This window comes from Bartonella sp. P0282 (assembly GCF_048452985.1).
Lineage (GTDB): Bacteria > Pseudomonadota > Alphaproteobacteria > Rhizobiales > Rhizobiaceae > Bartonella > Bartonella choladocola.
The window spans coordinates 505,706-621,048 of sequence record NZ_WTFO01000002.1 but is presented as its reverse complement, the minus strand read 5'-3'; the positions used below and the strand labels follow the sequence as shown (position 1 = coordinate 621,048).

Below are 115,343 nucleotides of genomic sequence, written 5' to 3'. Positions count from 1 at the left end.
TGCATTGGCGTTAACAAAAAAATTCAAATCATAAATGGAGAAAAATCTTGGTTCGTAAACTTTTGGGCATTATGGCCGTTTTGTTTGCACTTTTTTCGCTTGCCCCCGTGGCATTTGCTGCAGGCGGAGAAAATCTTGTTTTAACATTGAAAGATGGTGATGTAACAATCCGGTTGCGTCCGGATATTGCTCCCAAACATGTCGCACAAATCGAAAAGCTCACCAAAGAAGGCGCATATGATAATGTTGTCTTCCATCGGGTTATTCCGGGCTTTATGGCGCAGACCGGCGATGTAAAATTCGGCAAAAAAGGCAGCCCCGAATTCAATATTCGGCGTGCCGGTATGGGTGGTTCACAATATCCCGACCTTGCTGCGGAATTTTCCCAAGTACCATTCAAACGTGGAACGGTCGGCATGGCACGTTCGCAAGACCCGAATTCAGCTAATTCCCAGTTCTTCATCTGTTTTGATGATGCCTCTTTCCTCAACGGCCAGTACACGGTTGTTGGTGAAGTGGTAAAAGGCATGGATGTCGTTGATAAAATCAAAAAAGGACGGGCAGATAATAACGGTTCGGTTGCTGATCCCGACGTCATTATAAAAGCGCGTATCGAAGCTACAAAATAAAGGAAAAGAAATGGCTGAAATTAAAGATCCTGAAAATACGTTGATTTTGGAAACGACAAAGGGTGATGTGGTTATAGAATTATTGCCTGACGTTGCACCCGAACACGTCAAGAGAATTAAAGAATTAGCCCGCGAAGGCGCTTATGACAATGTGGTTTTTCACCGCGTGATAGACGGCTTTATGGCACAGACCGGCGATGTCGAATTTGGCAAAAAAGGCGGCAAGAAGTTTAACGCATCACGCGCAGGCATGGGTGGATCCGATAAACCCGATCTTAAAGCCGAATTTTCCAATGTGCCACATAAGCGCGGTACTGCCTCTATGGCACGCAGTCAAAACCCGAATTCGGCAAATTCCCAGTTTTTTATCTGTTTCGAGGATGCTCCGTGGCTCAATCGTCAATATACGGTTTGGGGACAGGTCATTGAAGGCATGGAAAATGTCGACAAACTGAAAAAAGGCGAGCCTGTCAGTGATCCTGATAGCATTGTCAAAGCAACAATTGCTGCCGATAAAAAATAATTTTCAAAGCTCGACACAGTTGTTCGGCAGCTTTGATTTATAAAACTCGAAAAAGGTGTTTTGAATAAAATTCGGAGCACCTTTTGTTTTTAAAAACTCGAAATTCCGGCGGATGGCAGTTTTTGCTTTTTATAAAAATAAGGGCAAAATAATCTTCATAAACTGATTCAGTGTTTATCTTTAAAACGCTGATTTTTAACGTAAAATATTTTATTGCTATTTTTTTATATCGTTCGTCTCTCTCTTGAATAGAATATTCAGCATCGGGAATGAACGGATAACGGACACCAATAAGCTTAAATGTAAAAGTAAATTTTCACCTTGCTAAAAATCTGATTTCCATCATTTTACTTTTTTAAAATATCCGGATATTTATTCGATTTCTCGCAAGAAAACTCCAGAATGCCCCGACCGGAATATATTCGGCTTCAATACGTTTCCAGATGTTTTCCGAAAGTCCCTGCCATTCTTCATTTTAATCGGAAGTTGACGCTAATCTACCGACAGATCGTCAAACTGCCCATTCTGTGTTTTGAACGAAACACTTGATAAAAACACGATTTTTAGCCCGAAAAATCGCGTTCTATCCCCATTCCTTTTTAAAGATAATCTTTGCTGAAATGACGCATTTACTCGCCGCCGAAAACCGCTTCACATTTTTCGGAAAACGGGTTTTTAGTGGCGCATTTTTAATCCCGAAAACCGCTTCACAGTTTCCGGAAAATGGGTTTTTAGTGGCGCATTTTTGAATCCGAAAACCGCTTCACACTTTTCGGAAAATAGGTTTTTAGTGGCGCATTTTTGATTCCGAAAACCGCTCCACACTTTTCAGAAAATAGGTTTTTAGTGGCGCATTTTAATCCCGAAAACCGCTTCACACTTTTCGGAAAATGCTTTAGTAAAAAACCATTACCAAGTATCCTTGGCAAGGCCTCCTTAAAGGTTGGTCTTTTAATCTGATATAACAGTGCGACAAGCGTTATCCGCTTGTCCGATTTATGAATGTGCGTGCGCTCTTATGCAAGTTGATCTTTTTGATTTCGAGTTACCTGAAAAACAAATCGCTTTGCGACCTGCTGTGCCGCGGGAAAGTGCTCGTCTTTTACATGTCGGAAAAGGCGGGTGTCTCGAAGATTTACATGTGCGCGATTTACCCTCGCTTCTCAAAAAAGGTGATGCGCTGGTTTTTAATGATACCAAGGTTATAAAAGCCCAACTTCAGGGGGAACGGCGGCGCGGTGCAGCTATAGCCCATATTGGTGCAACACTTCATAAACGCGTAAGCCCTAATGCGTGGCTTGCTTTTGTTCGTCCGGCAAAACGTTTGAAAATTGGCGAAACAATTGTTTTCAACAAGCAGGATAGAAGTCTTGGGGATAATGACAAGCTTGTTGCTACGGTTCGTGAAAAAGGCGAAAACGGCGAAATGCTGTTGGAATTTGATAAATCGGGTGCCGAGCTTGATCGTGAAATCGCGCTTATCGGCCACATGCCCTTGCCACCCTATATTGCTTTAAAACGCGGCGAGGACAAGCGTGACGAAACCGATTACCAGACCGTTTATGCACGTGAAGAGGGAGCCGTCGCGGCGCCGACCGCCGGTCTTCATTTTACCAAGGATTTGATGCAACAGATCAAAGATCGGGGTGTTGAAGAATATTTTGTAACGCTTCATGTCGGCGCGGGCACATTTTTACCTGTCAAGGTTGACGATACAAAAGACCATAAAATGCATTCCGAAATTGGCCACATAGACCAACAAACGGCAGATGCATTAATGGCTGTAAAAAAACGCGGTAACAGGGTTATTGCTGTCGGTACAACGGCGATGCGACTTCTTGAAAGTGCTGCGGATGAAAACGGTCAACTTGATGCATGGGCAGGTTCAACCGATATTTTTATAACACCGGGTTATCATTTCCGGTTTGTCGATTGCCTGATGACCAATTTCCACTTGCCGCGCTCGACATTATTTATGCTTGTATCGGCTTTTAGCGGCCTTGATACAATGAAACACGCCTATCAACATGCTATTGAAACAGGCTATCGTTTTTATTCTTATGGCGATACAAGTTTTCTGGAACGAAAAGATTAGGAACAATGAGCGAAACCTTCACCTTCAAAAAAATTACTGAAGATGGTCACGCGCGGCGTGGCGAAATTACAATGCCGCGTGGCAAAGTCCGCACACCAGCTTTTATGCCGGTAGGCACTGCCGGTTCGGTGAAGGCAATGTATATGGAGCAGGTTGAAGAGCTTGGTGCCGATATTATACTCGGCAATACCTATCATTTGATGTTGCGCCCTGGTGCAGAACGTATTGCAAGATTGGGCGGCCTTCATGTTTTTGCACGTTGGCCGAAGCCCATTTTGACTGACTCCGGCGGTTTTCAGGTTATGTCGCTTGCAGGCCTTAGAAAATTGACAGAGAAGGGCGTGACCTTCCAATCGCATATTGATGGCGCGCGTTATGAACTGACACCGGAACGGTCGATCGAAATACAGTGTCTGCTTGATTCCGACATCCAGATGCAACTCGACCAATGCGTTGCCTTGCCTGCCTCATTCAAAGAAATGGAAAAGGCAATGGAATTGTCTTTACGCTGGGCAGAACGTTGCAAAACGGCTTTCGGAAACCAGCCGGGCAAGGCCATGTTCGGTATCGTTCAGGGTGGTGATAATGCAAGTTTGCGGGAACGCTCGGCAAATGCTTTGAAAGATCTTGATTTGAAAGGCTATTCCATTGGAGGCTTGGCGGTGGGTGAGCCGCAAAATGTGATGATGGATATGCTTGATGTGACCTGTTCGATTTTGCCGGAAGATAAACCGCGTTATTTGATGGGCGTTGGCACACCTGATGATATTTTGAAAAGTGTGGCACATGGCGTTGATATGTTCGATTGTGTCATGCCGACAAGGGCAGGCCGACATGGTTTGGCTTTCACAAGATTTGGTAAAATCAATTTGAGAAATGCAAAACATGCCGAAGACCCGCGCCCGTTAGACCCTGAATCGCCCTGTCCGGCAGCACGGGATTATAGCCGCGCTTATCTTCACCATCTCGTAAAAGCGGGTGAACCATTGGCCGGAATGGTGATTACGTGGAACAATCTCGCTTTTTATCAGCAATTGATGCAAGGCATAAGAGACGCGATCGAAGCACATCGTTATGCCGATTTCGTAGCCGAAGTCACAGAAGAGTGGAATAGGGGCGATAGAGCGGATTGATTAAAAAAGCCCCGCTTGATTGAATTTCTCTCGTTGTATTCATTTTGAGAATTCCTATATTAAAAAAATGAAAATATCTGTCCTTGATCTATGTCCCGTGCCTGAGGGAAGTTCGGTTGCTCAGGCGTTAAAAAATTCTATAGCTCTTGCCAAACATGTGGATGAGCTTGGGTTTCCTCGTATCTGGTATGCCGAACATCACAATATGACCGGCATTGCAAGTGCTGCAACGGCGGTTGTAATGGGGCAGATTCTTGCCTCGACCAATAAAATCGTTGTCGGTGCGGGCGGCGTTATGCTTCCTAACCATTCACCGCTCGTTATTGCCGAACAATTCGGCACTCTTGAAGCTCTCTATCCGAACAGGGTTGAACTCGGATTAGGTCGTGCTCCCGGTACTGACCAGATGACAGCGAGAGCCTTGAGACGTTCGCTTGATAGCAACCCGAATGATTACCCCCGCGATGTCGTCGAATTGCTTGACTATTTTAAAGATGCCGAACCTCAACAACAATTGCGGGCAGTTCCGGGGGCAGGTTTGCACGTGCCGGTCTGGATTTTGGGGTCAAGTCTTTATGGGGCGCAGCTTGCGGCAGTTCTGGGCTTGCCTTATTCGTTTGCCTCGCATTTTGCACCGGCCGAGCTTTATCGCGCACTCAAAGTTTACCGCGATAATTTCCAGCCGTCGGAATATCTTGATAAACCGGTTGCAATGGTTGCAGCCAATGTCGTTGTTGCTGAAACGGATGACGAAGCAAAGTTTCTGTTTTCTTCCCAACAACAATCCTTTGTCAATTTAAGGACGGGGCGCGCCGGTCCATTACCGAAACCGGTCATGAATTATGTTGACAATCTTCCCTTCAATCACCGTCTGGTGCTTGAACAATCTTTGTCCTGTTCTGTGGTCGGTTCATCTGAAACAGTCGAGCTGGGCCTAAAAAAACTGATAGCCGATACGAAAGCAGACGAGTTGATTGTTACCAGTCCGATATGGGATAATAAAAAACGCATGGATTCATTCACACTTCTTGCCCGCATCATCAAGAACCTTTGAAATTCGTGCAAGTCCTTTATCTAACGCATAGCAAGCGGTGATAAACATCCCACTTCAGATAAATTTGTCGGATTAATGTCACTTTTGAAGGACATCACTTGCTGTCAAGCGTTTGGCAGCTATCACGCAGTTGAAATGTCTTCGGCAACGTGGCTCGCAACAAGTCACATTTTTAAAAATGTGTGGAGGAATTTTAAAAAGTGTGGAAGCTCGATCAAGCCTTATTTCAATAGTCGCAGATAAGGGCTAAAAAACGTAAAACTGCGCAAGCGGTGGCCCGTTTACGCAGTTTTATCTTACGCATTTTCCGGACGATACTCATACACATGTCCGGAATTACACCTCTGGTACGCACTACCTGATCCAGAGAGAAACAAGTTGTTTTTGTTTCTGGAGCCTTTGTAGATGAACAATGTTAATCACGGGTTAGCGAACACTTAATGAAGTATGAAAATCGCTATTTTTTTTAAAAAAAATTGCGGTTTTTTTTATTGGTAAAGGGTGATTGATTTGACGCGTGCATTGATGTTTCAGGGCACAGGTTCGGATGTCGGCAAAACAGTTCTCGTTGCCGGCTTTTGCCGTTTGGCCTCCCGAAAAGGTATCAAGGTAATGCCGTTCAAACCGCAGAACATGTCGAACAATGCGGCGGTTGCCGATGATGGTGGCGAGATCGGGCGTGGTCAATGGCTACAAGCTTTTGCAGCAAATGAAAAACCGTCCGTTCATATGAATCCGGTTTTATTGAAACCGCAAAGTTCTACCGGTTCACAAATCATAGTGCAGGGTAAGCTTTCGGGTTTTAAAAAAGGCGCCGATTATCAAAAAATGAAGGGTGCACTTCTTGATCGGGTAATGGAATCTTTTGCCCGATTGAAGGAGAAAGCCGATTTGGTGCTGGTTGAGGGGGCCGGTTCGCCGGCAGAAATCAATTTACGCGCTTGCGATATTGCCAATATGGGATTTGCACGAAGCGCCGATGTACCGGTTGTATTGATTGGCGATATTGACCGCGGTGGTGTGATCGCTTCACTTGTCGGCACAGCAACAATTCTTGATCGCGACGACCGTGCAATGGTCTGCGGTTATCTCATTAACAAATTCCGCGGGGATTTGAGCCTTTTTGATGATGGAATCAAAGCAATCCGGAATTTTACCGGCTGGCCATGCCTCGGCGTTATTCCTTGGCTTGAAGGGGCAAGCCTTTTGCCTCCTGAAGATTCGATGGCACTTGAACATAGATCGCCGAAAAAACACGGCAAAGTAAAAATAGCTGTACCGGTTTTACCTCATATTGCCAATTTTGATGATCTCGACCCGTTAGTCCACGAAAGTGATGTTGAAATTGTCTTTGTCAGGAAGGGTGAGTGTTTTCCAACCGACAGCGATGTTATTATCCTTCCCGGTTCCAAATCGACTATAGCGGATATGATTTCTCTTCGTGAAAATAAGTGGGACGGGGAGATTATCGCACACGCCAAAAAAGGCGGCATGGTTATCGGCATTTGCGGCGGCTTTCAAATTCTTGGCCGAAAAATTTTGGATCCCGATTCTCTGGAAGGAAATGTTAGCGAAACAGAAGGGCTTGGCCTTCTTGATATGGTAACCGAAATCGGAGAACGAAAACTTACACGCAATAACAATGCTATTCATCTTTTAAGCGGACTGCCGCTCACAGGCTATGAAATCCATATGGGCAAAAGTTTCGGTCCGGATTGTCGCCATGCACCTTTAAAAATAAACAATGTCGAAGACGGTGCGGCCTCGCCCGATGGAAAAATTTGGGGAACCTATCTCCATGGCTTGTTTTCGGCAGATGCTTTCCGTCATTATTTTATTGGAAGTTTTGGCGCAAGGCCTGATAAGTCCGGACATTTTGAAAAACTTGACAATGCACTCGATAAAATTGCCGATGAACTGGAAAAGGCCGTCGACGTAAACGCGCTTTTTCGGCTTGCACGATAAAGTTTAAGCAGCTATCTCTATAAATAACCGGTTTTTTGCAAAAGAATTTGCAAAAAATAAACTGGAATTTCAGGAAGTGGAACCAATTCGGGCATTTCATTCAAGCCGGTCAGTCAAATTATTGTATTTATGAATGGGCTAGAAATCCGGTTCCGGTTTGTGTTCTCATCATTCAAGAACTCTGATTCTGTATCAAAGGCATAAATCCGGTTTTTCAGCTTTCTTTGTAAAGTGATGAATGTCTATTCCGCAAATGGAGGAGATTTTTGGCAAAAATAACATTGATTCTTGGCGGCACGCGTTCGGGAAAGTCGGTTTTTGCCGAAAATTATGTGTTGTCTGCCAATAAAGTACCGGTCTATCTCGCAACCGCAGAAATTTTCAATGAAGAGATGGGTAAACGGGTCGACGTGCATCGCTCACGCCGCGAGATGGGCTGGATCAATGTTGAAGAACCGATTGATATTATGGGCGAGATCGCAAAACATAATAGTGAACAAAAGATCGTCCTTATTGATTGTCTCAGCGTTTGGCTTGGCAATCTATTGGAGCATCACCGGAACGTTGAAACAGAAATGGTAAAGCTTGTCGATGGTCTTGCAGGACTTGAGGTAGAAACGGTTTTTGTTTCGAGCGAGGTAGGGCTTGGCATCGTGCCGGACAACAAGCTTGCGCGTGAATTTAGTGATTATGCCGGTCTCATGAACCAGAAAATTGCAACTATTGCAGAAACGGTGTTTTTTGTTGCGGCTGGTCTGCCGCTTAAATTGAAAGGCTAACTTTTATGTCGGAACAAAAATTTTTACAAAGCAAAATCCCAACCACCGTCATAACCGGATTTTTGGGTTCCGGAAAAACCACGATGATCAGGCATTTATTGGAAAACGCACAAGGCAAACGCATTGCTCTCATCATTAATGAATTTGGCGAGCTTGGCGTGGATGGCGGTTTGCTCAAAGGCTGCGGTCTTGATAATTGCCACGATGATGATCTCATTGAACTCAATAATGGATGCATCTGTTGCACGGTGGCCGAAGAATTTATTCCGACTATGACGAAACTTCTCGAACGTGAGGATAGACCCGATCATATTGTGATCGAAACATCCGGTTTGGCACTTCCCCAGCCGCTTGTTGCAGCATTCAATTGGCCTGAAATCAAAACACAGGTGACCGTTGACGGAGTGATTACCGTGATTGACGCTCCGGCTGTGGCCGAAGGCCGGTTTGCCGATGATATTGACAAAATCAATGCGGAACGTGCCGAAGATAGTTCGATTACCCATGAAAGCCCGCTTGAAGAATTGTTTGAAGACCAAATTCATGCGGCTGATCTCATCGTCCTCAACAAGGTCGATCTTATCGACGAAGACACGCTTGACGAAGTGCGCAATATCATTTCAAGCCATAGCGACAGAGTTCCCCAAATGGTCACATCGAGTTTCGGCAGTATCGGAACCGATCTTATATTGGGGCTTGGCGTCGGCACAGAGAGCGATATTGAAAACCGCAAATCCCACCACGAAATGCATCATGCAAATGGCGTTCCACATAATCACGACGAATTCAAAAGCTTTGTCGTTAACGCACCATCAATCCATGATCCCAAGGCTTTGATCGAGCGGTTGAAAACGATCATTGCAGAAAATGATATTTTGCGGCTCAAAGGCTTTGTCAATGTAGTGGGAAAACCGATGCGTCTTGTTGTTCAGGCCGTCGGTCAGCGGATTGATTCCTATTTTGATCGTCCCTGGCAAAAAAACGAAGAGCATAAAAGCCATCTTGTTGTTATCGGTCTTCACGAAATCGACGAGGAGAAGGTGCGCAAAACTATTGAAGCGCTTGATGTCTGATGCATTTGCTTCTTGCCCAGAAGGGAACCATAGCCGAACAGGACAAGGCGATTGATCTTGGACAGTCACCTGCCGACGTTATTTTTCTTTCGGCAGCAGATACCGAATTGGCAAGCCTTTCGGTTGCAAAAGCCGCGTTGAAGAAAACAACGTCTTCGCTAAGGCTTGTCAATTTGCTTTCGCTTTCACACCCCATGTCGGTCGACACCTATGTCGAAAAAACCGCGTCATATGCGAAATTGATTGTGTTGCGCGTGATAGGTGGCGAAAGTTATTGGCCTTATGGCTTGCAAGTTCTCCACTCGCTGGCACTGGAAAAGAATATCAAACTGGTAGTCTTGCCAGGTGACGATAAAATAGACGAAAATTTGCAAAAATTTTCTACTGTTGCCGAAGAGGATTGCCGCAATCTTTGGCACTATCTTATTGAAGCGAGCGCGCAAAATATGCGCTCCTTTCTTGAATATTGCGATTATTTGTTAGGCCGCCACGAAAAGCCGGTCGAGGCGATCCCCTTGATGAAGGCAGGTCTCTGGTCACCGGATGACCCGCCGTTCACTGTTGATGATCTTGTAAAACGTCACAATGCCACCCATAAACCGGTTGTAGCGATCTGTTTTTATCGTGCATTGGTGCAGAGCGGGCAAACAGCAAGCGTGGAAGCGCTCATTAACTCTCTTCAAAAACGCGGCTTAATCGCGCTGCCGATTTTTGTTTCAAGTCTCAAAGACGAATTGAGCGTTGCCATTGTCGATTCAATTTTTGACCGGCTTTCGCCCGATATTGTGTTGAATGCAACGGGCTTTGCGGTTTCAAACGGGCATACGGGACGCAAACCCACTGTCCTAGAAAAGCGCGGTGCAATGGTTTTGCAGGTGGTTTTTGCCGGAAGCAGCAAAGAGCAATGGGAAAAAGATGGGCGTGGATTGACCGCCCGTGATCTCGCCATGAATGTTGCGCTTCCGGAAGTTGATGGGCGCGTATTCACCCGCGCTGTGTCTTTCAAATCGGCAGTGGAATATGATGACGAGACAGAATGTAATGTTGTCGTCCATAAACCTTTGAACGACAGGGTCGACTTTGTTGCAGAGCTTACAAAAAACTGGGTAAGACTGCGCAACAAGAAGCCGGAAGAGCGCCATGTTGCCATTGTTATGGCCAATTATCCCGGTGGCGATGGCCGCTTGGGGCACGGTGTCGGGCTTGATACACCGGCAGCCATGATTGTGACGCTTAACGCCATGAAAAACCAAGGCTATAAAATTGAAAATATTCCGGAAAATGGCAATGAGCTCATGCGGTTGATGATTGAAGGTCCAACCAATGAAGGGGTGAAGGGAAGGGTAGTGCGGACAGCACTTTCTTTGAGTCTTTACAAGAAGTTCTTTCAATCACTTGATAAAAAGATTCAAGATGAAGTGACTGCACGTTGGGGTGCGCCGGAAGACGATGCCTATGTGGTTCAAAATGGATTGGCCTTGCCGGTTTTAATGTTGGGGGAAACGGTTGTCGGATTACAGCCGGAACGCGCATTCGGAATGGATGCAAAGCAAGTCTACCACGCACCCGATATTGTTCCCACCCATCATTACCTTGCATTCTATTTCTGGCTCCGGTTTGTTTATAAAGCCGATGCTATTATTCATATGGGTAAACATGGAAATCTTGAATGGCTTCCGGGAAAAGCTTTGGCACTCTCGAACCATTGCTATCCTGAAATTGCTCTTGGACCGATGCCGCATATCTACCCGTTTATTGTCAACGACCCCGGTGAAGGAACACAGGCAAAACGACGCTCTTCCGCCGTTATCATTGACCATCTGACCCCGCCTTTGACGCGCGCGGAAAGTTATGGCCCGTTAAAAGATCTGGAGGGGCTTGTTGATGAATATTACGAGGCGTCGGGCGTTGATCCGCGTCGTCTCGTAAAGCTCAAAGGCGAAATACTTGATCTGGTGCGGCTTACCGGTCTCAATCATGATGCCGGAATTGAAGACCATGATAGCGATGATCTGGCACTTGAGAAGCTTGATGCCTTTTTGTGTGATCTCAAAGAATTGCAAATCAGAGACGGGCTACATATTTTTGGCAAAGCGCCTTCCGGCGAACAATTGGAAAATCTCCTTGTTGCAACGGCGCGTGTCCCTCGTGGCGAGGGAGAAAACGGCAGTTTACACCGCGCTATAGCCGATGATCTCGGCCTTGCTTTCGATCCGCTTGATTGTGTTTTTTCAGAAAAATGGCAAGGTGAAAAGCCTGAAATATTGAAGGGCATGACCGACAGCCTATGGCGCACAAAAGGCGACACGGTGGAACGCATCGAGCTTCTGGCGCTGGCGCTGGTTTCCGGAAAGATCACTCTTCCTCAAAACTTCACGAAAACAGCGCCAATTCTTAAAAATATTGAAGAAACATTGCGGCCATTGATTTTAAGTTGCGGCAAGGCGGAAATTGACGGGCTTTTAACCGCTCTTGACGGGCATTTTGTCGAGCCGGGGCCATCCGGCGCCCCGACACGCGGGCGGCCGGATGTATTTCCGACAGGGCGTAACTTTTTTTCGGTCGATACAAGAGCTGTGCCCACACAATCGGCTTGGCAATTGGGTAAAAAATCGGCCGAGCTTCTCATTATCCGCTATGTTCAGGATCACGGTGATTGGCCGAAGGCCTTTGGCCTCACCGCTTGGGGAACGGCCAATATGCGCACCGGTGGTGACGATATTGCGCAGGCTCTCGCACTTATCGGCGTCAAACCTTTGTGGGATGCGGCATCCCGCCGTGTGACCGGTGTTGAAGTTATTCCGGTAGCAGTTCTTGGAAGGCCACGTGTCGACGTGACATTAAGGATTTCCGGTTTCTTCCGCGATGCATTTCCCGAACAGATAGCCTTGTTCGATCAGGCGGTGCGTCTTGTTGCCTCGCTTGACGAGGAGGAAGAAGATAACCCGCTCCATGCGCATTATTTGAAAGACGTAAAAACGCTCACAGAAACCGGAAAGAGTACAAAAGAGGCGGAAAGAGAAGCCGGTTTTCGCGTTTTCGGCGCTCGTCCGGGTGTCTATGGAACCGGCGTTCAGGAGCTTCTCGACAAGGGCGAATGGAACGACCGTAACGACCTTGGTAAAGCATGGATTGCCCATTCTTCTTTTGCTTACGGTAAGGAAGACGGGTTGGCTGCACAAAATATGCTTGAAAACCGGCTTCATCATATCAATGCCGTTGTCCAAAATCAGGATAATCGCGAACATGATCTTCTTGATTCCGGTGAATATTATGCCTTTGAAGGGGGCATGGCTTCGGCAGTTGCTGATAAGCAGGGTGCTTTTCCGAAAGTCTATCACAATGATATGTCGCGCCCCGAACGGCCGATGATAAAAACATTGCAGGAAGAAATCGGGCGGACACTCCGCGGGCGTGCTGTTAATCCGAAATGGATAGAGGGGGTTATGCGACACGGCTTTAAAGGTGCTGTCGAAATGGCTGCAACTGTCGACTATCTCTTTGCTTTTTCGGCTACAACAAATGCCGTATCCAATGAACAATTCGAGGCGATTTATAATGCCTATATCGACGATGAAACGGTGCGGAATTTTTTGATCGGGAACAATCCTGCAGCTTTAAGAGAAATGGCACATAAACTTGAACAGGCAATCCGGAGAGAATTATGGAAACCGCGCTCCAATTCTGCTTTGTTTGAACTGGAAGAACTACAGAAAGGCTCGATAACATGGACGCCAAGGAAAAGCTGACGGAAGCGGAATTGAATGCCCGTCATGCCGAAAAAATGAAAAAGAAAGAGGCCGCGCGCAAAAAAATAGAAGCCGGTAAAACCAAAGAAAAAGGCCTTCTCATTGTTCATACGGGCAAGGGCAAAGGCAAGACAACGGCCGCTTTCGGTATGGTTTTTCGTGCTCTCGGCCAGAATATGAAGGTTGGGGTGGTGCAGTTTGTCAAGGGATTAAGGCAAACCGGCGAGCGTACCGCACTTGAAAAATTTGGCGATCAGGTACGCGTTTATGCCCATGGTGAAGGCTTCACATGGGAAACGCAGGATCGTGAAAAAGACATTGCCGAAGCGCGAAAAGCATGGGACATTGCCAAAGAGATGATCCTCGATGACACCACGGATATGGTGCTTTGTGACGAGTTGAATATTGTATTACGCTATGATTATCTACCCTTGGAAGAAGTGCTTGATGTATTATCGAAGCGACCTTTCATGAAACATGTCATCATTACCGGTCGCAATGCACGAAATGAATTGATTGAGGCTGCCGATCTGGTAACAGAAATGGAATTGGTCAAACACCCGTTCCGTTCCGGCATAAAAGGACAGAAGGGGATTGAATTCTGATGACCGCTACCTGGCAGTTCTGGGCATTTCTTTCAGCAATTTTTGCGGCGTTAACCGCTATTTTCGCAAAAGTCGGTATAAGCGGTATCAATTCCGATTTTGCCACTTTGATAAGAACAATCGTTATCATTGCCGCATTATGTCTGTTTTTGAGCATCACCGGACAATGGCAACGTCCGGGAGCCATTCCGGCAAAATCATGGGTTTTCCTTGTTCTATCAGGTCTTGCCACGGGTGCTTCATGGCTTGCTTATTTCCGCGCTCTGCAATTGGGAGATGCTTCCCATGTTGCCCCGATCGACAAATTGTCGGTTATCTTTGTTGCCATTTTCGGCGTTACTTTTCTTGGTGAAAAATTGACAGCCATTAATTGGACCGGCGTCGTACTGATCGGCGCGGGCGTTATTTTGCTGGCATTAAAAATCTAGAAGAGCATAATTGTTCTGTCTTTAAAACCGGTTCGGCAGCTTTATCTAAACCGGTTTTTTAAAAGCCCTATGATGATATTCTGATGGAGAGGCTTTAAGTCTCAGAGATTCAGCCATTGCCGCAACGGATTGTCATGTGCTTGTAAGAGTTTATAGGCAAGAATAACGCATACAATGACCAATAACGGTTTTATGAGCTTGGCGCCGGTTTTCATGGCAACGCGCGCACCCATTTGCGCACCGATAAATTGGGCAATTCCCATAGCAATGCCGATTTTTACATTGATCGAGCCCATGACAGCAAAGGTCAGGAATCCACCGAGATTGGATGAAAAGTTCAACAGTTTGGTATGGGCTGTTGCTTTGAGGATTCCGAACCCTGACAGGGAAACAAAGGCAAGCATATAGAAAGAACCGGCACCCGGACCGAATATGCCGTCGTAAAAGCCGACAAGCGGCGCCATAGTCAGCGAAAAGATGATTGGCCGCATCCGCTCCTGTTTGTCAATGTCGTTGAGGTTCGGCTTGAATGCAAAATAACAGGCAACAACAATGAGCAGAACGGGCAGCAGTGCCTGAAATAATTTGACAGGTATAAGGGTCGCAACCAATGCGCCGATAATACTTCCGATAAAGGCCATGGCAGCCTGAGTGATTTGTTTCCTGATATTGACATGTCCACCACGGGCATAGGCGACCATTGCAGAAAATGAGCCGAAAAGTCCCTGCAACTTGTTTGTGCCCAATGTTTCGACGGGCGGAAGACCCGAAAGCATAAGGGCAGGGATGGTGATGAGGCCACCGCCACCGGCAATGGAATCTATAAAACCGGCAAGCAAACCGGCAAAAATCAAAATCAGAACAGTCGGGTCAGAAAGAAATTCCAGCATTGGCGAATATTACCTGAACAGAATAGAATAAGGAATAATAGAATAATTTCGATAAAGAAACGTCAAACGTTGCATTCATGCACTTGTGTTTTTTGTGCAATATTGGCAAGGTCAGCTTTTAGTTCAGCTCTTCTAACGTGGCAAGAAGCGGAGTTTCGCATGTTTGACAGCATCGCAAATTATTTTTCCCGTCATAATTCGGTTCGTAAAGTGGCCGAAAATCCGGCAACAGCGGCCGAACTTCTCTTGCTCATTCATTTGGGTTTTGCCGATGGCAAACATACACCAAGCGAAACCGCCGCTTTTTCAAAAATTGCCGAACAACAATTTGGCGTATCTCCCGATGCTTTGCCGGATGTCATCCAATATCTTTATGATTATGGCTATGAAACAACAACCGGTCAGGCTGCGGCTCTCTTTGGCGAATTGGCGCCGGATAGGCGTATTGCACTTATCGAGAATTTGATGACAATTGCCGCTGCCGATAACCATGTCGACGCTGATGAAGTTGCGCTCATCCATCGGATAGCAGCCATTCTCGGTGTTCCCTCACAAGAGGTAGAGCGGATTTATAACACCGTCAAAGAACGCGCTTGAAAGGCAAAACCGGACATGGTCGATAGAAGCTCTATGCCGGTTTTTGTGGGCATAGGCATTTCATCATCTGCCACAACGGGTGACATGGAAAAGGCTCTCGAAACTCTCGAAAAATGGAATATTGCGGCTTTTTCAACGCTTGAAGGTAAAGAATCCAACGGTCTTATTTTAAGCGCTTTGAAACGTCTTTCTGTTCCTCTCCTTACATTTTCGTCTGAAGAGTTGGAAACAATGACTTGTTTTCTAAAGAACCCTTCCGATATTGTTTTTCAACATACGGGCTGCCATGGCGTTGCGGAAGCTGCGGCTTTGGCGGCTTCCGGTAAAGGTGGTATTTTGCTCATTGAAAAGACAAAAATTGGTGGGCTTACCCTTGCTGTGGCAGGACGGAAGGAACAATGACAGTATATTTTATTGGCGCAGGTCCGGGGGCATATGATCTCATTACAGTGCGCGGGCTTAATCTCATAAAACGTTGTCCGGTCTGCCTTTATGCGGGCTCGCTTCTTTCGGAAGAATTGATTGCCGAAATTCCTCATGAAGCACGCCGTGTCAATACCGGCCATCTTGACCTTGATGCCATCGTCGAAGAGTTTGTCAAAGCGGAAAAAGAAGGAAAGGATGTTGCAAGGCTTCATTCCGGCGACCCTTCTATCTATAGTGCAATAGCCGAACAGATGGCAGCGCTCGACAAGCTTGCGATCAATTACGAGGTGATACCGGGGGTGGCTTCCTATGCGGCAGCAGCGGCAGCCATAAAGCAAGAATTGACACTTCCAAAGCTAAACCAATCGGTCATTTTGACACGGACATCGGTCAATTCTTCACCAATGCCGGAACTTGAGACATTATCAAATTTAGGACAAGCAAAAGCGACAATCGCAATTCATCTTTCGGCAAAAAATATTGCCGCCATCCAGAAAGAATTATTGCCAATTTACGGCGCCGATTGCCCCGTTATTGTTGCCTATCATGTAAGCTGGCCGGATGAAAAAATCATTTCAGGCACACTTGCCGATATTCATGAAAAGATAGCGCAAGAAAAAATAGAAAAAACCGCAATCATCTTTGTCGGGAAAGCACTTCGGCCGGAAAAGCTTAGCCGTTCGTCTCTTTATGCTTTTCCGCACGGTCCGCTTGGTAAAACTTCTGCACCAAGTCGATAACATCTTTTTCCGCACTCAAAGTGACGACATCGGGCAGGGGCTTTCTGGTTATCATAATTACCGGAAGGCCGAGTTTGCGTGCAGCCTTCAACTTTGGAAAAGAGGCAGTCCCACCGGAATTTCTGCACACGAGACAATCAAAATGATGTTTGACGAGAAAGTCATATTCTTCTTTTTCATTTTCCGGTTTACCAAGCACAATTTCTATATTGGCTTCGGGAACAAAATTTTCCGGTTTCTCGACCATACGTGCGACAAATGAAACATCTTTGCGCACCAGAAATTCTTTGACGTGCTGGCGCCCTATCGCAAGAAAGCAGCGGCTGTTCAAAGGAATGGCGGCAACGGCTTCCGCAATATTATTCACGGTCAGCCACTTGTCTTCTTTCGCAGCTTGCCAAAGCGGACGCTCGAACCGGATATAGCCGATTTTTTCCGCTCGCGCTGCCCGCCAGGCATGATCGGTCATAGTTTCAGCAAAAGGATGGGTTGCGTCAACAATAAGCCCTATGTTTTCTTTTTCGATTGTATTGATAAGCCCGTCAATGCCGCCAAACCCGCCAATGCGATACCGCCCCGCCGGAATTTTCGGATGCGATGTGCGGCCAGCGAGAGACGAAAGAACAGGATAGTTCTCTTCGGCAAATTTTTCTGCGAGAGCATAGGCTTCGCTGGTGCCACCCAATAATAAAACTGTCCTACTTTCTCGCAAGAATATTTCCCTTTCTGTCGGTCACAATGATTTCGACAGCAACCGGCGCATCCCTTAATGTTTCTTCAGCAATATGTTTTGCCTGAAGCGCAATAGGAGTGGCAATATCAATTCCTTCTTTTGTAGCAATATCAAGCACTTCTTTCGCAGTGTTCGCATTTTCGATGAAGTTCTTGAAAGATTGGTTCAAGCCGGCATTCTTTGCAACATTCCACAAAAATGCCTTGTCGACTTGGGAGCGTGAAGAATGAAGGTCCATTTCCCCTTGCGCGAGTTTTGTCAATTTTGCAAAACCGCCTGCAATTGTCAGTTTATCGATCGGGTGGTGACGCAAATATTTTAACACGGCACCGACAAAGTCTCCCATATCCAATATGGCATAATCGGGAAGATGGTAGATTGCCTGAGCCGCATCTTCCGAAGTTGCTCCGGTTGCACCAAGAACATGGCTTGCCCCTTCTGCACGGGCGACATCAATACCGCTATGAATAGAATGAATCCATGCCGAACATGAGAACGGATGAACAATACCGGTTGTGCCGAGAATGGAAATGCCGCCCAGAATGCCAAGGCGCGGATTCCATGTTTTGAGCGCGATATTTTCGCCATCCGGCACTGAAATTGTAATCACCAGATCTTGCGGAAAAGAATATTTGTCACAAATTTCCTTGCAAACCTCGCTCATCATGCGGCGCGGAACGGGGTTGATGGCCGCTTCCCCGACATCAAGCGGTAAACCCGGTCTTGTAACAGTTCCAACACCTTTTCCGGCTTTGAATATAATTCCGCTGTTTGGAGAGGCAGGAGTGACAGTTGCAATAATGGTCGCCTTGTCTGTCACATCGGGATCATCACCTGCGTCTTTGATAATTCCTGCTGTTGCCTGATTTTCTCCAAGACTTTTGAGAGATAGCGCAAATTGCGGCATTTGCCCTCTTGGTAATCTTATCTCGACGGGATCGGGAAAAGCACCGGTTATGAGAGCGGTGAGCGCTGCCTTGGTTGCAGCGGTTGCGCAGGCCCCTGTTGTCCAGCCCAAGCGAAGGGGACCTTCCGGTTTGCGTTTCAATGTGCTTTGCAGGTCTGCCATTTTGACAATATTTCTTGAAAATTAAACGTTTACAGTGGTTGGAAACTGCACAATAGATAACACATATAATGCATTGATTCTTGTTTTCTATAGATTTTACCATCAAAAGGACCCGAAATGACGGCAGATTTGCCATTCAAATTGCCACAGTTCATTGCCGGGCATGTATGGTTGGTGGGCGCAGGTCCGGGTGACCCCGGACTTCTCACACTCCATTGTGTCAATGCACTTAAACAGGCAGACCACATCCTTTATGACGCGCTGGTCGATCATTCGTGCCTCAAGCTTGCAAAACAAGGCGCAATTTTAGAATTTGCCGGTAAACGCGGTGGCAAACCCTCGCTTAAACAGCAAGAAATCACGGAACGCATGATTTGCCTTGCCAGAGAAGGCAAAAGGGTTTTGCGTTTGAAAGGCGGCGATCCTTTTGTTTTTGGCCGCGGGGGTGAAGAGGCGCTCGCTTTGATAGAAGCGCATATTCCTTTTCGTGTTTTTCCCGGAATAACAGCAGGTATAGCAGGGCCTGCCTATGCAGGTATTCCGGTTACACACCGCTCCATCAATCACAGTGTGTTGTTTTTAACCGGTCATGATGCTGATGGAACAGTGCCGAAGTCTTTTGACTGGAAAGCGATTTCCCGCGCCGCTCCGGTTCTTGTGTTTTATATGGCAATGAAACACATTGATGAAATTGCCGATGACCTTATCAAAGGGGGGCGCAAGAGTGATGAGCCGGTCATGTTTATCACTCATGCGACGACTTCCAATCAGCGGATTTATAAAACCGAACTTGGCCGTATAAAACAAACGATCAAAGAGCATGACATTGAACCGCCGACAATTGTTGTCGTTGGTAAAGTTGTTTCGCTTGCCGATAAACTCTCGCCGGACAATGTTACAGACGAATTGGAAGACGAATTGGATAACAGATCATTATGAATGGCTTTATGGTGAGCGCTGCCAATTCGGGAGCCGGTAAGACTGTTATCACTCTGGCATTGATGCGAGCCCTGAAAGAAATGGGATTAGACGTGGCCCCGCGAAAAGCAGGGCCTGACTTTATAGATCCGGCATTTCATAAAGCAGCAACAGGTGAGGATAGTTATAATCTCGATTGTTGGGCAATGCGTGACGCGCTCATAAGAAATATCAATTTTACCGACAATTCGGAAAAGAAGTTTTTTGTCGTCGAAGGCATGATGGGGCTTTTCGACGGTGCCATTAACGGCAAGGGTTCATCTGCCGAACTTGCCGGTTTATTGGATTTGCCGGTATTTTTTGTCGTTGATGTGACAAGCCAATCACATTCGGTCGCGGCACTTGTCAAAGGTTTTGCCGAATTTATGCCGGGATTGCGCTTTGCCGGAATTATCCTGAATAAAATTGGAAGTCCGCGGCATGAAGCCATGCTTCGCGCGGCCTTGCAACCGCTTGATATACCGGTGGTTGGGGCTGTTTACAGGAATAACGCGCTGACACTCCCCTCACGCCATTTAGGGCTGGTTCAGGCTTCCGAACGAACCGATCTTCATGCTTTTATCGGAAAAGCGGCAGAAATCATAAAGGAGAGCGTTGATCTTGAGGCGATGATCGCATTATCGACCTCAAATCGGGTGAAAGTTGCTCGTGCGACGATTGATTATATCCCGCCACTTGGACAGCGTATTGCGGTGAGCCGTGATGATGCTTTCCGCTTTTCTTATCCACACTTGCTTGATGGCTGGAGAAAAGCCGGTGCCGAAATCATATTCTTTTCGCCTTTGGCGAATGAAGTGCCGGATAAAGAGTGTGATAGCGTTTATTTATGTGGTGGTTATCCGGAACTTTTTGCCGGAAAACTGGCGGCAGCAGAGAAGTTCAAAAAAGCCATGATTGATATAGCAAAAGCCCGAAAAACCATTTATGGCGAATGCGGTGGTTATATGACTTTGGGGGAAACATTAGAAGATAGTAAAGGGGTTAAACACCCGATGCTTGGTCTCTTGCCACTGAATACCAGCTTCAAACAGAAGAAATTGCATTTAGGCTATCGCCGTTTGGTTTCTGAAGGGGAGTTTTTCGGAAAAACAGGCTTTCGAGGGCACGAATTCCATTATGCTTCTATTGTAGATGAAAAAGGCGGCATACCGCTTTTTAAAGCCTATGATGCGCTTGACCATTCTTTAGGGACAAGGGGAATGAGAATAAACAATGTTGCCGGTTCGTTTATCCATCTGATAGATATAGAGGGATGAAAAAATATCCTACACGCTAAAAGAAAATGCGGCGTAACTGTTTGATGTGTTTTCGAGTAAATTTACCAAAAAGCCGGTCGTTTCGGCTTTCTATCAAGAGAGCAGGCGAGGCGACGGTGGTGGAAACAAACTGCCTCGAACAGATTGAATTTGGAAGATATTTTCTTGCGCCGACAGGGTGTTGACTGGCAAACCGGATATTTGAACCAAACGCATTCAGGGATTCGTTCTTAAGCTATGAAATATAAAATTGATCGACTCAATGTTGCTTCGGGAATTGACGCCAAAACGCGCCGTTTGTGTATTTTCGCGCTCGCCGTCGGTGCGTTTGCAATAGGCACGTCCGAATTTGTGTCCATGGGGCTGCAACCGGAAATGGCCAAAAGTTCCGGTGTCGATATACCGACTGCCGGCCAATATATTTCAGCCTATGCACTCGGCGTTGTCGTAGGTGCGCCGGTTCTGGCTGTCGCGACCGCGAAATATCCGCGGAAATATGTTCTGGTTGCTTTGATGCTGTTTTATGCATTCTCGAACATTGCCAGTGCCTGTGTGACGAGCTTTCATGCCCTTGTCGGCTTGCGATTTATGAGCGGTTTGCCCCATGGGATTTATTTTGGTGTTGCCTCTATTGCCGCTTCTTCCATGGTAGAAATGAAAAATCGCCCCAAGGCAATTGGTGCGGTTATGCTTGGGCTTACAATTGCAACAGTTGTCGGTGCGCCTTTTGCAACCTGGCTTGGTCAGCAACTTGGATGGCAAATGGCTTTCGTTATGGTGGGCAGCATCGGAGCCCTTTGTGCAATTTTGGTGTTTTTCTTTCTGCCCAGTTTGCCGACAGCATTGGGAACAAGTCCCTTGACCGAGCTTAGCGCGTTGAAAGAAAAACAGGTCTGGTTCATGCTGGCAACAGTCGCCATTGGAACAGCCGGTCTCTTTGCTGTCTTCAGCTATATCAAATCGACTTTGACTGTCGTTTCCGGCCTTTCAATAGGTTGGGTTCCCTTTATCATGCCGCTTATCGGCCTTGGCATGGTTACGGGAAATATTCTGGGCCCTAAAATTGCTGTGAAAATCGGTCCGATGAGAATGCTGTTTTGTGCACTTTTATGGAGCACAATTACATTCTTCCTGTTTTATTTCCTTTGCCATTCCGGCATCACGGCTGCCATCGGTTGTTTCCTGATTGGTACGTCTTTTGCCAGTATGCCTTCAATCCAGACGCGCGTTATGGATGTTGCAGCCAACGCCCAGACCCTTGCCGGAGCCCTCATGCAATCGGCTTTCAACGTTGCCAATGCTTTGGGCGCTGAATCGGGCGCGGAAATCTTGCGGCTTGGTTTCGGCTATCAGGATACGGCGATTTTGGGAGGCTGTCTCACATTTTGCGGCCTGTCGATTTTTACTCTCTCCTGGTATGTTGAAAAACGCGATCAGGCTAAAGCATTAAAACAGGCGTGAAAGCTGTGGAGCGTCTCTGTTTTGTCCTTTTATTGGCGCTCCTGATTGATCGGTCAATTGGCGACCCCGACTGGTTATGGCGTAAGCTCCCTCATCCGGTAGCGGCATTCGGGGCAGGGATAAAGTGGTTTGAAACGCGATTTAACAGGAAGTCGATGTCTTCCCGCCGCAGGAAATGCTTCGGCATTATCGCCATTCTTGTTCTATTGCTGGCAACCTTTATTATTGCCCTTATTATTCATGCGCTTTTGCTTCAACTGGGGTTTGCAGGAATAATCATTGAAGCGCTGGTTGCCTCCATCTTCCTTGCGCAAAAAAGCCTTGTCGATCACGTCGCTAGAGTTGAAAAAGCGTTCAAACAAGGTTCGCTTGACGAAGCGAGAGGCGCTGTTTCGCTCATAGTCGGGCGGGAAACAAAAAATCTTGATGAAAGCGCAGTTTGTCGCGCAGCTATTGAAAGCCTTGCCGAAAATAGCTCTGATGGCGTTGTAGCACCGGTGTTCTGGTATCTTATCCTCGGTCTTCCCGGCCTTTTTTGTTATAAATTGGTGAACACGGCCGACTCGATGATCGGCTATAAAAACGAGCGCTTCAAGGATTTCGGCTGGGCTTCGGCACGGCTTGACGATGTTGTCAATTTTATACCGGCAAGATTGACAGCGTTAATTGTTATCCTGACAAGTGGACTTTTTATCAATCGGAAAGCTGCTGCAAAGTCACTTGAAGTGGTGAAAAAAGATGCGCGTCACCATCATTCACCCAATGCCGGTTTTTCCGAATGTGCCTTTGCAGGCGCCCTTGATGTCAAGCTTTTGGGGCCAAGAATCTATTCAGGCGAAGCTGTTGACGAACCATTCCAGAATGAAAGCGGGAAAATGGCTCGTCCCGACGATATTTACCGTGCCATCAGGCTCTTCAAGCGTTCAATGGATGTGCTATTTTTAATTATTCTGGTTGTGTTTCTGATTGCTTTGGTTGTCTGAATGTTTTCCATCCGGCCGGTTGAGCATATCGCGAGAAATAATAAAGGCGAGCGGCACTGCAAGCAGCAATATGACAATCAGAAAGATAAACAGTACTTTGGAAGCTGCAATCATACCGCTCACTCCACCCGGATCAAATAATCCGGCAAGATTGGTAATGCTTCCGGCAAGTGCGGCACTTAAAGCTGTTGAAAACAACTGGATTGTTGTAAGGGATGCGCTGGCACGTGTCGCGTCTTTTTCGGAAGCACATTGTAATACGCGGGTGAGCAAATGCGGCCATGACGTTCCAGCCCCGACACCGATCAGGAACAGCGCGAGACAAATCGAAATCAGAAATCCCGATGACTTCATTTCAGATGGAATGAAATAGAACAACGTCGCCATTCCGAGCATATCAATCACGGGGGCGAGAATGATGATTTTGCGCACAATTTTCGGCGAAGCTCCGGCACTTGGCAATGAACCGCAGGTCCAGCCGATGCTCATGAGAGCGGCAATATAGCCTGCAACAAGTGGACCTCTCCCGTGAAGTTCCTGAAGAAACAGGGGAAGATAAAGCTCCGCACCGTTTACGGCGACCGAAATAATAACCATCAACCCGTAAAGCGGCAGAAATATCGACTGGATTGAAAATGAACCGTCGGGAAGCATTTTATTTTCCGATCGTTTGTCGATAATCCCAAGAACAAACAGTAGAATAGCACCGATAATAATACCGGCAATTTTGATATTATTGTCGCTCACTGCACTGCTTGCCGAAATGACAAGAACCATAACGGTCAAAACAGCAAGCTGGATAACAGGAAGCCGTTCCGAAACGTTTTGATGTTCTGTCGTGCCGGGCAAAACTTTAAGCGCAACGCCGGAAAATAAAAGTGCCAGAATGCCAACTGTCCAGAATGAAGCACGCCAAGTGCTGTATTCGGCAAAAATGCCGCCAATGGCGGGGCCGAGTAATGTCGAAATTCCCCACATGCCGGAAATGAGCCCCATCGCCCGTGGCCATAACGCAGGGTCGAATACAATTCTCACCATGGAATAGGAAAGTGACAGCAAAAAGCCGCCACCGAAACCTTGAATAAGCCGACCGAACAGGAATGCTGCCATCGTCGGGGCGACACTACAGATAAGGGTACCAACTGCAAAGAGGAGTGCCGAAAGGACATAAGCGGTTTTGGGCCCAAAACGGGCCAACAATTTTGCTGCAAGCGATGCACCGATGAGCGATGCTGTCACAAAAATTGTTGCTGCCCATGAATAATATTGCTCACCGTGAATATCGGCAACAAGGGAGGGCAGGATAGTGACGACGATGTAGACATTGACCGCATGCAGAGCAACCCCGCCTGCAAGTGTTACAGAGCGGACACCATTTCTACCTGAAAGAAGTGTTGACCAGCCTTGTTCATTCATTGTCATCCCTATATTTTTTTAGAATCAGTTTCGGTCTTTTAAATAGCCTCATAAGGCTTTAGTGCCAAGAAACGAAACTTTGATCGGCTTTTTTTGTTCCTGCCAAAAACAAAAAGCCCCGTGTGAAACGGGGCTTTTTGCTTTTCAAATTGGAAATGTTCAAGCAAGTGCTTTGGCAAGATTTTCCGCAATTTTGTCGAGAAAACCTGTTGTTGAAAGCCATTTCTGGTTCGGTCCGATGAGCAAGGCAAGATCCTTGGTCATGAAACCGGATTCAACAGTATCGACACATACTTTTTCAAGTGTATCGGCAAAGTGCTTCAACTGGTCATTGTTGTCGAGCTTTGCACGGTGTGCCAAACCGCGTGTCCAGGCGAAGATCGAAGCAATCGAGTTGGTCGATGTTTCTTCGCCGCGCTGGTATTGGCGATAGTGGCGGGTTACTGTTCCATGTGCAGCTTCGGCTTCAACAGTTTTGCCGTCCGGTGTCATGAGAACGGAGGTCATGAGTCCCAAAGAGCCGAAACCCTGAGCCACTGTATCGGATTGGACATCACCATCATAATTCTTACAAGCCCAGACATATCCGCCGGACCATTTAAGTGACGAGGCAACCATATCGTCGATCAGACGGTGCTCATAGGTGAGATTATATTTATCGAATTCGGATTTGAATTCCTTATCGAAAACTTCCTGAAAAATATCTTTGAAACGGCCATCATAGGCCTTCAAAATGGTATTCTTTGTGGAAAGATAAACCGGAACTTTGCGCTGCAAGCCGTAATTGAATGATGCACGGGCAAAATCGCGGATAGATGCATCAAGGTTGTACATAGCCAATGCAACACCGGCACCCGGTGCATCATAAACATCATGTTCGATAACGGTTCCGTCTTCACCGACAAATTTGATTGTCAGCTTGCCTTTGCCGGGGAATTTGAAATCTGTCGCTTTATATTGGTCACCAAAAGCATGACGGCCGATAATGATCGGTTTTGTCCAGTGCGGAACGAGACGGGGAACGTTTTTGCAAATAATCGGTTCACGGAAAATAACGCCGCCAAGAATGTTGCGGATTGTGCCGTTCGGCGACTTCCACATTTTTTTCAGGTTGAACTCTTTAACGCGGGCTTCATCCGGTGTGATTGTCGCACATTTAACGCCAACACCATATTTCTTGATAGCGTTTGCAGCGTCGGTTGTTACCTGATCGTTGGTCGCATCGCGATTTTCAATCGAAAGATCATAATATTTCAGATCTATGTCGAGATAGGGATGGATCAATTTTTCCTTGATATATTGCCAGATAATGCGTGTCATCTCGTCGCCGTCGAGTTCGACGACGGGATTTGCGACCTTGATCTTTGCCATATGATAATCCTCTTCCATAATTTTGGTTTTTTGCCGTTATAACATTCATGAACAGGAACTGGAAAGCCCTAAACCGATATTATAACGGACCTTTGAAGATGAAGTAGGCTCCGCTTACAATAAGTGCAAAGCCGACAAAATGGTTTATCGTCAGTTTTTCGCCCAGATAGAGAATCGAAAAACCGGAAAATATCAAAAGGGTTATAACCTCCTGAATCGTTTTGAGTTGGGCAGCGCTATAAACGGTGTGTCCCAAACGGTTTGCGGGAACCGCAAGGCAATATTCAAAGAATGCAATTCCCCAGCTTGCTATAATGACGATCATTAATGGCTTGTTGGTGAATTTTAAATGCCCGTACCAGGCGAAGGTCATAAACACATTCGACAACAACAACATGCCAATCGGCGCGATGTAAGGTAAAATCTGCATTTGTGGCAAACCGACAGAGCTTATAATGCGCGATCGTAATAAAGCTGAACGCCGGTCAGAGCAGAAATATGTTTGACATAATCCTCAAGTTGCTGTGGCATTTTGATGTCTTTTACAATCGTCAAATTGCGTAATGTCGGAAATATCATGACATCATCCCAACCGAGACCGTTACTTGTATTATCGGGATTAAAAGACAAAGTAGCCAGTCTCTCTTCAACATTCTTTTTATGCTCGGCTGTTTCACTCATAGCCTGATCGAATGATTTGCCGAGTGACTTTTCTTTTTTTGCCTGAAAATATTCAATGGCCGATTTCGTAGCAAATTCCGGAAGTGATGCTTTTACATTGCGTGGATAAAGCAGCGCATTAATATCCGAAGAGACCTCGGAAAGCTCGTCGGTGACCCGCTTTTGAATATCGGTTGCCGGAACAATAACGCGACTTTTCTCGCCAATTTCATCAAATTTATGCGCAATATCCAGGCTTTCGACCATAGCCGAACCATCGTCGAATTCCAGAATAGGAACCTGTTTTTTATGAACAAGCCGCATACACGTTTCGGAATCATCATTCAGCAAAACAATATATTCAACTGGAACTTGTTTATATCCCGCTGTCATCTTGGCACGGACACAGAACGGGCAATGGTCGTAATAATAAAGTTTCATCGGAATTTCCTTGGGCGTGTTTCTGGCTGTTGAATGGTAAAGCGGTCAAACGGTGTCGTTTGGGGCGTGTCGTTTGGCTCTGAACGTATGCCAGCTTAGCGCAAAACAATTGAATGTGAAAGAAAAGTAAAATTGATAATAACAGCCTTATCTATCTCCTCATATTTCATTCAAGTTTACCGCGTTTCTGGAGCCGGAAATTCTATTTTCACCCGCGAATGAAAAAGGCGGAACAAACAATTTTCAGTTTTATTTGCGTATTAAAACCAAAGTGCCTAAACTGGTATAATTATCTTTAATTCAATTCAAAATATAACGACAGAAAATTGTAATAATTGTTATTATTAAATGATATATTTATAAATCAATTTTCTTGATTTGATTTTATATCATTGATTCAATAAAAGAAAGTACCAGTTATTATCAACATAATTGAGATATTCAGATCAATGTTTATCAAAAGGCCCTTGTAATAGTGGGAGCTTGAACAGTTCAGGAGCTGTGCCCGTTCTGTTTGACAGCCGGCTTTTTTTAGAGTTTTGCGGGATTATTTGCATAATTTGACTATTTGAACTATATTATAAACAAAGAATAGTGCACGCTCATATCGGCATTATATCGGAGGTTAAAATGGTATCTGTTACATCAACCGACTTGAACTTGGTCAATCATGGTTTTGATGTTCCGGGGTTACGGGCTGCCCAGAATATTCAGGAAATTGTTCAGGAAAAGAATGCGACACAGACCGTCCGTGTCGATGATCGTAATGTGATGTCGCCACGTATTTCCGATGCTTTATCGCGTATTCAGGAACTTGTTGAAAACGGTATTAATGCATCCGGCATTATCAATCAGCAAGTCAATTTGAACATGACAAATCCGCAATATTTTACCGGCACTTTGAAGGATGCCGATGCGGCTAAATATGCCGGGTTCGAAGGTGTTCCGACGGGCAATTTTCAGGTATTTACACCTCCTCAAATCAGTGACGACAAGCTGAAAGACCTTGTCAAATCGACCGCCCAGCTTGGGGGCCTTACAAAAGGTGATGATGCTTTGTTCAAAGCACTACAAAATAATACGGCGAAGATCTACAACCAGAAAGATTCCGAAAGTCTTCTTGGCAAACCTGTTGATTGGAAGCAGGGGAGCATTGGCGGTACAATGTGGGATCGCACTGCAGTTGACCAAAAGGCAGTGCAACAAGTTGCACAAGATGGCAAGAAAATTTTTGCCGGTGCAATCGGGTCTATCCATTTCGCGGTTGTTTACTAAAGCTTGATTGCCAGTTTCAGATTTCAATGGCTCAATTCATGATAAATGTTGAGCCATTTTTATTTTAACAATTGTAATGTGAATTTTTTGCACCCGATGAAAAAAGCGCATCTCCTCATTGAAGTGATAGCTTGGCTGAAGGCCGCGTTATAGCGGAGAGTTCCATTATCGCTCGCATGAGACAAAATATTTTGCTTTATAGAACCTCATCTGGCCCGAATTTATTCTTTGAAATAATGTAAGAAACGTCTAAACTCTGGTAACTTCCGAAAGATAGTATGGTGTGAACGATGCGCTTTTTCATTTCATTTCTGTTGTGTATTTTGTCATTGCCTGCCTTGGCTGAAAGTCGCGCAGCGATAACGGGAGCTATCAATGTAATTGACGGCGAAACACTGGAAATCCGCAATCAACATATAAAACTGTGGGGGGTTGACGCTCCGGAGCTTGGGCAGATATGCCGGAGCGCGGATGGTATTGGCTATGACTGTGGCAAGCAGGCAGCATCTGCACTTTCGGATTGGTTGACCAATTTACAACCGGTTCAATGTGAGCCTCGTGGCAATGACAATGCTGGAAATGTCATTGCTATTTGTTATTCGTCCACAGGGGATGATATAGCAGGCTGGCTGGTGCGCAATGGCTACGCCATTGATTGGCCAAAATATTCCAACGGCTTTTATGGTGTCTCACAAAAAGAAGCTCGACAAAACAAGAGCGGTATTTGGCAACATAATGAAGCCGCACCGTGGAAAATCACCGAGAAGTAGAACGATTTTTCAACTTGAGATCGAACTTGTAAGTGGATGTGGAACACGCAAACGCGGCTATGACATGAAATAATGTCGAAAATGCCGCTTTTGCATGATTTTAATGGAAGTTCTGTTTGCAACGATAACCGGAAAAAATCTGCCTATCCGTCCGATTGCAGAATTTATTTGATTTCTGACCGGTATGGATACCAGAATTCAAAATAAAAACATTAATAAATACAAATCTGTTATAATAAAAATCAATAAAATAACTATATTTAATGATTAATATAATTATAACATTATTTAATGTATAAACATTTTAAAAATGTTTTTTGTTTGGAAGCTTAAAAATTCTATTCAATTTTTTTTAAAATGGTTTGTTTTGAACAATATTCCGGAAAAATAAATGAAAACCTGAGAAGACAGAACCGAAACAACCGGATTGAAGTCGGTCCGAATTTGCATTGCGATGAAACCTTTGATCGGCAGGATTTCAGCCAACATATTTTAAAATTTATGTATGTTGTTCAGGAATAAAATTGATCTTCATAGGCTCATGGCGCAAAGCAATAATAATCGGAAAATCTCTATTCGGTTTTTCGTGAAAAAATGTTTATAACATTCCGGATATGGTTCGCCATTGCGGAACGCGCCCTATCAGGTTGTTTTTGTTCGATTGCTACCAATATCTGGTGATGTTCAATCTGTGAACGGAGCGGCATATCCTCTGGCGTATAAAGCTTCTGTAATCCGCTGAAAAGTTCGGTATATTGCTGTCCTAAAAGATATTCGAGGAAATAAACGTAGGCAGCATTTTGTGACGCTTCAGCAATTCTGATGTGGAACAATCGGTCGCCGATATGGTCTTTTGAATGTTCGAGATTGTCCGAGACATTCATGATGTAAGCCTGTTTAATTCCTTCCATCTGCTCGTCTGTGCGTTCCAATGCTGCAATTTCGGCAAGATGTGGTTCAAGGTACAAACGCGCTTCCAGTAGCTCGAATGGAGCTACGTCGCCATTAGACTTGAGATAAGGTTGAAGCAAAGAGTGGATTTCCCGCTTCAAATTCGGCGAGCGGGCACTTTTGGTCGATAACACATAAACGCCGCTACCGACTTTGACTTCGACGATACCCGATACCTCAAGTGCAATAATTGCCTCGCGAACGGAAGTGCGGCTAACTTTCAGTATTTCAGCAAGATCGCGTTCAGGCGGAAGTTTATCGCCAATATGATAGCAACCGTTTTCTATGTCCTGCACAATTCTATTTGCGATAGATTGGTATAAACGGGAATTATTCATCAGGTTGTTTCCCAAAAAAGTGCTTGCCAAGTTTAAAATTCCATTGTTAATTGGTCTAGCCAAAATAATTGGTCTAACCAATAAACATGACAATACTGTCATATAAGGAGGAACGATGCGCCTCAATAGGAAAAGATGTGTCATTACCGCAGCAGCGCAAGGTATAGGACGTGCTTCGGCACTGAAATTTGCACAAGAAGGCGCGCAAGTGATTGCTACAGACATTAATAGTGAATTACTTGCAACCATTCGGGAGGAAAATCCGGATATAGAAATTGCTGTTCTTGATGTAACCGATAGCCAAGCGATTAACGCTTTTGTACATAAGGTAGGCACAATTGACGTACTTTTTAACTGTGCAGGATGGGTTCCTGCCGGCTCGATCGAAGAATGTGACGACGCGCAATGGCAAAAGGCATTCTCGATAAATGTTGACTCGATGTTTCATATGATAAAAGGGTTCTTGCCATTGATGCTGAAAAATGGTGGCGGATCCATTATTAATATGTCATCCGCAGCCTCCAGCATAAAAGGTGTAACAAACCGTTTTGCATATAGTGCTACGAAGGCTGCAGTGTTGGGAATTACCCGCTCGGTTGCCGCCGATTATGTAAAAAAGGGTATCCGCTGCAATGCAATTTGTCCCGGAACAGTAGATTCACCTTCGTTACGCCAACGCATTTCAGTGCAAGCCAAGCTTGAAAATCGCAGCGAAGCAGAAGTTTATGAACAATTTGTCGCGCGCCAACCTATGGGACGGATAGGTAATGTGAACGAGATTGCCGCTCTTGCGGTTTATCTGGCAAGTGACGAAACGTCGTTCACTACCGGAACATTCAACATGATTGATGGTGGTTGGACCAATTAATTAGCAGGAGGATAAAAGTGAAATTATTGCGTTTCGGAAAAAAAGGATATGAAAAGCCCGGAATTCTGGATAGGGATAACAATATTCGTGATCTTTCAGGCATTGTTCGCGATATTGACGGGGAAGTGCTCGAGAACGAATTAACCAGAATTCGTGATATAGATATATCTAGTTTACCGATTGTGGATGGATCGGTACGACTTGGCCCCTGCGTTGCCAAAACAGGAAAATTCATATGTATCGGCCTCAATTATTCCGACCATGCAGCCGAAACAAATGCTCCGATCCCAAGCGAACCGGTTATATTCAATAAGTGGACCAGTGCGATCATTGGCCCCTTTGATGATGTTGAAATCCCCCGTGGTTCCAAGAAAACCGATTGGGAGGTCGAATTGGGTGTGATTATCGGCAGAAGCGGTCGCTATATCGAAAAAGATCAGGCGATGGACCATGTCGCAGGATATTGTGTGATCAATGATATTTCCGAACGTGAATACCAGATCGAACGTGGCGGGACATGGGATAAAGGAAAAGGTTGCGATACATTCGGGCCTATCGGTCCTTGGCTCGTTACAAAAGACGAGATTGAAGACCCGCAAAATCTTGATCTCTGGCTTGATATAGACGGGAAACGTTACCAGAACGGCAATACGCAAAAGATGATTTTCGACGTTGTTACAATCGTCAGTTATGTCAGTCAGTTCATGAGTTTGCAGGCGGGTGATATTATCTCGACCGGTACGCCTCCGGGAGTGGGTCTGGGGTTGAAGCCGCCGGTTTATCTGAAGCCGGGGCAAACGATGCATCTTGGTATCACCGGTTTGGGCGAGCAAAAACAGAAAGTTGTTTCCGCCAGTTAACGGACCGAATTCAATAGTATAGCTTCCGGCGCGGGAGGTGCCTGAAGCTTTGCAAGCCACAGACATGGTATTTTGGGAGGATAACCATGAAAATAATTGCGGCATATCAAGATCCGTTATTAAACAAAACAGTTACAAAAGTATGGGTAAGGCTTATGCCATTATTATTCATACTCTATTTTGTGGCTTTTATAGATCGGGTAAATATCGGCTTTGCAAAAGATGCAATGCAAAGCGATCTCCATCTTTCCGATAATGCCTATGCTCTGGGGGCCGGAATATTTTTTTCCGCTTATGCGCTTTTCGGTGTGCCGGCCAATTTGATATTAAATCGTATCGGCGCACGAAAATGGATAAGCATGACCACTATTGTGTGGGGTGCGTTGTCCATGACAACCGGCTTTATCACGAACGAATATGAATTTGTTCTTCTCCGGTTTTTCCTTGGAGTGGCGGAAGCCGGGTTCTATCCGGGTATTCTTTTGTTAGCTTCAATGTTTTTTCCAGATAAAGTACGCGGAACAGTTATAAGTGCTTTTGTTTTAGCTGTTCCCTTTGCCCTCGCATTGGGTTCGCCGATCTCCGGTGCACTTCTGGAACTCGAAGGCTTGTTCGGATATGCCGGTTGGACGTGGATGTTCATAATAGAAGGACTTCCAGCAGTATTCACCGGTATTTTTTGTTATTTCTACCTTGATGACGCTCCTGACGATGCAAAATTTTTGTCTTCTGACGAGAGGGCGGTACTGTGCGGGCAATTGGCAAAAGAGAGCAAGAAACAGCAAGTGCGTCATTTTGGTGGAGCCGTAAAAAGTATGGCACTTTGGCATCTTGCATTGATATACGGATTTCTCCAAATCGGTGTTTACGGGATGTTATTCTTTTTGCCTTCCCAGGTTGCCGCTCTTATGGGTACGACAATAGGCTTCAAAGCGTCGATAGTCGCATCCATTCCCTATATAGCCGCTATATTCGGAGTTTATTACATACCGCGTTATACCGATAGACATCCCCATCTGCGTTTGTTGGTAGCCGCATTGATCGTTATCCTTGCAGCGATCGGATTGGTTGTTTCCGCCTATGCTTCTGCACCTTTCGCAATTGTTGCCCTTTCGTTTTCGGCAATCGGTTTCCTCGCTGTACAACCCATTTTCTGGACATTTCCGCCGCAGGTATTATCAGGCAGTGCGCTTGCTGCGGGAATAGGCATATGCACCATGGTTGGAGCGATAGGAAGTTTTTTTGCTCCGATAATTCGTGTTGAATCGGAAAGTCTGTTGGCAAGCAAGTCGGGCGGCCTTGTCGTTCTCTCCCTATGCACGCTCGTCTGCGCAGCTCTCATCGCTACATTTTCCGTGTACCGCCAATACGGCTACGAAAAGCAGGCGGCAGCGTGACAAGCAGAAAATATGTCATCGGATGCAAACAGACCAATTAACTTGAACGCTTATCAAAGGTACAAATAATGACGAAAATCATCGATATGGACGTTTTGGACATACGGTTCCCGACTTCACAAGATCTGGATGGTTCCGACGCCATGAATCCTGATCCGGATTATTCTGCTGCATATGTAATTTTAAAGTCCGATGACGACAGCCTCAGCGGACACGGGCTGACCTTCACAATCGGTCGGGGGAATGAAATTTGCTGCGCCGCAATTAAAGCAATGCGCCATTTGGTAGTGGGAATGGATCTTGAGGAGATTAAACGAAGCCCCCGCAAAATGTGGCGTATTCTCACCTCTGACAGCCAACTTCGCTGGATTGGTCCCGACAAAGGAGCAATCCATCTCGCAACAGGGGCAGTAGTGAATGCCATATGGGACTTGTGGGCTAAAAGCGAGGGAAAACCCGTTTGGAAGCTTGTTGCGGATATGACACCGGAAGAATTGGTGAATTGTATTGATTTCCGTTATTTGACCGATTGTGTCGACGAAGATGAAGCAACGGATTTATTACGCAAATGGGCGGCGAACAAGTCGAATAGAGAGGCAATCCTTCGCGAAAAGGGGTATCCCTGTTATACAACTTCGGCAGGTTGGCTAGGTTATAGCGACGAAAAATTGGCGAGGTTATGCAAAGAGGCAATCGACGCCGGTTTCAATTATGTCAAATTAAAAGTCGGGCGCGATGTCGAAGAAGATAAACGGCGCATAAAAATTGCGCGTGAAATCATTGGCAATGATCGCCAATTGATGATCGACGCAAATCAAACCTGGGAAAGAAATGAGGCAATAGATTGGGTAAAACAGCTTTCTTTTGCCAATCCCTGGTTTATCGAAGAGCCGACCAGTCCGGACGATGTCGAAGCGCATCGTGCCATACGTCAGGCAGTCAGCCCGGTCAAGGTTGCGACGGGAGAAATGTGTCAAAACCGTATTATCTTCAAACAATTCATCATGCGCGAAGCAATAGACATCGTGCAGATCGACGCTTGCAGGCTTGGGGGTGTCAACGAGGTACTCGCAGTATTGCTTATGGCGGCAAAATATAAGCTGCCGGTGTGTCCGCATGCCGGAGGTGTTGGTCTTTGCGAATATGTGCAACATCTCGCCATGATCGATTATCTTTGCTTTTCCGGCAGTATGGAGGGAAGGGTCACAGAATATGTCGACCATCTCCACGAACATTTCGTTTCTCCCTGCATCATCCGTAATGCGGCCTATGTTGCACCTGTAGATCCCGGATTTTCTATTGAAATGAAACCGGAGTCGTTAAAAAAATACTCGTTTGCCGGATAGCGTGTGACGGAGAACAAGATGATCGATTGTCACGTACATTTCTGGTCTTATAACAAAGCAGAATTTCCATGGATTTCAGGAGATCTGAGTTCCATTCAATGCGATCGACTTGTCGATGATCTGTTGTCTGTTATCGGCGATAAAGTCAGCAAGGTTATTGCCGTGCAGGCCCGCCCCAAACAGGGCGAGAATAATTTTTTGTGCACTCTCGCCCGGAAGTATCAAGCAATAGCCGGCGTTATTGGCTGGTTCGATTTCGATGGTGATGCAGAGCTTCAACTGGCAGACGCAAAACAACAATCCGTTATAAAAGGTTTCAGGCATCTCATTCAGGACGAAATTGACCCGTCAAGCTATCTTCGTGAACATTCGGGACTTCACTATGCAATGCCCCTCATTCAGGCAGAAGAGTTTGTCTATGAAATATTGATCCGTCAAAAAGATATTGATGCGGCTTTGGAGTTTTGTTCCCGACATGATCGACATTATCTGGTCGTCGACCATCTGGCAAAACCGATATTCGGAGATGAAGAAGCATTCACTGACTGGAGAAACCGGGTTCTGCAACTCACCGGAATGGATCATGTATGTTTAAAGATTTCCGGATTGATGCTTGAAGCAGGAGGGGATGTTCCGCCTGATACTTTTCGTCGTTACACCGATTTTGTTTATGAAACCTTCGGGCCGGAACGTCTCTTATGGGGCTCGGATTGGCCTGTGTCGTCAGTGGTCAAAAGTTATGCAAGTGTTTTGGATTACTGGAAAATCTGGACAGAACATTGGGACGGGAATGAAAGGCTGATTGTGGAGGAACAAACTCCCAAGCAAATTTACAGACTTTAGAAACATAATTACGGGAGTGGAATAATGGATCTTCATCTGAAGGACAAAGTAATTATCGTAACCGGTGGCGGAGCAGGAATTGGAGGAGCAATATCGCTCAACCTCGCAGCCGAAGGGGCAATTGTTGCGATTATCGGTCGATCGGCCTTGCATGATGATTTTGTCGAAAAGCTAAAGAAAAATGGTGCCCGTTACTGGTTCGGTCAATCCGATTTAATGGATGAGCAGGCCTGCGCAAATAATGTTCAGGAGATAGCAACGCGTTTCGGCAGGATCGACGGACTGGTCAATAATGCAGGTGTCAACGACAATATAGGAATAGAAAACTCCGTTCAGGAATTTCGACAATCTCTTGAGAAAAGCCTCGTACATTATTTTACAATGGCTCATTATGCCGTGCCCCATTTGGTCAAAACGCGTGGCTCGATTGTTAATATCGGGTCGAAAACCGCAATTACGGGACAGGGACATACCAGCGGATATGCGGCGGCCAACGGCGGCCGGTTGGCCTTGACACGTGAATGGGCTGCCGCGCTGGTGAATGACGGTATTCGCGTCAATGCGGTTATCCCCGCCGAAGTCATGACACCGCTCTATGAAAGATGGATTAAAACGTTCAAAAATCCACAAGAGCAACTTGAAAAAATCACTGCCAACATTCCTCTTGGAAAACGAATGACGACAGTGGACGAAATAGCAAACACTGTTGTTTTTCTTTTGTCGGACAGAGCATCTCACACAACCGGCCAGCATCTTTACGTCGATGGAGGATATACGCACCTCGATCGGGCGCTCACAGTTTGATCGAGGAGCCTTGAATGAAACGGTTTTGTCAAGCTTTGGATCTTGTCGATGATCCCGAAAAAATGAAGTTATATCAACAATATCACGAGCATATTTGGCCGGAAGTTGCGGCCAATATAAAGCGGCGCGGCATTAAAGACATGCAAATCTGGCAAGTCGAAAATCGGTTATTCATGATTATGGAAGTCGCCGATGATTTTAATCCCGAAGAAGCTCAAGAAATAGCGGAAAATGATCCGGTTAACGAAAAATGGGAAGCGTTAATGTCACAATTTCAAAAGCCGCTTGGCGTCGCAAAACCGGATCAAAAATGGGTCGGGATGACGAAAATTTTTGATTTGTCGGATTGCCGTTAGTCACTCTGGGAGGAAATCTATGAAGGCAAAGATAACAGAGCCAAAATATCTGACGGGATTTATTCTTGTCACAACACTATTTTTCATGTGGGGGCTTTCTTACGGGCTTGTTGACGTATTGAACAAGCATTTCCAGGAAGCGCTACAGATTTCAAAAGCGCAATCCGGTCTCATTCAAGCTGCCTATTTCGGAGCCTATTTTGTGGTCGCATTACCTGCAGGGATATTTATCTCGAAACGTGGCTATAAATCGGGCATCATAATGGGACTTTCATTATATGCTCTGGGAGCCTTATTGTTTGTACCAGCATCTATTGTAATGAATTTTTACTTCTTTCTTTTTGCGCTGTTTGTTCTGGCTCTTGGCTTGGGATTTCTGGAGACATCTGCCAATCCATATTCGTCGGCACTTGGAAATCCGGAAACAGCCGAGCAACGGCTCAATCTTTCTCAGTCTTTTAACGGACTTGGGCAGTTTATCGGGCCGTTGATAGGAGGGATGTTCTTTTTCAAAACTGTCGCGCCGGATGCTCAGGGGAATTTCGACGCTGTAACATTGACTTACGTTGTGATTGCTTGTGCTGTTGTCGGCCTTATTTTCCTGTTTCTGAAAACACCTTTACCTGATTTACGCTTGTTAGAAAGCGAGCGCGATGGAGCCAACGCCAAAACCCATCACGCGTCAATGTGGTCACATAAAGAATTTGTGACAGGGGTTATAACGCTTCTGTTTTATGTGGCGGCGCAGGTGGGAGTTGGCGCATTCTTCATTAACCTGACAGTGGAAACATGGCCTAACGCCACGAGTCAGAACGCCGCCTATTATTTGTCGATCGCAATGTTGGCCTTTATGGCAGGCAGATTCATAACGACAGCTTTGATGATTAAAATAAACGCAGTAAAATTGCTGTGCATCTACGCGATTATCAATACGGTCTTATGCGCAATCATTTTGATCGGTTGCAATTACATCTCGGTTATTGCTGCAATCGGAATTTTCTTTTTTATGTCAATTATGTTTCCGACAATCTTTGCGATGGGAGTTAAAAATCTCGGTTCTCACACCAAGATGGGTAGCTCTTATATGATTATGGCAATCGTCGGTGGTGCTATTCTGCCATATTTTATGGGACGGCTTTCAGATGCATTCGGAACCCATTATTCCTATGGTTTGCCTCTCGTTTGTTTTCTCATAGTGGTGGCATATTCAATTTCGTATCGAAAATTGGCAGCTTGATCCCCGAAAATTCGCCTTTCTGCCAACAAGCACATCAAGGCGCAACAGGCTTTGCGCCCCAATAAACAAGCGATGAAGTTTCAAAAGGAAACTTGTTCGCAACACCAACATATCCACAATAGCAGTTATTACGCACAAAAGCGGAGGAGTTGGAATGCGTATATTACATTATGTTGAAAAAATACCCGGCGGGCTTATGATCGTCCCTCTTTTTTTGGGGGCATTGGTAAAAAGTTTTGCCCCCGGCACAGCTTCCTATTTCGGTTCATTCACCCAAGGGATAATTACGGGCGCTATACCTTTATTAGCAGCTTGGCTTTTTTGTATGGGCACGTCAATCGACTTGCGAGCAACCGGAACAGTTCTAAGAAAGTCGGGAACGCTGATTGGTACTAAAATTCTTGTTGCCTGGATAGTTGCGTTTATCTGTATGCGGTTTTTGCCGTCGGCTGGCATAACGGAAGGTTTTTTCGCAGGTCTCTCAACTCTGGCAGTTGTCTCGGCGTTAGATATGACCAATGCCGGTCTTTATGCGTCTCTCACCCATATGTATGGCTCAAAAGAAGAAGCTGCCGCTTCGGTTCTCGTATCAATGGAATCGGGCCCATTGGTAACAATGATAATTTTGGGTACTATCGGAGCCGCAGCATTTTCACCCGCCCATCTTGTCGGCGTATTAATTCCGTTTCTGGTCGGATTTGTGCTCGGTAATCTTGATAACGATTTAAGAGCGCTTTTTAGCCCCGGAAGTAAATTGCTGATCCCGTTTTTTGCATTCGCACTTGGGAATACCATTGACTTGAGTATTGTAGTGCAGACCGGTTTGCTTGGTATTACAATGGCTATTGGTGTTGTTGTCATTAGCGGTATTCCACTTATTTTGAGTGATATTTTCATAGGCGGAGGACGCGGAACAGCCGGAATCGCAGCTTCCAGTTCGGCTGGCGCGGCTGTAGCCACACCTGTAGCGATTGCGCAGATCAACCCCGAATTTTCGGCTGTTGCACATTCTGCCACAGCATTGGTTGCCACATGCGTCGTTATCACTTCTGTTATTGTACCGATTGTGACAGGCCTATGGGCGAAAAACATCGCTCCCAAGGTGAGGGCGTAGTCATTTTGAATGCAACTATAATAACTTATGATGGAGCTATTGTGCTCCATCATAAGTGAAATTTCGGTTTAACACTTAAAATTTTACATTTAAAAATTGTATTTTTGGTTGCGTTCATTAACAATTTTATTATTAATAAATAAAAAATATATATTATATTTTAAATAAATTTAATTAATAACGTAAATTATTATGTTTTTTAAAAATTAAAAAAATATTTTATGTATTTTTGAAATATTTAATTATATTATTTATTTAATTACAAGTGATCTTTTATGTGTCAGTATTTTTAAATTTTTACGGATGTTATTGTTTGGCTTGCTATAAGGTTATCCGGACTATTCTTGTAAATCTATTGATTGTTGGCATATCATTACATGGTTACATGCATTTCTCCGGTCTTCCGGATTGAAAATATGCGCCATGTATCTCTTTTTTAATCGACGATAACAAGCTGTCTTCTCCGCAAAATAATCTCCGAAATTCCAATCACATTTTCGGTGGCTTGGTGCATAAGCATATCATTGTGATAGCTTCAATATTGGCTGCGAAGATAGAGTTTATCTTCAGTATGGTGGAAGCCATTCTGACAAGTTGTTGGTAATAGCGTTGATAAAGTTCAAATAACCGGAACGGGACATATAGCGATAGAATGGGTCGTTCATATAGAACTTTAAAAGCCCCGATTTAAAATAATCTTTGTTTGGTAATGACAGTGGAATAAAATTATTTATTATTTGAAATAAACGTTAAACCGGCGCTTTTCCGCGTGGGCAAATGCGATCATGTCAATGATACCGGAAGAGGGGGGGAGAATAATGATTACAGTCAACGATTTGGTTGCTAACAAGGGCTTGCAGTTAAGCTATAAAGCAGGCACGCAAGGCGGCGAAAAATTAGTCAATTGGGCTCATGCAGTCGATCTTCCGGACCCTTGGAACTGGGTTTCTGCGGGTAATCTGGTGATGACTACCGGTGCAGGCATACCCGTAAATGCCAAAGAACAAGTTGAATGGATTACCAGGCTCATAGCCTCGAATGCCAGTGCACTTGTTATTACTCCCCGTAGTGATGCAGCCAACCTCACCAGAGATTTGCTTGATATTGCCGATGAACATAACTTTCCAATTCTGGTTGCTCATTTCAAGGTGAAACTCGCTTGCATCGCGCGCATCGTTATAGAAAGCAGTATGAATACCCGAAGGGACCAATTGGAAGCGGGGCACAAGCTCTTTCAAGCTTATGCACTGTCTTTGCATGAAAGTTTGGAACTGAATGAACGCCTTGAAAATCTGGGGCGCCGCCAATCATGGCATATGATTGTGAGCGACATTCGCAGCCACCAAATAATTGCAGCCTCATCAAAAGAATTGAAAGTTCCAGATAACGTTCAGCCGCTTGAAGTACCAGGTCGTAGTCATGTATTGCTCTATCTTTGGCATCATGACGAGAAAACCATTATTGACCCATTGCTGGCCCATTATCTCAATGGATTGATCGGCATTGAAATGGAACGCCAGATGATCGAGTGCGACCGGCAGCGACAAGAGGGCGAAAAACTATTCAAGGATATTCTTTCAGGTGATGTCGATTACCGTGCAACGAAAGCAATTTTGATGCGCCGCAATCTGGAAAATCCACTTGTCAATCTTGCAATAGAAGTAGGTGGCCCCGCCAAATGGACATTTGAAGACATCCATTATCATCCGGTTTTTCGCAATTCGTTTCCGCTTATTCTTGCCGGTCAACCCGATTATATTACCTTACCCGATAATGAAGACATGATTGGCGCTGTGGTTGAAGCTTTCGGCCCTGCTACGAAAATTGGCATTAGCCAGCCGGTTACATTGGCAACAGGATTTGTCGAAAGTACACGTCAGGCGAAAATTGCGCTTTCTCAAGCCAAGGAAAACAGTTGCAATATCATGCGATACGGAACAGAGGGACAAATCGTCAGTCTGTTTCCGAAAACAGTTTCGGAAACGCGGGATATTGTCGAGCATTTTTTAGGGAAACTGATCGATTACGATAAGCAAAACCATACTTCTTTGCTCCAGACTTTGGATATATTCATCGCACAGGATTGCAACTGGAAAGCTGCGGCATATGTGCTCGGAATCCATCGTCAGACGTTGATTTACCGCATTCACCTGATTGAACAATTGACCGGTCTTAAGCCGAACTCCTCACAAGGTACTGCAACGTTCTGGCTGGCACTAAAGGCGGGAAAAACTGCCGGTATTCTACCGTGATAAAGAATTGTTCCCAATCATACATATGTATTAACGAAAAGCGCATTGGCGTATAATCGCCAATAGAGGAGTTTATCTTGTTACGTTAGCTTATCTTGTAAAATAAAAATAATGGGAGCAAATACAATGATAGAGCAAACGGAAAAAAATCCGAAGCTGCAACAAAAACTGAAAACACGTCACGTGACGATGATTTCATTAGGAAGTATTATCGGTGCAGGACTGTTTGTCGGTTCCAGTGCTGTAATTTCGTTAGCAGGCCCTTCGGCCTTTGTGGCATATGCCTTTACCGGCGTTCTTGTTATGTTGATTATGCGCATGGTTGGGGAAATGGCTGCCGCCCATCCGGTTTCAGGGTCGTTTGTCGAATATGCGAGAATGGCGTTCGGCAATTGGGCCGGTTTTTCCACGGGCTGGCTTTATTGGTATTTTTGGGTCATTGTTGTGGGATTTGAAGCGGTTGTCGGAGGCCAGATCATCAATGGCTGGTTCCCCGATTTTCCTGTGTGGTCGATTGCACTGGTACTGCTTATTGTGATGACTGCAATCAATTTACTCTCTGTCGGCTCTTTCGGTGAGGCCGAATACTGGTTTTCAGGACTTAAAATCATCGCCATCGTGGTGTTTATTGCAGTAGCTGCGGCTTATGCGTTCGGGCCTTGGCCGGGGTCTTCCGCTTCGATCTCGAACCTCTTCAATCACGGTGGTTTTTTTCCGCATGGAATAGTGGCCTTTTTATCATCTATTGTGGTTATCATTTTCTCGATGACCGGTGTCGAAGTGATTGCAATTGCCGCTGCTGAATCTGCGGATCCTGAACGGAGTATGCAACAAGCAGTCAAAAGCGTTATTATCCGCGTTCTGGCTTTCTTTGTAATTTCAACTTTTCTGATTGTTGTCATCCAGCCCTGGACCGAAGTTGTTCCGGGTAAATCACCTTTCGTTACCACATTTGACACTATTGGTATTCCAGGAGCCAGCACGATGCTGACAATTGTCATTCTTGTGGCAATTCTGTCGGTGATAAATGCAGGTCTTTATACAGCATCCCGCTTGCTGTTTGTGCTTAGTTTGCGCGGAGAAGCGCCAAAAACCCTTACACATGTCAGTGCTCGCGGAGTACCAATAAAAGGCGTGCTTTTTTCAACTCTGATCGGTTATGCATGTGTGATTATTGCAGCTCTTTGGCCGGATACAGTCTTTCTTTTCCTGATTAATTCATCCGGTGCGGTATTTCTATTTATTTACTTGATGATTTGTTTGTCACAAATGAAACTGCGCAAACGGTGGGTCGCCGAAGGAACGCTGAAATTCAGAATGTGGGGTCATCCCTGGCTCCCCCTTGCTGTAACTGCTTGCATTATTGCTGTTATCGTCAGTATGCTGTTTGAAGATTCAACGCGGATCAGTCTTATGCAATGTTTGATTTCGGTGGCGTTTATTTTGATTGTCTTTGTCATTATGAACAAATTCAAACAAAACAGGTTTAACATCAGTACGAGCCAAAACGCAGTATCCGAAACCGAATGATTTTCGAGCGATAGCTTGCGAAGAAAGTTCAATTATAAACAAGTCAATCTGTTCGTTTTCTTTAAGCGGGCATTATAATGACCACTTCAAGCAGGGAAATATATGAAGGTATATTTCCCTGCATATAAGCGATGACATTAAAGGCATTCTTTTAACGAAATCAATTCATGGTTTATTTTAAAAATCGACAATCTGTCGGTTTTGGACGTTATGTCTATTGTCTTGACGATAAGAAAGCGGGTTTGTGGATGTCACACATGACCTTTAAAAAAACAGAAATTGCTTTGTAGAAAGGTGCGAGGGCGTAACTAAACAGATTGCCAGCCTCGGAATTTTTGAAGAAAAATCCGATAGTTTCGCACTTTTTCTTTTTAATGAACATCTATAGCTCATCAATGTTGAACCCATGAACATTGGATCTTCAAATATTAATCTGAACTCGAACGCAGCCGGTTATAAAATCGGGTGGTTATTCTCCAATTTTTTTGGAGAGTTGTCATATTGAAAAAGGTGTCAGGACAACTGGCGAAAGGGGAAGGATTGAACAGGATGCAATATTAAAACGCATAGCCTCGATGGTTTGAAGCAAAGGGCAGGGTAGCCGACCCCCCCAAATTTCTAATTAAACCGGGCGGATGAACGTTGTTACCCGATCGTCTGTCAAAAAGAGATGAATTTTATCCATGAATTGTAATAAAAATCCCGAAAATGATGGAAATAACTTATGGGGCATCAACCCGTTTGCAAGTCTCGCACGAAACGATAAAAGATTGCCACTTCCTTCCTGAAATCGGGTTAGACGCTCTCGATGACATGCCTCATCCGACCCCACCAAGAAGAGAAATATCCGTTCATGTTTAGAACATCACCGTTTTACAGCGAGCGATAAATATCATGTTGTATGACGGGAATACCGAAAAAGGCCGTTCATGCAGCAAATGAGTATTCAGACCATCAGGAAATCATTGGATACACAAGGCCGTCAAAGCGTTAGACTACGACACAATTTTCTCTAAACATTATAAATTGGCCAAGGTGGTAGAACTCGAAACATGGAACCGTGATATTTATAACTTCTTTGTAAACGGCTTTCATTAAATTGTGATTGTCGGCATATTGTCGGGTTCCACCAACTAGGCTTTGATTTTCAATTCCGTCGGTATATCGCGGTCTTTATGAATGGTACGTTTTAATCGACATAAACAAAGTGTCGATGAAATACCCTTGTTTTATCCTTCAGGGCTTTCATGAAAACCTCGAAAACGTTGAAAATACCCCTCGATCAGTCTGAACGAAGTTATCTGTCCGTCAATTGTCCATCGTCAAATATTCGGCACTTGAGCTTGTTGGTGATGTGTTTTGTGTCATAAGAAATGCGATCGTTTCTATCAATATCTCACCGGCAACACATTGTTCTGCTTGGGGCAAAATAAAAATTTCTGCTGAAGATCAATAGCGTTCAGACCGTTCAGACTGTTCAGAATGTCGGTGGAGTACAGGCGCTGACAACTTCACAAATGGCATCACCAACACAGCGAAAACCGTGAGGCCTTCTGCTTTCAAAATAATAAGCATCGCCTGGTCCGAGAATTCTTCTTTCATTGTCTACTATGACTTCAAGTCTGCCCGATATAACGATACCGCCTTCCTCGCCTTCATGAACCAGAAGCACTTTTCCTGTGCCCGATCCCGGTTGATAACGTTCTTTCAGAATTTGCAATGCACGGTTGGGAAAACGCTCGCCAATTTGCCGATAGGAAACCTTGCCCTTGCCGATTTCGGTCAATTCGTCAGCTTTATAGAAAAACTTGGCAGGCATTTCCGGTTTTAACGAGAAGAATTCTCCGAGATCAATCGGAATCCCGTCAAGTATACGTTTTAACGCACCAACCGAGGGATTACTCCGACCGGCTTCAATTAACGAAATCGTCGAAGGTGTAACACCTGCGCGTTCTGCAAGTTTGCGTTGCGATATATTTTTCGCCAATCGGACGTAACGCAATCTCACGCCTATATCTGTGTTTTCCATTCTATTCCCCGTTCATAGTGTTGAAAATATCGAAATATTTGTAATACAAATTAATAAAATCAGATAGTTAAAAATATGAAGAAAACGACTTGTTTAATCTGGAAAAAACCACCTTAGTATAAATAATAATAATTTAACGGAGGGATTCATGACAAAGATTAACAATACGATTTCACTTGAAAGTTACTGGATGCCCTTCACGGCCAATCGCCAGTTTAAAGCAAATCCTCGCATTCTTTCGGCAGCAAAAGGTATGTATTATACCGACATCGACGGCAATAAAGTTGTTGATGGTACGGCCGGCCTTTGGTGCGTCAATGCAGGGCATGGTCGTGACGAGATTACCAATGCAGTGCAACACCAATTGGCAACATTGGATTATGCCCCCGGTTTTCAAATGTCCCATCCGATCGTTCACGAGTTTTCCAACAGGCTCGTTGAAATGGCACCGGGAGGTAAAGATAGTGGTCTCAATCACGTATTTTTTGCCAACTCCGGTTCGGAAGCCGATGATACTGCTCTTAAAATTGCTATTGCTTATCAAAGAGCGATCGGGCAAGGAACACGCACCCATCTGGTCGGGCGCGAAAAAGGCTATCACGGCGTCGGCTTCGGAGGTATTTCGGTGGGAGGTCTGGTGAATAACCGACGTGTATTTCCGCAGATTCCGGCAAGCCATATGCGCCATACGTTGAATATCGAGAAAAATGCTTTTACTCGCGGTTTGCCCCAGCACGGTGCCGAACTTGCCGACGATCTTGAACGCATTGTCGCTTTGAACGGTGCTGAAACGATTGCCGCCGTTATCGTTGAGCCAATGTCCGGATCAGCCGGTGTTATATTACCTCCCGTCGGATATTTGCAACGCTTGCGGGAAATTACGCGAAAATATGGAATTCTTCTGATTTTTGACGAGGTTATTACCGGTTTTGGTCGCCTTGGAACACCATTTGCGGTCGATTATTTCGGAGTCGTTCCCGATATGGTGACATGCGCTAAAGGACTTACCAATGGTTCCGTTCCGATGGCAGCAGTCTTTGTTCAGGAAGATATTTATAAAGCATTAATGCAAGGACCGGAAAACCAGATAGAGCTATTCCACGGTTATACTTATTCCGGACACCCTGTTGCCTGTGCTGCGGGCCTTGCAACGATGGATATTTATAAACGAGAGGGGTTGTTGACACGTGGAAAAGAGCTCGAAAAATACTGGGAAGACGCGCTATTTTCGCTTAAAGGGCTACCCAATGTCATTGATATTCGCACAATCGGTCTTGTCGGGGGGGTAGAATTGGCACCTCGCGATGGAGCGGCCGGACAACGTGGATATGAAATTTTTGTCGATTGCTTCAAAAATGGTGCATTGGTTCGTCAAACCGGCGACATTATAGCACTTTCTCCTCCGTTGATTGTTGAAAAAGATCAGATTGATGTGATTGTCAGCAAACTGGCGGACGCCATAAAACGTACGAAATGATCTCGGCGTTTGAATTGAAACAAACGGTTTGATTACAAGTTTGTTTGATGGATAACATTGAAAAATTTGATATGCCGGCCAATAGGAGAGGGAGCCTTTGTCCGGCATATTTTTTTAATCCCGTTGATGGTATTAGTTTTTGATCGGATAATTTTTTAAACCCGTAGTAGAAAAGTAAGTCGACTTAATTTCTTCTTGAACGCAATAACGCAATTGTTTGAACTAACCTGTTTCTGACTATGACGGTTAAGGGATTTGTTTTAATACGATTTTTAAAAAAAATGGACGGTATGCGTCTTTTCTGACGCTACTGGTAACGCTCGTTGCCTGGATTTTCAAACCCATGCATTTTTTGAACTATAAAAGAGTGTTGCATAACAAATAAACTTGAATAGGCGCCCCGATTGACAGCGTATGACAACAATATGGCATGGCTCCATAAAAACACCCCACCATTTTGTTTTAGGCGACTAACTCCGGCAATGACGTAAGTAATAAATAGGCACACCAGTGGGGATAAGTTCATTCATAGCAACAACAGTATGTTCACGCTGAAGGTCTGCTTTTATCTTATTGGTCTTTGTGTCGTCGCATAATTCGACTTTCTCATGCTTTTTGCTAATAACGCGTGTCATCTAACACGTTACGCCTTCGCTTGTTACACCGCAGAAGCGCGATTTAATTCTGGTTGTTTCTTGGCAAGTCAGCCATACAGGAAATCGCTCAAGCATATTTCTGCATCTAGGCAACTTAATGCAGACGAGTTTGACTTGACTGGTGAAAGCATGGAGTGGAAAGATATTCTTTCTTAACCGGTTCTTACTTGAGCTTGAGCAGCTTATTTATGAAGTAACAATGCGAGCGGAAGCAATCGTGTAAGGTTGTGTTCGTAGGATGATGGACATTATTCCAATTGGTCAATCAAGAAATACAAAAATCGGTTGAAGTTATTTTGAAACTTAACGCCTCGCTCGATCGGTTGATTAATATTTTTAAAACACGAAATTGCATTAAAAATACTTTGCTTGTCCGCAGTATACCAAGGTTAAAATAGAAAACGATCAGGGCAAGAAGGCGCAAGCACAATTGGGCAAAAACGCATGAAGCGCTGAATTGGATTGATGTTTTATAGACGGTAAATATTGGATTGGGAAACCCATTTTGATGATATTGCGATTATAAAGACTAATGGTCGGCAAGGGGCAGATCGTGTTTACTCTGTAGCGCACTTTCTGAAATTCCAGACGTCCTATAGCTCTTATATTCACGTCTGGTAGTAAAAAAATCGTTGTTTTGCTGACGATACAATCTGGATTGATGCAGAAACGAATGCGATTAATACCGGTAAACGTGAAGTCATTGTGCTTGATGCCTCTTATGGCGAGTTAAAAAGTTTCAATCCGATCATAATAGGGGCGGATGATTTCATAAGAGCCTATCAATTACAGCTCACGGCCGAATGAATCGTCATACCGATGGAAGCGGTCAACCATGTTACTCTGTGACGTAAAGCTCAAAAAAATATGTGACGGAACATGGTATAAATAAGAGCGTATTAATTCTTGATGACGGCGAGAATTCGGCTTTTTGGAAAAACTTGTTTTCAATTTAATATGGTGCAAAAACCTATCATACTTATGAAACGGGACTATAGCCTAAGCAAATAACGCGTTTCAGCTTCTAAAGAAAAATAGCGAATAAACCGAATAGGCCAAGAGGACGTTACTCTGAAATTTCTATTCAGTTATTTTAAAAATAAAAAATATACTACGGTGTATCATGTCACTTCATAATAATGCTTCTTATATGTAAATTGTGAGCCATAAAGACAATTTTTAGTCAATGAAATTCCGGAAAAATTGGTAGTTGTCGTTTCTGTTTTTCGTCGCATCGGAAATTTATCAGGTCGTTAATAGCGACACCACATTGCAGATAGTTACGAAAAAGAGGCAGATAAATATTTCATGCCTATACGATCAATATATCGGTTTTCCCGCTTCAAACTTGTCTATTCCTCTTCTATCCGAAAAATCAATTTCAGGTAGGCCGAAAATGGATTTTGCTTCTCCCGTTTCGGATTCAATCGTCTGGCAACTGCTTCATTAGCCCCAAGTGCCATTAACCCTTCGGCAACAATCGAGCAATCAAAGGGGGGGTCTATATTTCTCATAACAAACAGGTGTTGCACGAGCTTCGTATAGAACGATTTTTGTTCGTCCATAAGATTATTATAAATTTCTACAAATGTCGGGTGGCGCAAAGCATGAATTTGCATCTCAAGGAACAAAATTGTGTGGGAAATATTTCGATCATTACGTTCAAACCATACGATCATGTCATTCAAGGCTTTTTCAAAATTACCCCCTGCATCATCAACGAGCTGTTTTCGGGAATTTGCCTCAAATGATTTATACTGTTCGAGAAGCTCTACAAGAACTTCGGACTTATTATTGAAATTGGAATAAAAAGCTCCTTGTGAATAGCCTGCTTTGTCACAGATTCCTCTGATGGAGGTGGCCTCGTACCCTAATTCTGTAAATAGAACGCGTGCAGCCTCCAACAGGTTCTGACGTGTCTGTTGCTGGCTTTCCAATCTTGTTTTACGCGGTTTCGTCTGTTTTACCATAAATATCAAATATCATCTGACATTTCATTTGACAAGCCAGCAAAAGAAACATAAATATCAGTTGATATATGAATATCAATTGATATGTGGAATCTTGGATGATGAAAACTGTTTTCGTAACCGGTGCCACCGGACTATTAGGCAATAATCTGGTGCGTCAATTGATCGACGAAGGTTATCATGTCAAAGCACTGGTCCGGTCGCGACAAAAGGCAAATAAGCAATTCGCCCCTCATGATAAGCTTGATATTATCCAGGGCGACATAACCGATGTTGGTAGCTTTGAAAGCCATCTGAACGGATGCGAAACGGTTTTTCATACCGCTGCTTTTTTCCGCGATAACTATAAAGGGGGCAGCCATTGGGGCGAACTGGAAAATATCAACATTAATGGCACAAAATGCCTGTTGGAAGCGGCCTTGAAAGCCGGAGTCGAACACTTTGTTCATGTTTCTTCGATCGCCGTTCTGGATGGTAAAGCCGGCACATTGATTGATGAGACATGTGATAGGGATATAGAAAATTCGGATGATTACTATCGAAGCAAAATCATTAGTGAAAGAACAGTCAGAGAATTTGCCACTCTGCATCCGATAATGAAATGTTATTATATTTTACCGGGGTGGATGTGGGGGCCTGGTGATCTGGGGCCTACCTCGGCAGGACAACTTGCGTTAGATGTCATGAACAGGAAGTTGCCTGCCATTGTTCCAAGTACGTTTTCGGTTGTTGATGCAAGAGATGTTGCTGCTGCCATGATCGTGGTCACCTTCAAGGGGAAGCCGGGAGAACGTTATCTCGTTGCAGGACGTCACATCCATATGAAAGATCTTGTATCCATGATCGGTCATTATGCAAAAGTCAAAACACCAACAAAGACAATACCGATGCCGCTATTGTACTGCTTCGCTGTTATGCAGGAACTTTATGGCAAGTTTACAGGCAAGCCCATTTTATTATCATTGGCTTCTGTCCGTTTGATGGCAAGCCAATATGATAGAACGCATTTCAGCAGCGAAAGATATGCGAAAATTCTAGGGCTTCAATTCCGTCCCATAGAGCAAACTCTGTCAGATACACTGTCTGATCTGAATAATAGATAACCCGATAAATTGAAAGTTTGCCCGCGTTAACGGATTTTCTCCAAGACAAAGAGAATGCGCGTCTGTGCCGTCTGCTGCTTTTTCTGACGGAATCATTATCAAATATGATTGAAATGCGAGCCACATATCAGGGCACGGTGAACCAGTGTTCGCCGTTTCCTTGTGTCTATCCATTCTAAAACTTTATATCGCTCGTGTTTGGGCGGGTGAAATACAGGATTTTCAAAAAGAACAATAATCACGCCGGACGGCTTCAGTTCTCTCATCAAGTGGCCGGGAGGCCGAGGGGTGTTGTTTCTTAGTGAGGCATTTTTTAAAACGAGGGGAACGCAAATGGCTTTTTTGATATTCCCTGCCGCAACACCCGTCACATATAATATATTTTCTGACAGCGTGTAACTCATTAAAAAGAATGGTGCCCCCAGAGAGACTCGAACTCCCGACCCCCTGATTACAAATCAGGTGCTCTACCAACTGAGCTATAAGGGCGCCGCACTGCAACTAGCATAAACTTCGCCAAAGGCAAACAGAAAAATTGCCAAAACAACAATCTTTTTTTCGTACTGGAAATTTTTGAAAAACATGTGGGAATTTAGGCGGCAATTTGGTGAGAAAATACGAAGAATTTAAAACTCAGCGTGTCCGGATAGGGCTTTTTTCAGGCGCATTTCATAATCTTGTCGCGTAATTTCGACAGCACCGAAATGTTCGAGATGAGGTGTTGTAAATTGTGTATCAAGAAGTGAAAAATGATGGCTTTTTAAATGTTCGACAAGCGCAACAAGGCATATTTTAGATGCATCGGTGGCACGCGAAAACATGCTTTCACCGAAAAATGCTTGCCCCAAAGCCAGACCGTATAACCCGCCGACAAGCTCGTTATTTTGCCAGGCTTCAACAGTGTGACAAAAACCGAGTTCAAAAAGTTCACCATATGCTTTACGTATCGGATGATTGATCCATGTTGTTTCGCGTCCGGGTTTTGATTCGGCACAACCGGAAATCACACCTTCAAAATCTGTGTCCATGAGAATTTTGAACGGGACTTTTTTGATGCGTTTTTTCAGACTCTTCGGAATATGGAAATTTTCCAGAGGAATAATCCCGCGTCGTTCGGGACGTATCCAATAAATATCGGGGTCTTCTGCATCATCCGACATTGGAAAAATACCCTGCGCATAAGCGCTCAGCAATAGCGCAGGGGGAAGTTTATTATCGTCGTTTTCCGACAAGACGATCAGTTGCCCGATGCTGCCTTATTGGCAAGATATTTTTCTAACCAATGGATGTCATAATTTCCTTTGGCTATATCTTCATTACCAATAAGATCACGGAAAAGTGGAAGTGTCGTTTTGATGCCATCCACAACGAATTCATCAAGTGCCCGCCGCAACCGCATCATACATTCAAGCCGTGTTCTTCCATGAACAATCAGTTTACCGATCAGGCTGTCATAATAAGGCGGTATCCGATAACCCGAATAAACGCCTGAATCGACACGCACACCCAAACCGCCAGGCGTATGGAAATGCGTAATCAATCCGGGAGAGGGGGTGAAGTTCACCGGATCCTCTGCGTTAATACGACATTCAATCGCATGGCCTGAAAAGTGGATTTCACTTTGTTTTGCCGAAAGACCTTCGCCGGCTGCAACCTGAATTTGTTCGTGAACAAGGTCAATGCCGGTTACAGCCTCCGTTACCGGATGCTCGACCTGAAGACGCGTATTCATTTCAATAAAATAGAATTCGCCGTTTTCATACAGGAACTCGATTGTACCGGCACCACGATAGCCTAATTCGGCGCAGGCGTTGGCAACAATCATGCCGATCTTCTGGCGCGCCTCTTCATCAAGTACAGTAGAATTTGCTTCTTCCCAGACTTTTTGATTGCGTCTTTGCAAGGAACAGTCGCGCTCGCCCAAGTGAATAGCGTTTCCGGAGCCATCCCCCATGACCTGAACTTCGATATGACGCGGGTTTTCGAGATATTTCTCGATATAGACAGCGTCATCACCGAAAGCCGCCGCCGCTTCACTACGGGCGGTATTGAGGGCAATTGAAAGCTCTTCACGTGAACGTGCAACCTTCATGCCGCGTCCACCGCCTCCTGCAGAAGCTTTTATGATAACCGGATAGCCGATTTTATCAGCTACCTTATAAGCCTCTTCGTCCTCTGTTACGCCACCATCAGACCCTGGAACAACCGGAATGCCCAAGCGTTTTGCGGTCTTCTTGGCTTCAATTTTGTCGCCCATAATACGAATATGAGCAGCCGTCGGGCCGATAAAAGTAATTGAATGGGCTTCAAGAATTTCGGCAAATTTGGCATTTTCCGAAAGAAAACCATAGCCGGGATGGATGGCGTCGGCACCTGTTATCTCGCAAGCTGCAACAATTTGTTGGATATTGAGATAGGAATCGCGCGAAGGCGGCGGGCCGATGCACACACTTTCATCGGCAAGCCTGACATGCATGGCATCAGCATCGGCAGTCGAATGGACTGCAACCGTTTTGATACCAAGCTCTTTGCAGGCGCGCAGAACTCTGAGTGCAATTTCACCACGGTTGGCTATCAGGATTTTCTGAAACATTTCGCGATCCTGTCTTATTCAACAACGACCAGAGGTTCACCAAATTCTACCGGTTGCGCATCTTCCACCAAAATAGCTTTCACTGTTCCTGAACGCGGTGAAGAGATCTGGTTCATCGTTTTCATTGCTTCGATAATTATAAGAGTTTGCCCTTCGGAAACTTTTTGTCCTACTTCAACAAAAGGACGGGCTCCCGGTGCAGGTGCGAGATAGGCAGTGCCGACCATGGGAGATGTGACTGCGTTTTTAGTCAAATCCTCTTTTACCGGTTCGACAGGTGCGGGCGCTGCTGCGGGAGCAGCCGGAGCCGGAGAATAGACGGTTTGAACCGGTGTACCACCACTCAATTGCCGTGAAACACGGATACGCAGATCTCCTTGCTCGACCTCAATATCTGAAAGATTTGTATCATTGAGTATTTCTGCGAGATCGCGGATGAGATCCTTGTTTACACCTGTGCTCTTGACGGTACTTGTTGTTTTTGTAGCCATCTCTTTCATTACTCCTCGATCGTCGTGACCGTTTTTATTTATTAAGATCGGACTAATTTATGTCTGATCGCCATCCTCTGGTTGAAGCAAGGATGGCATTTAAATTCCCAATTGACGAAACTGTAGCATTTCCTGCAACAGTCTGACACATAAAACGCTTATAAGCATGTTGGAAAAAAAGCGAAAGTGCAAAATTCCCCACTGCAGCACAGTGTCAACAAAAGTTTCAACGACTTGAAGCGGCGAGAAGTTCCTATTTTTCAATAAGTCCAATTTTCTGTTTTAAAATATTTTCACCAACAGCACCAACCAGAACTTCATCGCCTAAAATATAGGATGGAGTGCCACTAATATTGAGTGCATAAGCTATTTGACCATTCGTCAAAAAAACCTGTTGAAGCTTTTCATCCTTCATAGCATCGCGCAGCTTTTTTTCGTCAACCCCAAGTTTTAAAGCAATTTTGATCGCTTTTTCTTCATTTGCCCGCCCCTCGCTGGTGAGCATTTCTGTATGAAATTCAGGATATTTCGCCGGAATTAATTTCAGCACGGCGCGTGCAACAATGTGGGCTTTTACCGAATCAGGACCCAATATCGGAAAATCCTTGAGGACAATACGCAAATTCGGGTTGTTTTTGATAAGTGTTTGCATATCGGGATAAGCTTTTTTACAATATCCGCAATTGTAATCAAAAAATTCGACCAGAGTGACTTTTCCTTCCGGGTTGCCGATGACGGCATCATTACCGGAATTGAATATTTCGTCTTTCATCGAGTTGATGGCAGATGATTGATTTTCTGCAATTTTCTGAGCCTGTTTTTTGTCGAGAGCTTCTTGCACTTCAATCATTACTTCGGGGTTCTTGACCAGATAGTCTTTTACAACCTCGCGAATATGGTCGTCCGTTGCCTGATTGCCGATTGCTTCCCCTACCGCTTTAATGAAGTTCGGGTCGGCAACAATCCGGTTTTTTATTTCATTTGCTGTGTCATTTTGTGCAGATGCTGCAAAAACGGTGTTTTGAAAAGGAACGAACATCATTGTTGCTCCCATTACCAACGCAAACGAAAACTGTTTATTTATGAATGATGACTTGAAAGATTTCATTGATAGTTTCTCTCATCTGGTATCAATTTTTCAGTTGCGTTGTATTGAGAATGTCTTGCGCACGCAACCATTCGGCAGAACCGGGTGCCAATTTCTGTTTTGCCCGCGTTGCAAAAATGCGCGCTTGCATACGATTACCACTATAATAATGCATGTCGGCCGTTGCAAGGTCGGCTAGTGCAACCTGACCGCTTCGCCCATAGGCAAGAGCGAGATAGCCATAACCGGCTGCAAATTCCGGTTCTTTGGCGATTCCTTCGCGTATTTCTGTTATAGCAATGGGTATATTTTTGGGATCATTTGTCAAAAGCAGTGCATGCCCGTAACTGACCTTGAGCAGGCTGGAACCACGCGGATCAATGTCTGCCGAGCGTTTATAAGCACTTGCTGCACCGGCCGGATCATTTGCTTTAATCAGCGCATCGCCTAACAATTCCTGAAAAAACGGATTTTTCGGCTCGTCCTTGACAAGGTCCTTGACTTTTTGAACAGCATTTTTTGGCGAACCGCTTTCGACTGCCAATATTGCTTCGCCGTAGCGGGCAGGAAGTCCGCGCGGATTATCCTTGAACATCCGGCGTAATTCCGTGAAATGGTCGGTATAGGCGGCTATTTTCGCCCGCGCCATATCGTGGCGCAACTGCAATTCCGGCGGGTCCTTCTTGTCATAATACGGACTTTGTTTTGCAAGCGTTTCCAACGCGGCTATACGTTCGCGCGGGAGCGGGTGGCTTACCCTGTAAGGATCGACCTTGGCGCCTGAAAGTGCGAGTGCATTGGAAAAACGTTCAAATGTGATGAGCATACCCTTTGTCGATTGACCGGTTGCATTGAGATAATTAACGGCAGCTCTATCGGCTGCGGCTTCTTCGCTACGCTGATAATTGAGCAATGTTCGCATAGCCATTTCACTGCTTCCTGCCGCAATGCCACCACCGGCTCCTGCTGCGGAAGAATTGCCTGTCGCTGCTCCGGCTACTCCGGCACCGATGCCAAGCAGCATACCGATGACAGCCATTGTTTGTGCATGTTTCAACTGTTCGCGCAAACGCTGTTGGTGACCATTTGCCAAGTGCCCTGTTTCATGAGCAATGACGCCGATCAGTTCATTCGGTGTTTCCGCTTGCATGATTGCACCGATATTGACAAACATACGTTGACCGTCAACAAAAGCATTAAAGCTCTGGTCGTTTACGACGATGATCTGGATTTTGTTCCTGATGCCGGCAGCTTTAAAAATGGGGGCGGTATAATCGTATAGTAATTGTTCGATTTCGGCATCACGAATGATAGGAACCGATTGCGACTGGGCTTGCGCAACGCCGATAGATGGTGCAAACACCAATATTACAGCCAAGGCAATGCGTAGCAAGAGAGATATTGATCGTTTTGTAAATGACAGGATTTTTTGTCTTGAAGTCTGCAACTCTATCTTCATAAATACTCCCCGGAGTGCTCAGAGCAGAGATACGTTTTGTTTATTGTTTTATCCATGGCTTTCAGGCTTTTATGCGGCACAATGCTTGAGCTTATATGTTTTTTTAAGTGGAGACCAGTATGATTTGTCTATCGAAAAGAAGTGATGTCGATCCCTTTTTTGCAATGGACGTGCTCGCGTCGGCCAATAAAAAGCGGGAAGCCGGAGAAGCGGTTATTTCAATGGCAATAGGCCAGCCTGCCGCACCATGTCCGCTGATTGTCCGTGAAGCAGCCGAACGGGCGTTGAAAGATGGACATATCGGCTACACCGATTCGCTTGGATTAACCGGATTGCGCGAGAAAATAGCTGCCTATTATGAACAATATCATCGATTGGCGATTTCTCCGGAACGTATTGCCGTTACAACCGGATCATCAGCAGCGTTCAATCTTGCTTTTTTGACTTTTTTCGATGTGGGGGACAGGGTTGCGATAACACGACCCGGTTATCCGGCTTACCGCCATATAATGAAAGCCCTCGGACTTGACGTTGTTGAAATTGATACGAAGGGAAACGGTCTTCTCGACGTAAAAATGCTGGAAGAACAACATTCACGTGCGCCAATTAAAGGCGTTTTGTTTGCGTCTCCCAGCAATCCTACCGGTGCTTCAATCAAACCGGAAGATTTGAAAAACATCGTCGAATTTTGCCGCGAACACAATATTACAGTGATTGCGGATGAAATTTATCACCGGCTTAACTTTGCCGCCCCCGATACGACGGCATTGGCTTTTGGAGACGACGTAACTGTCATCAATTCTTTTTCCAAATATTACTGCATGACCGGTTGGCGCGTCGGTTGGATGGTGCTGCCAAAAAACGCGGTGAGGGCGGTCGAGCGAATTTCGCAAAACCTCTATATTTCAGCGCCGGAACTGTCACAAATTGCAGCAATTTCCGCATTTGACGCGACAAACGAGCTTGAAAAAGTAAAAGATACCTATCGTATCAACCGCGAAAACCTGAAGAAAACTCTACCGGCTCTGGGTTTAAAACTATTGGCACCGATGGATGGTGCGTTCTACGCTTATTGCGATATTTCCAAATTCAGCAATGATAGCACAGAATTTGCCCGCAAAATGCTTGAGGAGACCAATGTTGCGGCAACTCCGGGTATTGATTTCGACACATTGGAAGGAAAACGTACATTGCGCTTTTCCTATGCCGGCTCGCCGGTTGCAATTGACGAGGCACTAAAGCGGCTTGATAACTGGCTCAATTGATTGTCGGCGATGAAAACAGGAGCGTTCATTAATATGTCGCTTTATGAAGGGTTGGATAAGCCGAAATTTGCAGTGGCGCCAATGCTCGACTGGACAGATCGACATTGTCGCTATTTTCACCGTTTGATGACAAAACATGCATTACTTTATACCGAAATGGTGGTCGCAGATGCTGTCATTTTCGGGCATCGGGAGAGACTTTTAGGGTTCAATGAGCGTGAACACCCGCTGGCCTTGCAATTGGGCGGCTCTTCACCCGAAAAACTTTCAGAAGCTGCAAAAATCGGCGCGGATTTCGGTTATGATGAAATTAACCTCAACGTCGGTTGCCCGTCCGATCGAGTGCAGTCGGGCGCTTTCGGGGCTTGCCTTATGCTGCAGCCGGATCTTGTCGGACAAATCGTTGAAAAAATGAAGCGGGCTGTTTCCATTCCCGTTACAGTAAAATGCCGCATCGGCGTTGATGAGCAGGATGTGCTACCAGCGCTTGATAATCTCGCTAACGAGGTATGGCGAAGCGGTTGTGATGCCTTGTGGGTGCACGCCCGTAAAGCATGGCTTCAAGGCTTGAGCCCGAAAGAAAATCGTGACATACCGCCGCTTGATTATCAACGCGTTTATGACCTGAAATTAAAAAATACGAATCATTTCATAGGGATAAACGGCGGTATTCAAACGTTGGATGAAGTAGAAACCCATTTGAAGCATGTCGATGGTGGCATGGTCGGCCGTTCTGCCTATCAAAATCCGGCAATTTTGCGCGAGGTTGACGCTAAAATTTATCATGACGATCGGGTTCTGGCCGATGACAGCGCAATCATTGATGAAATGTGTGAATATGCGGACCGTTACATTAAGGATAGTGGCGGCAAACTTTCGCATGTTACCCGCCACATGATAGGGCTATTTTCCGGTCGGCAAGGCGCAAAAAAATGGCGCCAGACGCTTTCCTCCGAAGCCAATCGGGAGGGGGCACAGTCATCTGTTCTTCGCCGTGCCTATTCTTATATCGAATAGATTGTTTTGTGGTGTTTCGTCTGCCATCCGGTAGTTTCGACCATAGTGTGAACAGCGTTCGGATATTTCAATCAACAAGAATAAGCCGGTCGCCGCGAACGGAGTAACCTGAAAGCCGGTCGAGGAAGCTCATCCCCAATAAACTTCCTGACAGGTCTCCTGGACGGCTGACAAGAGCGCGAACATTGTTGCGTTCAATATCGCCTATTTTCAGGCTATCAATCATGATCGGTGCGGCATTCGTGTAGCCGTTTGCCGTCGCTACGGGAATATTGAACCCCAATTTGTCGACATCAAGATTGGCTGCAATAGCATCATCATACGTTAGAACCACAGCAGAAGCGCCGGTGTCCACAGTGAGGTTCACACTGTTGCCGTTGACAAGCCCGCGGATCTGGAAATGGCCATTGGTAGAGCGTTCGATATTCACTATTCTACCGTTTTCATTGTAGCGCGTCAGTGGACTTCCCGGAATAAAACCCGCGGTTACCCGATGTGCAAAGTCCTGTATTTCGTAACGTAAACTATAGCCGCACATGAGTGCGAAAATAATAACACACCATATTGCTGTATTCCGTAAGGCATCACTCAATCTGATTTTTGATCCGAGCAGTGCCGACGTTGCTGCAAGCCCCCAAATTCCGTAATAGGTTAAATTGGCAATCCTGTCCGTTGTGGTGTTGTCTGGATTATCGCCAAAGGCGAATATGAGTATAATAATCAAAGCTGCTACAGAGATAATAAGCCAGAACGGTTTCATAGAGCTTTGTCTCCGGTCAATCTGCGGTTATGAGGCTCAACGGCCAAGACTGGCTATTGCCAATAAAATCAATGCAAGACATTGCTCGACGGCGCCCAGAGTGTCTCCGGTATAGCCGCCAATGCGTTTTTGGCACTCTAGGGAAAATAGATAAATAAACAAGAATAAAACTGCGATGGATATTATCATCGAGATGACGCTGTTGGAAATAATACCGCCGACGAGAAGAATAATGGCCGAAATTATCAATGATTTTCGTGCTATATCGGCCGCTGGTTCTCCGGCAGCGGCTGCCGTGCCATTTTTTCGTGCAAGTGGAAGCCTTGTCCAGAACCAGACCATGCCACCACGGCTTACAGCTTCGCTCACTATTAAAGCAATGATTGTTTGGTATAGGCCGTGGTTTATTTCGATTGAAGCAATAAGCGCAATTCGCGAAAAAACCGAAAAAATCAATGCCAATGTGCCATAAGTTCCAATGCGCGAATCTTTCATAATAGTCAGGCGATTTTCCGGCGATTTTGAAACAAAAAAAGCGTCTGCCACATCTGCCAACCCGTCCTCATGAAGTGCGCCGGTCAGAATGATTGTAAAGAAAACGCAAAAAATTGCCGAAACCCATATATCAAACCCGATCAAGCGTGCGATTGCCAGACAACATCCCGATAAAAGTCCGATCAGGAGGCCCGCTATAGGAAAATAATGTGCGTCGGTCGAAATCGGTTTTTCAGGCAAAAACCAATGGCTTTTTATGGGCAAACGCGTGAGAAAGCCCAGGCTGCGCATGAATGGGCCAAGAAAATCGGTCAAGATTTCTCTTACTCCTGTTAAAGTGGTTTCAAATTGCTTATAGAACAGTCCTAGATAAGATTCTATTCGTTCATTTTGTTTGAAGGGTGTTTCCGTGGCCGCTTCCAGTCCTTTTGATGATTTCCGTGCTTTATTGAACAGTTTGCCTGATCCTGATGAAAATGCCATAAGGTTGGCGAGGAAGCGGCAATCGGAACTTACAAAACCGGAAGGTTCGCTGGGGCGACTGGAAGATATTGCGCTCTGGTACGCAGGCTGGAGAGGCAAAGAAAAGCCGATTGTTACAAGGCCTCTGGTTGCGGTGTTTGCCGGCAACCATGGTGTCACCGATGAAAATGTTACGCCGGTTCCGCGTGCCGTCACGCAGCAGATGGTTGAAAATTTTGCTGCCGGTGGAGCTGCGATTAACCAGATATGCGTTGCCTACGATCTCGGGTTGAAAATATTCGACCTCGCTTTGGACTATCCGACCATGGATATTACCAAGGATGCGGCAATGGATATGCGCGGCGCTGCCGCGACGATGGCATTTGGCATGGAATCAATTGCCGGTGGTACCGATTTACTGTGTTTGGGAGAAATGGGTATAGGCAATACAACCATTGCTTCGGCGATTTCTCTGGCACTTTATGGCGGAAAAGCCGAAGAATGGACAGGGCCGGGGACCGGCTCCAAAGGTGATTATTACCGGCGTAAAATCGCGGCGGTAAAAAAGGCAGTCGAACTTCATAAAGATCACTTGAATGATCCGTTTGAAGTTATGCGGCGGCTTGGCGGGCGTGAAATTGCAGCTATGATGGGTGCAATTCTTGCTGCCCGTATGGAAAAAATCCCCGTTATTCTGGATGGCTTTGTGGTAACGTCGGCCGCAGCCATTTTGCATAAAATAAATCCTCATGCGCTCGATCATTGCATTGCCGGACATGTTTCAGCAGAGCCTGCGCATCGCCGCTTGCTGGACAAGATAGGAAAGAAACCGCTTCTTGACCTTGGAATGCGATTGGGCGAGGGGACGGGAGCCGCAATTGCAGCAGGTGTTGTCAAAGCAGCCGTTCTCACACATTCGCAAATGGCAACCTTTGAACAGGCGGGAATTAAAATCTGATAGCCCGTTGATATAAGGCAGTTATTTTTATTCTGTTTCAATGTCGTTTTGCCAAGGCGTAACCGAAATGTGTGCAGCAATGCTTTCATCATCTATGGTTGCAAGCGCGTCGATAAAAAGAGGTACGAAAGTGCCGGGGCCTTTAGCATTGTGACCGGCAAGAGCACCCGCAGCAGAAAATATTGAAAAAGCTTTGATAGCTGCATCGAACGGTTTATCGGGTGCAAGCGCAATAAAAGCTCCGGTCACGCAGGTAAGCGCACATCCGCATGCCGAGACTTTGGACATCAGGCTGTTGCCACCTTCGATGATGACGTGCCGTTTACCATCGGTAATAAAATCTTTTTTGCCGGACATGGCAATAACGGCCTTTGTCAATCGGGCCGCTTTGATTGCCGCTTCAAAGCTTGTTTTACCCTCATCACGACTGTCGACACCATGTGCTTTTGTCGTCTTTGTAAGGGCCGTGATTTCCGAAGCATTACCGCGTATAATTCTTGGAGATAGGGTGAGGAGGTGCGCTGTTGCCTTTTGGCGGAAGGTTGTAGCAAAATGCGCGACCGGATCGAATACAACAGGTTTGCCCAGTATTTTCGCGCGTTCCATTACCAACCGTATGCCGGCATATTTTTCGCGCGTCAATGTGCCTATATTGGTTGTAATCGCAGAAGAATGTTCAACAAACTCGGCTGCTTCATCGGGAGCAAAAGACATGACCGGAGACGCGCCTAATGCATTAAGAATGTTGGCAGAGAAGTTCATTGCAACTTCGTTGGTTATGCATTGGATAAGAGGGCATTTCGCCCTCAAAAGAGCAAGGCTGATATTTTTATCAAGTTCAAATGACATTTTTAGAGATGATTTACTTCCTTTTCGATCACCATATAATCGAGCGGTAACTCGGTCGTGTATTTTATTTGTTCCATAGCAAAAGCTGAAGATACATCTCTAATATCAATTTTTGCGATCAGTTTTTTGTAAAAAACATCATAAGCCGCAATATCGGGAACAACAACGCGCAACAAATAGTCTACATCGCCGCTCATACGGTAAAATTCGACGACTTCCGGAAAAGCATGAACAACTTCTGAAAATCTTTTTAACCATTCATGGTTGTGTGCACCGGTTCTCACAGAGACGAAAACAGTAACGCGTGTGTTGACTTTATCAGGAGAAAGGATTGCGACGCGCCGCTGTATAACTCCATCTTCTTCAAGTTTTTGTATCCGCCGCCAGCAAGGTGTTGTCGACAACCCGACTTTTTTGGCAATATCTGCGACAGCAAGCGTTGCGTCTTCCTGCAAAAGACGAAGAATTTTCCTATCAAGACGATCCATTATGACATCCAAAATTTTTGATAAACCATGCTACGAAATCGTTATATAAAAAATAAATTCTTTTTAATAGTAATAAATAAAAATTATTCTACAATTTATCGAATATATTTTTTAATAAGAGTTTTCAGGGTCGGTAGTAATTCACTTTCAAACCATGGATTCTTTTTTATCCAATGAGTATTACGCCATGACGGGTGAGGAATAGGAAGAACGTGATAACCATTAGCTTGGGTTCTGGATAGAATATTTTTCCAATTTTTTACGGTATCAGTTACCGATTTTTCCTTCAGATCAGAAATATGATATTTTTGGGCGTAGCCGCCAATCGCTATGACAAGTTCTACTTGCGGCATTAGTTTGAAGACCTGCTGGTGCCAGGTCAATTTACATTCTTTTCTTGGTGGAAGGTCACTTTTGGATTTACTGTAGCCGGGGAAACAAAACCCCATTGGTACGATGGCAAATTTGCTTTTATCGTAAAAACAGTCGCGATTTACTCCCAGCCAATTGCGCAGGCGATCGCCCGACGGATCATTGAACGGTATTCCGGTATTGTGAACGCGAAGACCGGGTGCTTGACCGGCAATGACAATGCGAGCCGTAGAAGAAAGATAGACAACAGGGCGCGGTTCCTGAGGCAGTCGCGGTAGGAATAGTGGTGCGTCATAGCATATGCGACATGCCGAGATTTGTTTTTCCAGAAGCCCGATTTGTCGGGCGTTTGTTGTTTCAGGTTTGTTTGCCATGGGTATAATATGAGCCAATGAGGTTTTTCCTTCAATGATCCGGCATAGCTATCAACGGAAAAGCGCTGTCACTTGTGAAGAAAATAATCAAGAATTGGGGCCTTTTACCACTAAAGAAAGACAGAATTTAAAAATAGCAGGAAAAGATCTGCGTGGAAAACAGAGAAAAACAGGCGTGAAAAGTGAAATAAAAGGGGGCGAACCCCGATTAAATACGCAGTACTTTGCCGGATTCTTGAAAATAACGGACAAAAGCGAATTGAATTTTGTGAATGCCTATCGGAATGTGAAATCCCGAAAGCCGGACAAATTTTATATTATTCGGCTTCATACTATTCGGGCTTGGTTTTCAGGCCTTTGATATAAGGGGTAGGGAACGCAGTGGCGCAACTTGCAGCTTTTAGTCATAAAACGAAAGCAATAACGCTTTATTCCATCTTTTGAAGAAAAAAGCACAGCTTTTTAACCGGTAAAACATTGTCGTTAAACGAATTACCGGTTAGCAAATTATTGGTAAGCGAATTATCGGTAAGCGAATTTCACCGCGAAACATTCAGGAAACTTTTCGGTTCCAGCAATACATATTTCTGTAAGGGAAACGCTTGCCCGGATTTTCTTATAATCGCATAGTCGAATAAAGCTGTCGGGAATCCATTCGTTTCAAGTGTTGAAAAATCAGCGTGGATGGGCGCGTCGCCATGCATGGGGCCACTCGAATGACCCCGCCCATATTCCACGCTTTTGTTTGCGCGCTTCAGCTTCTTCCTGCTTGTAATCATAATAACTGACAGCCCAGCCGTCTTTTACCATTTCACGGTTGAGATCATGGCTTCCTGCACGGCATTTTGCTAACAGGCGATGGAACTTATCGTATTTGGTCGATGTGCAAATAATCTCGTTTCCGTCTATCAAAGTTTCCAGATGTTTTTTAGCCATTTCGCCACACGGGTAAGATGTGCCATCTTTATCGCAAAACTGGTGAAGTTCGGGAGCGTCTATTCCCAAAAGTCGGACTTTTTGTCCATCAAGATGGAAAGAATCACCATCCGATAGCTGTGTTTTTCCTTGAATGACGTCAACTTTCTCGGCTTGGTAATCCGGACCGGGATCAATGATTGTTTTTTTTGTTTCGGAAAAATAAAGATATATGGCAATGGCAACAAGTGCCAATGCCACCACAATGTCCAATACACTGATATTTTTGCGAGTCATAAGTTTTTTGATAATGACCGGAAAAACTGAAAAAGCTTTTCCGGAAAGACATGTTAGCTGATCGGAATCATGACATGTTTTTTATATCCGGGACGTGTCTGTAATTTCTGGTACCATGCTTCGACATTACTGAATTTGTTTTTACGCGGCAATTCCATAGCGTAATAATAATAGACGAATACGCCCGGAATAATATCGCCAATGCCCAGATTTTCGCCAGACAGAAAAGGCTGTTTTTTTAATTCGCCATCCATAATGGATAAGCCTTTTTCAAACTTTTCGACACTGGCGACAACTTTTTGCGCGTCACGTTTTTCAGGTGCAAGACGCACGACATTCATCAGGAGATCGACAAACGGGCTAAACAATGTAGCCATCGTCCAATCCATCCATTTTTCGGCAGCCGCGCGTTTGCCACAATCCTCGATCCACAACACGCCTTTGCCGTAGCGGGCTGCTAGGTAGCGCACGATCGTATTGGATTCCCAGAGTACCAGCTCGTCATCCTTGATTGTAGGAACAAGTCCGTTCGGGTTAAGTGCCAGAAACTCCGGTGTATCCAATCCGCCATAGGGACCACCCGCTTTGACAAATTGATAATCGAGCCCGATTTCTTCGAGCGTCCAAAGAACTTTTTTGACATTGCTGGACGTAGGGCGCCCCCAAAGTACGAGCATTCTATGCCTCTTGTTTTTGTTCGAGTTTCATATGATCGACAATAAAATCTGCAATCGCCTGTACATCATTAATGTTGAAAACAGGCAAATGCTTTTCTTCCACCGGCATATCAGACGCAATAGCGACTATATGGGGATCCGATTTATTGAGCGGCTCGCCAACTTTACCACCAGTGTGGCGAACCTCAAGTTTGTCGTGATTGTCCCGTTTATATCCTTCCACAATCACAAGATCACATGGTGATAAAAGTTCGAGAATTCGGGAAAGCGGTGTCTCTTCCTCTGTTTTGTTTTCGTGAATAAGTGCAAAGCGCCGCGAAGACACTACAGCAACTTCCTGCGCTCCCGATTTCCGATGCCGCCACGAGTCAGTGTTTTCATGGTCAATATCAAAATCATGATGAGCATGTTTGACCGTTGCAATCTTGTAACCGCGAGAGGTCAACTCTTCCACCAAGCGTACAACCATGGTTGTTTTTCCGTTGTTTTTCCAACCGGTTACGCCAAATACTTTAAGCTTTGGTTTCATCTTTTATCCCGAATTTTTCCTGTAAATATTGATAATCTTCAGGCGTGTTGACGTTGAAGAATGCACCTTCAGAATAGACATTGTCAAACCGCACTATAGACACATTATGCGCAAAAGCGAATGATCTGATACTTTTATTTCCCGCCGCCTTCAGAAATTTTAAGAGCTCGGAACAAAGCTTCGTAGACCAGAGAGCAAATGTCGGTTGAAGGCCGGATGGCGTAGAAGCAATCTTAAGAGTCGTGTTTTCATCGAGACCGGCTGTGATTTTGACAAAAAACTCCTCCGGTATAATCGGACAATCCACCGGCACTGTGAGAATGTAACCGAAGCCATTGGCGCTAGCATATTGAAGTCCTGCATATACGCCGGCAAGAGGCCCGCCATATTTTATTTCTGCAGGGTCTGGTAAAACTGCAATATGTCCAAGTTCTGCCTTGTCGAATGTATTGGAACTGACAGCTACAGGAAATTTGTGGCGTTCAAAACTTGCGATCTGGTTTTGAACGAGGCTTTTTCCGCTAAATATGAGGCCTGCTTTATCTCGCCCCATGCGCGAGGAATGTCCACCGGCCAAAATCAAACCCAGAATTTCCATCAATTCAACTCCGACATATCATCTCGACCATGCCAGATCATATCGGGCAAAACCGGAATGTGAAATTTCATCATGCAGGTATTGAATGCATCCAGCCTCAAGAAGTTGCCTCCGAATGAACCGTCACGGATTTAAACAATAATTTTAACGGATGAAACGGTCAAAGTCGATAAAAATACCATGACAGCTTGGCGAGCCGGATCAGGTTGTTTTTTGATTCTGACGAAAGAGGTGAGGGATGAATAACGATAATGACAGGAAAAAATGATGCAATCTTTTTAAAGGTTTATCTGCAAGGTTGAAGCCTTTTCAGGTATTTTAGAAATGCCTTGAGCAAGTGTTTTTGCGACATCAAACATGTTGGCGGGCATTGTTGCCGGTAAAATCAGCGGGAAGGTTGAAAGCTACGTGGAAAAACACAGTTTGCGAGAGGTGAAATTATGAAATTTTTGTGATCGTCGTTTCCCGTTTAAGAGCTTGGTTACCAAAATCCCGTAAAAGATTTTTGTAACTTTCCGGATCAGCCAGACAATGTTTCAAAAACCAATCAATCGCCTTGCATTTACCTTTCTTGCCAGTTCGGTGCTTTATGTCTCACCTTATTTCGGTGTGGAGCAAGCATCTGCTATCAATAATTTGATGGAACTGTTCAGTAAAAAAACAAAGCCGGCAACAGTGGTTGAAATGCCAACAGATTCGGGCAGTCAAACCAACAGGCAAGACAATTTTCCGGCCAAGCCGCAAAATGCGTTATCCGACAAAATACATGACAAGTCGACAAAGAGACCCGATGTCGAAAAGACGAGACAGGCCGACAGCGCAAGGCCGAAAGTTACCGATTATAAGCCGGAACGTCTAGTGCCCGTCGAATTTTCAAATGTCGACTTCATCGAAACAAATTCGGTAATGAAGTCTTTCGGTTCAGGCAGTTTGCCGCTCTCGGAGCCTTACAATGTTATTCTTGAGGGGAGTGATGAGGGTAGGAATAACCCTACAGCCCGAATGGTGAAATCGGATTTTTCCCGCATTGATGTGAAGGTGGAAAACGCGATTGCCGAATCTGTCACCAAACATTACGTGAATCATCCCGACCTTTTATGGTCGAAGAATGGCGAAATCACCGATACGACCAGAAACATTATGGCCTTTTTGTCCAATGTCGACGAAGATGGTTTGGAGCCGCAAGATTATTTTGTAAAGCTGCCGGATGAAACGCTTGATGGCGAAGAACGTAGCCTCGCATTCACCAATTTCGATGTCGCTTTGACAAGCCGGATTTTTCGTTACATTCAGGATGCGGCTAACGGCCGGATTATTGCCGACCGTCTTTCGCCTTTTCATGATTTGCCACGCAACCAAATCGACTTTGAAAAGGAATTGGATAGATTTACAAAAAGCGATGATCCTGTTGCCGAGTTAAAGTCATATCTCCCACAGTCCGATTATTATAAGGCACTGAAACACGCCTTGGCAGAAATGCCAAAGAGTGACCATGGAGACAATATCAGAATATCGCTCACAACCCTCATCAAACCCGGTCAAACGAATGAAGATTTACCTCAATTTACAAATCTTCTTTTGAAACGGGCTCCATCCGGCTATCTTTCCGATCACAAAACGATATTGGAAAAGTTTCAACACGAAACCTCCTATAACGTGCAATTGGTAGAAAGCGTAAAAGACTACCAAAAATTTATTGGCAAGACGGCAGACGGTATTATCGGCCCCTCGACGATCGCATCACTGGAAAACAATACTGTCGCAGCCAAAAGACAAAAAATTATGGATTCGATGGAACGTTTACGCTGGCTGCCGCACAGTTTCGGTTCACGTTACGTTTTTATCAATCAGGCAGCTTTTAAGGGGCAATATATCGAAAATAACGTTGTTAAACTCGATATGAAAGTCGTGGTTGGTAGCCCTCAAAGACAAACCTATTTTTTCTATGACAGAATAAGACTTGTTACATTCAACCCTTCCTGGGGCGTTCCACATTCGATCGTGGTCAACGAAATGCTGCCTCGCATCATGCAGGATTCGGGGTATCTTCAACGTAACAATTACCAGCTTTATGATAGTTCCGGTCGGCCGATTTCTGCTTCGTCCGTCAATTGGCAACAAGTGGGCTCTAAGGCACGCGGAATCAGTATTCGCCAAACACCGGGCAGAAATAATGCTCTGGGTGAACTCAAGATACTTTTCCCGAACAAGCATGATATTTATCTCCATGATACGCCTAATAAAACCGCTTTTTCGCGCGATATGCGGGCACTTAGCCATGGTTGCGTGCGTCTTGAATATCCGCGTGAAATGGCAGCCGCCGTACTTGGCAAGAATGTAGACGATTTGAAGCCTTATTTTGCAAAAGGCGAGCGGAGCCTGTCACTAAGCGAGCCGGTTCCTGTCTATCTCACCTATTTTACTGCATGGCCTGATTTAAAAACCGGCAAGATCAATTTTTATGACGATATCTATGGACGCGATGAATTGATGACCAATGCTGTTGAAAAAACAGATTCAATGCGACAATCCGATATTTAGAAAATAAAGGGTTTGTGTGATTTTACGCGTTTTTTTCGCTTTTTCCGGCGCTCTAATCCGCTTGTGAAAGCCTCGTAACGCAATTGGTGACAGGTAATACCGCGTTTTTATCCGACGGGTTCCGGCGCTATTATCGTTCCAGAAATCAACCCTTTTGGCTAAAGGTGCTTTTTATCTGAAATACCGGTACTAGAAAAAATTACACATAACTGGCGGAGTGAGTTTTCGGCGCGGGAAATTCAGACCTTCTCATGTGTGGAATTTATAGGCGAATGTAAACGGAAATTTTACATGAGTCTTGTTGCTCAATGCAGAAGATACAAAATCCGGTTTGAAAAAACGGATTTCAAAAAATCCGGCAGGATAAGCGGCCGACGCCAATAAGATTTTAGCTCTCTGAAAGGGTCAAGAAAAAGGCCGTTTCCAATAACAGAAACGGCCTTTTTCTTGAAAACGAATTACTTGATTTTTGTTTCCTTGAACTCGACATGCTTTTTTGCAATCGGGTCGTATTTACGTTTTGTCATTTTCTCTGTCATTGTGCGGCTATTTTTCTTTGTAACATAGAAAAAACCGGTATCTGCAGTCGACAAAAGCTTGATTTTAATGGATGCTGCTTTAGCCATAATTAAGGATCCTGTTCCTGAACATAAATTCACCACCTTCATACCGGAAGCAGAATTCCGATAGAAGTGGATTTTGCCGCGACACTAAGGATGTTCTACAAAAAGTCAAGAGCGGATTAGCTTTAACACCACTCTAGTGACGACTAAAATGATATAAAGTCCGAAAAATGTAGCCATTGTGTCTGAAAAGCCGAAGGGCGGGAAAATATCCATGGCTTTACCGATTGCTGTTGGCCCTACCAGCATTCCGATGCCATAGCAGAAAATAAACGCCGAATTGGCGGCAGCAAGCTCGAATCCTTTGAGGCGTGATCCCAATTGTGCAAGCCCGATTGTATAAAGTCCGGCAGAGACACCGCCAAGAACAAAAAGATCAAGTGTCAACAGCCATTTGATTTGAGCGATCAACGGAATCAACAAGGTTCCCGACAAGCCGATAATTGCACAGCCTGTCAGAGGATAACGTCTGTCTGTAACGAAGTCGCTAATCATGCCGATCGGTATCAGAAGCAGTACATTTCCCAACGCTAAAACCGACATAAACTTGGCGGCTTCGCTTTCGCTATAACCCAAATTCAGACTGAATGGCGTAATGAGTGTTAAAGCACCCATCTGTATGGCACCGTAAACGAGAACAGCCATGGTAGAACTGGGGACAGCAAAGATATAATGGAAAAATGCGACATGGTCGCTGTCTTTGAATTGTGGACTTAAATTCCATGCAACAATGATCGGGAGTGCAGCAATGGCAATCAGAAAACAAGCCGTACCGAACGGTGCAAATCCCTGACTTCCGACATAAGCGAGAAGGGTGGGGCCAATGGTAAAGCCAAGACCAAGTGTAATTGCGTAAATTGCCAGAATAGTGCCACGTTTTGCGGGTGGAGCCGAGCTGTTGACCCAAAATTCGGACAGTACAAACATCACCGTGATGGCAAAGTGCAAAGTGAAGCGCAATACAAACCAGATAACAATAGAATCAAAATAATAAAATCCTAAAAAGCTTGCGCATCCGACAGCCATCATAGTCAGAATTGAACGCGCAACGCCGATTTTCTTTGCAATAGGAGCCGTAAAAACAGCCGCGATAATTGTAGCGACACCGCCAACGGTACCGCTATAGCCAATAACACTACTGGAAAAACCCCGTGCAGCCATAAGGATAGAAATAAGCTGTGTCCCCAAGCCCAAAGCAACGCCGACTGCTCCAATCGTTGCCGTAGCAGCAATAATCGCGCGCCAGGGCTTTGTATTTCTTGGGGATACACTAGGTTGCATATTAAACTAACTTGTTATCTCCTGGAAAAATTCCGGTAATAAACTTGCTTCAGGCTAAAAAACGGCTGAACGGAATTTAATATTAAATAAAGACAATAAAACCCTTGTTACTTTAATCAATTTATTATCATCGTTCTAAAGTTCAATCATTTACCTGCTCTGTTCCTGCAAGTCAAATTGCCGACTTCAATTCTGGTATCCGTTTCAACAGTCAACAAACTTGAACGTGATTCATGCGGGAAAAACGATCGTTTATGTTCCGTTCCCGATTACCAAATTTGTTTAATCGTATAGATAACAGATTAGGCAGAACCACGCCCTTTTCGAGCCGAACGATTGAAACGACGCATCCCTGTTTTGCTTTTATGATGGGAAACCGGTGAAAATGGTAGCGGTCGCGCCGGACTTAACATTTCAAAGCGCAAAGCACCTGCAATCGGCTGGGCTTCGATCAACCTCACATTGACACTGTCTCCCAATTGATAGCCTTTGTGGCTTCTTTCGCCGATCAGCGCGTGGCGTGCTTCGTCATAAATATAATAGTCTGTAGAAAGAGACGAAATAGGCGTGAAGCCGTCGGCTCCCAAACGGTCAAGCGAAATGAACAAACCGGATTTTGTGACACCGGCAACACGCCCGCTGAATTCGGCACCAATTTTATCAGCCAGAAAATGGGCGACCAGCCGGTCGATTGTTTCACGTTCTGCTGCCATTGCACGCCGCTCAGTCAGAGAAATTGCCACTGCGATTTCATCAAGATTTTTTTCTTCTTCATCCGTTAAGCCGTCATTGCCGAGCTTGAGCGATTTAATCAATGCGCGATGAACGATCAAATCTGCATAACGGCGGATAGGCGAGGTGAAATGAGCGTAGTTACGCAAATTAAGGCCAAAATGACCGATGTTTTCAGGTGCATATTCGGCTTGCGATTGCGTACGCAATATGACCTGATTAACGAGTTCCTGCTGATCTGTGTCTTTTACACGTTCAAGTATTTTGTTGAAGCGTTCGGGCGTCAGCTCCGCGCTACGGGAAAGTGACAGTCCGAGCGAGTGCAAAAATTCTCTCAATCCTTCCTGTTTTGCCAGTGAAGGTTGGTCATGAATACGATAAATAAGTGGCTGATGTTTCGATTTGAGCGTTTCGGCAGCCGATACATTTGCCAGAATCATAAATTCTTCAATGAGCTTATGGGCATCAAGTCGCGGCGGTATAATAACGTCGCGAATGCGTCCGGTTTCATCAAGAATAATTTTCCGTTCGGGTAGGTCAAGTTCGAGCGGTTGGCGTTCGTCACGGGCTTTTTTCAATAATTCATAAGCCGCCCACAATGGCCTCAATATATTTTCGAGTATCGGAGCCGTCTTTTCATCCGGCTTTCCATCAATGGCTCTTTGCGTTTGTTGATAGGAAAGTTTGGCGCTAGAGCGCATCATAATACGGTGAAAACTATGGCTTCGCTTTTTCCCCTGATTGTCAAAAATCATACGGACAGCCATGGCCGGACGATCTTCCCCTTCACGTAAAGAACAGAGATTGTTGGAGATATGTTCCGGTAACATCGGAACGACCCGGTCGGGGAAATAAACGGAATTTCCGCGTTTTAAAGCTTCTTTGTCCAATGCACTGTCAGGACGCACATAATAGCCGACATCGGCAATAGCAACAGTTACAATTGCACCGCCTTTGTTATCTTCCGAAGTGTCCATTTCAGCGCAAACAGCATCATCATGATCTTTTGCATCTTCCGGATCGATCGTAACAAAAGGAAGATCACGCCAATCTTCACGATTATCCATTGTTGCGGGTTTGGCTTCATCGGCTTCTTCGAGAACACGTTCGGGAAAAACATAGGGTATGTCATGCGATATAATCGCAATCATGGACAAAGCTTTTTCGCTTTCGACACTGCCAAGAATATTTTTGACGATACCGCGTTTCAAACCGTATTGCTTGTCGCGGCCAATCTCGACTTCTACAAGGTCACCGGCTTTCGCATCGCTATCGGGGGGTAAATCGACAGCAACTTCATGTGCTTTACGATCAATCGGTTCGAGACGCCATTTGCCGTTTCCGATAGCGCGAAGCACTCCCATGGTGGTCAGTTCCTGCCGCTCGATTCGCTTGATCGCACGGCCGGTATAAGCGGGACCTTCCGGTCTTTTGTTACGGAAAATTTTGGCGAGAATTCTGTCGCCAACACCGATTGCCGGTCCTTTTGTGTGTCGAGCCGGATGAAGAGCGACAAGCGGGGCATCTTCACCCTCCCATTCCGCGGGTTCGGCAATAAAACCGCCATCACGGTCGCGACCTTTAATGTCGAGTACGGCCACTGGCGGAAGGACGTGTTTTGGAACAATTTTCTTTCTTTGTTTTGAAACTGCGCCTTCGCTCTTGAGTTCGCGCAACAGATCTTTCAGCCAAATTCGTGCGTCACCTTTAAGGTTGAACGCTTTGGCCAATTCGCGTTTTCCCGACAAATTCGGATTTTCTTCGATAAAAGCGAGAATGTCATTCTTTGTCGGTAAATGCGAAATTTTCCTGTTATCGGGATGTTTCTTCATCATTCATTTTCCATCCCGTTTAACGGGTTAATCTGCTTTTTTGGAAGTTGTCTTTTTGGTTGCGGCTTTTTTTGTTGCCGTTTTTTTTGCAACAGTTTTTTTGGCTGTCGCGGCTTTTGTTGCGGTTTTCTTTACCGCTGCTTTGCGGCCTTTTTTGGGAGCGTCGGCTTTTTTTGAAATCAGCTCCAAAGCTTCTTCCAGCGTGACAGATGCGGGATCCTGCCCCTTTGGCAAAGTTGCGTTGATTTTGCCCCAGTTAACATAAGGCCCATAACGGCCGTCACGCACCGTAACATCGCCCCCTTCCGGATGCTGTCCAAGAGTTGCAATAGCTTTCGGTGTTGCACTGCGGCGCGAGCTGCCACGTGCCTGTTTTTCTGCAAGAACGGTTACGGCTCTGTTGATGCCGATGTCGAACACCTCTTCAGGTGTTTCGAGATTGGCATATTGACCATCGTGCGAGACATAAGGTCCATATCTACCGATGGAAGCCGTAATCGGTTTGCCGGTTTCCGGATGTAACCCGACTTCCCGCGGCAAGGCCAAAAGTGCCAGCGCCTTTTCAAGGTTCATCTCGTTAGGCGACCAACTTTTAGGAAGGCCTGCACGCTTCAGTTCTTCACCATGTTTACATTCCACATAAGGACCGAAACGCCCGATTTTAAGAACGACATCTTCACCATTTTCAGGATTTTTTCCGAGTATTGTCGGTCCATCCGCCTGCTGTGCTTCGCCATCGCCCACGTCTTCGCTTCCCAATTGTCTTGTATATTTACATTCGGGATAGTTGGAACAGCCGACGAATGCACCATAACGACCAAGTTTGAGGGATAGCCGGCCTTCATGACAAAGCGGGCAGGAACGTGGATCGCTACCGTCTTCGCGAGGTGGAAATGCAAGCGGAGCCAGCGCGTCATTCAACACATCAAGAACATTGCTCACGCGCAATTCCTTGATGTCGGCTACCGAAGCGTTGAAGGCATCCCAGAATTCCCGCAATACCTGTTTCCAGGACAGTTTTCCATCCGAAATAAGATCAAGCTTTTCTTCGAGATCGGCGGTAAAGTCGTATTCTACATAACGGTTGAAGAAATTTTCAAGAAAAGCGGTGACAATACGCCCTTTTGCCTGAGGTATGAGCTTGCGTTTTTCAATCGTCACATAATCGCGGTCGCGAAGTGTAGCGAGTGTTGATGCGTAAGTGGATGGGCGACCAATTCCGAGTTCTTCAAGCTTTTTGATGAGTGTTGCTTCCGAATAGCGGGCAGGTGGCTCGGTCGTGTGTTTGAGAGCCTCAATAGCAAGCTTTTTCAATTTCTCATCGGCTTCCATCTTTGGCAGCCTTATGGAATCTTCACTTTCCGTCGTGTCGTCATCTTTTTGATCGGAATAGGCAGCAATGAAACCGTCAAATGTGATTACCGAACCGACGGCTCTCAGATTTGCATGATCGGAACCTTTTATCGCTTCAATTTCGACAGTTGTTCGTTCAATATCAGCCGGCTTCATTTGACTGGAAATAGCCCGTTTCCAAACGAGTTCGTAAAGTTTGAACTGGTCGCTATCGAGATATTTTTTTACGTCATCGGGTTTGCGCATGAAGTCGGTGGGGCGAATAGCCTCGTGAGCTTCCTGGGCATTTTTAGCTTTTGTTGAATAGAAACGTGGTTTGTCAGGCACATAATTTGCGCCGAACATCCCGTGAATTGCTTTTCTTGCAGCTTCGATTGCTTCAGGCGCAATTTGAACGCCATCGGTACGCATATAAGTAATGAGACCGGTTGTCTCGCCTCCTATATCAATACCTTCATAGAGCTTTTGGGCAACTTGCATTGTACGCGAGGCAGAAAAACCGAGTTTGAAGGATGCTGCCTGTTGTAGCGTCGATGTGGTAAATGGCGGGACAGGATTGCGTTTTGTCGGTTTTGCTTCGACACTTATTGTTCGGAAATCGGCGCCGTCCAACATTTTACGGATGTTTTCTGCCTGTTCAAAACTTTTTATATCGAGTTTACCAAGTTTTTTCTGATTGAATGCAACGAGTTTTGCCAGAAAGCTGTCGTCAGCTTTCGTGGCAAGCTTTGCTTCTATCGACCAATAATCTTCACGTTGGAAACGTTCAATTTCCGACTCGCGGTCACAAACAAGACGCAAAGCCACCGATTGGACACGACCGGCAGAACGGGCACCGGGTAGTTTACGCCAGAGTACCGGAGAAAGAGTAAATCCTACGAGATAGTCGAGAGCCCGTCGCGCCAAATAAGCATCAACGAGCGGAATATCAATCGAACGTGGATGAGCCATTGCTTCCAGCACCGCGTGTTTGGTAATCGCATTAAAAACCACCCGTTTGACAGGTTTACCTTTTAACAGTTTTTTATGCTGCAAAACGTCAAGTACATGCCACGAGATGGCTTCACCTTCACGGTCAGGGTCGGTTGCGAGAATAAGACCGTCGGCATCCTTTAGTGCCTTGGATATTTCGGCAAGTCTTTTGGCACCGGTCGGGCTGGTATCCCATTTCATTGCAAAATCTTCGTCCGGCAATACCGATCCGTCTTTTGCAGGAAGATCGCGTACATGCCCGAATGATGCCAGAACTTTGTAATCGGGCCCTAGATATTTATTGATCGTTTTAGCTTTTGCCGGTGATTCTACGACGACAACATCCATAATAATATCCGCTTCCCTCAACCGATGATTTTTCCTGTTCCTCAATTGAACGGCTGAACACCATTGGTCAAGGCTAAATGAAAAAAAAACCTGTATGCAACTAATGATTGCACACAATAAAAATACACGTTATTATCGCTAAGCTAACTAACCATTGTTGCTAAATCCTGTTTGATCCTGAACGTTTATTGTCTACTCCATTTATATAAGAAACGGGAGGATTTATATAAGGAGGAGAGAGGGATGCCGTCAGACAGCACGAAAATTATCGGATATATTACCGATATGTCCAGACAAATGACAATAATGGCGATGAAAGCCAATTCGCCCTTTCTGGCTTATCTTCTGGAATTGGCCGCCAAAGAGGGGCAAAATATCTTGAATGATGATGTTGCTAACGAGGAAAATCGTTAAAAGCGAGAGAAACAAGTCCACCGCTATGGCGGACGAGCTTTCCGGCCAGATCCAGTTCGACGAGTATCAGATAGATTTTATCAATCGGCACACCTGAGGAATTGCTCAGAGTTTCTATGTCTATGGGGGTTGTTGAAAGTGCGTCTATTATTGCGTCGCGTTCTCTGTCATTTGCGTCAATATCGCGAGCTTCGGTGTTATCAATTTTTGTTTGATCGGTTTCCTCAATACTGTCTACGGGGGCAAAAAGCGAAGTTTGGTTTTCGTTCGACGTTGTAAGTGGCAGAAGCGTTTCGGCAATGTCTTCAGGGCGGGTAACGAGAAGTGCGCCCTCCTTGATAATATTATTGGTGCCTTGCGCTCTGGGATCAAGAGGGGAGCCGGGTATTGCAAACACGATACGCCCCATTTCCGCAGCCATGCGCGCCGTTATGAGCGAACCGGAGCGAATCGCTGCTTCACAAACCAGAACTCCCAATGATAACCCTGCAATGATTCGGTTACGGCGAGGAAAATCCTGTGCACGCGGTAGGGCGCCGATTGGCATTTCACTGATAATGGCGCCACCTTTTTCCAATATTTTTTCGTAAAGGGTGTTATTTTCAGGTGGATATATATGATCGATACCGCCGGCCATAACGGCGATTGTACCGGTTTCAAGACTTGAAATATGGGCTGCTGTATCCACTCCGCGCGCCAATCCGGAAATGATTTTAAATCCCGTTTCTCCCAATTTCTGGCAAAAGAGAGTTGTCAGCTTTTTTCCTGTCGCCGATGCATTGCGCGACCCCACTACGCCGACAGAAGGAGAAAAAAAGCAATCGCAATTTCCCTTTATCGCAACGAGTGGTGGCGGCGTTTCGGCTGCACGCAAATAAGGCGGGTAATCCGGCTCGCCCACACCAACAAAGCGTACGCCTATTTTTTCGGCTCGTTCGAGTTCCTGTTCGGCATCCTTTCTGCTTGCAATCCGGATAGGCTTGCCTTTGCCCCCCTTTATACTCAATTCAGGAAGTGCAGCGAGAGCATTTGACGCAGAACCGAAATGTTCGATCAGATTGATAAAGGTGACTGCTCCGACATTTTCACTTCGTATCAATTGCAACCAGCTAAGACGCTGGGCATCGCTCAGAGTAATCCCTTTACGTTTTTCCATTGGATTGCAAGTTCCCGCTATTTATTTTTTTGAGCCGATTTTACTTTCGTTTCCTGTCAATAAACGTCTTATATTGGCGTGATGTTTTAAAATGACAATGACACTCATGAAGGAAAGTACAATTGCAAAAAGATTTTGCGAAGGCCTGTCCATGAAAAGCCAAATGAAAATCGGCACCAGAATAACTGCAAAAAGTGCCGATAATGAAGAATAACGCGTGACGAACGCTGTCAATAGCCAGACACATATGAATACCAATGCGGCAGGCGGATAAAATCCGAGACAAACACCGAGATAGGTGGCAACGCCTTTGCCACCTTTGAATTTCAGCCAAACCGGATAGAGATGGCCGATGAATGCCGCAAATCCACCCAGAGCGACAATTACAATATTGTTATAGTCCAAAGCCGACAGCAGAAAAGCAATATAAACCGCCAATGTTCCTTTAAACATGTCGCATAGCAATGTTAACAGTGCGATCTTTTTATTGCCGGTTCGCAAAACATTTGTTGCACCGATATTACCCGATCCTATTTTGCGCACATCCCCAAGGCCGGCAAGCCGGGTAAATAATAGTCCGAAAGGTATCGAGCCGATAAGATAACAAATCAAAAGCGTCAGCCAGGAAACCATTTTCGGAGATAAAGCAATATCGGCCATAGAGTTACCCTTTTCAAGATTTGCCGTTCGACCTGTCAGTTCTGATAGTCATATACGCATTTACCGGCGACATAGGTTTTCAATACATGTCCCTGAAAACGTGCATTCTCGAAAGGCGTATTCTTGGATCGCGAATGGAGCATATCAAGGGTTAAAACCCATGGTTCATCGAGATCGACCAGAATAAAATCGGCCATTTTTCCTGACTGCAAGGTTCCCGCGTCAATTTGGAGGACTTTTGCCGGATTGGTGGAAAGGAGAGCCGCAATTTTGCCGAGAGGAAGCGATTGGTCGTGATAAAGGCGTAAGGCTGCTGCCAGCAATGTTTCCATACCGACGGCACCGGCTTCTGCATCTTCAAAAGGCAAACGTTTTGTATCCGCGCCTTGCGGATCGTGACTGGATACAATGATGTCGATTGTTCCATCGCGAATCGCTTCAATCATGGCGAGGCGATCCTCTTCCGATCTGAGCGGAGGCGAGAGCCGGAAGAACGTACGGTATTCGCCAATATCGTTTTCATTCAAAGTGAGATTATTAATTGAAACACCTGCCGTTACATTATCCAGATTTTGTTTGGCACGGCGGATAGCTTCAGCAGACATTCCGGTGGAAAGTTCGGCAGCATGATAACGGCAACCCGTCAAGGCGGCCAAACGCAAATCGCGTTCGAGAGGGATGACTTCCGCCTCTTTGGGAATACCCGCAAGGCCTAGCCAGCTTGACAGTAATCCCTCATTCATCACTCCGGCACCGGTTAGCCATTTATCCTGGGTTTCGTGGATAATCAGCGCGTCAAAGTCATGCGCATAAGTCATAGCACGCCGGAGAACCAGAGAATTTTCAACTGTTTTATGACCGTCGGTGAAAGCTATCGCGCCAGATTCTTTCAATAGACCGAATTCGGTCATTTCCTGTCCTTCAAGTTGTTTGGTAATCGCCGCTGAAGGATAAACATGAACCGATGCATTTTCACGTGCGGTCTGTTTGACAAATTCGACCAATGCGACATCATCAATAACCGGATGGGTATCCGGCATCATCACAAAAGAGGTGACACCGCCGGCAGCGGCAGAATGACTCGCCGAACGAATGGTCTCGCGGTGTTCATTGCCGGGTTCACCGACATAAACGCGCGCGTCGACAAGTCCGGGAAGAATTGCTTTTCCTTGTGCATCAAAAACCTCGGCGCCCTCCGGTGCTCCCTGATTTTGTGCATTTTCACCACATGCCTTGATGACGCCATCGACGACAATAAGCGTGCCTATTTCATCCTTGTTGCATGAAGGATCGACGATGCGGGCGTTTTTATAAACCAGAGATCTCTTCATTGGATTTCTCCTTCGCTGCGACGTGGATCCAGTAATGCTTCAATAACAGCCATTCTGACGGCAACCCCCATTTCGACCTGTGTGTGGATTACACTCTGCGGGCCATCCGCAATATCGGAAGCGATTTCGACACCACGATTGATCGGTCCGGGGTGCATAACAATGCAATCTTTATTTGCAAGTGCGAGTTTCTGTTTATCCAGTCCGAAGAAATGAAAATACTCCCTTACGGAAGGAATAAACGCGCCTGACATGCGTTCGCGTTGCAGACGGAGCATCATAATAACGTCTGCATCTTTCAAACCTTCTTGCATCGTTGTGAAAACTTCAACACTCATATTGCCAATATCAAAGGGAAGAAGTGTCGTTGGTGCGACCGCCCGTACCCGCGCGCCCAAAGCATTCAGGCTTAAAATGTTGGAACGTGCAACGCGTGAATGCAATATGTCGCCACAAATAGCAACCGTTAGACCGTCAATTCTGCCTTTCGCACGCCGGATAGTCAGTGCATCAAGAAGGGCTTGTGTAGGGTGTTCGTGTGCACCATCACCCGCATTGACGACGGCACAGCTTACTTTTTGTGCAAGAAGTGCGGCTGCACCGCCCGATTTGTGGCGAACGACCAGAATATCGGGATGCATTGCATTCAGTGTCATTGCCGTATCTATAAGAGTTTCGCCTTTTTTGACAGATGAATGGCTTACCGCCATATTCATGACATCTGCACCAAGCCGTTTTCCGGCAAGTTCAAATGATGATTGTGTGCGCGTGGAATTTTCAAAAAATAAATTTATTTGTGTTCGTCCGCGCATAGACGTTTTTTTCTTGTCAATCTGGCGCGATATTGCGACATTCGCATCTGCGCGGTCGATTAATGTTGTCAGATCATGTGCACTCAGGCCTTTAATGCCCAAGAGATGGCGGTGTGGGAAGATAGGGAAAGAAGTTGTTTGAATCATCACAGAAATTTCCTAAAGAAACTGAGTGACACTACAACAAGGGTTGCTTTTTATGCAATGTCTGTTTTAACCGCACCAATAACTTAATTTCACCGCAACAAAGAATTTTTGACGGAATCAGGAATAAATTGTGAACACTGTAGCCAATCGGAATATCATGCGAAAAAATGCTTTTTTAGATGATGCGGTTCTGTTCCGTTTTTCGTCTCTTTTGCCAACGCCTCTCCTTGCCGGTTTCGAGGAAATAGGTGCATTTGTGGCAAGCAGGGAAGCGCAGGATCTTGCAAGACTTGCCAATATTCACCGGCCAATTCTCAGACGTGAGAATGAATGGGGCGATGGTCTGCAACAATTGGAAACCCATCCTGCCTATCATGCATTGTTGCGGCGTTCCCGTCAGGCTGGTCTTTGTTCTTCATTGTGGGAAAAGGGGCCGGCCGAAAATGGCGTCCGTTATCAATCGCGCGCCATCCGGCTTTTTCTCATGTCGGGTCTTGAAACCGGTCATTTGAACGAGATTACGTCTACGAGTGCCGGCATTTCGGCTCTTATTGGCGAAGCCGATCTGTTCGGCAAATGGCAAAATGTCCTATTGTCACGCCAGCACGATTATTCTTCTCGTCCGATCTCTACAAAAAAATCGGCAAGCCTTACATTTGCCTGCGACGAGGTAAGAAATAGTTTGCAAAATGCAACGCAGGTTTCGGCAGCAACGCGCATTTCATTTGATTCCGCAAACGGAAGAGATCTCTACCGGATTGATGCCGTTAAACAGTCGGTACTCAATCCGATGGCTGACGGTTATTTTGTAACCGCCGAGGTAGGCGGGCAAAAATGTTGCTTCTTCGTTTCCCGCTTTCTCGACAATGGCGCATTGAACGGAAATATTTCGGTGGATTTTCTCGTCCATCGCGCTGGCGAATGTTCGTCAGCAGAAGGGCAGGTTTCTTTTCGCGACAGTCTCGGCTGGTTGATCGGCAAAATCGGCGAAGGCGATAAAGTCATCAGAGATGTTGAAACGATGACACGTTTTGATCAGGCGGTGATTTCTGCGGGTGTCTTGCGCGCAGCGCTTCAAACGGGTGTGAATTTCTTCAGACGCTTCAATCCGCGTCAGGTTTTGCCACCTTTGACCGAGCGTATTTTTGCTGATCTTGCACTTGATGTTGTGGCTTCCCAATGTCTCGTTATGCGGCTTGCACGTGCATTCGATAGTGCCGCATCCAATCGCGGGGAGGCGGCTTTTGCCCGTATTATGACGCCGATTATAGCAATCCATATTAACGAGCTGGTGGCTCCGGTTATCGGGGAAATTATTTCTCAAATGGGTGCTCAGGCATATATGTTCGATAGCCGCATGGGTAGAATGCTTGTCGACGCCCCGATGCGTACCATGAAGGGTAATGGCGGCAATGATATTGTCGTCGACACGATTCGTTTAGGCGAAAGGGCGCCCGGTCTTTTTCAGGGGTTACTTGACCAGATTGGTCGAGACATTGGCCCGGCCGGTCCGAAGACGGTTGAAATACTCAATGCGGCGGCAAGGGTCGCTGCTAATGACATCGGTGCCGGTCGACTTTTTATTGAACAAATGGCTTATGCGGGTGCTGCCGCAGCCCTCCAGCAAGCCGACATGCCCCATATAACTGCTGCTTATATTGAAAGCCGACTCGGCGGGCAGTGGCGTTCTTCTTACGGTATGTTGAGCGCACGTCATCATGCGGGACATATATTGGATACACTTTATCCGGCCGTTTGAGCCAGTCGATTCAGCCGGTCGAGCGCACCTTGCAGAATAAAAGCGGCCGCCGCAGAATCAATCCTGTCGGCACGTTTTGCGCGCGAGACATCCATTTCGAGAAGTCCTCGTTCTGCGGCCACTGTCGACAGCCGTTCGTCCCAGAATACAAAAGGGATTTCCGTAAAACTGTTCATATTATGGACAAAAGCACGTGTGGCCTGAACGCGCGGGCCGCTTGTGCCGTCCATATTTTTGGGCAGGCCAATAATTGCAACGCCGATATTTTCTTCTGAAAATATTTTTACGAGCTGTTCGGCATCAATAGAGAACTTTTTTCTCTTCAATACAGGGCGAGGGGTGGCAAAACGCCACCCAAGGTCGGAAATTGCAATACCTATTGTTTTTGTTCCTAAATCAAGACCAATAATATTTTTATCTGTCAAACCGAGAGCAGGAATTTCAGTAATATCTATAACCGGCATTGATAGAGGCCCTTATCGAATATCCCGTTTGACCAAGCAGGTACTTGGCATTTTTGAATTTTGCGTTCAATATAAGGTAAAACGTCGAACTTCCAATGAAAAACAAGGATAGTGGCATGAAAATAATATGGCTCGGTCATGCAGCCTTTCGCATTGAAGTCGGAAAAGCGATTATTCTGATAGATCCTTTTTTGACCGGCAATCCTGCAGCAAAAGACCTCGATATAAAAAAAGCAGTCGAAGGTGTTACACATATTGCACTTACTCATGGTCATAGCGATCACGTCGGAGATACGATTGCTATCGCGAAAGAAAAAAATGTTCCGGTGACTGCAAATGCCGATCTTGCCGCCTGGCTTCAGTCACAAGGCGTGAAAAATGTTGTCCCCGGTAATGCCGGTGGTACACAGACGCATGATGGCTATAGCATCACCTTTGTCAACGCCATCCATTCATCTGCCATGCTCACCGATAACGGCATGTCGCAATGTCTTGGCAATCCGAACGGATTGGTCTTCCATTTCAACAATGCGCCGACGCTCTATCATATGGGCGACACGGATATTTTTTCAGATATGCAGCTCATTAACGAGTTACATGAACCGGAAATCGGCATTGTACCTATTGGCGATTTTTTCACGATGGGTGGTGCAGTTGCAGCTCTCGCATGTCAGCGCTATTTCCATTTCAAAACAGTGATACCTTGTCACTGGGGTACTTTCCCTGTTCTCGACCAAACGCCGGAGCGTTTTGTAAAAGGTATGACCGGAACAAAAACGACCGTTGCATTGCCAAAAGTCGGTGAAACGCTCAATTTCTGAACGTCTTTTCTTGCTCTTGTGTGCTTCGGCCTGTATAGCTTCATCAAGGAAAATATCTTTCATACGGGATTTGTTTAATGTCTGTAGATATCAAAACGGTCAAACGTGTTGCCCGTCTTTCGCGTATTGCTGTGAAAGATGACGAGGCGGAGCGTATGGCAAACGAGCTCAACGCTATTTTAGGATTCGTCGAACAGCTCGATGAAGTCAATGTAGACAATATAGAGCCGCTCACATCTGTTATTCCGATGTCTTTGCGTACACGTGAAGATGTTGTCAATGATGGTAACAAAGCGGCCGACATTGTGGCCAACGCCCCTTTGAGTGAAGACAATTTCTTCCTCGTTCCAAAAGTGATCGAATAGCAATTTGAATATTTATTTTGAGGCATGATATGACCGATTTGACGAAGCTGACAATTGCCGAGGCTCGTGACGCGCTCAAAAAGGGTGACTTCAAGGCAACAGAACTAACTGACGCATATATTCATGCCATTGAAGCAGCCAATCCTGCTATTAACGCCTATGTTGCCGTGACGGCAGACCATGCGCGAAAAATGGCAAAAGCGTCTGATGAACGAATTTCGCAAAAAAAAGCGGGCGCACTTGAAGGTATTCCACTCGGCGTGAAAGACCTTTATGCAACTTATGACATCCACACCCAGGCGTGTTCTCATATCCTTGATAACTTCAAACCGAAATACGAGTCGACTGTAACAAGCAATCTCTGGGCTGACGGTGCAGTTATGCTCGGAAAACTGAATATGGACGAATTTGCTATGGGTTCGTCCAATGAAACATCTTACTATGGTCCCGTCATCAATCCGTGGCGTGCTGAAGGTTCGGATGAAAAATTGGTGCCCGGCGGCTCTTCGGGCGGGTCGGCTGCTGCTGTTGCTGCCCATTTGTGCGCTGGTGCAACCGCCACCGATACAGGCGGTTCAATCCGTCAACCTGCTGCATTTACCGGCACTGTCGGAATTAAGCCTACCTATGGACGTTGTTCGCGCTGGGGAATCATCGCTTTTGCCTCTTCGCTCGATCAGGCCGGTCCCATTGGCCGCGACGTACGTGATTGCGCTATTTTATTGAAATCCATGGCTTCCTTCGACGAGAAAGATTCAACTTCCGCCGACATGCCTGTTCCCGACTATGAAGCATCTATCGGCAAATCGGTTAAGGGCATGAAAATCGGTATTCCAAAGGAGTATCGTGTTGACGGTATGTCGGAAGAAATAATGGCGCTTTGGCAAAAAGGTATTGATTGGTTGAAAGAAGCTGGAGCTGAAATCGTCAATATTTCTCTCCCTCACACGAAATATGCATTGCCTGCCTATTATATTGTTGCGCCTGCCGAAGCTTCGTCGAACCTTGCACGTTATGACGGTGTGCGTTACGGCCTTAGAGTTCCAGGCAAAGACATTATCGAAATGTATGAGAATACACGTTCGGAAGGTTTCGGGCACGAAGTCAAACGGCGTATTCTCATTGGCACTTATGTGTTGTCGGCCGGTTATTACGATGCCTATTATCTTAAGGCTCAAAAGGTTCGCACACTTATCAAACAGGATTTTGACAAGTGCTTTGAAGCAGGTGTTGACGCCATTTTAACTCCGGCGACACCAACTGCCGCGTTCGGAATTGCCGACAAAAAATTGAAAAACGATCCTGTAGCCATGTATCTCAATGATATTTTCACCGTTACAGTGAATATGGCGGGTCTCCCCGGAATTTCATTACCTGCCGGTTTATCAAAGAATGGTTTACCGCTAGGCTTGCAGCTCATTGGCAAGCCATTCGGCGAGGAACAATTGTTCCAGACCGCCAATATTATCGAGCAGGCGGCAGGCAAGTTTTCTCCGCAAAAATGGTGGTAAGGGTTTAACGCCATTTTTCGGTAACGGCCAAACTCTAAAATCTATTCAACACGGCAAAATTTTTGCCGTGTTTTTTATTTAAGAAAAACGCAATAACAGAATGAAATCGTCAATTAGGCATTTGAAGTTTGAATGGTATTCGACATTGCAAATGGCGGCGGGAGGGTGTGGCGATAAAGAATTAGAAATTTATATAATATTCAATAATTACAATAAAATACGATAAAAAGTTCAATTACAACATAAATGTTTTGCGCTTGCTATTATCGGGAACTGTGAACAATTTTGAGGTTATCAAGGAAGCGGGTTAAAAAGGAAGTAATGTAGACTCATCGCTTTCGTTGAACTTTGAAGTTTTCTCAATGTTTTTTAACCGCTCCAAACGTGCCGAGCTTTAAATTCAGCTATCCATACACAGTAAAAATATACGAAATTCAATATTTTTTCCCGACAGGATAATGCAAATGGGTAAGGATAAAAAGCCGATTGGAATGTCTTAGAAAACACGGAAAATTACTCCGTCTATTGAATGATTGCGAAATTCACCCGATGAATGGAAAGGTTTATTATCCGCCGAGATATGCTGCTTTGACACGTGGGTCTTTGAGCATTGTCTTGCCTTCTCCTTCGAGAATAATCTTACCGACTTCCAGAATATAGGCATAATTGGCAATTGATAACGCTGCGAACGCATTTTGTTCGATAAGCAGAACCGTTTTGCCCATTTCGTTTATTTTCCGGATAATTGAAAAGATCTCCTGAACAAGAATCGGTGCCAATCCCAGAGATGGTTCATCAAGCATAACGAGTTCTGGATTACTCATAAGCGCCCGTCCGACTGCGAGCATTTGCTGCTCGCCACCCGACATCGTGCCACCCAATTGTTTCGACCGTTCGCTAAGTCTTGGAAAAAGATCGAAAATCCATTCAATATCCCGCTTGATCCCTTCTTTATCGTTGCGAATATAAGCACCGAGTTCGAGGTTCTCCAAAACGGTCAGATGCGGCATGATACGACGCCCCTCAGGGCTTAACGCAATTCCTTTTTTCAGGATTTCTTCAGGCTGCTTTCCGAGGATATTCTCACTTTTATAAAGAATCTCGCCGGTTACCGATTTATTCAAACCCGCGATAGAGCGAACCGTACTGCTTTTTCCTGCACCATTTGCGCCGATAAGTGTAACAATCGAGCCTTCTTTGATCGACATGGACAAGCCTTGCACGGCTTTGATTGCACCATAATTGACACGAAGGTCATTAATCTCAAGAATGTTCATGAATTTCTCCGCCAAGATAGGCTTCGATGACTTTTGGATTGTTACGGATGTCTTCAGGTGTGCCGTTTGCAATCAGTGCACCATATTCCAGTACCCAGATATGGTTACATAATCCCATAACGACCCGCATATCATGTTCGATGAGCAGAATGGTCAGTCCGAATTCTTCCCGTATCCGTGAAATGAATAGGCGCAGTTCCTCACTTTCCTGAGGGTTCATGCCGGCGGCCGGTTCATCAAGAAGCAGTAATTCCGGTTCGGTTGCCAAAGCGCGGGCAATTTCAAGGCGGCGTTGAGCGCCGTAGGGGAGTGCCGTTGCCGGCTGATCTGCGAGATCTGCAAGGTGCACACGATCCAGAAGTTCAAGAGCTTGTTCACGAATTTTCTTTTCTTCCCTTACCGCTGAGGGGATGAAAAGGGCACTCGCAAACCACGGACTTTTTTGACGCACATGTGCGCCAACCATGACATTTTGTAAAACGCTCAATCCTGTAAACAAGCGAATGTTTTGAAAGGTACGGGCGATGTGGCGTTTGCAAACAATATTGGGGTGTAGACCCGATACTTTTTTGCCGTCAAAAGATATTGTACCGCTTGTCGGGGTATAAAATCCGGAAATCATGTTGAAAACAGTTGTTTTACCGGCACCGTTGGGACCAATGAGACCGGCGATTGTGCCCCGTTCAATAGCGATATTGATGTCATTGACAGCAGTCAATCCGCCAAAGCGCATTGTGACATGGTCGAGTTTCAATATTGTGTCGCTCATGACCGGTCTCCGCTCTTGGCTTCAGAACCTTTCTTGAAAAAATGGTAAATACCGTTCCAGGAAAATTCACGTGTTCCAAGCAAACCGCTTCTCCAAAACAGGATTATGCCCATCAGCAATATCGAAAAAATAACCATTCTCAGTCCCGGAATTCCGGGAATATGAATGAAACCGAAATCGATTGGCTGCTCGACGATACGTAACCATTCCAACATGACAGTGATGATAACACTACCAATAATGCTTCCGGTAATCGAACCAAGACCACCGGCAACGACAATCATCAAAATATTGAACGTCAAAAGGAAGTTGAACATTTTGGGATCGATTGTCGAAATGAGTGCTGCCGTCAGTGCGCCGCCGACACCGGCAAAAAAAGCGCCGATTGTGAATGACAATGTACGGTAGAAAAAGGTGTTGACGCCCATAGTTTTAGCTGCAATCTCGTCATCGCGAATGGCGCAAAGTGCATTTCCGGTATTGCTTTTTAGAAGCAGCACAATAAAGACGACAGTAAAGGCAAGCCAACCATAGTTCCACCACAAATTGGCATATTGCGGTATTCCTTTAATGCCGAGCGAACCATTTGTAATAGGTGTGGCATTGGTAATGACGACGCGTATAATTTCGGCAAATCCAAGCGTTGCAATGCCGAGATAATCTCCGCCAAGCCGCAAAACAGGAAGCGCAATGACAAGGCCTAGGAGTGCCGCGCAAATACCCCCCAAAACAACCGCAAAGAAAAATGGAACCTGCAAATGTTGCAAGGGTTCAAACATCGGCTGTAAAATCCACATCATCTGCTTTTGTTCGGGTGAAAGCAGTAATATGGCGCAAACATAGGCTCCTATGGCCATGAAACCGGCATGGCCCAAAGAAAACATTCCAGTAAAGCCATAAATAAGATTGAGCGATACCGCCAGAATGGCATTGATTGCGATAAGATTTAGAATGCGCACAGTATAAGCATCAAAGTGGTTCTGGGCATAAAACAGAAACGCTACGAGGCATAGAATAGAAATCAGGGATAGAATGATTTGCGAGGATTTCGACATCAGATTTTTTCCTCACTTTTCTTGCCCATGAGTCCTGTTGGCATAACAAGCAGAATCATGATGAGCATGATAAAAGCAAATGCATCACGATACCCTGACAGCGACGGGAAAAATGCAATAATCATGATTTCTATGAAGCCCAGAAGTAGGCCGCCAAGCATTGCCCCTTCAACCGAACCGATACCTCCGATAACGGCTGCAATAAACGCCTTAAGTCCCGGTATTACTCCCATATAAGGATTAATTTGCGGGTAACGTAACGCCCACATAATACCGGCGATTGCAGCCAGAGCCGATCCTAAACCGAATGTGAAAGCAATGATCTTGTCCACAGAAACGCCCATTAAACGCGTGGTTTCGATGTCGCGTGAAATTGCGCGCATGGCCAGACCGGGTTTTGTTTTGTTGATAATCCATAACAGAAGAACAACGAGCAATAGTGAAACAATGGGCACGATGAGCGCCATTGGCACAATACGAATAATCCCTTGAGCACCTTCACCAAAATGCCATTGAATAGGCGTGACAAGCAATTCGGGCTGTTTGACGCTTTTTGGCACGCCTGTGAACAATACAGTTGCGAGATTTTCTATAAGAAATGACATACCGATTGCACTTATAAGCGCGGAAATACGTGGTGCATCCCGCAACGGCCGATAGGCTATACGGTCAACTGCAATGCCGCCGGCACTGGTAACGAATACCGCAAAACAAACGGCAAGTAACCAGACCGGCGTAAAATCGCGCGGACTTACAAAAGCATAATAGGCAAGAGCCAGAACAAGAATAATAAAGAGCGCTGCCCAATAGGGCTTTATGCGTGTTTTAAAGCCGATGAAGACCGAATAATAAACCAGAATTGCCAGAATAACGAGCAACACAGCTGCCCATGCGGGCATGAAACTGATTGTCGAGAAAAAAACAAAATACGCACCCAACATAAAAATATCGCCATGGGCGAAATTGATAAGCCGCAAGATGCCGTAAACCATTGTGTACCCAATGGCTATCAATCCATAAAGTGCCCCTAGCGCCAAAGCATTAAAGAAATGTTGAATGAACATTTCTGTAGTCATGTTTTAGCCTTCCTGATATTGCAACCGGTTTCGTCGAGAAGCACATATACAACGTAAATTCATCCGGTCGAGTTTTATTCGACCGGATCAATCATTTAATTGTGTTTATCCCCTTATAAAGCGGGTTTAACTTCACCGAGATATTCACGCTTTCCATTCTTGATCTCGATAACACCGATCGGAATTTCAGGATTATGATTATTGTCCATAGTCATCGCACCGAATGGCGTCTCGAAATCTTTCAGTTTTGCAAGTTCTGCTGTGATCGCCTCACGGTCACCGCTTCCGGCTTTTTCAATCGCTTGCATAAACATCATATAGGCAGTGTAGCCAAGAACCGCATTCACGTTCGGTTCTTTGTTAGGATAAGTTGCTTTCCATTCTTGGGTAAATTGGGCCGCAGCTTTCGGCATATTCGGCATACTTGCGTCATAGGGAAAAGTGGTATGCAGAAAACCTTCGGAAGCACTTCCACCGATTGTAACGGTTTCCGGATTATCCATTGCGTCGCCGCCCATAATGCGGAATGTTGCACCAAGTTCACGTGCCTGCTTCAGAATGATGGCACCTTCTGCAAAATAGGCAGGAATAAAAAGAACGTCCGGTTGTTCAGCGATAATCTGGGTGAGTGCGGCGGAAAAATCCTGATCTCCCGAATTATAATTGAGGTTTGCTACGACTTCACCACCAAGTTTTTTGAACGAGCTATCGAAAAAATTGGCAAGGCCGATTGCATAGTCGTTTGAAACATCTTTCAAAATCGCTGCTTTTTTTGCGTGAAGCGTGTTGAATGCATATGTTGCAGCTCCGGCTCCCTGATAGGGATCGATAAAACATGCGCGAAAATAGTATTTTTTGCCTTGGGTCACCAAAGGATTGGTTGCCGAAGTTGCGATTGCAGGTGTTTTTGCCGGTTCCGAAACTTCGCCGCCGGCGAGCGCCAACGATGAACCGTAAGTACCGATAATCCCGTTGACTTTGTCGGAAGCAGTGAGTCGCATGACAGCATTTGCAGCTTCGACTTTATCCGATTTGTTATCGACGACGACCAGCTCGACCTTGTGTCCCAGAACTTCGGGTTTGATTTTGTTGGCAAGTTGAACGCCTTCAAGCTCCAATTGCCCACCGAAAGCGTTTTGCCCTGTTAGCGGAAGGAATACCCCGATTTTAATGGGGTCTTCGGCGAATGCACTGAAATTCAGTGCTGTGGCAGCAATTGCTGCTGCAATCAATTGCTTGAAAGCCATGGTAATCGATCCCTCTTTTTTGTTTTAATAAAATATTGTAATAAAACTTCATAATATGAACCGGCTGACAGCACAAGTTCCATACCCGAAATTAGATTTATTGTTCATGGTTCAAAGTCATTTGTCACCATGTTCCAGTATTTTCCATTGAAACCCAAGGCTCTTCAGGACTTAGTTTTTCACCCTTTTGCAAGAGTTCGATAGAAATACCGTCAGGCGACTTTATAAAGGCCATATGCCCGTCACGTGGTGGACGATTGATAACGATGCCTTTTGCGGCCAAATTTTTGCAAGTTTCATAAATATTATCAACCTCATAGGCCAAGTGACCGAAATTGCGTCCGCCGGTATAGTCTTCTTTGTCCCAATTATATGTCAATTCAAGTTCCGGCGAATGGACGGATTGTGCGGCTTTGACATCGTCGGGAGCTGCGAGATAAATGAGGGTAAAACGGCCTTTTTCATTCTCTATGCGGCGGGTTTCCTTGAGGCCGAATACGCTACAATAGAAGTTGAGTGACTGTTCAAGGTCTTTAACACGAACCATAGTGTGCAAATATCGCATTTTTTCTCGCTTTCTTGTTTTGTCAGGTTTTTAAAAATCTAACGTCTTTTGTACGGGATGTGAATATGACGATCGGCTTTAAAATTGTCGGTGAAAAAACAAAAAAATGATTTATCGTCGTTGAACGTCCACAATTTGGGGAAATCTTGTTGTCGGGGCTTGCGTCACAATGAGTGAGCAATATTTACTGGGGTTCAAGAGAATCATTCGTGATTAATTGGTATTGACAGGACTGTAGGAATTATGGCGAGCGATGAAATGTTGGAAGGATTCCTTCCGTCTCAAGATAGTTCTGAAACAGCAGCAACAGATGTTGTCGAGATTAGCGGCACCATCAAATGGTTCGATGTAAGCAAGGGATATGGTTTCATCGTGCCGGATATTGCCGGTGTTCCGGATATCCTTCTCCATGTGACAGTTATGAGGCGCGACGGCTTTCATACCGCACTCGAAGGAGCGCGGATTGTTTGCATGGTCAAAAAAGGTGAACGTGGATTACAATGCATTCAAGTGAAGTCGATCGACCTTTCGACCGCCGTCCATCCTTCGGAACTGCCGGCTCGTACACATGTTGTTGTGACACCGGAAAGCGGCTTGGAACGGGCAATTGTCAAATGGTTCAACCGTGAAAAAGGGTTCGGCTTCCTCACCCGCGGTGAAGGAACAGAAGACATTTTTATTCATATGGAAACTCTGCGTCGTTTCGGTCTGGCAGAATTGCGTCCGGGGCAGGTTGTGCTTGTTCGCTACGGGCGGGGTGAAAAGGGCTTGATGGCAGCGGAAATCCACCCTGATATTGCAGTACCTTTTCCCACCCATTAAAATCTTTGTTTCCGATATTGATGAATAATTGATGAATAATTGCCGGAGACGTCCGGTTTTTATCGGCTCCGGCTTCATTAGGGAAATTACTGGCTTTGTTAAGGAAATTCCGGCTTTTGTTAAGGAAAACTTTGTCATGAAAGCTTTGTTTGCCGGACTGTTATTTCTGATGTCGGCCATGGTGGGCCGTGCTTATTGTGAAGAACCGATGCGACTACCGGTCGATGCTACGCAATTGGTTATCATCACAGCAACCGGAAAAGTATCTTATGATGTCGAGGTTGCCAAAACGCCCGAACAAAATGAAGCAGGCTTGATGTACAGAACGGATTTACCGTCCGATCGCGCCATGTTGTTTGTTTTTCCGGAGAAACAAATTGTAACAATGTGGATGGCAAACACGCCTTTGCCACTCGACATGATATTTCTTGACGATAGAGGTGTGATCGTATCCATTACCGAAAATACGATACCTTACTCAACAAAAATTGTGTCGTCACATGTGTTTGCCAAGTTTACAATCGAAGTGAATGCAGGTGAAGTTCAAAAAAACAGGATCAAAATTGGCGATAGGGTATTTCATCCTGCAATATGCGGTGCATGTAAAGTAGATTAACGTGGTGGATGCAAAGTGAATTAGAAATGAGTGCAGAGGACGTTCAATATTTCAATCATGACGGGTTCAAACTCGCCTATCGGGAAGAAGGTACGGGTGACCCGATCTTGCTGATCCACGGTTTTGCATCTTCTTCCTATGTGAATTGGTATGCACCAGGCTGGTTTCGTGTCTTGAATGATGCCGGTTACCGGGTGATTGCCATTGATAATCGCGGCCATGGTTTTTCGGATAAAAGTCATGATCCGGCAGTCTATACGCCTCAGGCAATGGCTGGCGATGCGGCTGCACTTCTCGACCATCTGGGGATTAAAAAAGCGCAGGTGATGGGCTATTCCATGGGGGCGAGAATCACAGCCTACATGGCAATGCTCTATCCGGATTATGTTAATAGTGGCATATTTGGCGGGCTTGGTATCGGTATGGTAACGGGCGCCGGAAACTGGGAGCCTGTCGCTGAAGCACTGCTTGCAGAAGATGTCGCAAAAATTACCAATAAGCGCGGTTTGATGTTCCGGACATTTGCCGACCGAACAAAAAGCGACCGCAAGGCACTTGCAGCATGTGTTATTACGTCAAAACAGGAATTGACAGCAGCCGAAGTCCATTCGATAAAACAACCGGTTTTGGTAGCAGTGGGTACGCTTGACGAAATATCCGGTGAAGCCGAGCCGCTCGTTGCACTATTGCCGCACGGAGAGGCACTCAATATCCCCAATCGCGATCATATGTTGGCGGTTGGTGATCCGGTGTATAAAAAAGGTGTTATCAACTTTCTGGCAAAACATCCGATTGCCTGATGAAGAAAGACAGGAAGGCAAACAGCATTGCCTGAAATAGAAAAGAGGGACTATATTGCCTTGTTGTAAGCAAAAGGGCGAAGCTATCGACCCGCTCGTGCTATTCGAGACCATCAAACAGGAAGCAAGAGCTGCTATCGAGCAGGATCCGGCTCTTGTGCAGTTGTTTCAAAGCGCAATTCTAAACCATAAAAACCTGTCGGAAATGATAGCAGGGCGCATTGCCGCACGGCTATGGACACGCGAGTTGAATGAAGAAAATCTTTACGAGATATTTGTCGAACAGACCGACAAAATAGATCATCTGGAAGAGATTGTTTCATCCGATATTTCAGCGGTATTCCACCGCGATCCGGCGTGTAACCGGTTTATGGAACCGGTACTTTATCTCAAAGGTTTTCTGTCAATCGAAGCACACCGTTTTGCCCATACTTTATGGGAAACAGGCAGAAAAGACCTCGCATTATTCCTGCAGGGGCGCTCATCATGCGTATTCCAGACAGATATTCACCCCGCAGCACGTATCGGGCGCGGTATCTTTCTTGACCACGCGACGGGTCTCGTCGTTGGAGAAACAGCAGTGGTCGGCGATAATGTTTCGATATTACAGGATGTTACCTTGGGTGGAACCGGTAAAGAATCGGGTGATCGCCATCCGAAAGTCGGTCACGGCGTACTGATCGGGGCGGGTGCGAAAGTGCTTGGCAATATCACAATAGGGGATTGTGCAAAGATCGCGTCATGTTCTGTTGTTCTTAAGCCGGTCGAGGCCTATAGTACTGTTGCCGGTGTCCCTGCAAAAGTTGTTGGAAAGATAGAGGATCGTGAGCCGGCGTTAAGCATGGATCAATTGATTAACGATTAAACATGGATCAATTGATTAACGATTAAAATTGAAAGCAATTAATGAATAAAATTGAAGGCCAATATCTTTACGGACGTTTGGCTGTGCCTTATCTGGCATTTTTGTTTAACCGGAGCAATTTTAGGAGAACGCTGTGAAGCCTGACGAAATCAAGAAACTTGATGGCTACTTTAAGCGCAAATTTCAAAATCCATCACTGCAAGTGAAGCCGAGACCGCGCAAGGATGATTCATGCGAAGTTTATCTTGATGATGAATTTCTCGGTGTCATTTATCGCGATGAAGACGAAGGGGAATTGTCGTATAATTTCTCGATGGCTATTCTTGATATTGACCTCGACGAATAGTCGCAACCATTGAAATCGGAACTTTGTTTTTGAGTTTGAAAGGCCGCCGATGATTGCGGCTTTTTCCGTTTTATCGGAGTTCTTGTTTTTCTGATTTTTCAGAGCAATTTTTGTGCCCGAAAGCTCGTATAACCATTGCGGGCGATAATAATATGATCGTGGACGGTTATGCCCAACGCATTCGCCACATCCTTAACCATATGCGTCATTGAAATATCCTCGCGTGAAGGGGAAGGATCACCAGAGGGATGGTTGTGAACAAGAATAAGCGCAGACGCTGATAGTTGCAAAGCCCGCTTGACAACCTCGCGCGGATAAACAGGCGTATGATCGACCGTACCTATCTGCTGGATTTCATCAGCTATCAATCCATTTTTCTTATCGAGGAATAGAACCCTGAACTGTTCGCGTGTCTCATGTGCCAAAGCTGCCTTGCAATAAGCAAGCACTTTGTCCCAGGACGAAAATATATCGCGTTTTCTCAATTCCGCGCGGTTTACCCGCTCACTTATGCCTGAAAGAATCTTGAGATCACGCGCAACAGCCCGACCACATCCGGGAACTTCTTGCAGAAGATTGATGTCGGCACCGAGTACATCGGCAAGACTGCCAAAACGGTTAAGCAAGGCCTTTGCCAAGGGCTTTGTATCAGCCCTCGGAATTGACCGGAACAATAATAATTCAAGATATTCGTAATCGGGAAATCCCACGCCGTTTGTTTCAAAATAACGTTCCCGAAGTCTTTCCCGATGGCCTTTATTTTCGTTATTGGCGGTTTCTTTTGGCGATTTTTCTTTGTCTGGCGTAACTCCTGATAGCAACATATCTATCATGTTTTCGGCAAATATATTTTTGTCGGGAGTTTTAGCCATAACAGGAACACCGGTTTATGCCTTGGTTACGGGTACGTAAAATGTATTATTCCGCGAAAGAGTAAAAATTTCGCAACCATCTTTTGTAACGGCCATTGTGTGTTCGTATTGAGCTGATAGAGACCGGTCACGTGTCACAGCAGTCCAACCGTCATTGAGGATTTTCACACCCGATTTTCCCAAGTTTATCATCGGTTCGATTGTGAACATCATTCCTTCACGTAGTTCCGGTCCTTCACCGGGATTTCCGTAGTGAAGAATATTCGGCGCGTCATGAAATATAAGCCCTACACCATGACCGCAAAAATCGCGGACAACAGAACAACGTTCGGATTCAGCATAGCGTTGGATGGCAGCGCCAATATCACCAACCGTTGCTCCGGGTTTAACCGCAGCAATACCACGCATGAGTGATTCGTGTGTAACCTCAAGCAAGCGTTCGGATGCTCTTTTCAATGCCCCGACAGGATACATCCGGCTGGTGTCGCCGTGCCAACCGTCTTTGATAAATGTAACATCGACATTGACAATATCACCTTCATGAAGCTGTTTATTGTCCGGAATACCATGGCAAACGACATGATTGATCGACGTGCAGCAGGATTTGCTGTAGCCGCGATAGTTCAAGTCTGCCGGTAATGCGTCGCGGTCGGCACCGAAGGCAAAAACAAAATCGTCAATTTCCTGAGTCGTTATGCCAGGCTTGATTATATCGACGAGTGCATCAAGACATTCGGCAGCAATACGACCGATTTTGCGCATTCCGACAAAAGCTTCTTCATCATAAATGCGAATTTGTCCGGTATATTTTATAGGTGAATTTTTGTAATTGACGTAACTAACCATTTGCCTAACTATTTCTATCTTTTTATATTGGCCGCACTTCAAGCAACTTGAAGTGCCAAGTGCATCCTGAACGATGTCTGCGTGTTCAACTCCATCTTTCGCATGTAACGGAAACAACCATTCCGGTTCCCGCACAAGATGAAAGCAACTCATGATCTTAACACTGAATCGTAATAAGCATAGCTGTTGATTGCAGCGATTGCACGTTATTTATCGGAAGGAATTGTGCCCTTTTGTACAGATAACGCGTTTTTGACCTGAACAGTCGGCATTTTTCCGTTGAAAGGTCACAACGAAACGCGCAGTGAAATCACGCGCTATAGCTTGGGTAAAAAATAGAATTTGATAAAAATATTTTTGAAAATTTATCCATGGAAATAAACAAGGAAGGCAGCATCATCAATGTCTAGTAGCAAAATGGAATGTGGGTGACTGAATTTTTGTAATAATATTTCTGGTTATGTTTCTGGACGTGTAACACATTACCCATAAATAAATTGGTAAATGTTGCTATAAACATAATATAACGTTTTATTACGAATAAGTTTTTCTATGAAAACAGGTTTCATGTTCAATAAAAATTGGCTAAACAGTTAAAATAGTATTTAATGTTCATGACATAAAAAGTTTTTATACTGAAGATATTGACACTGTGCAGTTCAAGGCAGTGGATAAAATCGAAACAGCGGAAAATGTAATTTGGAAGTAAAGAAAAGAGTTAAAGTGCTGCCAGAACATCACTAATTGTCATATTTGCACAAAAAACCATGACCGTCGTTATGATTGCCATTGCCATAAGAGTAAGCGTGGTTTTGAACTCTATATTCATTTGGTAAACCCCTCTGCAACAGATATTACGCAATCTATATCAATGGCAAAGATGACCGCATTTAGGCATGAAAAAGGCATTTTATGGTTCTTTTCAAGATTACAGTTAATGATTGGTTGAGGTTCCTTGAAAGCTGCATTAAAAGGCATCAAAACCGAAGAAGTGAATGAAATGGCCGGAACTGATAGAAAAAGAGAAAATATGACGGGGGGACCCGTTATTGTGTTGGTTGAACCACAATTGCCTGAAAACATCGGTATGGTGGCGCGTGCAATGGCAAATTTCGGTCTTTCCGAATTGCGGCTCGTTCATCCGCGTGAAGAATTTCCGAACGATAAAGCCATAGCAACTGCAAGTAAGGCCGATCACATAATTAACGGAGCGCTTGTCTTTGATACTTTGCGGGAAGCGATTTCGGATATAAATTATGTGTTTGCGACCACTGCCCGTGAACGGGGCGGCTTCAAACCGGTAAAAAGTGCGGTTGAAGCAGCAAATGTTTTGAGGATGAAAGAAACAGCGGGTGAACGGACAGCCATACTTTTCGGTCGCGAAAGATGGGGTTTGAATAATGAGGAAATCAGTTTGTCTGACGAAATTGTGACATTCCCTGTCAATCCGGCATTTGCCTCTCTTAATATCGCACAGGCTGTTTTGTTGATGTCTTACGAATGGATGAAATCGGGTCTGGAAAAACAAACCGATACTGCTTTTCGTAATGAGGAAATGGAGCCGGCACATAAGGCGACTCTTTATGGGTTGTTCGACCAGTTGGAAGAAGCTTTGGATATTCGCGGGTATTTCCGTCCTAAGGAACGGAAGGAAATCATGGTAGAAAATTTACGGTCTGTTCTGACACGGGCAGCTTTCAGCGAACCGGAAATTCGCCTGTTGCGTGGCGTTGTGGCATCTCTCGACCATTTTTCGCCCAAATTGCCACGTGGGGCAGGTGCACCGGATCATCGCAAACGTTCAAAGGACAATAGTAATCAAAATGAGTGAACGGCCTATACTGTTTTTTGACAGTGGTATCGGCGGGCTTACCGTATTACGCGAAACACGTATTTTTATTCCCGATCGCAAATTCATTTATATCGCGGATGATGCGGCATTTCCCTATGGTGGCTGGGAAGAAAACGCACTGAAATCGCATATTATCGAACTCTTTCAAAAGCTGCTGAATGCCTACAATCCGGTTCTTTGTATTGTCGCGTGCAATACAGCTTCGACATTGGTGTTGAAAGATTTGCGCCGCGCTCATCCAAATGTTCCTTTTATCGGCACAGTGCCGGCAATTAAACCGGCGGCGGAGCAGACACGTTCGGGTCTGATTTCGGTTTTGGCAACGCCTGGAACAGTCAAACGCGCTTATACACATGAGCTTGTTTCATCTTTTGCGTCAAAATGTCATGTCAGACTGGTAGGGAGTGCGAAACTTGCAGGTTTTGCAGAGGATTACCTTAGAAGAAAACCGGTTGATCGTGCTTCTTTAAAAGCCGAGATAGCCCCCTGTTTTGTAGAAAAAGACGGACATCATACAGATATTGTTGTGCTCGCCTGTACGCACTATCCCTTCCTCGTCAATTTGTTCCGGAAAACCGCCGCATGGCCGGTCGACTGGATTGATCCGGCAGAAGCAGTAGCCAAGCGTGCTTTATCTTTGCTACCGAACGCCGAAGAAGTCCAGCCACTCACCGAACATCTGGATCTTGCCCATTTTACTTCCGGCAGAACCGATTACGCGACAAACAGATTGCTTCATGGCTTCGGTTTGCGTTTGACGCCGTTAAATATGTAAATAAAATTCAAGCTCTAAAGCAGATTGAAAAGAAGCGTCATAGAGGAAAAACGGTTATGATTTATCTGTTAGGTCGTTTTCCCGTCCGATTTTTATATGAATCCGGTGAAGCACTGTGATGGTGGCTTGGCAATGCCTTTTTTCCACCTTCATGTCGTTCCTAATTTATAAACATGCTATGATGGTTATAAAACCTGAATGAGAACGCATTCCGTCAAGGCAAAAGGTGCTTCAATTGAAGTCACCAGAACAGTGCGTGCGTGAAGCGTTTCGGCATGTTTTGAAAATCTTGAAGAGACAGGCTTTCCTTGACGCGAAAAAGAACGTGTTCACTTGACTCCTGCGGTCAATTTCACTAAAGAACCACACAAGTTTTTTCAGTAATGAAAAAGCGATCACTGACGTGTCCCGTGGACATTTGCGCAAAGCGTGCGCGATCTGTCCTGTCAGTCCATAAATTTTATGGGCAGAGGAGGGCGCGTTTCCCTGAGGCAATTTTATTGCCTTGTTATCCAGTTTTAAGGAAATGCGATGAGCAAGCGCGAAACTACGAAATATAAAATCGACCGCCGTATGGGCGAAAACATTTGGGGCCGCCCGAAATCACCCGTCAACCGTCGTGAATACGGTCCTGGACAGCATGGTCAACGCCGCAAAGGCAAACTTTCGGATTTTGGTACCCAATTGCGCGCCAAACAGAAACTTAAAGGTTTCTATGGCGATATTTCGGAAAAACAATTCCACCGTATTTATGAAGAAGCCGGCCGTCGTCGTGGTGATACCGGCGAAAATCTGATCGGTCTTCTCGAATCACGTCTTGACGCTATTGTTTATCGCGCAAAATTCGTTCCTACGATTTTTGCAGCACGTCAATTCATCAACCATGGTCATGTGAATGTGAATGGTCGTCGTACAAACATTCAATCCTACCGTTGCAAACCCGGTGATGTGATTGAAGTTCGCGAAAAGTCGAAGCAATTGGCACTTGTTCTTGAAGCAACCCAGTTGCCGGAGCGTGATGTTCCCGATTATATCGAAGCAGATCACACCAAGATGAAGGCAACTTACACACGTATTCCGGCCTTTGCCGACGTTCCTTATGCTGTTCAGATGGAACCGAATCTGGTTGTCGAATTTTATTCACGTTAATCGTGAGATTATTTATTCTGTTCAAGCAGGGAGCCTTCTGGCTCCCTGTTTTCGTTTTAAGGCATATTGTTGAAGGAAGGTGAAATGATCGGGCAGACTGATATTGATGAAGCGGCTGATGGTTGCCATCCCTTATTTCGCGATGCGCCTTCGACAGTGGAATTCAATAAATTGAGAAAACGTCTATTACGCCATATGCGTCAAGCATTGGACGATTTTTCAATGGTTAAACCGGGGCAAAAATGGCTTGTAGCCTTGTCGGGTGGTAAGGATTCCTATGGTTTGCTTGCTCTTCTTCTGGATTTGAAGTGGCGTGGTTTATTGCCGGTGGATCTTTTGGCGTGCAATCTCGATCAGGGTCAGCCCGGATTTCCGAAGAATATTTTGCCGGATTTTCTGAAACATTATGAAATTCCTTTCCGGATTGAATATCAGGACACTTATTCGATCGTTACGGAAAAACTCGATAATACGCAAACCTATTGCTCTCTCTGTTCCAGATTGCGGCGGGGTAATCTCTACCGGATCGCACGGGAAGAGGGGTGTTCGGCTCTCGTCCTTGGACATCATCGTGACGATGTATTGGAAACATTTTTCATGAATTTTTTCCATGGCGGGCGTTTGGCTGCCATGCCGGGCAAGCTTGTTAATGACGAGGGCGATATGTTGGTTTTGCGGCCACTTGTCTATGCAGCAGAAGAAGATCTTGCCAAATTCGCTGAAGCTATGAAGTTTCCGATTATTCCGTGTAACCTGTGTGGCAGTCAGGACGGCCTCCAGCGGAATGCAATGAAAAATATGCTGAATGACATCGAGAAAAAAATGCCGGGTCGTAAAGATACGATGATACGTGCGTTGACCAATGTACGTCCAAGCCATTTGTTGGATAACAAGCTTTTCGATTTTGGTTCGATTTGAACAAAATTCATTGAAGCATAAGACAATTTCATTGAACTTTATTGAACCCGCCGAAGATCGATAGGTTGACTCGGTGTCGTCCGGTGCGTGAAAATCTTTTAAGCCCGCTTGAACTATAAGCTTTGTCGCGCTTGCGGTCATAGATTGTGCCTGATGTCGGAAATCGCGTTCAATCCATCAATATCACGCGTTTCAACCCAAGAATATGCGGGGTTAGTCTTTTTCCGTGTTTATAACGCTCACATGGGAAGCATGAGTGTGTCTCGAAAACAGCTTTCCCTTTTCCGCAATGAGAATGAGCATAATCGCTCCGCATGAAAGCACAAAATATCCTCCTGCAACCGGCACGGTTGTTCCGTTGAATCTTTGTGCAATGATAAAGCCCAGTCCGGCGCCGATGATCGTCTGTAAAAAACCGAACACCGAAGAAGCAGTTCCGGCTACTTTACCGAGCGGCTCCATAGCAAGCGAATTGAAATTCGCACCAAGCCCGCCGAAAGAAAACATAATAATAATGAGCAACAGCATGAAATAAATGAACGGTGTCGAGCCGCCGGAATAAACCGAACCGATAAACCACACAAAAGACGTTACGCAGAACATGAGCAACAGAGTATGCGAAATTTTGCGCATTCCGAACCGTCCCACGAATAACGAGTTCAAAAATGACGATAGTGCCTGAAATGCTGCGACAAGTGCAAACGCAGCCGGAAACCAGACGCCTAAATGATATATGCCGTCATAAATCTGCTGCGACGTATTGAGTGTGCAGAAAAGGCCACCGAGAACCAGCGAAAACGCCAATGTGTAGCAGAGCGATATACGGTTGGACAAGACCATCCAAAGGCTTTGCCCGACAGAGGAGAAAGTCAAAGGCCGCTGTTCAAATAGTGTTTCGGGTAAACGGAAATAGACCCACAGAACGATAGCCAATCCGGCGATTGCCATAAATAGAAAGATGAATTGCCAATGGCCAAGAACCATAATGGCTTGCCCAACGGCAGGAGCCAAAACCGGCACAACCATGAACACCATCATCACAATTGACATGACTTCGGCCATTTGACGCCCGCCATAAACATCGCGCACGATTGAAACTGTCAGGACACGCGTCGCAGCCGCACCAATTCCTTGAATGGCACGCAAAATCAATAGCCACGCGAAACTTGGAGCAAAAGCACATGCCGCAGATGAAAGCGAATAAAATATCAATCCGGCCATGATAGGCTTGCGGCGGCCAAAATGGTCACTGATTGGACCGAACACCAATTGTGATAATCCGAAGCCGACTAGATATGAAAAGATAATATAATGTTGGTCATTTTGACCCGACATACGAAGACTATGGGACATATCGCTCATGGCGGGCAACATGATGTCAATGGCGATTGCATTCGTTGCCATGAGTGTCGCAATCATGACAATGAATTCTTTATAGCCAAGGCTGGCTTTTATTGCATCTATGTGCTGTTGTTCGCTCGACTGGTGTGACATAAGTTCCCCATAACAAAAGTGCCGATCATAAGACCGGCACAATGATAAAAATGCAATAGTCCAAATGTGATTTCATGCAGTTTTAACAGCAATGCCTTTCTCTTCAAGCAAATTTTGCAATTCACCATTCTGGAACATCTCGCGGACAATGTCGCAACCACCGACAAATTCACCCTTGACATAAAGTTGCGGTATAGTCGGCCAATTGGAATATTCTTTAATTGCCTGACGCAATTCGTCCGATGTCAGAACGTTGACTCCCTTATAATCAAGCCCAAGGTAATCCAGAATCTGTACAACTTGTCCGGAAAAACCACACTGTGGGAAACCAGGTGTACCTTTCATAAAAAGCACAATATCGTTAGATTTGACTTCGTTATCAATAAAATCGCGGGCAGCTGTCATTTCAATTCCTTCCGTCTAAGCCTTGAAAGGCTATCGATAAATCCAGTTATATGTATGGTCAAAGAGAAGGCGACACAAGCCCCCATATCGGGATGCTTTTAATCGCGCCCATCGGTCGGCACACTGGTTTGCAACGCCAGCGCATGAAGAACGCCGCCCATATTGCCTTTCAAAGCGTTATAGACCATCTGGTGTTGTTCTACACGGTTTTTGCCACGAAAGCTTTCAGCGACAACTTCGGCTGCATAATGTTCGCCATCACCGGCGAGATCGCGGATTGTCACTTTGGCATCGGGAATGCCATCACGAATGAGTTTTTCAATCTCGTGTGCGTCCATTGCCATAATGCGTCTCCTCTGTTTTCAGGCGGCCAGAATAGCACAAGCCGGGTTACTAATCGACGTTTTGTTATTTATTTTCCATAAAATCCGGAAACCAGCTTTCATAAGCATTTTCAAGGTCTTTTGCAGATAATTCGATATGCTCTTGGACAACAAGTTTGTCGCCAACCACTGTTCCCAATTCGGTCAATTCCACGCCCGAATCTTTTGCCTGCTGTTTTAATTGGTCGAGTTTCTCACTGTTAACAGCAATCAGATAACGTGCCTGATCTTCACCGAAAAGTTCGGCATGTGCGGGCGTTTTGCCAGTCAGTTTTATTTTTACCCCGCGACCGGATTTGATGACCATTTCCGCCAGAGCAATTGCCAAGCCCCCGTCGGAAAGATCATGACAGGCAGCGACTTCATTATTTTCAATCAATTTCCGTACAAAGTTGCCATTCTTTTTTTCTTCTGCAAGATCAACCGGAGGAGGGGTTCCTTCTGCCTTCCCCAGAATGTCACGCAAATAAATTGACTGGCCGAGGTGGGAGCCGCAACGCCCGACGAGCAGGATAATATCATCATCCTTCATCCCGTCGATTCTTGCCATTTTATGCCAGTCAGCAATAAGTCCGACACCGGCCATCGTTGGCGTCGGTAAAATTCCTTCGCCATTGGTTTCGTTATAAAGCGAGACATTTCCCGAAACGATCGGGAATTGCAATGCTTTACAAGCCTCGCCAATGCCTTTGATAGCATAAACAAGCTGTCCCATAATTTCAGGCTTTTCCGGATTACCGAAATTCAGATTATCGCTACAAGCAAGCGGCTTGGCACCGGTTGCACAAAGATTGCGCCAACATTCGGCTACAGCCTGTTTGCCACCTTCAAATGGATCTGCCTGACAATATCTCGGTGTGACATCCGAGGTAAAGGCAAGTGCTTTGCGAGGATTGCCCTCGACACGGATAACCCCTGCATCGGCTCCCGGACGTACAAGACTGTTCCCCTGAATAAGGGTATCATATTGTTCATAGACCCAGCGCCTTGAACTTTGATCGGCGGAGCCGACAAGTTTCAGTAACGCTTCCTGAAGATCAACCTGTTTGATTTGTGCGAGCGAGACTGGCGAAGCTTCATGCGGCTTAACCCATGGACGATCATATTCCGGAGCTTCGTCACCCAATTCCTTGATCGGCAGGTTGGCAACCTCTTTTCCATGCTGGAGAACACGAAAACGTAAGTCGTCTGTTGTTTTCCCGACTATAGCAAAATCGAGACCCCATTTTTTGAAAATAGCAGAAGCTTCTTTTTCAAGCTCCGGTTTCAAAATCATCAGCATTCTTTCCTGACTTTCGGAAAGCATCATTTCATAAGCTGACATATTGGTTTCGCGAACCGGTACGCGGTCAAGATCAAGTTCGATGCCAAGATCGCCTTTTGCGCCCATTTCGACGGCAGAACAGGTAAGTCCTGCTGCACCCATATCCTGAATAGCAATGACTGCACCGGAAGCCATAAGTTCCAAACATGCTTCCAACAAGCATTTTTCGGTGAACGGATCACCGACCTGAACCGTTGGGCGTTTTTCACCTATCGTGTCATCAAATTCGGCCGATGCCATAGTGGCTCCGCCGACGCCATCACGACCGGTCTTGGCACCGAGATAAACAACAGGAAGCCCGACACCTTCGGCTTTCGAGTAGAAAAGCGCATTGGTTTTTGCAATTCCGGCAGCGAATGCATTAACCAGAATATTGCCATTATAGCTTTTATCAAAATTGACCTCTCCGCCAACGGTAGGCACGCCGAATGCGTTGCCGTAACCGCCAACACCGGAAACAACGCCGGAAACGAGATGTCTTGTGCGCGGATGATCGGGAGCACCGAAGCGAAGTGCATTCATTGCAGCAACCGGACGGGCTCCCATGGTGAATACGTCACGCAAAATGCCGCCAACGCCGGTTGCAGCGCCCTGATATGGTTCAATATAGGAGGGGTGATTATGGCTCTCCATTTTGAAAACAACGCACTCGCCGTCACCTATATCGACAACACCGGCATTTTCACCGGGGCCTTGAATCACACAATCACCTTCAGTGGGTAGGGTACGGAGCCATTTTTTGGAAGATTTATAAGAGCAATGTTCGTTCCACATTGCTGAAAAAATTCCAAGTTCCGTGAATGACGGTTCACGCCCGACAAGTTCGAGGATGCGCCCGTATTCGTCGGGTTTCAGCCCGTGAGCTGCAATAATTTCGGGTGTAATGGCAATGTCGTTTTTCACGCTCATTGAACGGCTCCATCAAACATATTTCGTTTCAATGTCGATAATCGTTTCATCAACACTGGTTATCGCCTTTGACCCAGCGGTCAATATCTTCACCGATTGCGTTGCCTTGGGGGGCTGCCATCAGCGGGCCATAGACTGAAACTCTCGCAGGATTGCCTTCTGCTTCAACAACCAATACCGGTTTTCCGCCCGGTGTGCTCTTCGGAACAATCAACATACGCGGGCGGCCGGAATAGGACTGTAGCTCCGGTTCAAAACCATAGCGTTTGAATTCTGCTTTATCAGATTTGAACCAACAACGGTTTGCTGTTTGTGCAACATGTTCCATTGTTTTAAGGGCAGGCTGTCCGCTTGCCAATTCAATGTTGCCGGGACCGGCTTTTTGTGTACAGGCATTCATACCCAAAACAAGTGTCAGAAATGAACAGGTCGTCAATATACGGATTTTCATGCTGCAATTCCTAATGCACTGGTAAAAAGCCTTTTTCCATCTGTTCCGCCATGGGCGGGTTCGATCAGATCTTCCGGATGGGGCATCATGCCGAGTATGTTGCCTTTTTCATTAATGATGCCGGCAATATCATTGATAGACCCGTTCGGATTGGTTCCTTCCGCGTAACGGAATACAACCTGTCCGTTTCCCTCTAACCGATCTATGGTATCTTTGTCGGCATAATAATTGCCGTCGTGATGGGCAATCGGGCAACGAATGATCTCGTTTTTGCGATAGGCCTTCGAGAAAGCAGTATTTTCATTAATGATTTGGAGCTTTATTTCGCGACAGGCAAAACGCAAAGACGCGTTGCGCATCAATACGCCCGGAAGAAGTCCTGCTTCGACCAATATCTGGAAACCGTTGCATACGCCGATGATTTTCGTACCGCGTTCGGCATGTTTGAAAATGGCGCCCATAACCGGCATTCTCGCCGCAATAGCACCGCAACGCAAATAGTCGCCGTAAGAAAACCCGCCCGGAATGACGATAAGGTCGACATCCGGAATAGTGGTTTCCGTCTGCCAGATTTTTAATGGTTCTACGCCCGTAATCAGTCGTAGAGCGTCAATCATATCACGGTCGCGATTTAGTCCGGGTAACTGGATAACAGCAGTTTTCATTCCAATATCCGTTTCCGATTATAAAAGTTCTATCTGATAATTCTCGATGACTGTGTTGGCGAGTAATTGTTCGCACATCTCGGTTAATTGCTTTTTTGCTTTGTCCTGTGGCAGGTCATCAAGTACTATATCGAAGACTTTGCCCTGTCTTACCGACTGGACACCTTTAAAATCAAGGCTATCCAGCGCACCGACAATAGCTTTTCCCTGAGGGTCGAGAACGCCTGCCTTTAGAGTGACGGTTACGCGCGCTTTCATCTTTTATTCCTGCGTATCTTTTGCCAAAAGCTAAGGCGGCTTTTTTAAGCCGCCCGACGAATTATTTTACCAGAACGGGGCCGTTCGGCCGAGGCTGTTCATTCTCATTCATGATTCCAAGCCTTTTTGCAACTTCCTGATAGGCTTCAATCAAACCACCCATATCGCGGCGGAATCGGTCTTTATCCATTTTTTCTTTGGTGTTGATGTCCCAAAGCCTTGATGAATCGGGTGAAATTTCATCTGCCAGCACAATATGCATTACGTCGCCTTCCCACAACCGACCGAATTCCATTTTAAAGTCGACGAGTTCGATACCGACGCCCACAAACAACCCTGTCAAAAAGTCGTTGATCCGGATTGATAGCTGCATAATATCTTCGAGTTCGGCAGGAGTGGCCCAGCCAAATGCCGTAATATGTTCCTCGGAAACCATCGGATCATCAAGCTTGTCTTTTTTATAATAGAACTCGATAATCGACTGGGGAAGGGGAGTGCCTTCCTCGATACCCAAACGTTTCGATAAAGACCCTGCGGCAATATTTCTCACTACGACTTCCAGCGGAACCATATCAACAGCCTTGATAAGCTGCTCGCGCATGTTGACGCGTTTTATGAAGTGGGTTGGAATTCCAATGCGTGCGAGTTGGGTAAAGATATATTCGGATATACGGTTATTTAACACTCCTTTACCATCAATGACCTCATGTTTTTTCGCATTGAATGCAGTAGCGTCATCCTTAAAGAACTGGATATATGTACCTGGCTCTGGCCCTTCATATAGAATCTTGGCTTTGCCTTCATAAATGCGGTGACGACGGTTCATGGCTTTTTCCTTAAATTAACCGGATAAATTAGCTCGCTGTTTCACTAGCTCAATTCAGAGACTTTCACAATGATCTCTTGTTAATAGACACTGAAAATTCCGGTTTTGATACAAGTTAATTTCCACTATACTATTGCTAACAGGATTTAAATGTTGCAAAAACATGCCCGTGAGCCGGATCATGGCAAAAATTAGGAGAGAGTCTCATGGACGGGATGAAAGAGCGTGCGGACGCTTTTGAGCACAAATTTATGATCGATGAGGAACTTCGTTTTAAAGCCAATGCCCAGCGCAACCGCATGATCGGTTTGTGGGCAGCCGACCTTCTCGGTAAAACAGGTGATGCGGCCGATCAATATGCCAAGGAAGTCGTCAAGGCGGCATTCCATCCTGATAAAGAACAACACGTTATTCAAAAAATTATGCAGGATTTTCACGCAACAAATGTTTCAATCAATGAAGCCGACTTGCGCAAAAAAATGGCTCAACTTTTAAAAGAATCCATCGAACACGTGCATAATAGTTGACAATATTTATCAATATAAAAATGATTTTGCGTCTGTTGTTTTAGTATTAGTTAAAGACATTCTTTAAATTTGCTATTTTCCCAAATCAGAGTTTTGCAAGAAATTGGGAAAACACCATCAGTCCTTCCGGCCATGGTCCGTATCCGGAAGCAGAATTGATATGTCCGGCGTCGCCTGCGTCAATAAACAATGATCCCCAATCTTTTGCAATGTCTTCGGCAACAGCAAAGTCGCAATATTCGTCGTTGCGACTGGCGATAACAATCGAAGGAAATGGCAAACGTTCTCTCGGATATGGCCCGAACGTCATGAGGTGCTTCGGGCGAATATCCGGATTTGCCACATCCGGAGGTGCAACAAGAAAAGCCCCGCGAACTTTCTTACCAAGAAAGGGGACAGATAGAATGAACGTCGGTACGCCGAGAGAATGGGCGACGATAACAACGGGTTTTTGAGCCGCTTCGACTTCTTTTATCAATTCCCGTGTCCAATCTTCGCGAACAGGCTTCGACCATTCAGCCTGTTCGACACGATGGGCTGTTGAAAGCTTTTGTTCCCAACGCGTTTGCCAATGATCGGGACCCGATCCCTGATAGCCGGGAACGATGAGGATATCTAGCTCATTTGCTTTCATTAAAAACCTCTTGGCCAGTTTTACCGGATTATCCGGAAACACTACGAAATCCCGCAGACTGATTCATTCAAACCGGTCCCGGTATCAATGCAAAATCGTCACAAAAATACTGATCGACAGCCGAATTGGCTGAAATCAAGCCGGATTGCATTATCCGAAAACACGATGGAAAATCGTATCAACATGTTTTGTGTGGTAACCGAGATCGAATTTTTCTCGAATCTCTTCTTCACTCAAAACACGGCGGACATCCGGATCTGCAAGCAGTTCCTGAAGAAAATCCTTACCGTGTTCCCAGACCTGCATAGCGTTGCGCTGTACCATCCGATAAGCGTCTTCGCGGCTTACGCCTTTTTGTGTCAAAGCCAGAAGTACGCGTTGCGAATTTACCAACCCATGAAATTTGTTCAAGTTTTTCATCATATTTTCAGGATAAACGAGCAGTTTATCAATGACCGAAGTAAGTCGTGCCAACGCAAAATCAAGAGTGATTGTTGCATCAGGACCAATAAAACGTTCAACCGACGAGTGGGAAATGTCACGTTCGTGCCATAATGCCACATCTTCCATGGCGGGGAGCGAGAATGAACGAATCATACGTGCAAGACCGGTCAAATTTTCCGTGAGAACAGGGTTGCGTTTATGTGGCATTGCAGAAGAACCCTTTTGACCGGGAGAGAAGAATTCTTCCGCCTCAAGGACTTCTGTTCTCTGCAAGTGACGAATTTCTATTGCAAGGCGTTCCACAGAAGAGGCGATTACTCCGAGTGTTGCAAAAAACATAGCGTGCCGGTCACGTGGAATAATTTGTGTCGAAATCGGTTCCGGACGCATTCCCAACTGCTTGGCTACATAGTCTTCCACACGGGGATCAATATTGGCGAATGTCCCGACTGCTCCGGATATTGCGCAAGTGGAAATTTCTTCTTTTGCTGCAACGAGTCGTGCCCGACAACGTGAAAATTCCGCATAAGCATAGGCAAGTTTCAATCCGAATGTTGTCGGTTCTGCGTGAATGCCGTGACTGCGGCCAATCGTAACCGTATCTTTATATTCAAAAGCACGTTTTTTTAACGCGGCAAGCAGGCCATCCATATCCTTGATAAGAATATCGGAAGCGCGCATCAGTTGAACGTTGAGGGTCGTATCAAGGACATCCGAAGAGGTCATGCCCTGATGGACAAAACGCGAATCCGGACCGATAAACTCGGCAAGATGGGTTAAAAAGGCAATCACATCATGCTTGGTAACAGCTTCGATTTCCTGAATTCTCGCTACATCGAATTTTGCTTTGCTTCCCTTTTCCCATATATTTTTGGCAGCCTCTTCAGGGATAACGCCGAGTTTGGCAAGAGCAGTGCAAGCATGTGCTTCAATCTCGAACCAGATGCGGTATTTTGTTTCTGGCGACCAGATGGTGACCATTTCAGGACGGGAATAACGCGGTATCATGATCGAGTTCCTTATATTTCAGTTTCCAGCCGCTTTTCGCAAGGCTTCTATGCGTGATTTATAAATTTCCTTATTGCCATTTTTGAATATGGCAGAACCGGCAACAAAAGCATTAGCGCCGGCTTTTGCAGTGCTTTGGATCGTATCGGTTGTAATTCCACCATCAACTTCCAGTGTTATCGGGCGTTCGCCTATCATAGCTTTGATTTTTTTAATTTTTTCAACCATTGCAGGGATGAAACTTTGCCCGCCAAACCCGGGATTGACCGTCATAACAAGAACAAGATCAATTTGATCCAACAGATATTCGATGGAACTTTCCGGTGTGCCAGGGTTTAAAGAAATTCCGGCTTTTTTCCCCAATGCTCTGATTGCCTGTAGGGAACGGTGTGGATGGGGAGTGGATTCTGCGTGAACCGTTATAATATCCGCGCCGGCTTTGGCGAAGCTTTCAAGATAGGCGTCAACCGGTGAAATCATCAGGTGAACATCAAAAACCGCATCTGTAACCGGCCGGATTGCTTTCACTACGTCAGGCCCGAATGTTATATTGGGAACAAAATGCCCATCCATCACATCGACATGAACCCAATCCGCTCCGGCATCCATCACATCGGTAATCTCCTCACCAAGACGCGAAAAGTCCGAAGCAAGAATAGAGGGGGCAATTATTTGTTGGCAAGCCATATCAATCTCCTCGGCTGATGCTTCCTATCACGGTGTTTCAAAGGTTAAAACCCGCTTTTAGCAGCCGATCCACAGGTGAACACTTTTATTATCGGGTTATTTTAACCGAGATTGCTAGCATTTTGCGAAAATTTTGCATACTAATGCACCGTAAATATTAACAAAAAACACCAAATATGCCGATCCGGCAAATGTGAAATTTGAATTATGACAGAACATTCGACACATTTAATATCGTCAGAAAAGCCGATTGTCACAGTTTCTCCCGTTGAATATCGGGATGCTATGAGCCATTTTGCCGGTGCCGTTCATATTGTAACGACAAATGGTACAAATAAAAAGCGCGGGGTTACCATTTCGGCCTGTTGTTCGCTTTCGGATAATCCCCCGACTGTTTTAGTCTGCCTCATGCGCCAGCACGAAGACAACAGGTTTTTCATTGAAAACGAAAAGTTTTGTGTCAATACACTGGGCGGGCAACACAAGGCGTTATCCGATATTTTCGCCGGTCGCGGCGGATTAACCCAGCAACAACGCTTTGCACATGCCAACTGGCAGACATTAAAAACCGGTTCACCCGTTTTGACAGATGCACTTGTCGCATTGGATTGCCAGTTGGTAGGATGGCACGTCCACGCCACCCATTACGTTCTGATTGGAGAAGTTGTGGCGGTTAAAAAACATCCGGGCATTGATGCTTTAATGTATCTTGATCGTTCTTATCGTACTTTGCCATTACTCTAAGAGCGACGACCGAAATAATCTGCTGCCATGCTCGTTCAAGACCATAGGTGTTCATTGTTATTTTTTGGCAAAATTACGCGTCACATCACCTGTCCGCTTGAGTTTCATTCCGACTACCGGAATAAGGTCGTCCTCGATTTTGACGGAAACGGTAATATTCATCGAGTTTTTGTCTTCAAGACGAGCCATCATGGCGCCGTTCAATTGTTTCCGGTTAAGCCCGAAAACCATCCTGTCGGCACCGACTTTACCGGAAATGACATCCAGACCATCTCCCTTTGAACCGTCATTGAACTCGCCTGAAAAGCCGGACGGCCCCCGCAAAACGGTTGCCTTCATCGGCTGGGAAAAAACGCCGACACGGCAATTGCCATCAAGTGTCATACCTACTTGGGTAACCTCCGAAGTACCGGCGAAAGTGCAGGTAAATTTTGTTCCTTTATATTTTCCCGCAATTACTTCACCCGGTCCGGCCCAGCTTCCTTCAATCGAACGGAAGAAGTCGACATCACTGTCGGCGGCACGACTTGTCGCAACCATAGAATATGTGGCGACAGTCAATCCAACAAAAGCCGATACAATTTTTTTCATAATGGCGTTACTCTGCCTTTTACTCAAACGCTGATAGAAAAAGATAAATTCCTGCCAAGCAGGCTATCGTTGCGTGCCATTATGGGAAAAAATGGTTAATTCTTTATTTTTTATCTTCGTCGTCTGACAGTTTTTTCGGCTTTTCTTTGGTGTTATGTCGGCTTAGTCCAATAAGATCACCGGTAAAATCGCTAATTCCGGGGCGTTTCTCGCCATCGAACGGGAATGGGCGGAGCGCATCCATTGTCGCGATTCCAATACGGGTCGTAAGCAAGCCGTTTACCACACCTTCTCCCAATCTGGCCGATAAGCGGGTTGCCAGACCTTGTCCGATAAACTGTTCCACCAAACCGTCACCCACCGCCAGTGTTCCTGTTACTGCAAGATGAGAAATCACACGCTTTATCAGAGAAATCAGTCCGAAACGCTCAGGCCGTGCGCCGTAAAGACATGCAAGCCGCCGGATGAGGCCAACGACCTCATAAAGAACATATCCAAGGTCGATGATTGCACGCGGGCTTACGGCAGTTACAACAGAAACACGTTTGGCCGAATTGAGAATCATTTTGCGTGCTTCTATGTCGAGTGGTCGCAGGATTTCATATTCGGCGAGATGAATAAGCTCTTTGCCGTCGATAATATCCTGACGATGCAATTGCATCGCTTTTCGTCCCGCGACGTTATAAGGGCTATGAATTGTATAACCTATCAATTCATCAACTGATTGGCGTGCGAGATTGGCATCATCGGTTTTTGAAGCTTGTTCGGCATTCTGCCTGATTTTATCGACTGAAGCCAACCGCATTATCGCGCGTATTTCTCCGATGATAAAAAAGCAAAGCGCAATTGTTCCGACAATTGTAATGGCAAGTGCGATAAACCCCAAATATTCGTATTGTTCAAACAGCGAACGTATCAAGTTGTTGGCCCACAGACCGAGGCTTAAGATCAGTAACAATAGAACCGACAATAAAAATATTTTGCCGCTTGATATGCCACGTCCCGAAGAATCGTTGTTTTTGAAATCGGGATTATCGAGATGATCGAGTTCTTCCAAAGCCTCTTCAATAAACGGGTCATTCCGGTCTTCCGAAACCGATTCGAGATCGTTGATTGCCTGTGGTTTACGGTTAATCATAAGAGATAATCTCCAAACAGAAATTCCATTGCCCGATCAAGACGGATATGAGGAAATGGCTCATTCACACGAAGTTCCGGTGGTAAAAAACGAACGAATTGGAGGCGGTCTTGCCACCCTTCACTCAACAGTTCTGATAAGGATCGGGGAAGATCGCCAGGGAAGATGGCTGTTTCGGTTTTTCCATCAAAAACGGTATCGCCAATTTTTTCGCCTTTCATTGGCGTACCAATGACCACCGGCAAGCTTTCGCCATTTTTTTCACTTGTACCTTCTTTTGTGGAACGCAATGAAGCGAGTGCGACTGTATCCGTCAAAACACCATTGATTTTGGCTTGGGTTAACGCGGCATCGACGATTTCACCGGTAATTTTTTCAAGATTCTGATGATTGACGTGATGGAGATAATCAACTTTCGTTGCGGCTATCAGAATACGGTCGATTTTATGTTGTACAAGATTACTAATGAGATGCTTTCTGCCGGCGCGAAAACACACAAGAATTTCACTTAATGCGTTTTGCATTTCAAGAATTGACTCTCTTCCGCCATTAATAGCGTCGAGTGAATCAACGAGAATGACCTGACGATCGAGCCTTGCGATGTAATCGCGAAAAAACGGTTTTATAACAAGATTTTTATAAGCTTCATATCGTTGTTCCATGACTTTGGCGATTGAATTTTCGGGAAATTCGGCAATGCCCAAATCGGGAAGGGGAGAAAAAGTGAGAACCGGTGCGCCTTCAAAACCTCCCGGTATTAAAAACCGCCCCGGAGGAAGAGCAGAAATCATATTTCCGGAATTTTTCGCTGCTTGTAGATAAGCTTTGAAACTATCGGACAAAGTTTTAATGTCTTTTTCATTGGCTTCGTTCAAAAAATTGATGCTCTGGATTGCTCCCAACCAGGCTTTCGCATGTTGTTTGTGGGCGGGCGAGTTAGCCCTTGCAATGGATTGGGCACTGAACGTGCGGTAGCTTTTGCCAAGCAGCGGCAAGTCGAGAAGCCATTCGCCCGGATAATCAATAATATCAATATTGAGTTTGGTTTGTCTGAAGCTTGAAAATGTCTGCAAACGGGGCACAAATTGCAGTTTCAACCTGAGTTGCGAAAGAGAACGTGTCGATTGCGGCCAGTTTTTGTCATTGACCAAACAATCAATGTGTTTTTCAAATTCAAATCGGGCAATTCTGCTGTCGGGTTGTTCAGTGAGCTTGGCGCTTGTGAGCCGACCTTCACGCGTAACGCCAAAAACCGGCAAACGTCCGGCATGAAGCAGATTCTCGATGAGCGATGTGATAAAGACAGTCTTTCCTGCTCTTGATAGACCGGTAACACCAAGCCTGAGCGTAGGGTTGAAAACGCTTCTGGCGCGATCGCTCAACGTGTCGAACGCAATAGCAGCTTTGTCAGTTAATGATGTTAATGAAGGCAAATAACGAAATTCCTGCAATTGTTGAAAATCTGTTTACCAAATAACCGGACAATTAAAGCATATGGTGCATCACCTTGATATGTGCAAGATAATCGGAAGTGTTACGGTTTCAATATGGTGAGGAGATTTCCCCGTCCGGCAAGCTGTTTTACCGGAATATCAGAAAACTCGAACAAAGCCGTATGGGCGGTATCAAGAAACAACGGTAAAGATAGCTTGACGCTTGCCGGATTGCATAATTCTGTAGCAAGGTTGCTCAATACAGGATTATGCCCGATCAATAATAGCGGAAAGCCCGTTACAGTTGTTGATTCAATAAGAGATAGATAGTCGTTGATACTTCCATAATATAGTTTTTGAATAAAATCGGTTTTTATACTTGTATCAAGCTCCAGAGCATCCAGTGTTTGTTGCGTACGTAGGGCAGGAGAACATAGGATTGTGCGTGGGTGGAAATGGTGTTCTCCAAGTAATTTTCCGATTTTTCTGGCGCTTGCAATGCCTTTTCCGGATAATGGACGGTCAATGTCTTTT

At 45.4% G+C, this 115,343-nt stretch carries 110 protein-coding genes and 1 tRNA gene (2 of these 111 running past the window's edge); 54 read left to right on the top strand and 57 right to left on the bottom strand.

The genetic code is table 11. From position 1 onward, the window contains the following. From coaD to GQS64_RS08010, 12 genes are all read left to right on the top strand, one after another. A protein-coding gene (gene coaD, locus GQS64_RS08065; RefSeq protein WP_198231223.1) for a pantetheine-phosphate adenylyltransferase crosses the window boundary here: on the top strand, positions 1-34 show its final stretch. The gene continues 461 nt to the left of window position 1, outside the view; 34 of the gene's 495 nt are visible here — the last part of the coding sequence; its start codon lies off the left edge, out of view; its stop codon occupies positions 32-34. A 37-nt stretch (positions 35-71) separates the two neighbouring features. After that, positions 72-629 (top strand): peptidylprolyl isomerase, encoded by a 558-nt coding sequence (locus tag GQS64_RS08060; RefSeq protein WP_077994567.1) that lies wholly within the window; start codon positions 72-74, stop codon positions 627-629. Positions 630-639: 10 nt separating this feature from the next. Continuing rightward, positions 640-1,152, top strand: a complete 513-nt coding sequence (locus tag GQS64_RS08055; RefSeq protein ID WP_077992460.1) for a peptidylprolyl isomerase — start codon at positions 640-642, stop codon at positions 1,150-1,152. 1,018 nt (positions 1,153-2,170) lie between these two features. Next, a complete protein-coding gene (queA, locus tag GQS64_RS08050) occupies positions 2,171-3,247 on the top strand; it encodes a tRNA preQ1(34) S-adenosylmethionine ribosyltransferase-isomerase QueA (RefSeq protein ID WP_198231222.1) in 1,077 nt (358 codons plus the stop codon). A 5-nt stretch (positions 3,248-3,252) separates the two neighbouring features. Beyond that, positions 3,253-4,380, top strand: a complete 1,128-nt coding sequence (tgt, locus tag GQS64_RS08045; protein WP_198231221.1) for a tRNA guanosine(34) transglycosylase Tgt — start codon at positions 3,253-3,255, stop codon at positions 4,378-4,380. A gap of 67 nt (positions 4,381-4,447) precedes the next feature. Beyond that, a complete protein-coding gene (locus GQS64_RS08040) occupies positions 4,448-5,434 on the top strand; it encodes an LLM class flavin-dependent oxidoreductase (protein ID WP_198231220.1) in 987 nt (328 codons plus the stop codon). Positions 5,435-5,944: 510 nt separating this feature from the next. Beyond that, entirely contained in the window at positions 5,945-7,399 is a 1,455-nt protein-coding gene (locus tag GQS64_RS08035) for a cobyric acid synthase (RefSeq protein ID WP_198231219.1), read from the top strand. A gap of 266 nt (positions 7,400-7,665) precedes the next feature. Continuing rightward, complete coding sequence (cobU, locus tag GQS64_RS08030) at positions 7,666-8,178, top strand: bifunctional adenosylcobinamide kinase/adenosylcobinamide-phosphate guanylyltransferase (RefSeq protein ID WP_198231218.1); 513 nt, start codon at positions 7,666-7,668, stop codon at positions 8,176-8,178. 5 nt (positions 8,179-8,183) lie between these two features. Further along, positions 8,184-9,251, top strand: coding sequence for a cobalamin biosynthesis protein CobW (gene cobW, locus GQS64_RS08025; protein ID WP_198231217.1), 1,068 nt, complete (start codon positions 8,184-8,186; stop codon positions 9,249-9,251). Further along, entirely contained in the window at positions 9,251-13,000 is a 3,750-nt protein-coding gene (gene cobN / locus GQS64_RS08020) for a cobaltochelatase subunit CobN (RefSeq protein WP_198231216.1), read from the top strand. Before cobW ends, cobN begins: the two co-directional genes overlap by 1 nt. Further along, positions 12,979-13,605, top strand: a complete 627-nt coding sequence (gene cobO / locus GQS64_RS08015) for a cob(I)yrinic acid a,c-diamide adenosyltransferase (protein ID WP_198231215.1) — start codon at positions 12,979-12,981, stop codon at positions 13,603-13,605. The genes cobN and cobO overlap by 22 nt, the downstream gene beginning before the upstream one ends. Then, positions 13,605-14,033 (top strand): EamA family transporter, encoded by a 429-nt coding sequence (locus GQS64_RS08010; protein WP_077992447.1) that lies wholly within the window; start codon positions 13,605-13,607, stop codon positions 14,031-14,033. The genes cobO and GQS64_RS08010 overlap by 1 nt, the downstream gene beginning before the upstream one ends. A gap of 101 nt (positions 14,034-14,134) precedes the next feature. On the opposite strand, the gene GQS64_RS08005 is transcribed toward GQS64_RS08010, so the two are convergent. Further along, positions 14,135-14,923: a TSUP family transporter gene (locus GQS64_RS08005; protein WP_198231214.1), complete on the bottom strand. Its 789-nt coding sequence runs from the start codon at positions 14,921-14,923 to the stop codon at positions 14,135-14,137. A gap of 159 nt (positions 14,924-15,082) precedes the next feature. On the opposite strand from GQS64_RS08005, the gene GQS64_RS08000 reads away from it, so the two are divergent. From GQS64_RS08000 to cobM, 3 genes are read left to right on the top strand one after another with little or no spacing between them, the layout of a single operon-like run. Then, positions 15,083-15,520, top strand: a complete 438-nt coding sequence (locus GQS64_RS08000; protein WP_077992443.1) for a TerB family tellurite resistance protein — start codon at positions 15,083-15,085, stop codon at positions 15,518-15,520. A gap of 15 nt (positions 15,521-15,535) precedes the next feature. After that, a complete protein-coding gene (locus GQS64_RS07995; RefSeq protein ID WP_198231213.1) occupies positions 15,536-15,922 on the top strand; it encodes a cobalamin biosynthesis protein in 387 nt (128 codons plus the stop codon). Then, the gene (cobM, locus tag GQS64_RS07990; protein ID WP_198231212.1) at positions 15,919-16,686 is read left to right on the top strand and encodes a precorrin-4 C(11)-methyltransferase; all 768 of its coding nucleotides are present in this window, start codon (positions 15,919-15,921) and stop codon (positions 16,684-16,686) included. Before GQS64_RS07995 ends, cobM begins: the two co-directional genes overlap by 4 nt. Here cobM and GQS64_RS07985 read toward each other — a convergent pair. Further along, positions 16,619-17,398: a cobalt-precorrin-6A reductase gene (locus tag GQS64_RS07985; RefSeq protein WP_198231211.1), complete on the bottom strand. Its 780-nt coding sequence runs from the start codon at positions 17,396-17,398 to the stop codon at positions 16,619-16,621. The genes cobM and GQS64_RS07985 overlap by 68 nt on opposite strands. Beyond that, complete coding sequence (locus GQS64_RS07980; protein WP_198231210.1) at positions 17,385-18,488, bottom strand: cobalt-precorrin-5B (C(1))-methyltransferase; 1,104 nt, start codon at positions 18,486-18,488, stop codon at positions 17,385-17,387. Before GQS64_RS07980 ends, GQS64_RS07985 begins: the two co-directional genes overlap by 14 nt. A 117-nt stretch (positions 18,489-18,605) precedes the next feature. Here GQS64_RS07980 and cobA point away from each other — a divergent pair, with 117 nt between their 5' ends. The 4 genes from cobA to cbiB all read left to right on the top strand — a co-directional run bounded on the left by cobA (position 18,606) and on the right by cbiB (position 23,166). After that, on the top strand, positions 18,606-19,427 hold the full coding sequence (gene cobA, locus GQS64_RS07975) for a uroporphyrinogen-III C-methyltransferase (protein WP_198231209.1): 822 nt from the start codon (positions 18,606-18,608) through the stop codon (positions 19,425-19,427). Continuing rightward, positions 19,424-20,722 (top strand): cobyrinate a,c-diamide synthase, encoded by a 1,299-nt coding sequence (locus GQS64_RS07970; protein ID WP_198231208.1) that lies wholly within the window; start codon positions 19,424-19,426, stop codon positions 20,720-20,722. The genes cobA and GQS64_RS07970 overlap by 4 nt, the downstream gene beginning before the upstream one ends. A gap of 237 nt (positions 20,723-20,959) precedes the next feature. After that, the gene (locus GQS64_RS07965; protein ID WP_077992430.1) at positions 20,960-22,183 is read left to right on the top strand and encodes an MFS transporter; all 1,224 of its coding nucleotides are present in this window, start codon (positions 20,960-20,962) and stop codon (positions 22,181-22,183) included. 5 nt (positions 22,184-22,188) lie between these two features. Continuing rightward, positions 22,189-23,166 (top strand): adenosylcobinamide-phosphate synthase CbiB, encoded by a 978-nt coding sequence (gene cbiB, locus GQS64_RS07960; protein ID WP_198231207.1) that lies wholly within the window; start codon positions 22,189-22,191, stop codon positions 23,164-23,166. Here the strand turns inward: cbiB and GQS64_RS07955 are convergent. From GQS64_RS07955 to grxB, 4 genes are all read right to left on the bottom strand, one after another. Continuing rightward, positions 23,125-24,582, bottom strand: coding sequence for an MFS transporter (locus GQS64_RS07955; RefSeq protein WP_198231206.1), 1,458 nt, complete (start codon positions 24,580-24,582; stop codon positions 23,125-23,127). The two genes, cbiB and GQS64_RS07955, sit on opposite strands and share 42 nt — an antisense overlap. Positions 24,583-24,741: 159 nt before the next feature. Further along, positions 24,742-25,953 (bottom strand): NADP-dependent isocitrate dehydrogenase, encoded by a 1,212-nt coding sequence (locus tag GQS64_RS07950; protein WP_077994560.1) that lies wholly within the window; start codon positions 25,951-25,953, stop codon positions 24,742-24,744. Between the two features lie 79 nt (positions 25,954-26,032). Next, complete coding sequence (locus GQS64_RS07945) at positions 26,033-26,383, bottom strand: DMT family protein (protein WP_077992428.1); 351 nt, start codon at positions 26,381-26,383, stop codon at positions 26,033-26,035. 20 nt (positions 26,384-26,403) lie between these two features. After that, positions 26,404-27,054, bottom strand: a complete 651-nt coding sequence (gene grxB / locus GQS64_RS07940) for a glutaredoxin 2 (protein ID WP_198231205.1) — start codon at positions 27,052-27,054, stop codon at positions 26,404-26,406. 630 nt (positions 27,055-27,684) lie between these two features. Here grxB and GQS64_RS07935 point away from each other — a divergent pair. Then, on the top strand, positions 27,685-28,329 hold the full coding sequence (locus GQS64_RS07935) for a hypothetical protein (protein ID WP_198231204.1): 645 nt from the start codon (positions 27,685-27,687) through the stop codon (positions 28,327-28,329). Between the two features lie 290 nt (positions 28,330-28,619). Beyond that, complete coding sequence (locus tag GQS64_RS07930; protein ID WP_198231203.1) at positions 28,620-29,099, top strand: thermonuclease family protein; 480 nt, start codon at positions 28,620-28,622, stop codon at positions 29,097-29,099. A 572-nt stretch (positions 29,100-29,671) separates the two neighbouring features. Here GQS64_RS07930 and GQS64_RS07925 read toward each other — a convergent pair. Continuing rightward, positions 29,672-30,388, bottom strand: a complete 717-nt coding sequence (locus GQS64_RS07925; protein ID WP_198231202.1) for a FadR/GntR family transcriptional regulator — start codon at positions 30,386-30,388, stop codon at positions 29,672-29,674. Between the two features lie 115 nt (positions 30,389-30,503). On the opposite strand from GQS64_RS07925, the gene GQS64_RS07920 reads away from it, so the two are divergent. From GQS64_RS07920 to GQS64_RS07870, 11 genes are all read left to right on the top strand, one after another. Continuing rightward, positions 30,504-31,256 carry an SDR family oxidoreductase gene (locus GQS64_RS07920; RefSeq protein ID WP_077992421.1) on the top strand — a complete coding sequence of 251 codons (753 nt, stop codon included), beginning with the start codon at positions 30,504-30,506 and terminating at the stop codon, positions 31,254-31,256. A 17-nt stretch (positions 31,257-31,273) separates the two neighbouring features. Next, complete coding sequence (locus GQS64_RS07915) at positions 31,274-32,116, top strand: fumarylacetoacetate hydrolase family protein (RefSeq protein WP_198231201.1); 843 nt, start codon at positions 31,274-31,276, stop codon at positions 32,114-32,116. Between the two features lie 86 nt (positions 32,117-32,202). After that, on the top strand, positions 32,203-33,513 hold the full coding sequence (locus GQS64_RS07910) for an MFS transporter (RefSeq protein WP_198231200.1): 1,311 nt from the start codon (positions 32,203-32,205) through the stop codon (positions 33,511-33,513). Positions 33,514-33,581: 68 nt separating this feature from the next. After that, positions 33,582-34,859 (top strand): L-fuconate dehydratase, encoded by a 1,278-nt coding sequence (locus GQS64_RS07905; RefSeq protein ID WP_198231199.1) that lies wholly within the window; start codon positions 33,582-33,584, stop codon positions 34,857-34,859. Positions 34,860-34,877: 18 nt separating this feature from the next. After that, positions 34,878-35,702 (top strand): amidohydrolase family protein, encoded by an 825-nt coding sequence (locus GQS64_RS07900; protein WP_198231198.1) that lies wholly within the window; start codon positions 34,878-34,880, stop codon positions 35,700-35,702. A 24-nt stretch (positions 35,703-35,726) separates the two neighbouring features. Beyond that, positions 35,727-36,506 carry an SDR family oxidoreductase gene (locus tag GQS64_RS07895; RefSeq protein ID WP_198231197.1) on the top strand — a complete coding sequence of 260 codons (780 nt, stop codon included), beginning with the start codon at positions 35,727-35,729 and terminating at the stop codon, positions 36,504-36,506. A 14-nt stretch (positions 36,507-36,520) separates the two neighbouring features. Next, positions 36,521-36,862: an L-rhamnose mutarotase gene (locus tag GQS64_RS07890; RefSeq protein ID WP_198231196.1), complete on the top strand. Its 342-nt coding sequence runs from the start codon at positions 36,521-36,523 to the stop codon at positions 36,860-36,862. A 19-nt stretch (positions 36,863-36,881) separates the two neighbouring features. Beyond that, positions 36,882-38,099: an L-fucose:H+ symporter permease gene (gene fucP, locus GQS64_RS07885; RefSeq protein ID WP_198231195.1), complete on the top strand. Its 1,218-nt coding sequence runs from the start codon at positions 36,882-36,884 to the stop codon at positions 38,097-38,099. A 154-nt stretch (positions 38,100-38,253) separates the two neighbouring features. Next, positions 38,254-39,213: a 2-keto-3-deoxygluconate permease gene (locus GQS64_RS07880; RefSeq protein WP_077992404.1), complete on the top strand. Its 960-nt coding sequence runs from the start codon at positions 38,254-38,256 to the stop codon at positions 39,211-39,213. Positions 39,214-40,031: 818 nt separating this feature from the next. Further along, complete coding sequence (locus GQS64_RS07875; RefSeq protein WP_198231194.1) at positions 40,032-41,465, top strand: PucR family transcriptional regulator; 1,434 nt, start codon at positions 40,032-40,034, stop codon at positions 41,463-41,465. Positions 41,466-41,591: 126 nt separating this feature from the next. Next, entirely contained in the window at positions 41,592-42,995 is a 1,404-nt protein-coding gene (locus GQS64_RS07870; RefSeq protein WP_077992400.1) for an amino acid permease, read from the top strand. A gap of 1,477 nt (positions 42,996-44,472) precedes the next feature. Here the strand turns inward: GQS64_RS07870 and GQS64_RS07865 are convergent. Beyond that, complete coding sequence (locus tag GQS64_RS07865; protein WP_077992396.1) at positions 44,473-45,024, bottom strand: cupin domain-containing protein; 552 nt, start codon at positions 45,022-45,024, stop codon at positions 44,473-44,475. 148 nt (positions 45,025-45,172) lie between these two features. On the opposite strand from GQS64_RS07865, the gene GQS64_RS07860 reads away from it, so the two are divergent. Beyond that, positions 45,173-46,501 (top strand): aspartate aminotransferase family protein, encoded by a 1,329-nt coding sequence (locus tag GQS64_RS07860; RefSeq protein ID WP_077992395.1) that lies wholly within the window; start codon positions 45,173-45,175, stop codon positions 46,499-46,501. Positions 46,502-48,509: 2,008 nt separating this feature from the next. Here GQS64_RS07860 and GQS64_RS07855 read toward each other — a convergent pair. After that, positions 48,510-49,127 carry a TetR/AcrR family transcriptional regulator gene (locus GQS64_RS07855; protein WP_077992394.1) on the bottom strand — a complete coding sequence of 206 codons (618 nt, stop codon included), beginning with the start codon at positions 49,125-49,127 and terminating at the stop codon, positions 48,510-48,512. A gap of 98 nt (positions 49,128-49,225) precedes the next feature. Here GQS64_RS07855 and GQS64_RS07850 point away from each other — a divergent pair, with 98 nt between their 5' ends. Next, positions 49,226-50,230 (top strand): SDR family oxidoreductase, encoded by a 1,005-nt coding sequence (locus tag GQS64_RS07850; RefSeq protein WP_198231193.1) that lies wholly within the window; start codon positions 49,226-49,228, stop codon positions 50,228-50,230. Positions 50,231-50,643: 413 nt separating this feature from the next. On the opposite strand, the gene GQS64_RS07845 is transcribed toward GQS64_RS07850, so the two are convergent. The 6 genes from GQS64_RS07845 to GQS64_RS07820 all read right to left on the bottom strand — a co-directional run bounded on the left by GQS64_RS07845 (position 50,644) and on the right by GQS64_RS07820 (position 55,860). Then, positions 50,644-50,719 (bottom strand) — tRNA-Thr (locus GQS64_RS07845). Between the two features lie 137 nt (positions 50,720-50,856). Next, a complete protein-coding gene (aat, locus tag GQS64_RS07840) occupies positions 50,857-51,462 on the bottom strand; it encodes a leucyl/phenylalanyl-tRNA--protein transferase (protein WP_198231192.1) in 606 nt (201 codons plus the stop codon). A gap of 5 nt (positions 51,463-51,467) precedes the next feature. After that, positions 51,468-52,823 carry an acetyl-CoA carboxylase biotin carboxylase subunit gene (accC, locus tag GQS64_RS07835; protein WP_198231191.1) on the bottom strand — a complete coding sequence of 452 codons (1,356 nt, stop codon included), beginning with the start codon at positions 52,821-52,823 and terminating at the stop codon, positions 51,468-51,470. Between the two features lie 14 nt (positions 52,824-52,837). Then, complete coding sequence (accB, locus tag GQS64_RS07830) at positions 52,838-53,314, bottom strand: acetyl-CoA carboxylase biotin carboxyl carrier protein (protein WP_198231190.1); 477 nt, start codon at positions 53,312-53,314, stop codon at positions 52,838-52,840. A 253-nt stretch (positions 53,315-53,567) separates the two neighbouring features. Next, entirely contained in the window at positions 53,568-54,356 is a 789-nt protein-coding gene (locus GQS64_RS07825) for a DsbA family protein (RefSeq protein ID WP_246798522.1), read from the bottom strand. 88 nt (positions 54,357-54,444) lie between these two features. Continuing rightward, positions 54,445-55,860 carry a M48 family metalloprotease gene (locus GQS64_RS07820; RefSeq protein WP_077992387.1) on the bottom strand — a complete coding sequence of 472 codons (1,416 nt, stop codon included), beginning with the start codon at positions 55,858-55,860 and terminating at the stop codon, positions 54,445-54,447. A gap of 119 nt (positions 55,861-55,979) precedes the next feature. On the opposite strand from GQS64_RS07820, the gene GQS64_RS07815 reads away from it, so the two are divergent. Continuing rightward, positions 55,980-57,125: a pyridoxal phosphate-dependent aminotransferase gene (locus tag GQS64_RS07815; protein WP_198231188.1), complete on the top strand. Its 1,146-nt coding sequence runs from the start codon at positions 55,980-55,982 to the stop codon at positions 57,123-57,125. Between the two features lie 33 nt (positions 57,126-57,158). Continuing rightward, complete coding sequence (gene dusA / locus GQS64_RS07810) at positions 57,159-58,142, top strand: tRNA dihydrouridine(20/20a) synthase DusA (RefSeq protein ID WP_198231187.1); 984 nt, start codon at positions 57,159-57,161, stop codon at positions 58,140-58,142. A 67-nt stretch (positions 58,143-58,209) separates the two neighbouring features. Here dusA and GQS64_RS07805 read toward each other — a convergent pair whose 3' ends face one another. Continuing rightward, on the bottom strand, positions 58,210-58,902 hold the full coding sequence (locus GQS64_RS07805; RefSeq protein ID WP_198231186.1) for a TIGR02281 family clan AA aspartic protease: 693 nt from the start codon (positions 58,900-58,902) through the stop codon (positions 58,210-58,212). A gap of 36 nt (positions 58,903-58,938) precedes the next feature. After that, on the bottom strand, positions 58,939-59,712 hold the full coding sequence (gene cobS / locus GQS64_RS07800; protein ID WP_246786445.1) for an adenosylcobinamide-GDP ribazoletransferase: 774 nt from the start codon (positions 59,710-59,712) through the stop codon (positions 58,939-58,941). Positions 59,713-59,806: 94 nt separating this feature from the next. Between cobS and cobT the strand changes: the two genes are divergently transcribed. Then, positions 59,807-60,817 carry a nicotinate-nucleotide--dimethylbenzimidazole phosphoribosyltransferase gene (gene cobT, locus GQS64_RS07795; RefSeq protein WP_077992381.1) on the top strand — a complete coding sequence of 337 codons (1,011 nt, stop codon included), beginning with the start codon at positions 59,807-59,809 and terminating at the stop codon, positions 60,815-60,817. Positions 60,818-60,844: 27 nt separating this feature from the next. Here the strand turns inward: cobT and thiM are convergent, their stop codons facing one another. From thiM to mobA, 7 genes are all read right to left on the bottom strand, one after another. Continuing rightward, positions 60,845-61,666: a hydroxyethylthiazole kinase gene (gene thiM, locus GQS64_RS07790; protein WP_198231185.1), complete on the bottom strand. Its 822-nt coding sequence runs from the start codon at positions 61,664-61,666 to the stop codon at positions 60,845-60,847. Between the two features lie 2 nt (positions 61,667-61,668). Beyond that, positions 61,669-62,154 carry an Lrp/AsnC family transcriptional regulator gene (locus tag GQS64_RS07785; protein WP_077992377.1) on the bottom strand — a complete coding sequence of 162 codons (486 nt, stop codon included), beginning with the start codon at positions 62,152-62,154 and terminating at the stop codon, positions 61,669-61,671. Positions 62,155-62,249: 95 nt separating this feature from the next. Continuing rightward, the gene (locus GQS64_RS07780) at positions 62,250-62,900 is read right to left on the bottom strand and encodes a uracil-DNA glycosylase family protein (RefSeq protein WP_198231347.1); all 651 of its coding nucleotides are present in this window, start codon (positions 62,898-62,900) and stop codon (positions 62,250-62,252) included. A gap of 675 nt (positions 62,901-63,575) precedes the next feature. Then, complete coding sequence (locus tag GQS64_RS07775) at positions 63,576-64,112, bottom strand: thermonuclease family protein (RefSeq protein ID WP_198231184.1); 537 nt, start codon at positions 64,110-64,112, stop codon at positions 63,576-63,578. 53 nt (positions 64,113-64,165) lie between these two features. Beyond that, positions 64,166-64,789, bottom strand: coding sequence for a glutathione S-transferase family protein (locus GQS64_RS07770; RefSeq protein ID WP_198231183.1), 624 nt, complete (start codon positions 64,787-64,789; stop codon positions 64,166-64,168). A 1-nt stretch (position 64,790) separates the two neighbouring features. Continuing rightward, the gene (mobB, locus tag GQS64_RS07765; RefSeq protein ID WP_077992366.1) at positions 64,791-65,318 is read right to left on the bottom strand and encodes a molybdopterin-guanine dinucleotide biosynthesis protein B; all 528 of its coding nucleotides are present in this window, start codon (positions 65,316-65,318) and stop codon (positions 64,791-64,793) included. Next, a complete protein-coding gene (mobA, locus tag GQS64_RS07760; RefSeq protein WP_198231182.1) occupies positions 65,302-65,916 on the bottom strand; it encodes a molybdenum cofactor guanylyltransferase in 615 nt (204 codons plus the stop codon). Before mobA ends, mobB begins: the two co-directional genes overlap by 17 nt. Before the next feature lie 531 nt (positions 65,917-66,447). Here mobA and GQS64_RS07755 point away from each other — a divergent pair. Continuing rightward, positions 66,448-68,457, top strand: coding sequence for a L,D-transpeptidase family protein (locus GQS64_RS07755; RefSeq protein ID WP_198231181.1), 2,010 nt, complete (start codon positions 66,448-66,450; stop codon positions 68,455-68,457). 458 nt (positions 68,458-68,915) lie between these two features. Here the strand turns inward: GQS64_RS07755 and rpmG are convergent, their stop codons facing one another. The 4 genes from rpmG to topA form a co-directional block, all read right to left on the bottom strand. Beyond that, the gene (gene rpmG / locus GQS64_RS07750) at positions 68,916-69,083 is read right to left on the bottom strand and encodes a 50S ribosomal protein L33 (RefSeq protein WP_075870557.1); all 168 of its coding nucleotides are present in this window, start codon (positions 69,081-69,083) and stop codon (positions 68,916-68,918) included. 105 nt (positions 69,084-69,188) lie between these two features. Beyond that, a complete protein-coding gene (locus tag GQS64_RS07745) occupies positions 69,189-70,361 on the bottom strand; it encodes an MFS transporter (protein WP_198231180.1) in 1,173 nt (390 codons plus the stop codon). 302 nt (positions 70,362-70,663) lie between these two features. Further along, a complete protein-coding gene (gene rnr / locus GQS64_RS07740) occupies positions 70,664-72,928 on the bottom strand; it encodes a ribonuclease R (protein ID WP_198231179.1) in 2,265 nt (754 codons plus the stop codon). 24 nt (positions 72,929-72,952) lie between these two features. Further along, positions 72,953-75,598 carry a type I DNA topoisomerase gene (gene topA, locus GQS64_RS07735; protein ID WP_198231178.1) on the bottom strand — a complete coding sequence of 882 codons (2,646 nt, stop codon included), beginning with the start codon at positions 75,596-75,598 and terminating at the stop codon, positions 72,953-72,955. 243 nt (positions 75,599-75,841) lie between these two features. Here topA and GQS64_RS07730 point away from each other — a divergent pair, with 243 nt between their 5' ends. Next, positions 75,842-76,012 (top strand): hypothetical protein, encoded by a 171-nt coding sequence (locus GQS64_RS07730; RefSeq protein ID WP_198231177.1) that lies wholly within the window; start codon positions 75,842-75,844, stop codon positions 76,010-76,012. Here the strand turns inward: GQS64_RS07730 and dprA are convergent. The 4 genes from dprA to GQS64_RS07710 are packed head-to-tail and all read right to left on the bottom strand — an operon-like array spanning position 75,993 to position 80,118. Then, a complete protein-coding gene (gene dprA / locus GQS64_RS07725) occupies positions 75,993-77,168 on the bottom strand; it encodes a DNA-processing protein DprA (RefSeq protein ID WP_198231176.1) in 1,176 nt (391 codons plus the stop codon). The genes GQS64_RS07730 and dprA overlap by 20 nt on opposite strands. Before the next feature lie 21 nt (positions 77,169-77,189). Further along, a complete protein-coding gene (gene plsY / locus GQS64_RS07720) occupies positions 77,190-77,828 on the bottom strand; it encodes a glycerol-3-phosphate 1-O-acyltransferase PlsY (RefSeq protein WP_198231175.1) in 639 nt (212 codons plus the stop codon). Between the two features lie 35 nt (positions 77,829-77,863). Further along, positions 77,864-79,159, bottom strand: a complete 1,296-nt coding sequence (locus GQS64_RS07715; RefSeq protein ID WP_198231174.1) for a dihydroorotase — start codon at positions 79,157-79,159, stop codon at positions 77,864-77,866. Further along, complete coding sequence (locus GQS64_RS07710; protein WP_077992352.1) at positions 79,156-80,118, bottom strand: aspartate carbamoyltransferase catalytic subunit; 963 nt, start codon at positions 80,116-80,118, stop codon at positions 79,156-79,158. Before GQS64_RS07710 ends, GQS64_RS07715 begins: the two co-directional genes overlap by 4 nt. Positions 80,119-80,248: 130 nt before the next feature. Between GQS64_RS07710 and GQS64_RS07705 the strand changes: the two genes are divergently transcribed. Next, the gene (locus tag GQS64_RS07705; protein ID WP_198231173.1) at positions 80,249-81,877 is read left to right on the top strand and encodes an acyl-CoA dehydrogenase family protein; all 1,629 of its coding nucleotides are present in this window, start codon (positions 80,249-80,251) and stop codon (positions 81,875-81,877) included. Here the strand turns inward: GQS64_RS07705 and ruvX are convergent. Further along, on the bottom strand, positions 81,862-82,341 hold the full coding sequence (gene ruvX / locus GQS64_RS07700) for a Holliday junction resolvase RuvX (protein WP_077992350.1): 480 nt from the start codon (positions 82,339-82,341) through the stop codon (positions 81,862-81,864). The genes GQS64_RS07705 and ruvX overlap by 16 nt on opposite strands. A 116-nt stretch (positions 82,342-82,457) precedes the next feature. Between ruvX and GQS64_RS07695 the strand changes: the two genes are divergently transcribed. From GQS64_RS07695 to gatA, 3 genes are all read left to right on the top strand, one after another. Then, entirely contained in the window at positions 82,458-83,162 is a 705-nt protein-coding gene (locus GQS64_RS07695) for a metal-dependent hydrolase (protein WP_198231172.1), read from the top strand. A gap of 77 nt (positions 83,163-83,239) precedes the next feature. Further along, positions 83,240-83,527 carry an Asp-tRNA(Asn)/Glu-tRNA(Gln) amidotransferase subunit GatC gene (gene gatC / locus GQS64_RS07690; RefSeq protein WP_077992347.1) on the top strand — a complete coding sequence of 96 codons (288 nt, stop codon included), beginning with the start codon at positions 83,240-83,242 and terminating at the stop codon, positions 83,525-83,527. Between the two features lie 29 nt (positions 83,528-83,556). Next, positions 83,557-85,038 (top strand): Asp-tRNA(Asn)/Glu-tRNA(Gln) amidotransferase subunit GatA, encoded by a 1,482-nt coding sequence (gatA, locus tag GQS64_RS07685; protein ID WP_198231171.1) that lies wholly within the window; start codon positions 83,557-83,559, stop codon positions 85,036-85,038. 566 nt (positions 85,039-85,604) lie between these two features. On the opposite strand, the gene GQS64_RS07680 is transcribed toward gatA, so the two are convergent. The 6 genes from GQS64_RS07680 to GQS64_RS07655 all read right to left on the bottom strand — a co-directional run bounded on the left by GQS64_RS07680 (position 85,605) and on the right by GQS64_RS07655 (position 91,027). Further along, positions 85,605-86,315: an ABC transporter ATP-binding protein gene (locus tag GQS64_RS07680; protein WP_198231170.1), complete on the bottom strand. Its 711-nt coding sequence runs from the start codon at positions 86,313-86,315 to the stop codon at positions 85,605-85,607. Continuing rightward, on the bottom strand, positions 86,302-87,084 hold the full coding sequence (locus GQS64_RS07675) for an ABC transporter ATP-binding protein (RefSeq protein WP_077992342.1): 783 nt from the start codon (positions 87,082-87,084) through the stop codon (positions 86,302-86,304). The genes GQS64_RS07680 and GQS64_RS07675 overlap by 14 nt, the downstream gene beginning before the upstream one ends. Further along, positions 87,081-88,139 carry a branched-chain amino acid ABC transporter permease gene (locus GQS64_RS07670; protein WP_198231169.1) on the bottom strand — a complete coding sequence of 353 codons (1,059 nt, stop codon included), beginning with the start codon at positions 88,137-88,139 and terminating at the stop codon, positions 87,081-87,083. The genes GQS64_RS07675 and GQS64_RS07670 overlap by 4 nt, the downstream gene beginning before the upstream one ends. Continuing rightward, entirely contained in the window at positions 88,139-89,215 is a 1,077-nt protein-coding gene (locus GQS64_RS07665) for a branched-chain amino acid ABC transporter permease (protein ID WP_077992338.1), read from the bottom strand. The genes GQS64_RS07670 and GQS64_RS07665 overlap by 1 nt, the downstream gene beginning before the upstream one ends. A gap of 113 nt (positions 89,216-89,328) precedes the next feature. Continuing rightward, positions 89,329-90,462, bottom strand: coding sequence for an ABC transporter substrate-binding protein (locus GQS64_RS07660; RefSeq protein WP_077992337.1), 1,134 nt, complete (start codon positions 90,460-90,462; stop codon positions 89,329-89,331). A 124-nt stretch (positions 90,463-90,586) separates the two neighbouring features. Next, positions 90,587-91,027, bottom strand: coding sequence for a VOC family protein (locus tag GQS64_RS07655; protein WP_198231168.1), 441 nt, complete (start codon positions 91,025-91,027; stop codon positions 90,587-90,589). Between the two features lie 243 nt (positions 91,028-91,270). On the opposite strand from GQS64_RS07655, the gene GQS64_RS07650 reads away from it, so the two are divergent. The 5 genes from GQS64_RS07650 (at position 91,271) to GQS64_RS07630 (ending at position 94,476) form a co-directional block, all read left to right on the top strand. Continuing rightward, on the top strand, positions 91,271-91,849 hold the full coding sequence (locus GQS64_RS07650; protein ID WP_198231167.1) for a cold-shock protein: 579 nt from the start codon (positions 91,271-91,273) through the stop codon (positions 91,847-91,849). A 136-nt stretch (positions 91,850-91,985) separates the two neighbouring features. Next, the gene (locus tag GQS64_RS07645; protein WP_198231166.1) at positions 91,986-92,465 is read left to right on the top strand and encodes a DUF192 domain-containing protein; all 480 of its coding nucleotides are present in this window, start codon (positions 91,986-91,988) and stop codon (positions 92,463-92,465) included. Between the two features lie 26 nt (positions 92,466-92,491). Continuing rightward, positions 92,492-93,265 carry an alpha/beta fold hydrolase gene (locus GQS64_RS07640; protein WP_077994553.1) on the top strand — a complete coding sequence of 258 codons (774 nt, stop codon included), beginning with the start codon at positions 92,492-92,494 and terminating at the stop codon, positions 93,263-93,265. Positions 93,266-93,320: 55 nt separating this feature from the next. Next, positions 93,321-94,130, top strand: coding sequence for a serine O-acetyltransferase (gene cysE, locus GQS64_RS07635; protein ID WP_198231165.1), 810 nt, complete (start codon positions 93,321-93,323; stop codon positions 94,128-94,130). A gap of 133 nt (positions 94,131-94,263) precedes the next feature. Beyond that, positions 94,264-94,476 carry a DUF3126 family protein gene (locus GQS64_RS07630; RefSeq protein WP_077992331.1) on the top strand — a complete coding sequence of 71 codons (213 nt, stop codon included), beginning with the start codon at positions 94,264-94,266 and terminating at the stop codon, positions 94,474-94,476. A 98-nt stretch (positions 94,477-94,574) separates the two neighbouring features. Here the strand turns inward: GQS64_RS07630 and radC are convergent, their stop codons facing one another. Beyond that, positions 94,575-95,348, bottom strand: coding sequence for a RadC family protein (gene radC / locus GQS64_RS07625; protein WP_198231164.1), 774 nt, complete (start codon positions 95,346-95,348; stop codon positions 94,575-94,577). Positions 95,349-95,363: 15 nt separating this feature from the next. Further along, positions 95,364-96,194, bottom strand: coding sequence for a type I methionyl aminopeptidase (gene map / locus GQS64_RS07620; protein WP_077994547.1), 831 nt, complete (start codon positions 96,192-96,194; stop codon positions 95,364-95,366). Positions 96,195-97,194: 1,000 nt separating this feature from the next. Between map and GQS64_RS07615 the strand changes: the two genes are divergently transcribed. The 4 genes from GQS64_RS07615 to ttcA all read left to right on the top strand — a co-directional run bounded on the left by GQS64_RS07615 (position 97,195) and on the right by ttcA (position 100,888). After that, positions 97,195-98,025 (top strand): RNA methyltransferase, encoded by an 831-nt coding sequence (locus tag GQS64_RS07615; protein ID WP_198231163.1) that lies wholly within the window; start codon positions 97,195-97,197, stop codon positions 98,023-98,025. Next, positions 98,018-98,821: a glutamate racemase gene (gene murI / locus GQS64_RS07610; protein ID WP_198231162.1), complete on the top strand. Its 804-nt coding sequence runs from the start codon at positions 98,018-98,020 to the stop codon at positions 98,819-98,821. The genes GQS64_RS07615 and murI overlap by 8 nt, the downstream gene beginning before the upstream one ends. Before the next feature lie 531 nt (positions 98,822-99,352). Continuing rightward, the gene (rpsD, locus tag GQS64_RS07605; RefSeq protein ID WP_077992327.1) at positions 99,353-99,970 is read left to right on the top strand and encodes a 30S ribosomal protein S4; all 618 of its coding nucleotides are present in this window, start codon (positions 99,353-99,355) and stop codon (positions 99,968-99,970) included. 84 nt (positions 99,971-100,054) lie between these two features. After that, positions 100,055-100,888 (top strand): tRNA 2-thiocytidine(32) synthetase TtcA, encoded by an 834-nt coding sequence (gene ttcA, locus GQS64_RS07600; RefSeq protein WP_077992326.1) that lies wholly within the window; start codon positions 100,055-100,057, stop codon positions 100,886-100,888. Between the two features lie 213 nt (positions 100,889-101,101). Here ttcA and GQS64_RS07595 read toward each other — a convergent pair whose 3' ends face one another. The 8 genes from GQS64_RS07595 to purC all read right to left on the bottom strand — a co-directional run bounded on the left by GQS64_RS07595 (position 101,102) and on the right by purC (position 107,603). Continuing rightward, on the bottom strand, positions 101,102-102,382 hold the full coding sequence (locus tag GQS64_RS07595) for a multidrug effflux MFS transporter (protein WP_198231161.1): 1,281 nt from the start codon (positions 102,380-102,382) through the stop codon (positions 101,102-101,104). A gap of 72 nt (positions 102,383-102,454) precedes the next feature. Further along, positions 102,455-102,787, bottom strand: a complete 333-nt coding sequence (gene grxD / locus GQS64_RS07590; protein ID WP_077992322.1) for a Grx4 family monothiol glutaredoxin — start codon at positions 102,785-102,787, stop codon at positions 102,455-102,457. A 98-nt stretch (positions 102,788-102,885) separates the two neighbouring features. Next, positions 102,886-103,131 carry a BolA/IbaG family iron-sulfur metabolism protein gene (locus tag GQS64_RS07585; RefSeq protein WP_077992321.1) on the bottom strand — a complete coding sequence of 82 codons (246 nt, stop codon included), beginning with the start codon at positions 103,129-103,131 and terminating at the stop codon, positions 102,886-102,888. Positions 103,132-103,195: 64 nt separating this feature from the next. After that, positions 103,196-105,403, bottom strand: a complete 2,208-nt coding sequence (gene purL, locus GQS64_RS07580) for a phosphoribosylformylglycinamidine synthase subunit PurL (protein ID WP_198231160.1) — start codon at positions 105,401-105,403, stop codon at positions 103,196-103,198. A 49-nt stretch (positions 105,404-105,452) separates the two neighbouring features. Continuing rightward, complete coding sequence (locus GQS64_RS07575) at positions 105,453-105,854, bottom strand: hypothetical protein (protein ID WP_077992317.1); 402 nt, start codon at positions 105,852-105,854, stop codon at positions 105,453-105,455. Beyond that, a complete protein-coding gene (purQ, locus tag GQS64_RS07570; protein ID WP_077992315.1) occupies positions 105,851-106,519 on the bottom strand; it encodes a phosphoribosylformylglycinamidine synthase subunit PurQ in 669 nt (222 codons plus the stop codon). The genes GQS64_RS07575 and purQ overlap by 4 nt, the downstream gene beginning before the upstream one ends. 18 nt (positions 106,520-106,537) lie before the next feature. After that, entirely contained in the window at positions 106,538-106,777 is a 240-nt protein-coding gene (purS, locus tag GQS64_RS07565; protein ID WP_077992313.1) for a phosphoribosylformylglycinamidine synthase subunit PurS, read from the bottom strand. A gap of 61 nt (positions 106,778-106,838) precedes the next feature. Beyond that, the gene (purC, locus tag GQS64_RS07560) at positions 106,839-107,603 is read right to left on the bottom strand and encodes a phosphoribosylaminoimidazolesuccinocarboxamide synthase (protein ID WP_077992311.1); all 765 of its coding nucleotides are present in this window, start codon (positions 107,601-107,603) and stop codon (positions 106,839-106,841) included. Between the two features lie 206 nt (positions 107,604-107,809). Between purC and GQS64_RS07555 the strand changes: the two genes are divergently transcribed. Then, positions 107,810-108,130, top strand: coding sequence for a DUF1476 domain-containing protein (locus tag GQS64_RS07555; protein ID WP_198231159.1), 321 nt, complete (start codon positions 107,810-107,812; stop codon positions 108,128-108,130). Positions 108,131-108,215: 85 nt separating this feature from the next. Here GQS64_RS07555 and GQS64_RS07550 read toward each other — a convergent pair whose 3' ends face one another. From GQS64_RS07550 to rpe, 3 genes are all read right to left on the bottom strand, one after another. Next, positions 108,216-108,764, bottom strand: a complete 549-nt coding sequence (locus GQS64_RS07550) for an RBBP9/YdeN family alpha/beta hydrolase (protein ID WP_198231158.1) — start codon at positions 108,762-108,764, stop codon at positions 108,216-108,218. Positions 108,765-108,914: 150 nt separating this feature from the next. Continuing rightward, a complete protein-coding gene (gene purB, locus GQS64_RS07545) occupies positions 108,915-110,216 on the bottom strand; it encodes an adenylosuccinate lyase (protein WP_198231157.1) in 1,302 nt (433 codons plus the stop codon). A gap of 18 nt (positions 110,217-110,234) precedes the next feature. Continuing rightward, complete coding sequence (gene rpe, locus GQS64_RS07540) at positions 110,235-110,903, bottom strand: ribulose-phosphate 3-epimerase (RefSeq protein WP_198231156.1); 669 nt, start codon at positions 110,901-110,903, stop codon at positions 110,235-110,237. A 207-nt stretch (positions 110,904-111,110) separates the two neighbouring features. Here rpe and GQS64_RS07535 point away from each other — a divergent pair, with 207 nt between their 5' ends. Then, entirely contained in the window at positions 111,111-111,647 is a 537-nt protein-coding gene (locus GQS64_RS07535) for a flavin reductase (RefSeq protein ID WP_077992303.1), read from the top strand. Positions 111,648-111,704: 57 nt separating this feature from the next. Here the strand turns inward: GQS64_RS07535 and GQS64_RS07530 are convergent, their stop codons facing one another. From GQS64_RS07530 to GQS64_RS07515, 4 genes are all read right to left on the bottom strand, one after another. Further along, positions 111,705-112,238, bottom strand: coding sequence for a hypothetical protein (locus tag GQS64_RS07530; RefSeq protein WP_077992302.1), 534 nt, complete (start codon positions 112,236-112,238; stop codon positions 111,705-111,707). Positions 112,239-112,341: 103 nt separating this feature from the next. Continuing rightward, positions 112,342-113,376 carry a YcjF family protein gene (locus tag GQS64_RS07525; RefSeq protein WP_198231155.1) on the bottom strand — a complete coding sequence of 345 codons (1,035 nt, stop codon included), beginning with the start codon at positions 113,374-113,376 and terminating at the stop codon, positions 112,342-112,344. Then, on the bottom strand, positions 113,373-114,809 hold the full coding sequence (locus GQS64_RS07520) for a YcjX family protein (protein ID WP_198231154.1): 1,437 nt from the start codon (positions 114,807-114,809) through the stop codon (positions 113,373-113,375). Before GQS64_RS07520 ends, GQS64_RS07525 begins: the two co-directional genes overlap by 4 nt. Positions 114,810-114,910: 101 nt before the next feature. Further along, positions 114,911-115,343, bottom strand: the 3' portion of a protein-coding gene (locus tag GQS64_RS07515) for a SixA phosphatase family protein (protein ID WP_198231153.1). Its footprint extends 71 nt past the window's final position; 433 of the gene's 504 nt are visible here — the last part of the coding sequence; its start codon lies beyond the right edge, outside the window; its stop codon occupies positions 114,911-114,913.

What these genes read in the sequence shown, in the direction of transcription:
- GQS64_RS07820 (WP_077992387.1), bottom strand. Translation starts at nt 55,860, where the DNA reads ATGAAGATAGAGTTGCAGACTTCAAGACAAAAAATCCTGTCATTTACA.
- GQS64_RS07660 (WP_077992337.1), bottom strand. Translation starts at nt 90,462, where the DNA reads ATGGCTTTCAAGCAATTGATTGCAGCAGCAATTGCTGCCACAGCACTG.
- GQS64_RS07575 (WP_077992317.1), bottom strand. Translation starts at nt 105,854, where the DNA reads ATGAAAATCCGTATATTGACGACCTGTTCATTTCTGACACTTGTTTTG.
- accB (WP_198231190.1), bottom strand. Translation starts at nt 53,314, where the DNA reads ATGGCTACAAAAACAACAAGTACCGTCAAGAGCACAGGTGTAAACAAG.
- cobA (WP_198231209.1), top strand. Translation starts at nt 18,606, where the DNA reads ATGACGGCAGATTTGCCATTCAAATTGCCACAGTTCATTGCCGGGCAT.
- accC (WP_198231191.1), bottom strand. Translation starts at nt 52,823, where the DNA reads ATGTTTCAGAAAATCCTGATAGCCAACCGTGGTGAAATTGCACTCAGA.
- GQS64_RS07715 (WP_198231174.1), bottom strand. Translation starts at nt 79,159, where the DNA reads ATGAAGAGATCTCTGGTTTATAAAAACGCCCGCATCGTCGATCCTTCA.
- GQS64_RS07930 (WP_198231203.1), top strand. Translation starts at nt 28,620, where the DNA reads ATGCGCTTTTTCATTTCATTTCTGTTGTGTATTTTGTCATTGCCTGCC.
- GQS64_RS07655 (WP_198231168.1), bottom strand. Translation starts at nt 91,027, where the DNA reads ATGCGATATTTGCACACTATGGTTCGTGTTAAAGACCTTGAACAGTCA.
- cobW (WP_198231217.1), top strand. Translation starts at nt 8,184, where the DNA reads ATGTCGGAACAAAAATTTTTACAAAGCAAAATCCCAACCACCGTCATA.
- GQS64_RS07995 (WP_198231213.1), top strand. Translation starts at nt 15,536, where the DNA reads ATGGTCGATAGAAGCTCTATGCCGGTTTTTGTGGGCATAGGCATTTCA.
- dprA (WP_198231176.1), bottom strand. Translation starts at nt 77,168, where the DNA reads ATGGAAAAACGTAAAGGGATTACTCTGAGCGATGCCCAGCGTCTTAGC.
- GQS64_RS07645 (WP_198231166.1), top strand. Translation starts at nt 91,986, where the DNA reads ATGAAAGCTTTGTTTGCCGGACTGTTATTTCTGATGTCGGCCATGGTG.
- GQS64_RS07860 (WP_077992395.1), top strand. Translation starts at nt 45,173, where the DNA reads ATGACAAAGATTAACAATACGATTTCACTTGAAAGTTACTGGATGCCC.
- GQS64_RS07825 (WP_246798522.1), bottom strand. Translation starts at nt 54,356, where the DNA reads ATGATGTTCGTTCCTTTTCAAAACACCGTTTTTGCAGCATCTGCACAA.
- GQS64_RS07555 (WP_198231159.1), top strand. Translation starts at nt 107,810, where the DNA reads ATGGACGGGATGAAAGAGCGTGCGGACGCTTTTGAGCACAAATTTATG.
- GQS64_RS08000 (WP_077992443.1), top strand. Translation starts at nt 15,083, where the DNA reads ATGTTTGACAGCATCGCAAATTATTTTTCCCGTCATAATTCGGTTCGT.
- GQS64_RS07650 (WP_198231167.1), top strand. Translation starts at nt 91,271, where the DNA reads ATGGCGAGCGATGAAATGTTGGAAGGATTCCTTCCGTCTCAAGATAGT.
- GQS64_RS07675 (WP_077992342.1), bottom strand. Translation starts at nt 87,084, where the DNA reads ATGAGCGACACAATATTGAAACTCGACCATGTCACAATGCGCTTTGGC.
- GQS64_RS07870 (WP_077992400.1), top strand. Translation starts at nt 41,592, where the DNA reads ATGATAGAGCAAACGGAAAAAAATCCGAAGCTGCAACAAAAACTGAAA.
- GQS64_RS07955 (WP_198231206.1), bottom strand. Translation starts at nt 24,582, where the DNA reads ATGAATGAACAAGGCTGGTCAACACTTCTTTCAGGTAGAAATGGTGTC.
- grxB (WP_198231205.1), bottom strand. Translation starts at nt 27,054, where the DNA reads ATGAAACTTTATTATTACGACCATTGCCCGTTCTGTGTCCGTGCCAAG.
- mobB (WP_077992366.1), bottom strand. Translation starts at nt 65,318, where the DNA reads ATGAAACCAAAGCTTAAAGTATTTGGCGTAACCGGTTGGAAAAACAAC.
- GQS64_RS07815 (WP_198231188.1), top strand. Translation starts at nt 55,980, where the DNA reads ATGATTTGTCTATCGAAAAGAAGTGATGTCGATCCCTTTTTTGCAATG.
- purS (WP_077992313.1), bottom strand. Translation starts at nt 106,777, where the DNA reads ATGAAAGCGCGCGTAACCGTCACTCTAAAGGCAGGCGTTCTCGACCCT.
- GQS64_RS08005 (WP_198231214.1), bottom strand. Translation starts at nt 14,923, where the DNA reads ATGCTGGAATTTCTTTCTGACCCGACTGTTCTGATTTTGATTTTTGCC.
- dusA (WP_198231187.1), top strand. Translation starts at nt 57,159, where the DNA reads ATGTCGCTTTATGAAGGGTTGGATAAGCCGAAATTTGCAGTGGCGCCA.
- ttcA (WP_077992326.1), top strand. Translation starts at nt 100,055, where the DNA reads ATGATCGGGCAGACTGATATTGATGAAGCGGCTGATGGTTGCCATCCC.
- GQS64_RS07865 (WP_077992396.1), bottom strand. Translation starts at nt 45,024, where the DNA reads ATGGAAAACACAGATATAGGCGTGAGATTGCGTTACGTCCGATTGGCG.
- topA (WP_198231178.1), bottom strand. Translation starts at nt 75,598, where the DNA reads ATGGATGTTGTCGTCGTAGAATCACCGGCAAAAGCTAAAACGATCAAT.
- fucP (WP_198231195.1), top strand. Translation starts at nt 36,882, where the DNA reads ATGAAGGCAAAGATAACAGAGCCAAAATATCTGACGGGATTTATTCTT.
- GQS64_RS08010 (WP_077992447.1), top strand. Translation starts at nt 13,605, where the DNA reads ATGACCGCTACCTGGCAGTTCTGGGCATTTCTTTCAGCAATTTTTGCG.
- GQS64_RS07970 (WP_198231208.1), top strand. Translation starts at nt 19,424, where the DNA reads ATGAATGGCTTTATGGTGAGCGCTGCCAATTCGGGAGCCGGTAAGACT.
- GQS64_RS07530 (WP_077992302.1), bottom strand. Translation starts at nt 112,238, where the DNA reads ATGAAAAAAATTGTATCGGCTTTTGTTGGATTGACTGTCGCCACATAT.
- purL (WP_198231160.1), bottom strand. Translation starts at nt 105,403, where the DNA reads ATGAGCGTGAAAAACGACATTGCCATTACACCCGAAATTATTGCAGCT.
- GQS64_RS08040 (WP_198231220.1), top strand. Translation starts at nt 4,448, where the DNA reads ATGAAAATATCTGTCCTTGATCTATGTCCCGTGCCTGAGGGAAGTTCG.
- GQS64_RS07875 (WP_198231194.1), top strand. Translation starts at nt 40,032, where the DNA reads ATGATTACAGTCAACGATTTGGTTGCTAACAAGGGCTTGCAGTTAAGC.
- cobO (WP_198231215.1), top strand. Translation starts at nt 12,979, where the DNA reads ATGGACGCCAAGGAAAAGCTGACGGAAGCGGAATTGAATGCCCGTCAT.
- tgt (WP_198231221.1), top strand. Translation starts at nt 3,253, where the DNA reads ATGAGCGAAACCTTCACCTTCAAAAAAATTACTGAAGATGGTCACGCG.
- cobN (WP_198231216.1), top strand. Translation starts at nt 9,251, where the DNA reads ATGCATTTGCTTCTTGCCCAGAAGGGAACCATAGCCGAACAGGACAAG.
- GQS64_RS07595 (WP_198231161.1), bottom strand. Translation starts at nt 102,382, where the DNA reads ATGTCACACCAGTCGAGCGAACAACAGCACATAGATGCAATAAAAGCC.
- cobM (WP_198231212.1), top strand. Translation starts at nt 15,919, where the DNA reads ATGACAGTATATTTTATTGGCGCAGGTCCGGGGGCATATGATCTCATT.
- GQS64_RS07905 (WP_198231199.1), top strand. Translation starts at nt 33,582, where the DNA reads ATGACGAAAATCATCGATATGGACGTTTTGGACATACGGTTCCCGACT.
- GQS64_RS07775 (WP_198231184.1), bottom strand. Translation starts at nt 64,112, where the DNA reads ATGACTCGCAAAAATATCAGTGTATTGGACATTGTGGTGGCATTGGCA.
- GQS64_RS07945 (WP_077992428.1), bottom strand. Translation starts at nt 26,383, where the DNA reads ATGCAGATTTTACCTTACATCGCGCCGATTGGCATGTTGTTGTTGTCG.
- rpsD (WP_077992327.1), top strand. Translation starts at nt 99,353, where the DNA reads ATGAGCAAGCGCGAAACTACGAAATATAAAATCGACCGCCGTATGGGC.
- GQS64_RS07535 (WP_077992303.1), top strand. Translation starts at nt 111,111, where the DNA reads ATGACAGAACATTCGACACATTTAATATCGTCAGAAAAGCCGATTGTC.
- GQS64_RS07710 (WP_077992352.1), bottom strand. Translation starts at nt 80,118, where the DNA reads ATGATTCAAACAACTTCTTTCCCTATCTTCCCACACCGCCATCTCTTG.
- GQS64_RS07695 (WP_198231172.1), top strand. Translation starts at nt 82,458, where the DNA reads ATGAAAATAATATGGCTCGGTCATGCAGCCTTTCGCATTGAAGTCGGA.
- GQS64_RS07855 (WP_077992394.1), bottom strand. Translation starts at nt 49,127, where the DNA reads ATGGTAAAACAGACGAAACCGCGTAAAACAAGATTGGAAAGCCAGCAA.
- GQS64_RS07780 (WP_198231347.1), bottom strand. Translation starts at nt 62,900, where the DNA reads ATGGCAAACAAACCTGAAACAACAAACGCCCGACAAATCGGGCTTCTG.
- GQS64_RS07965 (WP_077992430.1), top strand. Translation starts at nt 20,960, where the DNA reads ATGAAATATAAAATTGATCGACTCAATGTTGCTTCGGGAATTGACGCC.
- GQS64_RS07785 (WP_077992377.1), bottom strand. Translation starts at nt 62,154, where the DNA reads ATGGATCGTCTTGATAGGAAAATTCTTCGTCTTTTGCAGGAAGACGCA.
- plsY (WP_198231175.1), bottom strand. Translation starts at nt 77,828, where the DNA reads ATGGCCGATATTGCTTTATCTCCGAAAATGGTTTCCTGGCTGACGCTT.
- GQS64_RS07895 (WP_198231197.1), top strand. Translation starts at nt 35,727, where the DNA reads ATGGATCTTCATCTGAAGGACAAAGTAATTATCGTAACCGGTGGCGGA.
- map (WP_077994547.1), bottom strand. Translation starts at nt 96,194, where the DNA reads ATGGTTAGTTACGTCAATTACAAAAATTCACCTATAAAATATACCGGA.
- GQS64_RS07665 (WP_077992338.1), bottom strand. Translation starts at nt 89,215, where the DNA reads ATGACTACAGAAATGTTCATTCAACATTTCTTTAATGCTTTGGCGCTA.
- rpe (WP_198231156.1), bottom strand. Translation starts at nt 110,903, where the DNA reads ATGGCTTGCCAACAAATAATTGCCCCCTCTATTCTTGCTTCGGACTTT.
- GQS64_RS07910 (WP_198231200.1), top strand. Translation starts at nt 32,203, where the DNA reads ATGAAAATAATTGCGGCATATCAAGATCCGTTATTAAACAAAACAGTT.
- GQS64_RS07745 (WP_198231180.1), bottom strand. Translation starts at nt 70,361, where the DNA reads ATGCAACCTAGTGTATCCCCAAGAAATACAAAGCCCTGGCGCGCGATT.
- purC (WP_077992311.1), bottom strand. Translation starts at nt 107,603, where the DNA reads ATGAACCGTCGTCACCGCATTTATGAAGGCAAAGCCAAGATTCTATAT.
- thiM (WP_198231185.1), bottom strand. Translation starts at nt 61,666, where the DNA reads ATGTCATTTGAACTTGATAAAAATATCAGCCTTGCTCTTTTGAGGGCG.
- GQS64_RS07550 (WP_198231158.1), bottom strand. Translation starts at nt 108,764, where the DNA reads ATGAAAGCAAATGAGCTAGATATCCTCATCGTTCCCGGCTATCAGGGA.
- GQS64_RS08055 (WP_077992460.1), top strand. Translation starts at nt 640, where the DNA reads ATGGCTGAAATTAAAGATCCTGAAAATACGTTGATTTTGGAAACGACA.
- GQS64_RS08060 (WP_077994567.1), top strand. Translation starts at nt 72, where the DNA reads ATGGCCGTTTTGTTTGCACTTTTTTCGCTTGCCCCCGTGGCATTTGCT.
- GQS64_RS07525 (WP_198231155.1), bottom strand. Translation starts at nt 113,376, where the DNA reads ATGATTAACCGTAAACCACAGGCAATCAACGATCTCGAATCGGTTTCG.
- GQS64_RS07755 (WP_198231181.1), top strand. Translation starts at nt 66,448, where the DNA reads ATGTTTCAAAAACCAATCAATCGCCTTGCATTTACCTTTCTTGCCAGT.
- mobA (WP_198231182.1), bottom strand. Translation starts at nt 65,916, where the DNA reads ATGGAAATTCTGGGTTTGATTTTGGCCGGTGGACATTCCTCGCGCATG.
- GQS64_RS07925 (WP_198231202.1), bottom strand. Translation starts at nt 30,388, where the DNA reads ATGAATAATTCCCGTTTATACCAATCTATCGCAAATAGAATTGTGCAG.
- GQS64_RS07640 (WP_077994553.1), top strand. Translation starts at nt 92,492, where the DNA reads ATGAGTGCAGAGGACGTTCAATATTTCAATCATGACGGGTTCAAACTC.
- GQS64_RS07730 (WP_198231177.1), top strand. Translation starts at nt 75,842, where the DNA reads ATGCCGTCAGACAGCACGAAAATTATCGGATATATTACCGATATGTCC.
- purB (WP_198231157.1), bottom strand. Translation starts at nt 110,216, where the DNA reads ATGATACCGCGTTATTCCCGTCCTGAAATGGTCACCATCTGGTCGCCA.
- queA (WP_198231222.1), top strand. Translation starts at nt 2,171, where the DNA reads ATGCAAGTTGATCTTTTTGATTTCGAGTTACCTGAAAAACAAATCGCT.
- GQS64_RS07850 (WP_198231193.1), top strand. Translation starts at nt 49,226, where the DNA reads ATGATGAAAACTGTTTTCGTAACCGGTGCCACCGGACTATTAGGCAAT.
- rnr (WP_198231179.1), bottom strand. Translation starts at nt 72,928, where the DNA reads ATGATGAAGAAACATCCCGATAACAGGAAAATTTCGCATTTACCGACA.
- murI (WP_198231162.1), top strand. Translation starts at nt 98,018, where the DNA reads ATGAGTGAACGGCCTATACTGTTTTTTGACAGTGGTATCGGCGGGCTT.
- purQ (WP_077992315.1), bottom strand. Translation starts at nt 106,519, where the DNA reads ATGAAAACTGCTGTTATCCAGTTACCCGGACTAAATCGCGACCGTGAT.
- ruvX (WP_077992350.1), bottom strand. Translation starts at nt 82,341, where the DNA reads ATGCCGGTTATAGATATTACTGAAATTCCTGCTCTCGGTTTGACAGAT.
- GQS64_RS07980 (WP_198231210.1), bottom strand. Translation starts at nt 18,488, where the DNA reads ATGGCAGACCTGCAAAGCACATTGAAACGCAAACCGGAAGGTCCCCTT.
- GQS64_RS07950 (WP_077994560.1), bottom strand. Translation starts at nt 25,953, where the DNA reads ATGGCAAAGATCAAGGTCGCAAATCCCGTCGTCGAACTCGACGGCGAC.
- GQS64_RS07935 (WP_198231204.1), top strand. Translation starts at nt 27,685, where the DNA reads ATGGTATCTGTTACATCAACCGACTTGAACTTGGTCAATCATGGTTTT.
- gatC (WP_077992347.1), top strand. Translation starts at nt 83,240, where the DNA reads ATGTCTGTAGATATCAAAACGGTCAAACGTGTTGCCCGTCTTTCGCGT.
- grxD (WP_077992322.1), bottom strand. Translation starts at nt 102,787, where the DNA reads ATGACAGCTGCCCGCGATTTTATTGATAACGAAGTCAAATCTAACGAT.
- GQS64_RS07920 (WP_077992421.1), top strand. Translation starts at nt 30,504, where the DNA reads ATGCGCCTCAATAGGAAAAGATGTGTCATTACCGCAGCAGCGCAAGGT.
- GQS64_RS07890 (WP_198231196.1), top strand. Translation starts at nt 36,521, where the DNA reads ATGAAACGGTTTTGTCAAGCTTTGGATCTTGTCGATGATCCCGAAAAA.
- GQS64_RS07805 (WP_198231186.1), bottom strand. Translation starts at nt 58,902, where the DNA reads ATGAAACCGTTCTGGCTTATTATCTCTGTAGCAGCTTTGATTATTATA.
- gatA (WP_198231171.1), top strand. Translation starts at nt 83,557, where the DNA reads ATGACCGATTTGACGAAGCTGACAATTGCCGAGGCTCGTGACGCGCTC.
- rpmG (WP_075870557.1), bottom strand. Translation starts at nt 69,083, where the DNA reads ATGGCTAAAGCAGCATCCATTAAAATCAAGCTTTTGTCGACTGCAGAT.
- GQS64_RS07880 (WP_077992404.1), top strand. Translation starts at nt 38,254, where the DNA reads ATGCGTATATTACATTATGTTGAAAAAATACCCGGCGGGCTTATGATC.
- GQS64_RS07615 (WP_198231163.1), top strand. Translation starts at nt 97,195, where the DNA reads ATGGCCGGAACTGATAGAAAAAGAGAAAATATGACGGGGGGACCCGTT.
- GQS64_RS07770 (WP_198231183.1), bottom strand. Translation starts at nt 64,789, where the DNA reads ATGCTCGTACTTTGGGGGCGCCCTACGTCCAGCAATGTCAAAAAAGTT.
- GQS64_RS07670 (WP_198231169.1), bottom strand. Translation starts at nt 88,139, where the DNA reads ATGTCGAAATCCTCGCAAATCATTCTATCCCTGATTTCTATTCTATGC.
- GQS64_RS07680 (WP_198231170.1), bottom strand. Translation starts at nt 86,315, where the DNA reads ATGAACATTCTTGAGATTAATGACCTTCGTGTCAATTATGGTGCAATC.
- GQS64_RS07585 (WP_077992321.1), bottom strand. Translation starts at nt 103,131, where the DNA reads ATGGCAATGGACGCACACGAGATTGAAAAACTCATTCGTGATGGCATT.
- GQS64_RS07900 (WP_198231198.1), top strand. Translation starts at nt 34,878, where the DNA reads ATGATCGATTGTCACGTACATTTCTGGTCTTATAACAAAGCAGAATTT.
- radC (WP_198231164.1), bottom strand. Translation starts at nt 95,348, where the DNA reads ATGGCTAAAACTCCCGACAAAAATATATTTGCCGAAAACATGATAGAT.